The sequence below is a fragment of the Bradyrhizobium sp. USDA 4451 genome, assembly GCF_054822585.1.
Genome location: NZ_JBTRCH010000001.1, coordinates 2,501,445 through 2,616,417 on the forward strand (window position 1 = coordinate 2,501,445; position 114,973 = coordinate 2,616,417).

At 65.0% G+C, this 114,973-nt stretch carries 99 protein-coding genes and 4 pseudogenes (1 of these 103 running past the window's edge); 61 read left to right on the forward strand and 42 right to left on the reverse strand.

Translation table 11 applies throughout. The features are described from left to right. Positions 1–162: 162 nt before the first annotated feature. From ACVMB0_RS11575 to ACVMB0_RS11585, 3 genes are all read left to right on the forward strand, one after another. Positions 163–1,170, forward strand: a complete 1,008-nt coding sequence (locus tag ACVMB0_RS11575; protein ID WP_461346304.1) for a c-type cytochrome — start codon at positions 163–165, stop codon at positions 1,168–1,170. 280 nt (positions 1,171–1,450) lie between these two features. Continuing rightward, positions 1,451–1,987, forward strand: a complete 537-nt coding sequence (locus ACVMB0_RS11580; protein ID WP_456750818.1) for a TetR/AcrR family transcriptional regulator — start codon at positions 1,451–1,453, stop codon at positions 1,985–1,987. Between the two features lie 71 nt (positions 1,988–2,058). Continuing rightward, positions 2,059–2,919 (forward strand): DMT family transporter, encoded by an 861-nt coding sequence (locus ACVMB0_RS11585; RefSeq protein ID WP_461346305.1) that lies wholly within the window; start codon positions 2,059–2,061, stop codon positions 2,917–2,919. Positions 2,920–2,946: 27 nt separating this feature from the next. Here the strand turns inward: ACVMB0_RS11585 and ACVMB0_RS11590 are convergent, their stop codons facing one another. Continuing rightward, entirely contained in the window at positions 2,947–3,807 is an 861-nt protein-coding gene (locus ACVMB0_RS11590; RefSeq protein ID WP_461346306.1) for a LysR family transcriptional regulator, read from the reverse strand. Positions 3,808–3,952: 145 nt separating this feature from the next. On the opposite strand from ACVMB0_RS11590, the gene ACVMB0_RS11595 reads away from it, so the two are divergent. The 4 genes from ACVMB0_RS11595 to ACVMB0_RS11610 all read left to right on the forward strand — a co-directional run bounded on the left by ACVMB0_RS11595 (position 3,953) and on the right by ACVMB0_RS11610 (position 7,140). Then, positions 3,953–4,852, forward strand: coding sequence for an NAD(P)-dependent oxidoreductase (locus ACVMB0_RS11595; RefSeq protein WP_461346307.1), 900 nt, complete (start codon positions 3,953–3,955; stop codon positions 4,850–4,852). Positions 4,853–4,925: 73 nt separating this feature from the next. Further along, complete coding sequence (locus ACVMB0_RS11600) at positions 4,926–5,774, forward strand: alpha/beta fold hydrolase (protein WP_461346308.1); 849 nt, start codon at positions 4,926–4,928, stop codon at positions 5,772–5,774. Positions 5,775–5,878: 104 nt separating this feature from the next. Continuing rightward, complete coding sequence (locus ACVMB0_RS11605) at positions 5,879–6,409, forward strand: VOC family protein (RefSeq protein ID WP_461349638.1); 531 nt, start codon at positions 5,879–5,881, stop codon at positions 6,407–6,409. A 248-nt stretch (positions 6,410–6,657) separates the two neighbouring features. Beyond that, a complete protein-coding gene (locus ACVMB0_RS11610; RefSeq protein WP_461346309.1) occupies positions 6,658–7,140 on the forward strand; it encodes a hypothetical protein in 483 nt (160 codons plus the stop codon). 227 nt (positions 7,141–7,367) lie between these two features. On the opposite strand, the gene ACVMB0_RS11615 is transcribed toward ACVMB0_RS11610, so the two are convergent. The 3 genes from ACVMB0_RS11615 to lepA all read right to left on the reverse strand — a co-directional run bounded on the left by ACVMB0_RS11615 (position 7,368) and on the right by lepA (position 11,191). Next, entirely contained in the window at positions 7,368–8,540 is a 1,173-nt protein-coding gene (locus ACVMB0_RS11615) for an acyl-CoA dehydrogenase family protein (protein WP_461346310.1), read from the reverse strand. A 302-nt stretch (positions 8,541–8,842) separates the two neighbouring features. Further along, positions 8,843–9,175 (reverse strand): hypothetical protein, encoded by a 333-nt coding sequence (locus ACVMB0_RS11620; RefSeq protein ID WP_456750811.1) that lies wholly within the window; start codon positions 9,173–9,175, stop codon positions 8,843–8,845. Positions 9,176–9,379: 204 nt separating this feature from the next. After that, on the reverse strand, positions 9,380–11,191 hold the full coding sequence (gene lepA / locus ACVMB0_RS11625) for a translation elongation factor 4 (RefSeq protein WP_018269553.1): 1,812 nt from the start codon (positions 11,189–11,191) through the stop codon (positions 9,380–9,382). Between the two features lie 162 nt (positions 11,192–11,353). Between lepA and ACVMB0_RS11630 the strand changes: the two genes are divergently transcribed. The 3 genes from ACVMB0_RS11630 to ACVMB0_RS11640 all read left to right on the forward strand — a co-directional run bounded on the left by ACVMB0_RS11630 (position 11,354) and on the right by ACVMB0_RS11640 (position 15,397). Continuing rightward, complete coding sequence (locus tag ACVMB0_RS11630; RefSeq protein ID WP_461346311.1) at positions 11,354–12,724, forward strand: YARHG domain-containing protein; 1,371 nt, start codon at positions 11,354–11,356, stop codon at positions 12,722–12,724. After that, positions 12,725–13,516 (forward strand): M15 family metallopeptidase, encoded by a 792-nt coding sequence (locus ACVMB0_RS11635; RefSeq protein ID WP_461346312.1) that lies wholly within the window; start codon positions 12,725–12,727, stop codon positions 13,514–13,516. It begins immediately after the preceding gene. Positions 13,517–13,783: 267 nt separating this feature from the next. Then, entirely contained in the window at positions 13,784–15,397 is a 1,614-nt protein-coding gene (locus ACVMB0_RS11640; RefSeq protein ID WP_456750808.1) for a glycosyltransferase family 39 protein, read from the forward strand. Positions 15,398–15,684: 287 nt separating this feature from the next. Here the strand turns inward: ACVMB0_RS11640 and ACVMB0_RS11645 are convergent, their stop codons facing one another. From ACVMB0_RS11645 to ACVMB0_RS11665, 5 genes are all read right to left on the reverse strand, one after another. Further along, positions 15,685–16,011, reverse strand: coding sequence for an HPr family phosphocarrier protein (locus ACVMB0_RS11645; RefSeq protein WP_456750807.1), 327 nt, complete (start codon positions 16,009–16,011; stop codon positions 15,685–15,687). Next, on the reverse strand, positions 16,008–16,409 hold the full coding sequence (locus ACVMB0_RS11650) for a PTS sugar transporter subunit IIA (protein ID WP_021076632.1): 402 nt from the start codon (positions 16,407–16,409) through the stop codon (positions 16,008–16,010). The genes ACVMB0_RS11645 and ACVMB0_RS11650 overlap by 4 nt, the downstream gene beginning before the upstream one ends. 214 nt (positions 16,410–16,623) lie before the next feature. Beyond that, positions 16,624–17,064 (reverse strand): HPr kinase/phosphorylase, encoded by a 441-nt coding sequence (locus tag ACVMB0_RS11655; RefSeq protein ID WP_461346313.1) that lies wholly within the window; start codon positions 17,062–17,064, stop codon positions 16,624–16,626. Next, positions 17,061–18,869 carry a stimulus-sensing domain-containing protein gene (locus ACVMB0_RS11660; RefSeq protein WP_456750805.1) on the reverse strand — a complete coding sequence of 603 codons (1,809 nt, stop codon included), beginning with the start codon at positions 18,867–18,869 and terminating at the stop codon, positions 17,061–17,063. The genes ACVMB0_RS11655 and ACVMB0_RS11660 overlap by 4 nt, the downstream gene beginning before the upstream one ends. Positions 18,870–18,979: 110 nt before the next feature. Beyond that, complete coding sequence (locus ACVMB0_RS11665; RefSeq protein ID WP_016843287.1) at positions 18,980–19,681, reverse strand: response regulator transcription factor; 702 nt, start codon at positions 19,679–19,681, stop codon at positions 18,980–18,982. A gap of 240 nt (positions 19,682–19,921) precedes the next feature. Between ACVMB0_RS11665 and ACVMB0_RS11670 the strand changes: the two genes are divergently transcribed. The 3 genes from ACVMB0_RS11670 (at position 19,922) to ACVMB0_RS11680 (ending at position 24,683) form a co-directional block, all read left to right on the forward strand. Then, positions 19,922–20,656: a HugZ family pyridoxamine 5'-phosphate oxidase gene (locus ACVMB0_RS11670; RefSeq protein WP_456796799.1), complete on the forward strand. Its 735-nt coding sequence runs from the start codon at positions 19,922–19,924 to the stop codon at positions 20,654–20,656. Positions 20,657–21,463: 807 nt separating this feature from the next. Continuing rightward, the gene (locus ACVMB0_RS11675) at positions 21,464–23,080 is read left to right on the forward strand and encodes a phosphoenolpyruvate carboxykinase (protein WP_456796798.1); all 1,617 of its coding nucleotides are present in this window, start codon (positions 21,464–21,466) and stop codon (positions 23,078–23,080) included. A 271-nt stretch (positions 23,081–23,351) separates the two neighbouring features. After that, on the forward strand, positions 23,352–24,683 hold the full coding sequence (locus tag ACVMB0_RS11680) for an IS1182 family transposase (RefSeq protein ID WP_461349595.1): 1,332 nt from the start codon (positions 23,352–23,354) through the stop codon (positions 24,681–24,683). A gap of 125 nt (positions 24,684–24,808) precedes the next feature. Here the strand turns inward: ACVMB0_RS11680 and rocF are convergent, their stop codons facing one another. From rocF to ACVMB0_RS11705, 5 genes and pseudogenes are all read right to left on the reverse strand, one after another. Further along, a complete protein-coding gene (rocF, locus tag ACVMB0_RS11685; protein WP_461346314.1) occupies positions 24,809–25,786 on the reverse strand; it encodes an arginase in 978 nt (325 codons plus the stop codon). A gap of 101 nt (positions 25,787–25,887) precedes the next feature. After that, positions 25,888–26,706, reverse strand: a complete 819-nt coding sequence (locus ACVMB0_RS11690) for an acyl-CoA thioesterase (protein WP_461346315.1) — start codon at positions 26,704–26,706, stop codon at positions 25,888–25,890. Between the two features lie 235 nt (positions 26,707–26,941). Continuing rightward, on the reverse strand, positions 26,942–29,458 hold the full coding sequence (locus tag ACVMB0_RS11695; RefSeq protein ID WP_461346316.1) for a glycogen/starch/alpha-glucan phosphorylase: 2,517 nt from the start codon (positions 29,456–29,458) through the stop codon (positions 26,942–26,944). A gap of 557 nt (positions 29,459–30,015) precedes the next feature. Further along, positions 30,016–31,002 (reverse strand): annotated as a pseudogene (locus tag ACVMB0_RS11700) (IS30 family transposase); the annotation flags it as partial. A 66-nt stretch (positions 31,003–31,068) separates the two neighbouring features. Further along, entirely contained in the window at positions 31,069–31,359 is a 291-nt protein-coding gene (locus ACVMB0_RS11705; RefSeq protein ID WP_461346317.1) for a GIY-YIG nuclease family protein, read from the reverse strand. Positions 31,360–31,555: 196 nt separating this feature from the next. On the opposite strand from ACVMB0_RS11705, the gene ACVMB0_RS11710 reads away from it, so the two are divergent. Further along, positions 31,556–31,987, forward strand: a complete 432-nt coding sequence (locus ACVMB0_RS11710) for a hypothetical protein (RefSeq protein WP_461346318.1) — start codon at positions 31,556–31,558, stop codon at positions 31,985–31,987. Positions 31,988–32,093: 106 nt separating this feature from the next. Here ACVMB0_RS11710 and ACVMB0_RS11715 read toward each other — a convergent pair whose 3' ends face one another. Together ACVMB0_RS11715 and pyrE are read right to left on the reverse strand one after the other, a co-directional pair. Further along, positions 32,094–32,876 carry a DUF2865 domain-containing protein gene (locus ACVMB0_RS11715; protein ID WP_461346319.1) on the reverse strand — a complete coding sequence of 261 codons (783 nt, stop codon included), beginning with the start codon at positions 32,874–32,876 and terminating at the stop codon, positions 32,094–32,096. 180 nt (positions 32,877–33,056) lie between these two features. Beyond that, entirely contained in the window at positions 33,057–33,620 is a 564-nt protein-coding gene (gene pyrE / locus ACVMB0_RS11720; protein WP_456750795.1) for an orotate phosphoribosyltransferase, read from the reverse strand. A gap of 203 nt (positions 33,621–33,823) precedes the next feature. On the opposite strand from pyrE, the gene ACVMB0_RS11725 reads away from it, so the two are divergent. Then, a complete protein-coding gene (locus ACVMB0_RS11725; RefSeq protein ID WP_106324250.1) occupies positions 33,824–34,450 on the forward strand; it encodes a glutathione S-transferase family protein in 627 nt (208 codons plus the stop codon). A 160-nt stretch (positions 34,451–34,610) separates the two neighbouring features. On the opposite strand, the gene ACVMB0_RS11730 is transcribed toward ACVMB0_RS11725, so the two are convergent. From ACVMB0_RS11730 to ACVMB0_RS11755, 6 genes are all read right to left on the reverse strand, one after another. Continuing rightward, complete coding sequence (locus ACVMB0_RS11730; RefSeq protein ID WP_461346320.1) at positions 34,611–35,246, reverse strand: LysE family translocator; 636 nt, start codon at positions 35,244–35,246, stop codon at positions 34,611–34,613. A gap of 164 nt (positions 35,247–35,410) precedes the next feature. Next, positions 35,411–38,461 (reverse strand): DNA polymerase I, encoded by a 3,051-nt coding sequence (gene polA, locus ACVMB0_RS11735; protein WP_461346321.1) that lies wholly within the window; start codon positions 38,459–38,461, stop codon positions 35,411–35,413. 211 nt (positions 38,462–38,672) lie between these two features. Then, on the reverse strand, positions 38,673–39,410 hold the full coding sequence (locus ACVMB0_RS11740; RefSeq protein WP_212021435.1) for a response regulator: 738 nt from the start codon (positions 39,408–39,410) through the stop codon (positions 38,673–38,675). Beyond that, a complete protein-coding gene (locus ACVMB0_RS11745) occupies positions 39,407–41,152 on the reverse strand; it encodes an ATP-binding response regulator (protein WP_456750791.1) in 1,746 nt (581 codons plus the stop codon). Before ACVMB0_RS11745 ends, ACVMB0_RS11740 begins: the two co-directional genes overlap by 4 nt. Further along, positions 41,122–43,188: a sensor histidine kinase gene (locus ACVMB0_RS11750; protein WP_461346322.1), complete on the reverse strand. Its 2,067-nt coding sequence runs from the start codon at positions 43,186–43,188 to the stop codon at positions 41,122–41,124. Before ACVMB0_RS11750 ends, ACVMB0_RS11745 begins: the two co-directional genes overlap by 31 nt. A gap of 34 nt (positions 43,189–43,222) precedes the next feature. Beyond that, positions 43,223–44,212 (reverse strand): TRAP transporter substrate-binding protein, encoded by a 990-nt coding sequence (locus ACVMB0_RS11755; RefSeq protein WP_461346323.1) that lies wholly within the window; start codon positions 44,210–44,212, stop codon positions 43,223–43,225. A gap of 196 nt (positions 44,213–44,408) precedes the next feature. Here ACVMB0_RS11755 and ugpB point away from each other — a divergent pair, with 196 nt between their 5' ends. The 11 genes from ugpB (at position 44,409) to ACVMB0_RS11810 (ending at position 56,441) form a co-directional block, all read left to right on the forward strand. Further along, positions 44,409–45,734, forward strand: coding sequence for a sn-glycerol-3-phosphate ABC transporter substrate-binding protein UgpB (ugpB, locus tag ACVMB0_RS11760; RefSeq protein WP_461349639.1), 1,326 nt, complete (start codon positions 44,409–44,411; stop codon positions 45,732–45,734). Positions 45,735–45,961: 227 nt separating this feature from the next. Then, a complete protein-coding gene (locus ACVMB0_RS11765; protein WP_461346324.1) occupies positions 45,962–47,011 on the forward strand; it encodes an IS30 family transposase in 1,050 nt (349 codons plus the stop codon). Positions 47,012–47,020: 9 nt separating this feature from the next. Then, positions 47,021–47,968 carry an aminoglycoside phosphotransferase family protein gene (locus ACVMB0_RS11770; protein ID WP_461346325.1) on the forward strand — a complete coding sequence of 316 codons (948 nt, stop codon included), beginning with the start codon at positions 47,021–47,023 and terminating at the stop codon, positions 47,966–47,968. 245 nt (positions 47,969–48,213) lie between these two features. Then, the gene (locus ACVMB0_RS11775; RefSeq protein WP_461346326.1) at positions 48,214–49,836 is read left to right on the forward strand and encodes an ABC transporter substrate-binding protein; all 1,623 of its coding nucleotides are present in this window, start codon (positions 48,214–48,216) and stop codon (positions 49,834–49,836) included. Between the two features lie 127 nt (positions 49,837–49,963). Further along, positions 49,964–50,977, forward strand: coding sequence for an ABC transporter permease (locus ACVMB0_RS11780; RefSeq protein ID WP_461346327.1), 1,014 nt, complete (start codon positions 49,964–49,966; stop codon positions 50,975–50,977). A gap of 3 nt (positions 50,978–50,980) precedes the next feature. Further along, positions 50,981–51,880, forward strand: a complete 900-nt coding sequence (locus tag ACVMB0_RS11785) for an ABC transporter permease (RefSeq protein ID WP_456750785.1) — start codon at positions 50,981–50,983, stop codon at positions 51,878–51,880. Between the two features lie 94 nt (positions 51,881–51,974). Beyond that, a complete protein-coding gene (locus ACVMB0_RS11790; protein WP_456750784.1) occupies positions 51,975–53,696 on the forward strand; it encodes a dipeptide ABC transporter ATP-binding protein in 1,722 nt (573 codons plus the stop codon). A 19-nt stretch (positions 53,697–53,715) separates the two neighbouring features. Beyond that, the gene (locus ACVMB0_RS11795) at positions 53,716–53,895 is read left to right on the forward strand and encodes a DUF4089 domain-containing protein (protein WP_461346328.1); all 180 of its coding nucleotides are present in this window, start codon (positions 53,716–53,718) and stop codon (positions 53,893–53,895) included. A gap of 7 nt (positions 53,896–53,902) precedes the next feature. Then, on the forward strand, positions 53,903–55,300 hold the full coding sequence (locus ACVMB0_RS11800; protein WP_461346329.1) for an AtzE family amidohydrolase: 1,398 nt from the start codon (positions 53,903–53,905) through the stop codon (positions 55,298–55,300). Positions 55,301–55,302: 2 nt separating this feature from the next. Next, positions 55,303–55,695 carry an oxalurate catabolism protein HpxZ gene (gene hpxZ, locus ACVMB0_RS11805; RefSeq protein WP_461346330.1) on the forward strand — a complete coding sequence of 131 codons (393 nt, stop codon included), beginning with the start codon at positions 55,303–55,305 and terminating at the stop codon, positions 55,693–55,695. Between the two features lie 17 nt (positions 55,696–55,712). After that, positions 55,713–56,441, forward strand: coding sequence for a GntR family transcriptional regulator (locus ACVMB0_RS11810; protein ID WP_456750781.1), 729 nt, complete (start codon positions 55,713–55,715; stop codon positions 56,439–56,441). A 59-nt stretch (positions 56,442–56,500) separates the two neighbouring features. Here the strand turns inward: ACVMB0_RS11810 and atzF are convergent, their stop codons facing one another. Further along, positions 56,501–58,288, reverse strand: a complete 1,788-nt coding sequence (gene atzF / locus ACVMB0_RS11815) for an allophanate hydrolase (protein ID WP_461346331.1) — start codon at positions 58,286–58,288, stop codon at positions 56,501–56,503. A gap of 213 nt (positions 58,289–58,501) precedes the next feature. Next, on the reverse strand, positions 58,502–59,017 hold the full coding sequence (locus tag ACVMB0_RS11820) for a MarR family winged helix-turn-helix transcriptional regulator (RefSeq protein WP_461346332.1): 516 nt from the start codon (positions 59,015–59,017) through the stop codon (positions 58,502–58,504). Positions 59,018–59,171: 154 nt separating this feature from the next. Here ACVMB0_RS11820 and ACVMB0_RS11825 point away from each other — a divergent pair, with 154 nt between their 5' ends. Continuing rightward, positions 59,172–61,034 (forward strand): feruloyl-CoA synthase, encoded by a 1,863-nt coding sequence (locus ACVMB0_RS11825; protein ID WP_461346333.1) that lies wholly within the window; start codon positions 59,172–59,174, stop codon positions 61,032–61,034. 260 nt (positions 61,035–61,294) lie between these two features. Here ACVMB0_RS11825 and ACVMB0_RS11830 read toward each other — a convergent pair whose 3' ends face one another. Then, on the reverse strand, positions 61,295–61,819 hold the full coding sequence (locus tag ACVMB0_RS11830) for a MarR family winged helix-turn-helix transcriptional regulator (RefSeq protein WP_461346334.1): 525 nt from the start codon (positions 61,817–61,819) through the stop codon (positions 61,295–61,297). A gap of 82 nt (positions 61,820–61,901) precedes the next feature. Between ACVMB0_RS11830 and ACVMB0_RS11835 the strand changes: the two genes are divergently transcribed. Together ACVMB0_RS11835 and ACVMB0_RS11840 are read left to right on the forward strand one after the other, a co-directional pair. Then, a complete protein-coding gene (locus ACVMB0_RS11835) occupies positions 61,902–63,104 on the forward strand; it encodes a cytochrome P450 (RefSeq protein WP_461346335.1) in 1,203 nt (400 codons plus the stop codon). A 55-nt stretch (positions 63,105–63,159) separates the two neighbouring features. Then, entirely contained in the window at positions 63,160–64,386 is a 1,227-nt protein-coding gene (locus tag ACVMB0_RS11840) for an ABC transporter substrate-binding protein (protein WP_461346336.1), read from the forward strand. 250 nt (positions 64,387–64,636) lie between these two features. Here ACVMB0_RS11840 and ACVMB0_RS11845 read toward each other — a convergent pair whose 3' ends face one another. After that, positions 64,637–65,911 carry an NAD(P)/FAD-dependent oxidoreductase gene (locus ACVMB0_RS11845; RefSeq protein WP_461346337.1) on the reverse strand — a complete coding sequence of 425 codons (1,275 nt, stop codon included), beginning with the start codon at positions 65,909–65,911 and terminating at the stop codon, positions 64,637–64,639. Positions 65,912–66,026: 115 nt separating this feature from the next. Then, complete coding sequence (locus ACVMB0_RS11850; RefSeq protein WP_461346338.1) at positions 66,027–67,433, reverse strand: DHA2 family efflux MFS transporter permease subunit; 1,407 nt, start codon at positions 67,431–67,433, stop codon at positions 66,027–66,029. Between the two features lie 180 nt (positions 67,434–67,613). On the opposite strand from ACVMB0_RS11850, the gene ACVMB0_RS11855 reads away from it, so the two are divergent. Both ACVMB0_RS11855 and ACVMB0_RS11860 read left to right on the forward strand, forming a co-directional pair. After that, a complete protein-coding gene (locus tag ACVMB0_RS11855; protein WP_095731156.1) occupies positions 67,614–67,922 on the forward strand; it encodes a hypothetical protein in 309 nt (102 codons plus the stop codon). 35 nt (positions 67,923–67,957) lie between these two features. Then, positions 67,958–68,854: a sigma-70 family RNA polymerase sigma factor gene (locus tag ACVMB0_RS11860; RefSeq protein ID WP_461346339.1), complete on the forward strand. Its 897-nt coding sequence runs from the start codon at positions 67,958–67,960 to the stop codon at positions 68,852–68,854. A gap of 105 nt (positions 68,855–68,959) precedes the next feature. Here ACVMB0_RS11860 and ACVMB0_RS11865 read toward each other — a convergent pair whose 3' ends face one another. Further along, the gene (locus ACVMB0_RS11865; protein ID WP_461346340.1) at positions 68,960–69,691 is read right to left on the reverse strand and encodes a DUF805 domain-containing protein; all 732 of its coding nucleotides are present in this window, start codon (positions 69,689–69,691) and stop codon (positions 68,960–68,962) included. Positions 69,692–69,900: 209 nt separating this feature from the next. Here ACVMB0_RS11865 and ACVMB0_RS11870 point away from each other — a divergent pair, with 209 nt between their 5' ends. The 5 genes from ACVMB0_RS11870 to ACVMB0_RS11890 all read left to right on the forward strand — a co-directional run bounded on the left by ACVMB0_RS11870 (position 69,901) and on the right by ACVMB0_RS11890 (position 74,687). Then, complete coding sequence (locus ACVMB0_RS11870) at positions 69,901–71,073, forward strand: ABC transporter substrate-binding protein (protein ID WP_461346341.1); 1,173 nt, start codon at positions 69,901–69,903, stop codon at positions 71,071–71,073. Between the two features lie 271 nt (positions 71,074–71,344). Then, entirely contained in the window at positions 71,345–72,262 is a 918-nt protein-coding gene (locus ACVMB0_RS11875; RefSeq protein ID WP_456750769.1) for a branched-chain amino acid ABC transporter permease, read from the forward strand. Further along, a complete protein-coding gene (locus ACVMB0_RS11880; RefSeq protein WP_456750768.1) occupies positions 72,259–73,206 on the forward strand; it encodes a branched-chain amino acid ABC transporter permease in 948 nt (315 codons plus the stop codon). Before ACVMB0_RS11875 ends, ACVMB0_RS11880 begins: the two co-directional genes overlap by 4 nt. After that, positions 73,199–73,966, forward strand: coding sequence for an ABC transporter ATP-binding protein (locus ACVMB0_RS11885; RefSeq protein ID WP_461346342.1), 768 nt, complete (start codon positions 73,199–73,201; stop codon positions 73,964–73,966). The genes ACVMB0_RS11880 and ACVMB0_RS11885 overlap by 8 nt, the downstream gene beginning before the upstream one ends. Then, on the forward strand, positions 73,959–74,687 hold the full coding sequence (locus ACVMB0_RS11890) for an ABC transporter ATP-binding protein (RefSeq protein WP_461346343.1): 729 nt from the start codon (positions 73,959–73,961) through the stop codon (positions 74,685–74,687). Before ACVMB0_RS11885 ends, ACVMB0_RS11890 begins: the two co-directional genes overlap by 8 nt. Before the next feature lie 494 nt (positions 74,688–75,181). On the opposite strand, the gene ACVMB0_RS11895 is transcribed toward ACVMB0_RS11890, so the two are convergent. The 5 genes from ACVMB0_RS11895 to ACVMB0_RS11915 are packed head-to-tail and all read right to left on the reverse strand — an operon-like array spanning position 75,182 to position 79,650. Then, a complete protein-coding gene (locus tag ACVMB0_RS11895; RefSeq protein ID WP_461346344.1) occupies positions 75,182–76,453 on the reverse strand; it encodes an MFS transporter in 1,272 nt (423 codons plus the stop codon). A 46-nt stretch (positions 76,454–76,499) separates the two neighbouring features. Next, complete coding sequence (locus tag ACVMB0_RS11900; RefSeq protein ID WP_461346345.1) at positions 76,500–76,943, reverse strand: cupin domain-containing protein; 444 nt, start codon at positions 76,941–76,943, stop codon at positions 76,500–76,502. Between the two features lie 40 nt (positions 76,944–76,983). Further along, positions 76,984–77,787, reverse strand: a complete 804-nt coding sequence (locus tag ACVMB0_RS11905; RefSeq protein WP_461346346.1) for an alpha/beta fold hydrolase — start codon at positions 77,785–77,787, stop codon at positions 76,984–76,986. 54 nt (positions 77,788–77,841) lie between these two features. Beyond that, entirely contained in the window at positions 77,842–78,390 is a 549-nt protein-coding gene (locus ACVMB0_RS11910) for an NAD(P)H-dependent oxidoreductase (RefSeq protein WP_461346347.1), read from the reverse strand. 27 nt (positions 78,391–78,417) lie between these two features. Beyond that, a complete protein-coding gene (locus ACVMB0_RS11915) occupies positions 78,418–79,650 on the reverse strand; it encodes an acyl-CoA dehydrogenase family protein (RefSeq protein WP_461346348.1) in 1,233 nt (410 codons plus the stop codon). A 434-nt stretch (positions 79,651–80,084) separates the two neighbouring features. Between ACVMB0_RS11915 and ACVMB0_RS11920 the strand changes: the two genes are divergently transcribed. Next, positions 80,085–80,885, forward strand: coding sequence for a response regulator transcription factor (locus tag ACVMB0_RS11920; RefSeq protein WP_461346349.1), 801 nt, complete (start codon positions 80,085–80,087; stop codon positions 80,883–80,885). Between the two features lie 34 nt (positions 80,886–80,919). On the opposite strand, the gene ACVMB0_RS11925 is transcribed toward ACVMB0_RS11920, so the two are convergent. After that, positions 80,920–82,356: a glutamine synthetase family protein gene (locus tag ACVMB0_RS11925; protein WP_461346350.1), complete on the reverse strand. Its 1,437-nt coding sequence runs from the start codon at positions 82,354–82,356 to the stop codon at positions 80,920–80,922. Positions 82,357–82,470: 114 nt separating this feature from the next. After that, positions 82,471–83,829, reverse strand: a complete 1,359-nt coding sequence (locus ACVMB0_RS11930; RefSeq protein WP_461346351.1) for an aromatic ring-hydroxylating dioxygenase subunit alpha — start codon at positions 83,827–83,829, stop codon at positions 82,471–82,473. Between the two features lie 117 nt (positions 83,830–83,946). On the opposite strand from ACVMB0_RS11930, the gene ACVMB0_RS11935 reads away from it, so the two are divergent. Beyond that, positions 83,947–84,732, forward strand: coding sequence for an IclR family transcriptional regulator domain-containing protein (locus ACVMB0_RS11935; RefSeq protein ID WP_461346352.1), 786 nt, complete (start codon positions 83,947–83,949; stop codon positions 84,730–84,732). A 176-nt stretch (positions 84,733–84,908) separates the two neighbouring features. Here ACVMB0_RS11935 and ACVMB0_RS11940 read toward each other — a convergent pair whose 3' ends face one another. Further along, positions 84,909–85,901, reverse strand: coding sequence for a helix-turn-helix transcriptional regulator (locus ACVMB0_RS11940; protein WP_461349640.1), 993 nt, complete (start codon positions 85,899–85,901; stop codon positions 84,909–84,911). Positions 85,902–85,970: 69 nt separating this feature from the next. Here ACVMB0_RS11940 and ACVMB0_RS11945 point away from each other — a divergent pair, with 69 nt between their 5' ends. From ACVMB0_RS11945 to boxB, 4 genes and pseudogenes are all read left to right on the forward strand, one after another. Next, positions 85,971–87,494, forward strand: a complete 1,524-nt coding sequence (locus tag ACVMB0_RS11945) for a benzoate-CoA ligase family protein (RefSeq protein WP_461346353.1) — start codon at positions 85,971–85,973, stop codon at positions 87,492–87,494. Positions 87,495–87,608: 114 nt separating this feature from the next. Next, positions 87,609–88,418 carry an alpha/beta fold hydrolase gene (locus tag ACVMB0_RS11950; protein WP_461346354.1) on the forward strand — a complete coding sequence of 270 codons (810 nt, stop codon included), beginning with the start codon at positions 87,609–87,611 and terminating at the stop codon, positions 88,416–88,418. A gap of 312 nt (positions 88,419–88,730) precedes the next feature. Next, on the forward strand, positions 88,731–90,419 hold the full coding sequence (gene boxC / locus ACVMB0_RS11955) for a 2,3-epoxybenzoyl-CoA dihydrolase (RefSeq protein ID WP_461346355.1): 1,689 nt from the start codon (positions 88,731–88,733) through the stop codon (positions 90,417–90,419). 100 nt (positions 90,420–90,519) lie between these two features. Next, positions 90,520–91,972, forward strand: a pseudogene (gene boxB / locus ACVMB0_RS11960) (benzoyl-CoA 2,3-epoxidase subunit BoxB). A 245-nt stretch (positions 91,973–92,217) separates the two neighbouring features. Here boxB and ACVMB0_RS11965 read toward each other — a convergent pair. Both ACVMB0_RS11965 and ACVMB0_RS11970 read right to left on the reverse strand, forming a co-directional pair. Beyond that, positions 92,218–92,518 (reverse strand): annotated as a pseudogene (locus tag ACVMB0_RS11965) (type II toxin-antitoxin system RelE/ParE family toxin). Further along, the gene (locus tag ACVMB0_RS11970) at positions 92,515–92,823 is read right to left on the reverse strand and encodes a type II toxin-antitoxin system RelB/DinJ family antitoxin (protein ID WP_461346356.1); all 309 of its coding nucleotides are present in this window, start codon (positions 92,821–92,823) and stop codon (positions 92,515–92,517) included. The pseudogene ACVMB0_RS11965 and the gene ACVMB0_RS11970 overlap by 4 nt, the downstream one beginning before the upstream one ends. 282 nt (positions 92,824–93,105) lie before the next feature. On the opposite strand from ACVMB0_RS11970, the gene ACVMB0_RS11975 reads away from it, so the two are divergent. Continuing rightward, positions 93,106–94,389: a hypothetical protein gene (locus tag ACVMB0_RS11975; RefSeq protein ID WP_461346357.1), complete on the forward strand. Its 1,284-nt coding sequence runs from the start codon at positions 93,106–93,108 to the stop codon at positions 94,387–94,389. A gap of 24 nt (positions 94,390–94,413) precedes the next feature. Here the strand turns inward: ACVMB0_RS11975 and ACVMB0_RS11980 are convergent, their stop codons facing one another. Further along, the gene (locus ACVMB0_RS11980) at positions 94,414–95,214 is read right to left on the reverse strand and encodes an SDR family NAD(P)-dependent oxidoreductase (protein ID WP_461346358.1); all 801 of its coding nucleotides are present in this window, start codon (positions 95,212–95,214) and stop codon (positions 94,414–94,416) included. A 268-nt stretch (positions 95,215–95,482) separates the two neighbouring features. Here ACVMB0_RS11980 and ACVMB0_RS11985 point away from each other — a divergent pair, with 268 nt between their 5' ends. From ACVMB0_RS11985 to ACVMB0_RS11995, 3 genes are read left to right on the forward strand one after another with little or no spacing between them, the layout of a single operon-like run. After that, the gene (locus ACVMB0_RS11985) at positions 95,483–95,698 is read left to right on the forward strand and encodes a hypothetical protein (protein ID WP_456750750.1); all 216 of its coding nucleotides are present in this window, start codon (positions 95,483–95,485) and stop codon (positions 95,696–95,698) included. Between the two features lie 49 nt (positions 95,699–95,747). Next, positions 95,748–95,876: a hypothetical protein gene (locus ACVMB0_RS11990; protein ID WP_456750749.1), complete on the forward strand. Its 129-nt coding sequence runs from the start codon at positions 95,748–95,750 to the stop codon at positions 95,874–95,876. A gap of 48 nt (positions 95,877–95,924) precedes the next feature. Then, the gene (locus ACVMB0_RS11995; protein WP_461346359.1) at positions 95,925–96,650 is read left to right on the forward strand and encodes a sulfite exporter TauE/SafE family protein; all 726 of its coding nucleotides are present in this window, start codon (positions 95,925–95,927) and stop codon (positions 96,648–96,650) included. A 47-nt stretch (positions 96,651–96,697) separates the two neighbouring features. On the opposite strand, the gene ACVMB0_RS12000 is transcribed toward ACVMB0_RS11995, so the two are convergent. Then, positions 96,698–97,753, reverse strand: coding sequence for a polysaccharide deacetylase family protein (locus ACVMB0_RS12000; RefSeq protein ID WP_461346360.1), 1,056 nt, complete (start codon positions 97,751–97,753; stop codon positions 96,698–96,700). Between the two features lie 181 nt (positions 97,754–97,934). Between ACVMB0_RS12000 and ACVMB0_RS12005 the strand changes: the two genes are divergently transcribed. From ACVMB0_RS12005 to phoB, 10 genes and pseudogenes are all read left to right on the forward strand, one after another. Beyond that, positions 97,935–99,329: an OmpA family protein gene (locus ACVMB0_RS12005; protein WP_456750746.1), complete on the forward strand. Its 1,395-nt coding sequence runs from the start codon at positions 97,935–97,937 to the stop codon at positions 99,327–99,329. Between the two features lie 2 nt (positions 99,330–99,331). Beyond that, complete coding sequence (locus tag ACVMB0_RS12010; RefSeq protein WP_212021509.1) at positions 99,332–99,628, forward strand: hypothetical protein; 297 nt, start codon at positions 99,332–99,334, stop codon at positions 99,626–99,628. Between the two features lie 300 nt (positions 99,629–99,928). After that, a complete protein-coding gene (locus tag ACVMB0_RS12015; protein WP_456750745.1) occupies positions 99,929–100,984 on the forward strand; it encodes a putative bifunctional lysylphosphatidylglycerol flippase/synthetase in 1,056 nt (351 codons plus the stop codon). A gap of 69 nt (positions 100,985–101,053) precedes the next feature. Continuing rightward, positions 101,054–102,383 (forward strand): annotated as a pseudogene (locus ACVMB0_RS12020) (sensor histidine kinase). Positions 102,384–102,519: 136 nt separating this feature from the next. Further along, entirely contained in the window at positions 102,520–103,530 is a 1,011-nt protein-coding gene (gene pstS / locus ACVMB0_RS12025) for a phosphate ABC transporter substrate-binding protein PstS (protein ID WP_456750743.1), read from the forward strand. Positions 103,531–103,776: 246 nt separating this feature from the next. Beyond that, positions 103,777–104,766: a phosphate ABC transporter permease subunit PstC gene (pstC, locus tag ACVMB0_RS12030; RefSeq protein WP_456750742.1), complete on the forward strand. Its 990-nt coding sequence runs from the start codon at positions 103,777–103,779 to the stop codon at positions 104,764–104,766. A 4-nt stretch (positions 104,767–104,770) separates the two neighbouring features. Continuing rightward, a complete protein-coding gene (pstA, locus tag ACVMB0_RS12035; protein WP_456750741.1) occupies positions 104,771–105,616 on the forward strand; it encodes a phosphate ABC transporter permease PstA in 846 nt (281 codons plus the stop codon). Next, positions 105,613–106,431 (forward strand): phosphate ABC transporter ATP-binding protein PstB, encoded by an 819-nt coding sequence (gene pstB, locus ACVMB0_RS12040; protein ID WP_456750740.1) that lies wholly within the window; start codon positions 105,613–105,615, stop codon positions 106,429–106,431. The genes pstA and pstB overlap by 4 nt, the downstream gene beginning before the upstream one ends. A gap of 20 nt (positions 106,432–106,451) precedes the next feature. Then, positions 106,452–107,168 (forward strand): phosphate signaling complex protein PhoU, encoded by a 717-nt coding sequence (phoU, locus tag ACVMB0_RS12045; protein WP_024578984.1) that lies wholly within the window; start codon positions 106,452–106,454, stop codon positions 107,166–107,168. Between the two features lie 128 nt (positions 107,169–107,296). After that, entirely contained in the window at positions 107,297–108,007 is a 711-nt protein-coding gene (gene phoB, locus ACVMB0_RS12050) for a phosphate regulon transcriptional regulator PhoB (RefSeq protein ID WP_016844067.1), read from the forward strand. A gap of 277 nt (positions 108,008–108,284) precedes the next feature. Here the strand turns inward: phoB and ACVMB0_RS12055 are convergent, their stop codons facing one another. Beyond that, on the reverse strand, positions 108,285–108,797 hold the full coding sequence (locus ACVMB0_RS12055; RefSeq protein ID WP_021076557.1) for a GcrA family cell cycle regulator: 513 nt from the start codon (positions 108,795–108,797) through the stop codon (positions 108,285–108,287). Positions 108,798–109,296: 499 nt separating this feature from the next. On the opposite strand from ACVMB0_RS12055, the gene ACVMB0_RS12060 reads away from it, so the two are divergent. The 4 genes from ACVMB0_RS12060 to ACVMB0_RS12075 all read left to right on the forward strand — a co-directional run bounded on the left by ACVMB0_RS12060 (position 109,297) and on the right by ACVMB0_RS12075 (position 113,959). After that, the gene (locus ACVMB0_RS12060; protein ID WP_461346361.1) at positions 109,297–110,499 is read left to right on the forward strand and encodes an acetylornithine transaminase; all 1,203 of its coding nucleotides are present in this window, start codon (positions 109,297–109,299) and stop codon (positions 110,497–110,499) included. After that, positions 110,499–111,425, forward strand: coding sequence for an ornithine carbamoyltransferase (gene argF / locus ACVMB0_RS12065; protein WP_456756333.1), 927 nt, complete (start codon positions 110,499–110,501; stop codon positions 111,423–111,425). Before ACVMB0_RS12060 ends, argF begins: the two co-directional genes overlap by 1 nt. Positions 111,426–111,526: 101 nt before the next feature. Continuing rightward, positions 111,527–112,609, forward strand: coding sequence for an IS4 family transposase (locus tag ACVMB0_RS12070; RefSeq protein ID WP_461345437.1), 1,083 nt, complete (start codon positions 111,527–111,529; stop codon positions 112,607–112,609). A 348-nt stretch (positions 112,610–112,957) separates the two neighbouring features. Then, a complete protein-coding gene (locus ACVMB0_RS12075; RefSeq protein ID WP_461346362.1) occupies positions 112,958–113,959 on the forward strand; it encodes an Hsp33 family molecular chaperone in 1,002 nt (333 codons plus the stop codon). Positions 113,960–114,076: 117 nt separating this feature from the next. Here the strand turns inward: ACVMB0_RS12075 and apaG are convergent, their stop codons facing one another. Then, positions 114,077–114,475: a Co2+/Mg2+ efflux protein ApaG gene (gene apaG / locus ACVMB0_RS12080; RefSeq protein WP_456750736.1), complete on the reverse strand. Its 399-nt coding sequence runs from the start codon at positions 114,473–114,475 to the stop codon at positions 114,077–114,079. A 295-nt stretch (positions 114,476–114,770) separates the two neighbouring features. On the opposite strand from apaG, the gene ACVMB0_RS12085 reads away from it, so the two are divergent. Beyond that, a protein-coding gene (locus ACVMB0_RS12085) for an OpgC domain-containing protein (protein ID WP_461346363.1) crosses the window boundary here: on the forward strand, positions 114,771–114,973 show its 5' portion. The gene runs 1,045 nt beyond the window's last position; only the first 203 of its 1,248 coding nucleotides appear in the window; it begins with the start codon at positions 114,771–114,773; its stop codon lies off the right edge, out of view.

Genomic DNA, 114,973 nt, shown 5'->3' on the forward strand with positions numbered 1-114,973 from the left:
CCCGGAATGTGCGCAAAGTTTTTCGAACGCATCAAGCCCGGGACGGCTAGGTTGTCGGCGCGCGGAAGATTTGCGCGAAAATCATTGTGATCGAGACGCAGACATTCCTGCGCTCACAGCATTCAGGTCGGCAAGTTTTGGCGTTTTTTTCAGGAGGCAATCTTGATTTCCTCGAAAAGATATTTGATGCGCGCATTGATCCTGCTGGCAATCGCGATTCCCGCCAGCGGCGATGCTCTCACGCAGGGTGTTGTTGGCTCACCCGTGGCGCAGGCTCATGATGAGCTTCCGGCCTGGGCCTTCCTGTGGGACCCGACCGTTCAGGTGCCCCTGCCCAGCGACACGCCCAACAAGCTTCCAGGTAGCGACGCCATGTTCAGTTGGAAACAGGCGCGCGACCTCTTCGTCGCGCCTGACTGGCATCCGGATGACCATCCCGCGATGCCTGACATCGTCGCGAACGGCCGCAGACCCGAGATTCGCGCGTGCGGATCATGCCATCGTGTCGAGGGAACCGGCGGACCCGAAAATGCAAGCCTCGCCGGTCTGCCGGTCGCATATTTTGTTCAGCAGATCGCCGACTTCAGAAGCGGAGCGAGAAAGATGTCGGGCTCTCAGAGGCCTTCGACGCAACTGATGCTGGCGTCGGTCAAGGGCATGACGGACGCCGACATTCGTTCCGCTGCGGAATACTTTGCCGCGCTGGGCCGCAAGCGGATCGTCAAGGTCGTGGAGACGGAGATGATTCCGAAAACAGGACCGTCGCGTCTGTTTTACGTCAAAAGCCCGGAGGGAGGACTCGAACCACTCGGCCAGCGCATCGTCGAGATGCCCGATGATGCCCACCAGTTCGAACTTCGCGACTCACGAGCGACATTCACGGCTTACGTCCCGGTCGGCAGCCTGGCCAAGGGAAAGGCGCTCGCAAAGACCGGCGGAGCCGGCGCGACCGTCGCCTGCAATCTCTGCCATGGACCGGACTTGAAGGGTGCTGACATCGTTCCGGCCATCGCGGGGAGATCGCCGACCTACATCGTGCGTCAGCTCTACGAATTCCAGCACGGCGGCCGATCGGGAGCCGCAAGCGCCCCGATGAAACAAGCTGTCGAAAAGCTTTCGCCGACGGACATGATCGCACTGGCCGCCTATGTGAGCTCACTCGATCCGTAACCGACGCCTTTGCAGTTCATGACTGCACGTGCTGGCCCATGATACCCAGGCCAAGCCGTCGCCTCGGTGCGACATTCCATTCGCTGGCGACCGCCCGTCAATGCGGCACCGATCATCCCGATACGGCTGACGAAGAGGTTGCATTCGTCGCACGAACGAGCCGGCCTCTTGATTTAAAGACCGATTGGTCTATATTTGCTCGATGAGCAACCGAACCCCCGCGCCATTGCCCCGCGGTCGCCCGCGGAGTTTCGATGAGGACGCCGCCGTCGAACGCGCGATGGGCGTGTTCTGGTCGCGCGGCTATCATGCCACGGCGCTGCCCGACCTTCTGCGTGCGACGAAGCTCTCGCGTGGCAGCCTCTACGCTGCCTTCGGCGACAAGCACTCGCTGTTCCTGCGCGCGCTCGATCGTTACATCGACGATGCCGTGACACGGTTGAATGTCGAGCTTGATCCTCGCAAGGACCCGGTGGACGGCCTGCGGGCCTACCTTGCCGGATATGTCGACCGCACGAGCGGCGCCCATGGCCGGCGCGGATGCCTGGTGATCGCCACGGCCATGGAGCTGGCCGGGCGTGACGCCGACGTCAATCGTCGCATCGCGGGCTTCTTCAGGGTCATGGAAGCGCGGGTGGCGGATGCGCTGTCCCGTGCGAAGGCCGCGGGCCAGTTGGCCGATGGTGTCGACCCTGCAAATGCGGCCCGCATTCTCGTCTGTTTCGTTGAGGGGCTGCGTGTCATCAGCAAGACGGCGTCCGCCGGAGACATCACGCACGCCGCCGCCGACGCTCTGCTCGATCGTTTCATCAGGTAGGCAAATCCGGGTCCCGTCCCCGCAATCGGCTCGCCGATATCTGGACCGATCGGTCGTTAAAGGAGAATGCAATGTCTGCGATCCAGATGGCCTGCGCGGTGGCCGTTCCCCTGATCTGGGGTTACCAGTTCGTGGTCATCAAATTGGGCGTTACGGAGTTCCCGCCGTTCTTCTTCCTGGCGCTGCGTTTCCTGGCCACCGCGCTCTTGCTGATTCCGTTCGTCAAAAAGCCCACGCGTCACCAGTTGCGTCCGATCGCGGCGATCTCGTTCTTTCTCGGTGGGCTGAATTTCGGGCTGTTCTATGTGGGTCTCGGGCTCGGCTCGGGAAGCATGACGGCTGTCGCATATCTGCTCTCCGCGCCCTTCACGGTGCTGTTGGCCTGGCCGCTGTTGGCGGAGCGGCCGTCGCTCACGACCCTCTCCGGGGTGCTGCTCGCATTCGCCGGCGTCCTTGTGTTGAGGGCGGAGCCCGGCCTGTCGGCAAACGGGTTGCCGCTGCTGCTGGTGGTCGGAGCGGCCTTCGCCTTCGCGGTCTCCAACGTCCTGACCAAACGCTACGGCCCATTTGATCCCTTGATGTTGATGGGCTGGTCGTCGCTGTTCACGGTGCCGCAGGTGATGCTGATGTCGCTGCTGCTTGAATATGGCCAACTGGCGAGCCTCGTTGCCGCGGATGAGCGGGGGTGGCTGGCGCTCGCCTACACGATTTTCATCGGGGGAATCGTCGGATTCGGTCTTTGGTTCTGGCTGATCGCGCGCTGCTCCATGGGCCGCGTCGCCCCCTTCGGTCTGCTGCTGCCGGTGTTCGCCCTGATGTCGAGCGCCTTGTTCCTTGGCGAGCCGATGACCCCGAAGTTGATGATCGGTGCGCTACTGGCGATCTCAGGTGTCGCCTTGACCCAGTTCAGGCCGAGCGCGCGAACGGTTTGAGTGCGAAGGCTGCGCTCGGGCCGCACATCATCCGGTCGCGTTCACGAGATGGTCCGATACCGTCGAGATGAACGCGCGAAGACGCTCGAGACGCCGCAGGTCCCGGTGGTATCCCATCCAAATGTCTCGCGCTGGCGGCGGCGTTGGCAGTTCTAGTCTGCGGATACCCGGGATCTGGTTGCCGACCACGCGGGGCAGGACGGCGATGCCGACGCCTTGCCTGCACATGCGCCCCTGGACGTTGCGGTTGTTCGATCGAAGGACCGGTCTCGCGTTGGGGAAACTTTCGATCAGCCACGCGATGTCAGGAAAATGGCCCGTGGATGTGTCATGGGTGATCAGCCGGAAACCGGCCCCATCGCCATAGTTGGGATCAGCCGCCTCCTCGGCGATGTAGACGCCGTATTCGAGCCTGAACAGCCGCCGCTGAATGACATCGGCAGTGTCGAACGGAACGATGCGAAAAGCGACGTCGGCCTCCCGTTGCGCAAGGTTGACTCGGCGCGTGCCGGTCAGGATCTCGACGTCGACATTGGGGTAGGCTTTCGAGAAGTCCGCCAGGATAGGAGGCAGGACATAGGCCCCGAACCAGTCCGCTGACGTGATGCGCAGACTGCCTTTGAGATTTTGCTCCTGCCCCGCAAGCCGGCGCTCCATGCCCAGCGCACCTTCCTCCATCTGCTCGGCCAGCGCGATGATCCCATGGCCCTCGTCGGTCAGAACAAGACCGTCCGCTGTGCGCTGGAAGAGGGTGTGACCGATTGCCTGCTCAAGTGCGCGAAGGCGCCTGCCGACGGTCGGATGGCTTGTCCGAAGAGAGCGCGCGGCGCCGCCGAGCGTGCCGGATCGCGCAATAGCAAGAAAGATTCGGACGTCACTCCATTCCATCTCGACACCCACACAAAACTGAACGCCGACAGTACATTTATGTCAGTTAAAGAACAAATCTAAGCACCTAGGTTCCTGCCATCGACCGGCACCCTACGCGTCCGATCCGGCGCACGGCTCTGACCCGGACAGCAGGAGATAGAACATGCAGATCGGCTTCATCGGTCTCGGCAGTATGGGCTCGGCAATGGCCCTGAACCTGGTGAAGGCAGGCCATGATGTTCGGGCCTGGAACCGGAGCAAGGTCGCCCAGGAAAGCGTTCCCGGGGTGACGCTGCTCGAGCTTGCGGCTGATGCATTCGAGGCTGACGCCGTCTTCACGATGCTGTCCGACGACTCGGCCATTCGGGAGGTGATCCTCGATGCCGGCTTGTTGGCAAGCGCGCAACCAGGGCTGACCCATGTCGTCACCTCGACGATCTCTGTCGCTTTTGCGCGGGAATTGGACCTCCTGCACGAAGCGGCGGGCCTCGGCTATGTGTCCGCACCGGTCCTCGGTCGACCGAACATAGCCGCGAGTGGCCAGCTCAACATCCTGGCGGCCGGGAAGGCTGATGCAATTGCCGCGATCGAGCCGCTGCTCGCCGCCCTCAGCAAAAAGGTCTGGAAGTTGGGGGAGAACCCCGCTCGGGCGAATACGGCAAAGCTCGCCTGCAACATGATGATCGCCATGGCTATCGAGGCGATGGCTGAGGGTGTCGCGCTGACCGAGAGTGTCGGCCTCGACCGTGCGGATTTCTTTCAACTCATCCTGGGCACCCTGTTCTCGGGCCGCGCCTATGAGAGCTACAGCGCGCAGATCACGGAACGATCGTTCGAGCCGGGTTTCAAAGCCAGGCTCGCTCTCAAGGACATGCGCTTGGCGACCGAGGCCAGCAACGAGATCGGACGCACGCTCCCAATGCTTGAAGCTGTCCGCGAGGGGCTCAGCAAAGCTGTCTCGGCGGGCCTCGGGGAGAAGGACTGGTCGATCATGGCCGATATGACGGTTCGCGGTAGCGACGGCGTGGCGTCGTCTGAAAACAGCTCGGAGAAGAGGCAATGAACTTGGCGCATCACAGGCTTGAGCGCGGGCCACGAGCTACGTTTGAACGTCAACATCTGACTGGAAGGCGATCATGATCGCAACTTTGAAGGGGTTTACCCAGCAGCTGGTGCCGGTGAATGGCATCAAGATCAACGCCGTCACGGGAGGCTCAGGGACGCCGATCCTTCTGCTTCACGGCTGGCCGGAAACATGGTGGGAATGGCACAAGGTGATGCCCCTGCTGGCCGAGCATTTCAGCGTGGTGGCCATCGATCTGCGCGGCGCGGGCTTTTCCGACTGTCCGCTCGACGGCTATGACAAGGCGACGATGGCGCGCGACGCGCATGAAGTGATGGTTGCCCTTGGGCATGAACGCTACGCCGTGTGCGGACATGACATCGGCGGAATGGTCGCCTTGCCGCAGGCCGCCATCTATCGGAAGGCTGTTACACACCTGGCCGTCCTCGACGTTCCGCTTCCCGGCTGGACCGGATGGGAGGCGACGACCGCAAGGCTCTGGCACTTCAGCTTCCATATGAACCGGGATCTGCCCGAGCGTCTGATTCATGGTCGTGAATATGACTATGTTTCGACCTTCATGGCGGAGCGGTTCTACGATCACAGCACCTTCAATCCGGCGGATATCGAAATCTACGCCAAGGCGATGGCGCTTCCTGGCCGCACGCGTGGCGGCATGGAATGGTACCGCGCCTTCGCCGCCGACCATGCGACTGCGCTCGAGTACAAGAAGCAACCGCTCGAGATACCCGTGCTCGGCCTGGGTGGGGACCAGCGGTTCGGTGCGGAGATGGTGCCGATGCTCAAGGAGTTCGCCACCAACGTGACGGGCGGCTCGATCGCGCGGTGCAGCCACTATGTCGCGGACGAGCGGCCGGATGAAGTCGCAGCCGCCCTGATCGAATTCCTCAAGGCCAATTGAAACTCGGCGCCGGCGCCGTCGTGGGCCGGGCAGATCACGAGGCTGCGGGCGAATTGCGCCCGCAGCGATCGCGATGGATCGAAAAAATAGCAAAGGAGACTGTCATGACCGCACCCGTCATTCGCGGCGTCAATCATATCGGCATCACGGTGCCCGACATCGAAGCAGCAAAATCGTTCCTGGTGGAAGCTTTCGGCGGCCAGGTGATCTACCAGTCCTTCGGACCGCAGGATCCGCCGCGGCAGGGAGCCGAATTCGAGCGGGCCGTCGGCGCTTTTCCCGGCACGGTCGTGCGCGCGCAGGCGATGGTCAAGATCGGAACCGGACCCGATATCGAGCTCTTCGAGATGCACGGTCCCGAGCAAGCCAAGCCGATCCGGGCGAGCGACTTCGGTATCACGCACTTCGCTCTCTACACCGACGACATCGACGCATCGGTCGAGCGCTTCGAGAAGGCGGGAGGCACATCCCTCACCGCGCCGCGCGCTATTCCGTATGCAACCGAGATAGGTCCTGGAAACAAGGTCTGCTACTGCCGCATGCCGTGGGGCACGACGATGGAATTCATCACCACGCCGGACCGCATGGGCTATCATGACCAGACGGATCTGCGCAGGTGGCAGGACGAGGGCTGAGCAGGGCGCGAACAGAGACCCGCATCGATTAAGTCGCGGCGATGCTGACGCTGCGGAAGGTTCGACGAGCGCGCAGCCGCGACGGCCGTCGTGACGGATCGACCGCGCCGGCGCTTCTGGACCCATAGCGGAACTGATCTAGGCTTGCGCCGGCGAACGAAGCCGTGACCCGCACCCGTGCAGAGGCGCTATTGTCTGAGCGTCTAGTTATGGTAGCATTGAGAGGGAGCGACTACCAAAGAGGCACGATGAAAACCGTGCGCACATCCATCCTGTTTGTGCTGGCGGCGTGGCTAGTCATATTCTTTTTTGGGGCGCTACCGTACGCGGGTAGCCAGACGCTAAAAGTCGAAAGTCGTGCCCACGTAATGGGATTTTTCTCAAACTACCGCGAGGTTTCCGGCACAAAGGGTTCTAGATACGTTGTTGTTACGCTCGACTTCGATCGACCAAGCCCTCAAGGCCTGGTTCACTGCAAGGTTGACCCCTATACACTGGGCTTAGTTGACACTGAGGCGTCAAAACTTTCGAGCGCCCAATTCGCTGTACAGGAGGGCACATGCGCGGCGGCGATACAATTGCCGCTTACTAGCCCGCATGACCTTTGGGGCTGGATACGGCTTCTTCTTCTCGGCTCCATGTACGCAGCGATCATCGGATTTGTCTTTGGCTTCGCTGTGCTGCACGACTACGTTTGGAAACGCGGCAATCCCCACCAGACCGTGACCTGAGCGTGTGCATGAACATGCCGCATGGCCCGTAGCCGAAGGTCCACTCGTTCGCCTGCACGTCAGTTCGTTTGTTCCGAGCGGAAAACTCCGCTCGGTTAGACCGCTATAGACGGCTTTTGACCCCAAGCCGACATGCCGTGGTCACCCGGCGATGTCCGGTTCGGAGGCAGAGCCGACACGCCGGATGTATGAACACTCGCCCTGGTCTAATCCGACGTCACCGCGCCTTAGCGCGTCGTCGGCGGCGCTGCGAGATTGCCCGCCAGGATCGCCTTGCCGGCGTCCTCATACTGGGTGTCGCGGGCCTGGATCTGCTGCGCGATCGCGTGCATGTCGCGAAACCGCCGCTCGAACGGGTTCTTGGCGAACACCGCTGTCGCGCCCGACATGTGATAGGCGATGTCGACCACGGACGCCGACTGATGGATGGTCCAGGTCGAGGCGATGCGGATCGCGATCCGGTGCGCCTCGGTGATCGCGTCGCCGCGGGCGAGGTCGCTCCAGACCTCGCGGGCGGTCGCATAGAGATAGGCGCGCGCGGCGCGCAGGCTCGCCTCGGTGCGGCCGATCTGGCCCTGCACGGCGTTGTTGTCGCGCATCGCCTTCAGGCCCTGCGGGGTCTTAGCCCGGGCAAGCTCGGTCGCCGCCTCCAGCATGGCGCGGGCCACGCCGAGCGCGGTGGCGGCAAAGCCCATGCTGAACACCATGTTGGTGGAGAGCTTGTAGAGCGGCCCAGGCTCGCGGCATGCGGCCGGGTCGTCGCGCAGCGCGGCGAATTTCTCCGGAATGAAGAGGTTGTCGACCGAATAGGAATCGGTGCCGGTGCCCTTCAGGCCGATCACGTCCCAGACGTCGTACATTGTCGCAGATGACATCGGGAACAGGATGGTGCGGATCTCCGGCGAGCCGTCGGCCTTCTTGCGCGGCGAGCCATCAGCCTCGACGACACGGACATGGGCGCCGAGCCAGCTCGCCTGCCGCGAGCCCGAGGCGAAATCCCAGCGCGCATTGGCGCGGTAGCCGCCGGGCTCGGCGCGGACCTCATGGGCGATCGCGCCCCAGGCCAGGATGCCGGGCGCGGTGTTGAAGATCTCGTCGGCCGCGTCGGGTTCGAGATAGGCCGCGGTCATGGCGCAGACGCTGCACTGGCCGAGGCACCAGGCGGTCGAGGCGTCGGCCTTGGCGATCTCCTCCTGCATCTGCATGAACGAGTCCAGCGTCGCCTCGGCGCCGCCGAACCGCTTCGGCAGCAGCGCGCGATACAGCCCGTTCTCGATCAGTGCTGATGTGACAGCCGGCGTCAGCCGCCGCGTCCGTTCGATCTCGTCGGCTTCGGCAATGATCAGCGGCGCCAGCGCGCGTGCCCGCTCGACAAGGTCTACTCCCTGCGGCTTGTTCATGCGTGTCCTCGGCCCGTTCTGACATTCTTGTTGGGGGCGCGCGTGATGGTGGCTCATCCCAAAGGGGAGGGCAAGGCGGGATAGGCCCGACGCAGATCAGCTATCCGTCACCGATGCGCGCCGGGATGGCAAATGCGCCCGCGCTCAGGCGGCGGCGTGGAAGTCTGATGAGACGAGGTCGAGCTGGAGCGGCGTCAAAACTTCACCTCTCCCTTGGGAGAGGGCGATTGCGCAGCAAATCGGGTGAGGGGTTGCGGTCCATCGAGAGAGCAAGAGCTGCTTCAAGCAAAACTCATCGCGCCTCAGCCGCACTGCCAGGCCCGCCCGATCGGCGTCCAGGTCCAGCACGGGCCAAAACTGCCGCCATTGTAGCGGCCGCGGTAGAAGCCGGGGCGGCCGAAATAGTGCCAGTCGCCGCCATACCAATATTCCGGCGAATAGTCCGGGTAGCCACGGGCGGCGCCGCGCGGGCCGAACACCGGAATGGTTTCGTTGCGCGGCTGCCGGTAGCCGGGCAGGAAGCCATAGCCATGCCAGCGGGTGCTGCTGTGCCGCTTCTTCGAGGAGGCGGCTGCGCTCAGGTCAGGCTGCAGCAGTGCGAGGATGACGATCGAGAAGGTGAGAATGCGCAACATGCGCGGAGCTTAGTCGGGCCGCCCGGCGATGGCGATTCAAATCATGGTGCGTTTTGTTGCTGCGACAAGAATGAGCAACAGGTGCGGCAGCGCGTCGCGCTAGCCACCTCTCCGGCTCCTTTGCATGGGGTTGTTTTCGCGATTTTTGGTTGGGGCGGAACTAGCGTGGTTGCTGTCAGGCCGGCGACGGTCCGCGGACGCGCCTCAGCTATCCACCTTCAGCGCGGCAATGAAAGCTTCCTGCGGGATGTCGACCTTGCCGAACTGCCGCATCTTCTTCTTGCCTTCCTTCTGCTTCTCCAGAAGCTTGCGTTTGCGCGTGATGTCGCCGCCGTAGCATTTCGCGGTGACGTCCTTGCGCAGCGCGCGGACGGTTTCGCGCGCGATCACCTTGCCGCCGATCGCCGCCTGGATTGGGATCTGGAACATGTGCGGCGGGATCAGCTCCTTCATCTTCTCGACCATGGCGCGGCCGCGGCCTTCGGCGCGGGTCCGGTGCACCAGCATCGACAGCGCATCGACCGGCTCGGCATTGACCAGGATCTGCATCTTGACCAGATCGGCCGGCTTGTAGTCGGTCAGGTGATAGTCGAACGAGGCATAGCCCTTGGACACCGACTTCAGGCGGTCGTAGAAATCGAACACCACCTCGTTGAGCGGCAAATCGTATTTCACCATCGCGCGGGAGCCGACGTAAGTCAGCTCCTTCTGCGAGCCGCGGCGGTCCTGGCACAGCTTCAGGACGCTGCCGAGATATTCGTCGGGGGTGAGGATCGTCGCCTCGATCCACGGCTCCTCGATCTCGGCGATCTTGACCACGTCCGGCATGTCGACCGGGTTGTGGATCTCGAGCTCGGTGCCGTCGGTCAGCTTCATCTTGTAGATCACGCTCGGCGCCGTCGCGATCAGGTTGAGGTCGAACTCGCGCGACAGCCGCTCCTGGATGATCTCCAGATGCAATAGCCCGAGGAAGCCGCAGCGGAAGCCGAAGCCGAGCGCAGCGGAGGTCTCCATCTCGTAGGAGAAGCTGGCGTCGTTCAGCCTGAGCTTGCCCATCGCGGCGCGCAGCGTCTCGAAGTCGTTGGCGTCGACCGGGAACAGGCCGCAGAACACCACCGGGATCGCCGGCTTGAAGCCGGGCAGCATCTCGCTGATCGGCTTCCTGTCGTCGGTGATGGTGTCGCCCACTCTCGTGTCCGCGACTTCCTTGATCGCCGCGGTGATGAAGCCGATCTCGCCGGGACCGAGCTCCTCGACCTGCTCCATCTTCGGGGTGAAGAAGCCGACACGCTCGATGTCGTAGGCGGCACCCGTGCCCATCATGCGGATGCGGCTGCCCTTCTTCATCACGCCGTCGACGACGCGGATCAGCACCACGACGCCGAGATAGACGTCGTACCAGCTGTCGACCAGCAGCGCCTTCAAGGTCGCGTCGCGGTCGCCCTTCGGCGGCGGCAGGCGGGTGACGATCGCCTCCAGCACGTCGGGTACGCCGACGCCGGTCTTGGCCGAGATCATCACCGCGTCGGAGGCGTCGATGCCGATCACGTCCTCGATCTGCTGCTTCACCTTCTCGGGCTCGGCCGCGGGCAGGTCGACCTTGTTGAGGACCGGCACGATCTCGTGATTGTTGTCGAGCGCCTGGTAGACATTGGCGAGCGTCTGCGCCTCGACGCCCTGGCTGGCGTCGACCACCAGCAGGGAACCCTCGCAGGCCGCCAGCGACCGCGACACCTCGTAGGCGAAGTCGACGTGGCCGGGCGTGTCCATCAGATTGAAGATGTAATCCTTGCCGTCCTTGGCGCGGTAGTTCAGCCGGACGGTCTGCGCCTTGATGGTGATGCCGCGCTCGCGCTCGATATCCATCGAATCGAGCACCTGCTCCTTGCCCGCCATTTCGCGATCCGACAGGCCGCCCGTCATCTGGATCAGGCGGTCGGCCAGGGTCGACTTGCCATGGTCGATATGGGCGACGATGGAGAAGTTGCGGATGTTGGAAATCGGGGCAGTTGTCATGGGGCGCGGGATAGCATCCGCACCCCCGCGCGGGCAACCATATTGCGGTATTTTGCAGGGGTGTGACGGCGAATCACGGGGGTGTTTCCGGCAGGGTTGCAGTGATCGATTTCCGGGCATGTTTCTGCTAGGTCTGGCGGCCCGAAAATCGTGGATTTGACGATGCGCTGGACCCTTCTCGCCGCCGGATTGCTGACCATGCTGTTCGCGGCGCCCGCGGCTGCCGACAAGCGCGTGGCGCTGGTCGTCGGCAATTCGACCTATCAGAACGTGTCGCGGCTGCAGAATCCGAAGAACGACGCGCAGCTGGTGGCCGAGACGTTGCAGCGGCTCGGCTTTGCGCTGGTCGGCGGGCAGGCCCAGGTCGATCTCGACAAGGCCGGCTTCGATGGCGCGATCCAGCGCTTCGGCAGCCAGCTGATGGGCGCCGATGTCGCGCTGTTCTACTACGCCGGCCACGGCATCCAGGTGCGCGGCACGAACTATCTGGTGCCGGTCTCGGCGAACCCCACGCGCGAGGCCGATGTCGATTTCCAGATGGTCGATGTCGGGTTGGTGCTGCGGCAGATGGAAGGCGCGGGCACCCGGCTCAACATCGTCATCCTGGATGCCTGCCGGAATAATCCATTCGGCGGCCGCGGCCTGCGCGCCGCTGACGGCGGCCTCGCCCAGATCCGCGCGCCGGAGGGCACGCTGTTGTCCTATGCGACCCAGCCCGGCAACGTCGCGCTCGATGGCGATGACGGCCATAGTCCCTACACGCGCGCGCTGGTCGACACCATGCAGAAGCCGGGGCTCGACGTGTTGCAGGCGTTCAACCAGGTCGGCCTCGTCGTCAAGCGCGCCACCGGCAGCACGCAGCAGCCCTGGGTGTCGACCTCGCCGATCGATGGCTCGTTCTATTTTGCCGGCAACGCGCCCGCGCAGGTTGCGACCGCCGATCCGCCGGCGACGGTGATTCCGCCGCAGCAGAGCCTGCCGCCGCCGAGCACGCCTCCGACCGCGCCGCCGGTGGCGCGCACTCAATCGGACTTCATTATTCCGGATTCCGACAGCCGCCTGCTGTCGGAGTCCGATCTCAGGTCGCTCAGCAAGGACGACCTGCGGATTGCCCGCAATGAAATCTACGCGCGGCGCGGACGCTACTTCAACGCGCCGGACCTGACCGCGCGGTTCAGCAGGTTCGCCTGGTACGTGCCCCGCTCATGGGATCCGCCGCTCAACGCGGTCGAGATCGCCAATGTCGCGCTGATCGATCGCTTCGAATCCGGCGGCGCAGCGCCGAGCGGCTTCATCTTCCCGGATTCCGACCGGCGGCTCTTGACGCCGGCCGATCTGCGGTCGCTGTCGCGGGACGAATTGCGGATCGCGCGCAACGAGATCTTCGCGCGCCGCGGACGCTATTTCGATTCCGCCGATCTCAAGGCGTATTTCTCGCGCTTCGCGTGGTATGCGCCGAACAGCTGGAATCCGCGATTGAACGCGATCGAGGAGGCCAATGTCGCGCTGATCGATCAGGCCGGGAAGCGCTGAATGGCCGCGCGCGGGATCGCCTGCATTATTGCTCTGCTGGCGCTGCTGCCGCAGCTCGCGCACGCCGAGAGTAGCAGCGAACTGCTCGACCGCCTGGTGCGCGCCTATCCCGATGCGCTGTCCGGTCACGACGACACCACGATCACCTGGCGCGACGGCACGGTGATGCCGGTCGATGACGGCGTCTCCGACAAGTCGTTCGATCAACTCTTGCGCAATGCGTCGATCCTTGACCAGATGCGGCAGCCCTATCCGTCGGGGCCGTCAGCGCCGCCGGCTGTGAATGTCGATCCCGGCCGCTTCCGCAACGAGGCCTTTTTCAGGAAGATGTATGGCGACTGCAACACGGGTGAGGTCCGGCGGAACCTGGTGACGATCAGCTGGCTGCCGAAATCCTGGGGCAAGCCGGTCCAGGTCACGCGGGTCAACGGCATTGCCGAGCGGCTCAAGCAGGTCTCCGCCGAGATCGAGGCGCTCGATCCGGCCCTGCGCGCCGCGGCGTTTCCGATCGCGGGTGTGCTGTCTTGTCGCGCCGTCGCCGATACCGGCCGGATGAGCATGCATGGCTATGCGGCCGCGATCGACCTCAACCTGAAAGTCTCCGATTACTGGCTGTGGGCGGGCAAGGGGCGAGGCAAGGGAGAAAGCAAGAGCAAAACCATCCCCTACAAGAACCGGATGCCGCGGGAGATCGTCGACATCTTCGAGCGCCACGGCTTCATCTGGGGCGGCAAGTGGTATCACTACGATACCATGCACTTCGAGTACCGGCCGGAGCTTCTCGAAAAGTGAAGAGGCCGGCTGGAGCATGATCCGGAAAAATGTGCGGCGGCTTTCCGAAAGATCATGCTCAAAGCAAAGAGGTAGAGCGGGTCGAAGAAAAGTCATCCCGCTCTGGACGCATTCTCACGCCAAGCTGATTTCACTGGCCACAAAAACGCGCTAAAGGGCGCTGAAGTGCTGGTGAGCATTCACTCATCGCGCGTCCGCTTCCACTCGGTATGATCCCTCCGGAAAGCCACCTTCGACTTTTTCCGGGTCATGCCTCAGGCACAGGCCATGTCGACCGTTTCCACGCTTCCTGCCGCAAGGCGCTCCACCCGCAGGCTGACGATCCGGCGGATCGCCGCCTGGATTGCTTCGCGCGCCATCGATCCCAAGACCGGCCTGTGGTTCGTGATCGGCTTCGCACTGGTTCACGCGGTGCTGTGGACGCTGATCCTGGTCAAGCTCAAGGCCGCGCAGGACGTCCATATGGATGTCGCGGAGGCCTATGCCTGGGGCCAGCGCTTCCTGCTCGGCTATGGCAAGCATCCGCCGCTGTCGGGCTGGATCGCAGGGGTCTGGTTCAGGATATTCCCGGTCACCAACTGGTCGACCTATGCGCTTGCGATGGCGACCGTCAGCTTCGCGCTGGTGGTGTGCTGGCTGATCGCGCTGCGCGTGATCGATCGCCGCCGCGCGTTCTTCATGGTGGTGATGCTCGCGCTCTACCCGATCTTCAATTTCAAGGGCTTCAAATACAACGCCGACCTCGCGCAGCTGGTGCCGCTGCCGCTCTTGGTGCTGGCCTATCTGAACGCGTTCGAGAAGCGCAGCTTCAAGTCGGGTCTCTGGCTCGGCTTCGCCGGCATGCTGGCGCTGATGACCAAGTATTGGGTGGTGACGATGATCGGCGCCATCGGGCTCGCCGCGCTGATCCATCCGCAGCGCAGTCAATTCCTGCGCTCGCCGGCGCCGTGGGTTGCGATCGGCACTATGCTCGTGGCGATGATTCCGCATCTGGTCTGGTTGGAGGAGGTGAATTTCGTCCCGTTCACCTATGCCGGCGATGTCTACGCGCTGTCGAGCCGCGCGCTCAACGTCCAGCTCGTGATCGGCTATGTCATGCACAATCTCGGGCTGCTTGCGATTCCAACCGCGCTCGGCCTCGTCGCACTGCTGTTGGGGGCGGTGCCGTGGCGGCCGTCGGACGTGCTGGCGCGGATCTGGTCGCGCGGGCCTAATCCCGCCGTCAACCTTCCGCAGGCGCTCAACGTCTGGATCATCCAGGCGATCGTCGCGATCGGGCCGCCGCTCGGCGCGCTGGCATTCACCGTTTACATCAAGACCGATTGGGGCATCCCGCTGTTCTTCCTGGTGCCGCTTGCGCTGGTTGCGATCCCCTCGCTCAGAATCCCGCGCATGGCGCTGTTCTCGATCGTTGCGGTCTGGTTCGTGGCCACGATGGTCACGCTGATCGCCGCGCCCAGCATCGCGACGCAGGAGATCGCGTCCAATCATGCCAGCGGCTCGACCTACGCCGCGCGCTCCGAGCTCGCGCGCGAGCTGACCGAGACCTGGCAGGCCAAATTCCATTCGCGCTGGGCGGTGGTGGTCGCGCGGTCCGACATCGGCGAGCCGATGACGTTCTACAGCCCGGATCATCCGGCCTCGCTGGTGCCAGGCGAGGCATGGACTTCGGGGCTGACGTCGCTCGACGAGGCCAAGCGTCTCGGCTTCATCGGCATCTGCGACACCACCGATCCGGTGTTCCTCAAGCCCTGCGAGGCGTGGATGGCCGAGCATGCCAAGGATGCCGAGCCGCTGGTGATGACCACCATGCGCTTCTTCAACGGCCATCCCGGTCCGTCGACGGCGTGGAAGGTCTACCTGGTGCCGCCGGCGAAGTAGTCGTTGCCGGACATCAGTGCCGATTCCGTCGTCCTGAGGGACTGTGACGCTTTCGTCGCCGTCATTGCGAGCGAAGCGAGGCAATCCATTTCTCCACTTGCGGCGCGATGGATTGCTTCGCTTCGCTCGCAATGACGCGGATAGGGTTGTACGCACCGTCATCCTGAGGTGCGAGCGGAGCGAGCCTCGAAGGATGAATCGGCCACCGCCGAGGCCGTGCATCCTTCGAGACGCGCTTCGCGCTCCTCAGGATGACGGTGATAGGCTTTCGCTCAGCGTAGCGGCGCTTACGTGCCTTCCTCGTTGAACTTGCTGGCGACGAGCTCGGCGATGGCATCCAGCGCCTGCTGCGCTTCGTCGCCTTTCGCGGAGACCACGACCGTGGTGCCGGGTCCGGCGGCGAGCATCATCAGGCCCATGATCGAGGTGCCGCCGACGGTCTCGCCGCCGCGCGTCACCCAGATCTCGGCGTTGAAGCGCTCGACCAGCTGGACGAATTTCGCCGAGGCCCGCGCATGCAGGCCGCGCTTGTTGACGATCAGGAGTTCGCGCGAGATGGCGCCCGCTGGCACGCCCGGGCCGACATGGTTTGCGCCCGCGGCCTCGTCGCTCATTTGCCTGCGAGAACGCGGCTGGCGATGGTGACGTATTTGCGGCCGGCTTCCTGCGCCATCGCGATCGCGTCGGGCAGCGAACGCTCCTCGCGAACCTTGGCAAGCTTGACCAGCATGGGAAGATTAATGCCCGCGAGCACTTCCACCTTCGGGCGGCTCATGCAGGAGATCGCAAGGTTCGACGGCGTGCCGCCGAACATGTCGGTGAGGATCGCAACGCCGTCGCCGCTATCGACGCGGTTCACCGCTTCGATGATGTCGCTTCGACAGAGATCGGAATCGTCTTCGGCCCCGATCGTAATCGCTTCAATTTGTTTCTGCGGACCCATGACGTGTTCGAGCGCCGCTCTGAACTCGTCGGCAAGGCGCCCATGGGTCACCAGCACTAGACCAATCATCGGAAACTCCTCGCGGGCGCCCTTTGGTGCACCGCACGAACGCGCCACTTTGACCATCCAGAGGCCCTGCGCAAGAGGGCATCTTGGCTAGTCTCCCGGTTCCTGGCGGTAGAGAGGGGAGGCTGCGCCGGCAAAATCCGACGCGATAGTGGATGTGATATGGTTACCAATTCCCTTCCCACAATTGGCCGCAAGATTACGGGACCATGAACTTTCAGGTTGTCGTCAGCGCAGCGACAACCAGCGGCAGGGGTTGGAAGCCTGCGGCTACAGGAATTCGGGGTAATATAATGCCATTAAAGCATGCCGTGAGCGCTTCGGGCGGCGGCAGCCGCTCGGCATCGTCGGCGGCCAGGTCGACGACCAGGCCGACCACGGCCTCGCCGGCGAACGGACAATGGCGGATTCCGAGGCCTCGGACCTCGATCAGACCGGCCAATTGCTGGGCCGGACGAACCCACAATTGTTCGCCGGCTGTGTCGAGATGGACACGGTCATCCCCCACCAAAATGGCCGGCGGGAGCGCTCCGGTGCGACCGGCGAGAATCAGATCGAAGGCCAGCCGCGACTTGCCGGCGCCCGACGGGCCGCGGATCAGCACCGCACGCTCGCCGACCAGAACGGCGGAGGCGTGCACGCTGGAATTGTCGCTCATAGTGTCGGCAGCCTGACCACGAAACGTGCGCCGGCCACGGTGGGATTGCCGTCCTCGTCCGCGGGACCCGGACGGTTCTCGGCCCAGATCCGCCCGCCATGGGCTTCGATGATCTGCTTGGAGATCGAAAGCCCGAGGCCGGAGTTCTGGCCAAAGCCTTGATGCGGCCGGTCGGTGTAGAAGCGCTCGAAGATCCGCTCCAGCGCGTCCTCGCCGATGCCGGGACCGTCGTCGTCGACCACGATCTCGACCTCGCCGCGGGTGCGGCGGCAGACGATGCGCACCTTGTCGCCCGGCTTGGAGAACGATTGCGCGTTCGACAGCAGGTTCGAGATCACCTGGCCGAGCCGGGAATCGTGCCCGGGCACCGAGAGCGTGTCGGTCGGCCCGCGGCCCTCGAAGCGCACCTCGACGGCGACGTCGTGGCCGAGCCGCGTCTCGTTGGCGACGCCGGTCAGCGTGGTCAGCAGCCGCCGCAGGTCGACCGCCGCCATGTCCTGGCGCTGCAATTCGGCATCGAGCCGGCTCGCGTCCGAGATGTCGGAGATCAGGCGGTCGAGCCGCTTGACGTCATGCTCGATCACGGCGAGCAGCCGCGCGCGGCTGTTCTCGTTGCGCGCCAGCGGCAGCGTTTCGACCGCAGATCGCAGCGAGGTCAGCGGGTTCTTCAGCTCGTGGGCGACATCGGCGGCGAACATCTCGATCGCCTCGATGCGGCTGTAGAGCGCGTTGGTCATGTCGCGCAGCGCGCCGGAGAGATGGCCGATCTCGTCGCGGCGGCCGGTGAAGTCGGGAATCTCGACGCGGGTCTGGATGCGGTGACGGACCCGCTCGGCGCTTTCGGCGAGCCGTCGCACCGGGCCTGCGATCGTGCTCGCCAGCAGCAGCGACAGCATGATCATGACCGCGGAGGCGACCCCGCCGATCTTGAGGATGGCGAGGCGCTCCGACATCACCAGCTGGTCGATGTCGTCGCCCTGCGTGGTCAGCATCAACGCGCCGCGGACGGCGCGGAAATGCTGCACCGGTACGGCGACCGACACGATGATCGCGCCGCGATCGGTGACGCGCACGGCGCTGCTGTTCATGCCCTCGAGCGATTGCGCGACTTCGGAATAGCCCTTGCCGCCCTCGGGGCCGAGCTCGCGATAGATCGGCAGGTCGCCGCGGTTGAGCCAGGTCTTGATGGTGGCCTTGGTCTTCTCGTAGAACGACGGCTTTTCCGACGGCGGCGGCAGCTCCATGCGCAGCACGTCGCCGCGCGCGAACAGGTTGCGGCTGTCGAGGATCAGCCCGCCATCGCGATCGAAGATGCGGGCCCGCGTCTTGGTCGGCGCGATCAGGCGGCGCAGCACCGGCGCGACCCGCTCGGGATTGATCGGGAAGTCGGCCGATTCATCCGGCTGGCCATAACTCTCGCCGGGCTTGAGATCGAGCAGCCGGTCGGGATCGATGGTGACGGTGTTGCCTTCGACGGTCGCGGACGCCGCGATCGCCTCCGAGATGATCTCGGCATAGACCAGAAGGCTCTGGGTCCGCGCCTCGATCAGGCCGGCGCGGAATTGCGAGAGATAGAGGATGCTTGCGACCAGCGCGACGAGGCCGGCGAGGTTGAGCGAGACGATGCGGCGCGTCAGGCTCGAGAACGACAGCGCGAAGAAGAACTGACCGGCGCGGCGCAGCCAGCCGAGCGGCCGGCGCCAGCCCTTGTCCCGCGCCAGATCGTCGGCCACGACCTCTTGATCGAGGAGCTGTGAGGCGTCCTCGGTGGTCTGGCCTTGCTCGAGCTGCGTTCGATCAAGCACTGGCAAAGCTGCCGGTTGGTATGGGTGGCGTCCCGCGAAGCAGATGTTTGCCCGAGCTTACCCCAGCCGTGCGGAGCCTGTCAGTTAACAAGCTTCCCGGGAGGTGCAGATCAGGCTTCCTTGAAGCGATAACCGACGCCATACAGCGTCTCGATCATCTCGAAGTCGTCGTCGACCACCTTGAACTTCTTGCGCAGCCGCTTGATGTGGCTGTCGATGGTGCGGTCGTCGACATAGACCTGGTCGTCATAGGCCGCGTCCATCAGCGCGTTGCGGCTCTTCACCACGCCGGGGCGGGTGGCGAGCGCCTGCAGGATCAGGAATTCGGTCACGGTGAGCGTCACCGGCTCGTTCTTCCAGGTGCAGGTGTGGCGCTCCGGATCCATCCGCAGCAGGCCGCGGTCGAGCGCGCGGGCGTCCGGCTCCTTCGGCGCGGCGGTCGGATCCTTCGGCTGGCCGCGACGGAGCACGGCCTTGACGCGTTCGACCAGCAGGCGCTGCGAGAACGGCTTGCGGATGAAATCGTCCGCGCCCATTTTCAGGCCGAACAATTCGTCGATCTCCTCATCCTTCGAGGTGAGGAAGATCACCGGCAGGTCGGACTTCTGGCGCAGCCGGCGCAGCGTTTCCATGCCGTCCATGCGCGGCATCTTGATATCGAGGATCGCAAGATCGGGCGGCGACGTGCGAAATCCATCCAGCGCCGACGCACCGTCCGTGTAGGTCATGATGCGGTAGCCTTCGGCTTCAAGCGCGATCGAGACCGAAGTGAGAATGTTGCGGTCGTCGTCGACCAAGGCGATTGTGGGCATGAGCTGCTTTCACAATGAGAGTGGCTTAAACGGCGGGCACTCGGGCAACGCGCCGTGGAAATGGGCTTCGAACGCGGTCAACGAGCAATGCAAGCTGGGCTGAAGTGTGACCGAGTTCCGCAAAAATACGCTTCTGCGACCCATGCGATGGACCCCATATACCACCCTGAGATTATGAAAACAGGCCCTTTTTTCATGCGGAACCGGCCTGTTTTGCCCCCAAAATGACCCGATAGGCCCATGCAACCGACCGTCGACTTCGATCCTGCCCACCTTGCCCGCTCGCTGCTGCGCCGCAGCCGCCAGGGCGCGCTCGCCACGTTGATGGCGGGATCCGGTGATCCCTATTGCTCGCTGGTCAATCTGGCGAGCCATCCCGACGGCTCGCCGATCCTGCTGATCTCCCGGCTGGCGCTGCACACCAGGAATATCCTGACCGACAGCCGGGTGTCGCTGATGCTGGACGAGCGCGCCGAGGGTGATCCGCTGGAGGAGGCCCGGATCATGCTGGCGGGGCGGGCAGAGGAGGTCGCCGACGCCGAGCGCGAGCTCGTGCAACGGCGCTATCTCGGCGCCCAGCCATCGGCGGAAGCCTTTGTGGAATTTAAGGATTTCTCGTTTTTCGTGATTCGGCCGAGCGGCGCCCATCTGGTCGCCGGGTTCGGCCGCATCGTCGACCTCAAGCCCACGCAATTCCTGACCGATCTCGCCGGGGCCGACGCGCTGCTGGAGGCCGAGGCGGGCGCGGTGGCGCATATGAATGAGGATCACCGCGAGGCCATGAACCTCTACGCCACCCGGTTGCTCGGCGCTGACCGTGCCGACTGGCTCTGCACCGGCTGCGATCCCGACGGCATGGACATGCAGGCCGGCCGCGCCACGCTGCGGCTCGATTTCCCCGAGCGCGTCAGCAACGGCACCGAGCTGCGCAAAATGCTGGTGCGGCTCGCCGGCGAGGCGCGCGCCAAGACATAGACCCAGGACTTAAACCTCGGGGATCGCGAGGCCCGTGCCCGACGAGGCATGGTGTCGCATGGCCGCGGCGGCATGTGCGTTTGTCGAAGCGTGTCATCCGATCACGCGGCGATCGGCATTGCGGGCGTCTGATAGCGCGATCATGTCGTGCCGGCGCGTCGATGATGCACGAGCAAGACGTGTTGGTTGCGTTACCATCGATCGTGATGGTTCAGCGATCGTCGATCGCCGAACCTCGCGGAACATTCGACGTTGCCGCGCATTGAAGTGACCCAGCCTCGATGGGTATTGAGCCCGATCAAATCTGCTGGTCCGCAGCTCAACGCTGACGATGGTGCTCGCCGCGTGCAACGCGATCGTGGACGACATGCCGGCGCTTCGCAATGCTGCATCAACTCGCGGCCGCCTTTCTCGATGACACATCCTCAGCGCGAAATGCATACCCGGCATTCTCGCTGCCTTTTGCTTGGCACGATGCGGGGCATACGATGATCGCTGGCACCCTTTGTGCATCGCAATGCCTTGTTCGCAGCGGGAAAGACGGCGAAACGCCGCCCGAGCGCTGCGAAAAGAACGAGAAAACGAAAGCAAAGCGAAAGCGTTTCGCGCTGCGGTATTCGAGCCAGATGATGCGTCCGCCTTGGAATAAACCAAAAGCCGTTCGACTGGCTTGGCAAGCCCGGCGATCCCCACTATTAGGTCGCCGGACCGGGGCCGAGAGGCTATATTCTGATGAAGGTCACCGCGGCGGGGCGCGATTAGCAACATTCGCGCGAACAAGGATACGCGGGTTCGAGGAGGTTCTTCGTGCAAGAGACGGGCGTGCATAACGGTGCCTTCGGTGCCGACAAATTCGGCTTAAAAAATCTCAAGGGCGTGCACTGGAACTACGGCGCGCCTCAGCTCTACGAGCATTCGTTGCGCAATGGCGAAGCGGTGCTCTCGGCCGATGGCGCGCTCTGCGCCGACACCGGTGAGTTCACCGGCCGCAGCCCGAAGGACAAATTCACCGTTCGCGACGGCCTGACCGACAAGAGCATGTGGTGGGCCGGCAACCAGTCGATCACCTCGGAGCAGTTCGCAACGCTGCATGCCGACTTCCTCAAGCATGCCGAAGGCATGACGCTGTTCGCGCAGGATCTCTACGGTGGCGCCGATCCGAAGCATCGCATCAAGACGCGCGTCTTCACCGAGCTCGCCTGGCACTCGCTGTTCATCCGCACGCTGCTCATCCGCCCCGAGGCCTCGGAGCTCGCGAGCTTCGTGCCCGAGCTCACCATCATCGACCTGCCGAGCTTCCGCGCCGATCCGAAACGTCATGGCTGCAAGTCGGAGAACGTCGTCGCGATCGATTTCGCCCGCAAGATCGTCCTGATCGGCGGGTCTTATTATGCCGGCGAGATGAAGAAGAGCGTGTTCACCACGCTGAACTTCTACCTGCCCGAGAAGGGTGTGATGCCGATGCACTGCTCGGCCAATGTCGGCCCCGACGGCGACACCGCGATCTTCTTCGGCCTGTCCGGCACCGGCAAGACCACGCTGTCGGCCGATCCCAAGCGCACGCTGATCGGCGACGACGAGCATGGCTGGAGCGAGGACGGCGTCTTCAATTTCGAAGGCGGCTGCTACGCCAAGTGCATCAAGCTGTCGGGCGAAGCCGAGCCGGAGATCTACGCCGCCAGCAAGCGCTTCGGCGCGGTGCTGGAAAACGTCGTGCTCGGCGTCAATGATCGCGTGCCCGATTTCGACGACGGCTCCAAGACCGAGAACACCCGCTCGGCCTATCCGCTCGATTTCATCCCGAACGCCTCGCGCACCGGGCGCGCGCCGCATCCGAAAAACGTGGTGATGCTCGCCGCCGACGCCTTCGGCGTGATGCCGCCGATCGCCAAGCTGACGCCGGCGCAGGCGATGTATCACTTCCTGTCCGGCTACACCGCGAAGGTCGCCGGCACCGAGCGTGGTCTCGGCAACGAGCCGCAGCCGGAATTCTCCACCTGCTTCGGTTCGCCGTTCCTGCCGCGCGATCCTTCGGTCTATGGCAATCTGCTCCGCGAGCTAATCGCCAAGCACAATGTCGATTGCTGGCTGGTCAACACCGGCTGGACCGGCGGCAAGTACGGCACCGGCCGCCGCATGCCGATCAAGGTGACGCGCGCGCTGCTCACCGCCGCGCTGAACGGCTCGCTTCGCAACGCCGACTTCCGCACCGACAAGTATTTCGGCTTCGCGGTGCCGACCTCGCTGCCGGGCGTCGAGCCGCACATCCTCGATCCGATCAAGACCTGGGCCGACAAGGCCGAATTCGACAAGACCGCGCGTGCGCTGGTCGGCATGTTCGCGAAGAACTTCGCGAAGTTCGAAGCGCAGGTCGACGCCGAAGTCCGCGCCGCCGCGCCGGAAGTGAAGCTCGCGGCGGAGTAAATCGCGCAAACGGGATGCGATCTGAAAAGGCGGCCCGCGTGGCCGCCTTTTTGTTTTGATTTCTTCATGGCGCTATGCGGCGATATCTATCCCCGTCATCCTGAGGAGAGCGCAGCGCGTCTCGAAGGATGAACGGCCAGCCGTCGACCCTTCGAGACGCGCGCAAGTGCGCGCTCCTCAGAGGGTGTGATTTTTTTGGGGTTTCAGCGAGCATTATAGCCGAAAGCCGGCGCGGTGTGATTCTCTGGCGATGATGGATTCGCGGGAGGTGATGTTGGCTGCCGATGAGTTGTTTGGGGACCTGCCGGAGCAGGCGAAGCCACCAGTCGAAGCGGGCTTGCCCGGCGCTCCGCGGCTGCGTGAGCCCCAGCGCGACCAGATTGCGCTGCGAGCGGTTGATATTGAGAGCCTGATCGGGGAAGACCATCCGGTGCGGCTGATCTGGTCTTATGTCGAAGAGCTTGATCTGAGTGAGTTGGAGGACCGGATCAAGGCTCGCGGCGATCGTCCCGGTCACCCCGCGACCTCGCCCCGGCTTTTGCTGGCGCTGTGGCTCTATGCCGCCAGCGAAGGCGTTGGCAGCGCGCGGGCGTTGGAGCGGCTGTGCGAGAGCCACGATGCCTATCGCTGGCTGTGCGGCGGGGTGTCGGTGAACTATCACCTGCTGGCGGACTTCCGGGTCGGCAACGCCGATCTGCTTGACCGACTGCTCAGTGAGCATCTGGCAGCGTTGGCAAAGGCCGGTCTCGTCGATCTGGAGACCTTGGCGCAGGATGGCATGCGGGTCCGGGCCAGCGCCGGGGCCGCCTCGTTCCGGCGCGAGGCGACGCTGGATAAGCATTTGGCGCAGGCTGAGGCCGTGGTGGAAGACCTCAAGCGCGAGGTCGACACACGCTCGGACGCCAGCAATAAGCGTGCCCAGGCAGCCAAGGAGCGGGCCGCGCGGGAACGCAGCGCGCGGGTGAAGGCGGCGCAGACGGCGCTCGCCGAGATCAAGCAGCAGCGCAAGGAGCGCGAAGAAAGTCGCAGCAACGGCAAGACGCCGAAGGAGCCGCGGGCCTCCACGACGGACGCCTATGCACGGGTCATGAAGATGGCGAACGGCGGCTTCCGCCCCGCCTACAACGTGCAGGTGACGAGCGTGGCCGGGGAGCAGATCGTCGTCGACACCAGAATTTGCAACATCGGATCCGATCGCGGCCTGATGCGTCCCATGCTGGAGCGGCAGCGTGCGCGGCCCGGAGGGTTGCCCAAGGACCATCTCGTCGATGGCGGCTTTGGCAGTGCCGAGGACATCGAATGGGCCTATGCCGAGGGCATCGATATCTTTTGTCCGCCCACTCAATCCAAGCACGGTACCGATCCCTATCTACCGCGGCGCGGCGACGGTCCGGGGGTGTTGGCCTGGCGTGCGCGAATGGCGAGCGAAGAGGGCAAGGCCCGATACAGGTCCCGGTCGATCTGCGAGTGCATCCATGCCCGCTGGCGCAATTGGGACCTGCGGCAATTGACCGTGCGCGGCATCGAAAAGGTCCGTGCCGTCGTGCTCTGGTACGCCCTCGTCAACAACATCCTGCAAGGCAACCGCCTCTCCAGAGCCTAAACAACGGGTCATCGCCGAACTCGAACTCAAACCTGCCAATTGCTGCGACGAACAGCCGCCAAAAACTCCGCAGGAGCCGAATCCGTCACAAGCTCTCAGGGTGACGGGTCTGGAGTGCGGATTCGCTACTCGCCCATCTCCGGCAGCACGGCGTTGCTCGGCGTCTGCCTGTCCGTAATCTGCAAACCGAACAGGCTGCCGATCAACTCCACCGCGACGCGCGCGGTGCGGCCGCGTTCGTCGAGGAACGGATTGAGCTCGACGATGTCGAGCGAGCGCACCAGCCCGGAATCGTGCAGCAGCTCCATGATGAGATGGGCTTCGCGATAGGTCGCGCCGCCCGGCACCGTGGTGCCGACGCCGGGCGCGATGTCCGGATCGAGGAAGTCGACGTCGAACGAGACATGCAGCACGCCGTTCTTCGCCCTGACGCGTTCGATGACGCGGCGGGTCAGCACGGCGACGCCGAACTCGTCGATCTGGCGCATGTCCGCGATCGACACGTTGCGCTGCCGCAGCAGCTTGCGCTCCAGCGGGTCGACCGAGCGGGTGCCGATCAGGTCGAGCTGATCCGGCGGGATCGAGGCGCGCGGCAGCCCGCCGAGCAGATCGTCGAGGCCGGGCTCGCCGCACAGGAAGGCCGCCGACATGCCGTGCATGTTGCCGGTGATGGTGGTGGCCGGGGTGTTGTAGTCGGCATGCGCGTCGACCCACAGCGCAAACAGCGGCCGGCCCTTCTCCTTCCAGTAGCGCGCGACGCCGTTGATCGAGCCCATCGACAGCGAGTGATCGCCGCCCATGAAGATCGGGATCGCGCCGGAATGCGCCAGCCAGTAGGCGCGCTCGGACAGCGCGCGGGTCCAGGTCTTCACCTCGTCGTAGAATCTGGTGTTGGCCGGCGCCGGGCCGTCGGCTGTGACCTGCGGGATCGCAAGATTGCCGTGGTCGTCAACCTGGAAGTCGAGCTGCTCGAGCAGGCGCGCGATGCCCGCGGTGCGCAGCGCGTCCGGTCCCATCAGCGGGCCGGCCTGCGAGGCGCCGATCTCGATCGGAACGCCGAGCAGCGCGATGCGCGAGGGCTTTGACGTGTCGGCTTCGGACATGCAGCAATGCTCCCAAGGTGTGGAACAGCAGCGACGTGCCAATGTTCCCTCAACCCCTGAAATAGGCAATGCGGTCGGTGCAGAGCAATGTGGATATGTGGCTACGCCTTGAAATAGGCGATCTGCGTCGTGGTCGCGAGCAGGCGGCCGGATGGCGACCACAATTCGCCGTGCTGGTCGCCGTAGCTCTTGTGGAAGCTCTTGGCGTCGGCGACCGCCAGCGCGCGGGTGGTATCCTCGGTGTCGAGATCGGCCGCGTCGGCATGGAAATAGGTCGTCAGCGACACCGTGCCGAACGGCACCAGCTCACCCCGCGCGTGGAACACGCGGCCGAAGAACGCATCCGACATCGACATCAGCGACAGCGCGTCGAGCTTGCGCGGCACGCGGTCCGCGATCCAAAGTTTTGAATAGGGGCTCGACGGCTCCGTCGCGCCGGCGCCGCCGAATGCCGGCTCGCCCTCGGCGAAACGGAAGTCATACTGGTTGGCCCAGGTCATTTTGAGCTTCGGATAGGAGCGGAGCTGCTCGAACGGCACGGCGCCGGGAAAGGCCGCCGGCTGGTGCGACCAGGATGGACGGCGCTCGGCGAACACCGCGGTAGCCAAGGTCGCGACCTCGCCGCCGCCTTGCGTCATCTCGACCGACCAGTGCTGGCTCGATCGGTTGGCCTTGACCAGCCGCACGTCGAGATCGAACACGCCCTCGGCGACCGGCGCGCAGTAATTGACCGTCAGCGCCAGCGGATCGCCGGCGCGCTGCGGGTGCTGCATCAGCGCGCGCAGGATGGTCGCTGCCGTGCAGCCGCCGAACGGGCCGACAAAGGCCCAGTAATCCGGGCTGGTCCGCCCCTGCCAGCGGCTGTCGCCGGCGGTCACGGCCGTGGCTTCATCGAACAAATGCGGAGTCTTGATGAGCATGCAATTCCTTAACTGCAAATCTGTCCAGCTGTCATTGCGAGGAGCGAAGCGACGAAGCAATCCATCCTTCCGCACATGCGGCGCGATGGATTGCTTCCGCCTTCGCCAAGGCTTCGGCGGACAAGTCGCTTCGCTCGCAATGACGCTTGCGTTTAGACAAGCAGTACTCCAGCGACCACGCCCAGTTCAATGACGTCGGACGTCATCGATTTCCGCGACCCGGGAATTACCTTCGTCAGCCCTTCGCCTCGCGCTGGGTGCCCAGCAGCGGCGGCGCGCTCGGATGCACCGGCACGTGCCAGATGTCCTCGGCATATTCGCGGATGGTGCGGTCGGAGGAGAACCACGCCATCCGCGCGACGTTGAGGATCGAGGCGCGGGTCCAGGCCGGCACCACCTGCCAGCGTGCGTCGATGCCGCGCTGCGCGTCGTAGTAGGAATCGAAATCGGCCGAGACCATGTAGTGATCGAGATAGCGCAGCGCGTGCCCGATCGAGGCGAAGCGCGCGGCATCGCCGGGCGAGAACTCGCCGCTCTCGATGGCGCGGATCGCGCGCTCGAGCCGCGGCGACTTGCGGATCACGTCAGTGGCATCCAGCCCCTGCTTGCGGCGGACCATCACGTCGCCGGCCTCCAGCCCGAAGATCGCGATGTTCTCAGGCCCGACCGCGTCGCGGATCTCGATGTTGGCGCCGTCGAGCGTGCCGATGGTCAGCGCGCCGTTCAGCGCCAGCTTCATGTTGCCGGTGCCGGAGGCTTCCATGCCGGCGGTCGAGATCTGCTCGGAGAGATCGGCAGCGGGGATGATCACCTCGGCGAGGCTGACATTGTAGTCGGCGAGGAAGGCGACCTTCAGCCTGCCGCCGAGCGAAGCGTCGTTGTTGACGATTTCGGCGACGTCGTTGATCAGCTTGATGATCAGCTTGGCGTAGCGGTAGCTCGCCGCCGCCTTGCCGGCGAAGATCTTGACCCGCGGCACCCAGTTCGCACCCGGATTGTCCTTCATCGCGTGGTACAGCGCGATCGTCTCCAGGATGTTGAGCAGCTGCCGCTTGTATTCGTGGATGCGCTTGATCTGCACGTCGAACAGCGCCGACGGATCGACCTTGATGTTGTTGCGCTCGCCGATCAGCCGCGCCAGCGCCAGCTTGTTGTGATGCTTGACGTCGCGGAACTGTTTCTGGAATTCGAGATCGCTGGAATGGGTCTCCAGCCGCTCGAGCAGCGAGAAGTCGTCGAGCACGGCCTCGCCGCAGGTCTCGCGCAGCAGCGCGGTCAGCCGCGGATTGGCCAGCATCAGCCAGCGGCGGAAGGTGATGCCGTTGGTCTTGTTGGTGATGCGAGACGGGTAAAGATGATGCAGGTCGTGGAACACGGTCTCCTTCATCAAATCGGAATGCATCGCGGAGACGCCGTTGATGCGGTGCGAGCCGACAAAGGCGAGCTGGCCCATCCGCACCCGGCGGCCGCTGCGCTCGTCGATCAGTGAGACCGAGGCGCGATATTCGATGTCGCCGGGGAAGCGCTCCTCGGCGAGCGCGAGATGGGCGACATTGATGCGGTAGATGATCTCGAGATGCCGCGGCAACAGCCGCTCGAACAGCTCGACCGGCCAGGTCTCGAGCGCCTCCGGCAGCAGCGTGTGGTTGGTGTAGGACAGCGTCGCGACCGTGATCTTCCAGGCCTCGTCCCAGCGGAAATTGTGCAGGTCGACCAGGATGCGCATCAGCTCGGTGACGGCAAGGCTCGGATGGGTGTCGTTGAGCTGCACCGCCGCCTTCTGCGCGAGACTGCGCAGGCCGCCGTCGGAGGCGAGGTGCCGCTTCACCAGATCCTGCAACGAGGCCGAGACGAAGAAATATTCCTGGCGCAGCCGCAGCTCGCGGCCCGCTGCGCTCTCGTCGTTCGGATAGAGGAATTTGCAGATCGCCTCCGCGCGCGCCTGCTCTGCGCTGGCCGAGACGTAGTCGCCTGAGTTGAACACGTCGAGCTTGAGCGGATCGGGCGCATGCGCCGACCACAGCCGCAGTGCGTTGACGTGCTGGCCGCGCCAGCCGACGATCGGCGTGTCGTAGGCCATCGCCTCGACGGTTTCCGCCGGGTGCCAGGTGGCGCGGTCGCGGCCGCGATCGTCGACATGCTCGACATGGCCGCCGAAATGGACGTTGTAGACCACCTCCGGCCGCTGGAATTCCCAGGGGTTGCCGAAGGCCAGCCACTCGTCGGGATATTCCTGCTGCCAGCCCTGGTTCATGATCTGGCGGAACAGGCCGAAATCGTAGCGGATGCCGTAGCCGGTCGCGGGGATCGCCAGCGTCGCCATGCTCTCCATGAAGCACGCCGCGAGCCGGCCGAGACCGCCATTGCCGAGCGCCGCATCCGGCTCGCATTTGCGCAGGTCGGAGAGATCGACGCCGAGGTCGCCGAGCGCGGCCTCGAACAGCGGCAACAATCCCATATTGTTCAGCGCATCGGTGAACAGCCGCCCGATCAGGAATTCGAGCGAGAGATAATAGACCCGCTTGGCGCCGGCGTCGTAGCTCTGCTTCTCGGCGGTCAGCCAGTGGTGCACGATACGGTCGCGCAGCGCCAGCGCCGCGGCCTTGTACCAGTCGCGTCGCGTCGCAACGGTGGCGTCCTTGCCGATTGCGAGCCGCAGCTTGGCCAGGATCGCGCCCTTGATCTCGGTCAGCGCCAGCTCATCGACCGGCTGATTCAGGGCCGGATAGTTTGTTTGTTCCTGCAACGCCAATCCCCGCCGTTCAAACTCTACGCAATGATACGCGCGATGCGCTGCAACCGAAACCGTCGAGAGCCGTTACGCACCGCAACTGCCGCGATTTTATGCAAGGACCGGGCCGAATTCAGGCATTCGGGCCTGCCACTTGCAGCGCGATCGTCGGCTGCGATTGCCGAGATTTTGCGATGGTTGCAGGAACGAGCTGATCGAGTTCGCGGCCGCCGCGTTGCGCGTGCTGTGCATCACGGCGATGCGCGGAGCCTGCGCCGCGGCAGGTTCAACGCAGCGACAGACTGCTGTCGGCCGCGAATTGAACGCCGCGCAACGTGGCTTCATGCGCTGGTCGGGAACACCGTGGTGATACGGATTTCCAAGGCTTAACAGGTCCTTTACAACCACACCTGTCGCTCGTGGGGCGGGCACATATTTTAGCTCCGACGCATTTTATTCCGAAGCAATTTTTCAACGGGCCGCTGGCGTCAGTCAGCGGCCCGAATTGCTTTTGCACACAGCGTGAAGGGGCGACAATGCACGCTCGCACCACATCGTCGTCCTGGCGAAAGCCAGGAGGTGGATTCACACTCGAAGTGCAACACTTGAGAGAAGGCCTCGAGAGGGGTTTGGAAGTCAAGGCATTTGCGCGGGGTGTTGTTGTAGGCGTTGATCGACTGGCGGAGGCGGCGCGTCGGGAAGGTCGCGAGATCGGTTTTGCGTGGAATGAAGCGGCGCATCCGACCGATCGCATTCTCGATGCCGCCCTTCTGCCAGGGCGCGTGCGGATCGCAGAAGAAGGTCTCGATCGCGAGGCGGTGCAGCTCCAGGTGACAGGCGAACTCGGTCCCATTGTCGAAGGTAACGGTCTGGCACAGGCCTTCCGGCAAGGCAGCAAACAAGCGGACGAGATGACGGGCGATACCGCGCGCGAGCTTGCTGGCGATGCGGATGCCGAGCAGCAGGCGCGAGGTGCGCTCGTGCACGGTCAGGATCGCCTGACCGTATTTGGAGAACATCATCAGGTCGGCTTCCCAATGACCGGGGGCATTGCGATCGGCGGCCTCGATAGGCCGTTTGTTCAAGGAAACACGGCCTTCTATGAAGCTTGCGGGACTGCCGCCCTTCTTGCCGCGGTAGCCGCGTTTGCTCTTGCCGCGTGGCAGATAACGCCGCCAGCTGAAGTCCGAGGTGCGCCGGATCTGGGCGTATATGAAGCGGTAGATGGTCTCGTGGGAGATCACCTTGCGGCCGTGTTCGCGGGCCAGCCGGCCCGCGACCTGCTCGGGCGACCAGCCCCGACCAAGGCGCTCCAAGACCGCGCGGCGCAGGCCGGGCTCCCGTTCGAGGCGTACGCCCGTCCAGCGCCGCGCTCGCATCTGTTGCTGGGCATAGCTGGGTTTGTAGCCGACCTGGGCGCCAGAATTGCGGTTCAGCTCCCGAGAGATCGTTGATGGCGAGCGATCCAGAGCTGCCGCGATTTGCCGCACCGAGCTGCCATTGGCTGAAAGCCGGGCAATCTCGCATCGCTCGTCCAGGGATAGCTGCTCGTAACTCCGCCCCATCGCAACACCTCCTCAAGGAAGTGTTGCACTTCGTTTGTGAACTCAGGGGACCCATTACCCCGACTGTCAAATGAGGTCGGATCGGTCGTTCCAATCCGGATTTTCAGCCTCAATCAGCTTGATCTTCCAATCGCGCTTCCAGAACTTCAATTGCTTCTCGCGCGCGATCGCCTCCTGCGGCGTAGCGAATTCCTCGAGGTGAACGAGCCGGAAGACTTGGTATTTGTAGACAAACTTGGAGCCTCGGCCCGACCGATGCAGTTCGAGCCGCAGGCGAACGTCGTTCGTCACGCCGACGTAGATCGTTCCGTGATGGCAACTGGCGAGGATGTAGACGTAGTAGCTGCCGGTGCTCATGCGTGCCCAAGGCTCGCGATAATGACGGCGTGTCGGGGTAATGGGTCCTGGCATTCGCCAGGACGATGTCGATGGATAGTGACTTTTAAATGATCAGAACGAATTAAGAACACTTTAGCAAGTCGTTGATATATCATTATGATTCGGCGCTGTGCCGATACAATATCTAGGGTCTACCAGCTTCCGCGAGGACTACATGTCCACCATCGCCTTCGATCAATTCGCTCTCACCCGCATCGCGGATTTCGCGCGCTCGCTGTCGCGGCTGCATCAGGCGTCGCGGCGCCAGCCGATCGACGACGACCAGCTCGATCGCGAGTTCAATGCGGTCTGCATGTCGATCTGGGGCTACACCACGGATGATTTCAGCGACGAGCTGTTCTCGCTCGAGGATCACGCCTGGCTCGACGCGCTCGACGAAGCGCATGCGCGGATCTTCGCCGCCGAGCAGGGCTACGACCTCGTCGACGATCAGGGCATGCTGACCGACTGGTGGGGCTATTGCTGGATGATCCTGGCCGAGAAGCGCGGCATCCTCAATCCGGAGAACCGCGCCGCCGCGCGGGCCGCGATCGAGGAGAAATACCTGGCCGCGCCGAATGTGATCGGCGTGATCGTGGCGCGCTGATTTGTTGTTGTGCTGTCATTCCGGGGCGATGCGAAGCATCGAACCCGGAATCTCGAGATTCCGGGTCTGGTGCTTACGCACCATCCCGGAATGACGGCGTCCGCCGTCAGTTCGCCTCGGCCCGCTTGGCGGGCTTTGCGGCATTGCCCTTCGGCACCACCGAGGATGGTGCCGACGGCGCTGTCTCCGCCAGCGGCGCCTCGCTCGCGATCTCGGCGCTGACGGGAGCGACCTTCATTTCGCCGAGCCGGGCGCGGACCGCTGCGGTCAATCCGGGATAGGAGGCGACCGGGGTGAAGTCGAACGCCTGCTCGTTACCGACCCGGACGCCGGTATAGGCGACCAGGCCGTCGGTGGTCGCGATCACGTCGCCGGCCTTCAGCGAGGCATCGAGCGTGAGGTCGACCGGCGCGAGCCCTGCCGGATCGCGGCCGTTGCAGGTGCAGTCGGCGCGCAGCGCCTTGCGATAGGCGAAGGCGTTCTCGCTGTCGGCGTAGCGCTCGCCGGTGCTCGAGGCGGAGCTGTCGATATGGCTGCCGTAATAGACCTTGGTGGCGCTTGCCGGACAGAACGCCTGGCAGAGCTGCGCCGGCGTGGCGTTGCCGCGCATCGTCAGCGGGAAATACTTGCCGTCGCAGGTTCGCACGCAATAGGCCGGTCCGGAACCGGCCACGCGTGGCGCCGAGGCCGCGGATGTCTGCCGTTCCGGCTGCTGGTTGAGGCCGAACGGATCGGCGAAGAAATTGGCCTGCGGCGGGGCCTGCCGGCCCTGCTGCTTCTGGGCACCGCCGAAGAAGAAGTCGAATAGCCCTTCGGCCGAGACGGGCGCGGGCACGATCAGGATGGAACCCGCAAAGGCCACGACGGCCAGCATCACGCGGCGCCGCATGCGCCGATCACTCAACTCTGTACGCAACGCCAACTCCACCCGACGCGCCGTGGGCGGCGACGCGCAGCCCCGGCGGATTCACCATAGGGTGGGATGGTAAACGAGCGATTGATTGCGCGTGACGGCGTCACAAGAAACGGGCGCGGCCTATGCAACTGGCCGCGACGGCCGCGAAAGAGCTCAGTCCTTCAGGAACTCGCCGGCCTTGTACAGCGCGCGGAACGGCAAGCCGGCTTCGGCGAAGGTCTCGGTGGCGCCTTCCTCGCGGTCGACCATGGTGAAAACCAGGGCGATCTCGCCGCCGGCCTCGCGCACCGCTTCCGCCGCCTTCAGCGCCGAGCCGCCGGTGGTGGTGACGTCCTCGACGATCACGATGCGCTTGCCGACCAGCGTTTCGCCCTTGGCGAGCCCTTCGACCGAGAGCCGCGCGCCGTGCTCCTTCGGCTTCTTGCGCACGAAGAACGCCGCGATGGGGTGGCCCTTCAGCCAGGACAGCTGCGCGATGGCGCCGGCGAGCGGCACCGCGCCCATCTCGAGCCCGCCGACGAGATCGAGCTTGTCGTCCTTCAGGGCGTCATAAGTCAGCTCGGCAAGCAGTGCTGCGCCCTCGGGATCGAGCATCGTCGGCTTCAGGTTGAAATAGAAATCGCTCTTGCGGCCCGACGCCAAGGTGATCTCGCCGCGGCCGAATGAGCGCTTGCGGATGATCTCGGCGAGGCGGGCGCGGGAGGCTGATTTGGACAAGGCTTTTTCCCTCTGGGGGTTCTTTGGGGGCTTTGAGGCGGCCGGCAATCTATCGGCGGCAGCAGGCACATTCCAGCGGGTAAATCCTGCCGTCAACAGTGGGGGTGCCGCCATTTCGGCGCAGCGGTGTGCGGAAAGCGCGGGTTGTGCGGCTCCCGGCTTCCCCCTAAAGCAAGCGCCAAACGTTTGCACGGGAAGCGGAAATGACCATCGAGCTGCACACCTGGAACACGCCCAACGGCCGCAAGATCTCGGTGGCGCTGGAGGAAATGGGCCTTCCCTACAAGGTGATCCCGGTGAATATCGGCAAGGGCGAGCAGATGGCGCCCGCCTTCCTCGCGATCAGCCCGAACAACAAGATCCCGGCGATCGTCGATCCCGATGGCCCTGGCGGCAAGCCGGTCAGCATCTTCGAGTCCGGCGCGATCCTGCTCTATCTCGGCGAGAAGACCGGCAAGTTCCTGCCGAAACCGTTGGCGGAGCGGATCCCGGTCTATGAGTGGCTGATGTGGCAGATGGGCGGTTTCGGCCCGATGCCGGGCCAGGTGCATCATTTCATCGCGCTGGAAAACGAGCAGGATCGCGCCTACGGCCTGAAGCGCTACATGGCCGAGACGCGGCGGCTCTACGGCGTGCTGGACCGCCGGCTCGATGGCCGCGACTTCGTCGCCGGCGATCTCTCGGTCGCCGATTTCGCCATCCTCGGCTGGGCCTGGCGCCACCCGCGGCACAAGGTCGATCTCGCCGACTTCCCCAACGTCAAGCGCTGGTACGAAACGCTGATGGCCCGGCCTGCGACGAAGCGGGGCATGGAGGCGAAGCTGGATTGAGGAGGCACTCTTCCCTTCTCCCCTTGTGGGAGAAGGTGGCGCGCAGCGCCGGATGAGGGGTTGTTTCCGCAGACGCGCTCGTGGAGAGAAACCCCTCACCCGGCTTCATCTCGCTTCGCTCGATTTCGCCACCCTCTCCCACAGGGGGAGAGGGTACTTGCTAGGCCTTCCTCGCCTCAAGCGCCATCTTCATCGCAAGTCCTGCGAGCACGGTGCCCATCAGCCAGCGCTGCACCAGAAGCCAGGTCGGGCGGGTGCCGAGGAACACCGCGATCGAACCGGCGGCGAGCGCGATCATCGCGTTGACGCTGACGCTGATCACGATCTGGATCGAGCCGAGCGCGAGCGACTGCGACAGCACGCTGCCGCCGACGGGATCGATGAACTGCGGCAGCAGCGCGAGATAAAGCATCGCGATCTTCGGGTTCAGCAGATTGGTGAGGAAGCCCATCGCGAACAATTTGCGCGGGCCGTCGATCTTCAGCGCCTTGACCTGGAACGGCGAGCGGCCGCCGGGCTTGAGCGCCTGCCAAGCCAGCCACAGCAGATAGCCGGCACCGGCGAAGCGCAGCGCGTCATAGGCATAGGGGATCGCAAACAGCAGTGCAGTGATGCCGAACGCCGCGCACAGCATGTAGAACACGAAGCCGAGCGCGACGCCGCCGAGCGAGACGATGCCGGCCGCCGGCCCCTGCGTGATCGAACGCGAGATCAGGTACATCATGTTCGGTCCCGGCGTCAGCACCATGCCGAGGCAGACCAGTGCAAAGCCGAGCAGGGCGGATGTGTGGGGCATCATGGGTCTCGCGAGGGGATGCACGCAGTTCTAGCGTGTGATCCAAGGCGCGGCCATGCTGGAATTGTACTCGGAGCAATGTGGGTTGCGCCTCGGCCCGGTCTCTCTCATCGTCATTCCCCGGTGCGCAATTGCACACCGGGGAATGACGAGAGAGGCTGGCGCTAATGCGCCTCGTCCCAATTGTTGGCGGCGCGGGCGTCGACCTGCAGCGGCAGCGACAGGATCACCGCCGGGAACGGTGCGTCCTGCATCACCTTCTGCACGACCGGCAGCGTCGCCGCGACCTCGTTGTCGGGCACCTCGAAGATCAGCTCGTCATGCACTTGCAGCAGCATCTGCGCGGTGAGTTGCTTCTCAGCGAGCGCGTCCTCGACCCTGATCATGGCGCGGCGGATGATGTCGGCGGCGGTGCCTTGTAGCCGCGCGTTGATCGCGGCGCGTTCGTTGAAGGCGCGCACCGAGGCGTTGGAGGCCTTGATATCCGGATAGTACATTTTGCGGCCGAACAGCGTCGTCACATAGCCGTTGCGGCGGCAGGAGTCCTTGGTCTCGTCCATATAGGCGCGGATGCCGGGGAAGCGCTCGAAGTACTTCTTGATGTAGGCCGAGGCTTCCTCGCGGGCGATGCCGAGCTGGTTGGCGAGGCCGAACGCCGAGATGCCGTAGATGATGCCGAAATTGATCGCCTTGGCGCGGCGCCGCACCTCGCTCGGCATGTCCTTGATCGGCACGCCGAACATCTCCGAGGCGGTCATCGCGTGAATGTCGAGCCCGTCGCGGAACGCCTGGCGCAGCACCGGAACGTCGGCGATCTCCGCCAGCAGCCGCAGTTCGATCTGGGAATAGTCGGCCGACACCAGCTTGTGGCCCGGCGTCGCGATGAAGGCGCGGCGGATCTTGCGGCCGTCCTCGGTCCGAACCGGGATGTTCTGCAAGTTCGGCTCGTTCGACGACAGCCGGCCGGTCGTGGTCGCGGCCAGCGCGTAGGTCGTGTGGACGCGATGGGTCTGCGGGTTGACGTAGGTCGGCAGCGCGTCGGTGTAGGTCGATTTCAGCTTCGAGACCTGGCGCCACTCCAGGATCTTCTTCGGGAATTCGTGGCCCTGCTCGGCGAGCTCGTCGAGCACCTGTGCGGTGGTCGACCACGCGCCGGTCTTGGTCTTGGTGCCGCCGGGCAATCCCATCTTGCCGAAGATGATGTCGCCGATCTGCTTCGGGCTGCCGACATTGACCGGCTCGCCGGCGATCTCTTGGATCTCGGCCTCGACGCGCGCCGCGGTCTGGGCGAAATCGCCCGAGAGACGTGACAGCACCTGGCGGTCGATCGAGATGCCGCGGCGCTCCATCCGCGCCAGCACCGACACCAGCGGCCGCTCCAGCGTCTCGTACACCGTCGTCATCCGCTCGGCGATCAGGCGCGGCTTCAGCACGCGCCACAGCCGCAGGATCACGTCGGCGCTCTCGGCGGCATACTCGGTCGCCTTGTCGATGGTGACCTGGTCGAAGGTCAGCTTGCCCTTGCCGCTGCCGACCAGGCCGCCGTAATTGACGACGGCATGGCCGAACCAGCGCTCGGCGAGCGCCTCCAGCGCATGCGAGCCGCGGCCGGCATCGAGCGCGTAGGACATCAGCTGCGCATCGTCGATGTTGCGCAGCGTGACGCCGTGCTGCGCCAACATCACCGAGGTGAACTTGACGTTGAAGCCGACCTTCTGGATGCCGGTCGATTCCAGCAGCGGCTTCAGCGCCTTCAGCGCATCGGCGGTCTTGATCTGGCCGGGCGCAAGGCCGGCATCGAACAGGCCGGCGCCGCCGCCGGGCGCCTTGTGGCCGAGCGGGATGTAGCAGGCGTCGTTGGGCGCCACGGCCAAGGCCAGTCCTGACAGCTCGGCCTGCATCGGGTCGATCGATTCCGACATCGCCTCGATCGCGAGATAACCGGTGTCGTGCGTCCGCGCGACGATGGCGTTGAGCTGATCGAGACCGCCGATCGTCTGGTAGGCCTTGCGATCGAAGCCGGTCTTGCGGATCGCCTCGCCGCGGGCCTCCGCCAGCGTGGCCGGCGTGCCCTTGCGGTTGGAGTTCTTGTCGTCGCGCGCGCCGGTCGGCTTGGCTTTCGGCGGCGGCGCTGCGGCCGATGTTGGCGCTTCTCCCGGTGCCGGCGTCACATCCGACGGCGGCAGCGGCGAGAACACGCTGGCGCCGCTCTTGTTGCCGGGATCGGCGTCGACATTGGCCGGATCGATCTGCGCATACTCGGCGACGCGGCGGGTGAGGGTGGTGAACTCCATCGCCTTGAGGAAGGCGATCAGCTTGCGCGCATCGGGATCGTGCACGGCGAGATCGTCGAGCGGCACCTCGAGCTCGACCTTGTCGTCGAGCAGCACCAGCTGGCGCGAGATCCGCGCCTTCTCGGCATTCTCCAGCAGCGCCTCGCGCCGCTTCGGCTGCTTGATCTCGGTGGCGCGGAACAGCAGCTGATCGAGATCGCCATATTCGATGATCAGCTGCGCGGCGGTCTTGACGCCGATGCCGGGCACGCCCGGCACGTTGTCGGTGGAATCGCCGGCCAGCGCCTGCACCTCGACGACCTTCTCCGGCGGCACGCCGAATTTCTCGATCACCTCGTCGCGGCCGATGCGGCGATCCTTCATCGTGTCGTACATCACGACCTTGTCGGTGACGAGCTGCATCAGGTCCTTGTCGGACGATACGATCGTCGTGGTGGCGCCGCGCTCGGTCGCCAGCCGCGCATAGGTTGCGATCAGATCGTCGGCCTCGAAGCCGACCTGCTCGAGGCAGGGCAGGTCGAAGGCGCGCACCGCCTCGCGGATCAGCGCGAATTGCGGGATCAGATCGTCGGGCGCCGGCGGCCGGTGCGCCTTGTAATCGGGATAGAGCTTGTTGCGGAACGTGATCTCCGACTTGTCGAACACGATCGCCAGATGCGTCGGCCGATTGTCGTCCGGCATGTCGCGCAACAGCTTCCACAGCATGTTGCAGAAGCCGAGCACGGCGTTGACCTGCAGCCCGTCGGACTTGCGGTTCAACGGCGGCAGCGCGTGGTAGGCGCGGAAGATGTAGGACGAGCCATCGACCAGGAACACGTGGTCACCCTTCGCCGCGGGCTTGGCGGCAACGGGCTTGGGGGCGGTCTTCGGAGCTGGCTTTTCAGCGGGCTTGGCGGGGTCTTTGGAGGCTGTTTTCGGCATGGCCGAAACTTAGGGATTTTTGCGCGGATTGACAGCCTTACCTGTGTGGATTCTGGGTGTGCCGCACAGCGAATTCGATGAATTTGACCCGTCATCCTGAGGAGCCTGCGCAGCAGGCGTCTCGAAGGATCGACGGCCACCAGCCGGGCCGTGCATCCTTCGAGACGCGCTGCGCGCTCCTCAGGATGACGGGGACGGCAGCCGGAACGGCTTACGCCTTATCCCCGGTCGGCGAGAACAGGTAGCCGCCACCGCGGATGGTGCGGATCACCGACGGCTTGGTCGGATCGAACTCGATCTTGCGGCGGATCCGCATGATGCGCAGGTCGACGGCGCGGTCGAAGGCTTCGGCGTCGCGTGCATTGGCGAGTTCCAGGAGCCGCTCGCGCGACAGCACGCGCTTCGGGTTGGCCGCGAACACCTTGAGCAGGCCGAATTCGGAAGCGGTCAGCGGGTGCTCGTTGCCCTCGTCGTCGCGCAGCGCCTGGGCCTCGAGATCGAGCCATTTGGTGCCGAACCGCACCAATTGCTCCTTTTCGGCCTTGCTGCCGGCCGGCTCCGGCGCGGCTGATTTCGCAGGCCCGCTCCGCCGCAGCACCGAGCGGATGCGGGCCATCAGCTCGCGCAATTCGCAGGGTTTTGCCACGTAGTCGTCGGCGCCGAGCTCGAGCCCGACCACCCGGTCGATCGGGCTGGCGGTAGCTGTCAGCATGATGACGGGGACGTTGATCTTGCTCTTGAGGTCGCGGATGATCGACAGCCCGTCTTCCTCGGGCATGTTGAGGTCGAGCACCACGAGATCGGGCGTGCTGCTCTCGATCTCCTTGCGCAGGCTCTTGCCGCCGTCGCACAGCGTCACGCCGAAGCCGTGCATCTTGAGGTAATCGCCGACCATCTCGCGGGCCGGCGCCTCGTCGTCGACAATGAAGATATGCGGGTTCTGGTTCATGTCTCTGTCGCCGGCAGTGTAACCGTAAAGGTCGACCCCTGTCCGGGGCCCGGGCTCTGTGCGGTCACATGGCCGCCATGCATGTCGATGATGCGCTTGACGATGGAGAGGCCGAGCCCGGTCGAGCTCTCGCCCGCGGTCGGCTTGGCCGACAGCCGCTGGAACCGGCCGAACAGCCGGCTGAGGTCCTCGGGGCTGAGGCCGGGGCCCTGGTCGGCGATCCGGATCACCGTGTCGTCGCCCTCATGGTTGACCGAGACCGTGATCTTGCCCCCGATCGGCGAATATTTGATGGCGTTGCTGACCAGATTGTCGATCGCCTCGCGGATACGGTCGGCGTCGCACATCGTGACGAAGTGCTGCGGCCCCGAGACCGAGATGCTCTGCTGCTTGTTGACGGCCGAGGGCAGATTGGCCTCGGTGACCTCGTTGACAAGGGCTGCGACATCGACCGGCTCGCGGCGGATGGTGATGTCGAAGGCATCGGCCATCGCATCCGAGATCAGGTGGTCGACCATCGAGGTCAGCCGCTTGGTGGCGTCGCGGATGTGCTCGACCTGCGCGGTGACGTTCTCCTTCGGCGAGCCGGCGCCGATCAGCTCGGTCAGCATCTCGGTGCGGCCGAGGATCACGCCGAGCGGGTTCTTCAAATCGTGGGCGACGGTGCCGAGGATCTCGTTCTTGAAGCCGTTGGCGCGTTGCAGCCGCAGCCACTGCGCCGACAGCCGCCGGTTGGCCTGCATCAGCGCGCGGGTGCGCTGCGTGACGCGGTCCTCGAGCTGGGCGTTGGCCTCTTGCAGCTGCTGGTACAGGATCACGTTGTCGAACGCGATCGACAGCCGGCTCGAGAAGATCTCGACCAGCGCGCGGTCGGTGTCGGAAAGCTGGCGCTCGGCCTGCAACAGCACCACCACCTCGCGGCCGCTGCCGGTGCGCGAATAGAGCACGCTGCGGTGGTCGGCGAACTCGTTCTTGCGGGCCTGGAACGCGGCTTCCACCATGTGCCTGAGGTCGGGATCGAGTGCCTTCGACGATGTGGTGCCGATGAAGCGGCTGTAGCAGCCCGAGCACGCCAGCACCGAGAAATCGCAGGCGGCCGCGTTGCCGTCGTCGCGTAGCACCAGGATGCCGGCGCAATCGACATTGAGCAGCGAGGCGAGCTGGGTCAGCACGCCCTCGGCGAGCCGCTGCATCGACTTGAAGTCGTACAGCGTCGAGGCGGCGTCGATGATGATCTCGAGCCCGCGCCTGGTCTGCACCATGCGCTCGAGCTGCTGGTAGCTGCGCAGCGCGGCGGTCAGCGAGGTGAACAGCTTGTCGGCGGTCAGCTCGGTCTTCGCCTTGTAGTCGTTGATGTCGTACTGCACGATGACGCGCCGCTCGGGCGCCTGGCCGGGCTGGCCGGTGCGCAGGATGATGCGGACGGTCTCGTTCCTGATCTCGTTGCGGATGTATTCGACGAGCTCGAGGCCGGCGACGTCGGTCTCCATGATGACGTCGAGCAGCACGGCGGCGATGTCGGGATTGTCCCGCATCAGCGTGCGGCCTTCGGCCGCGGAGTAGGCCGAGAGGATCTCCAGCGTCGCTCCGTTCAGATTGTAGTCGCTGAGCGCGAAACGGGTGCCTTCATGGACGGCATGGTCGTCGTCGATGACGGCGATCTTCCATTTCCGGGCCGACGAGTCCTCCGGGGGGCTCTCGGTATCGTCGATCAGTTGGAGGACATCGTCCTGTTCGGCCATTGACTCGTTCCGTCGGCTGCTGCGTCAGTGATCGTGGGCTCCCCCTTGGCAGCCCCCTTGGCGATCCTGGGCATGATAATGCGAAAAGTTGTGCCTTGTCCTACCCTTGACTCCAGCATCATGCGTCCGCCGAGCTGCTGGGTGACCAGGTTATAGACGATATGCAGGCCGAGGCCCGTACCACCTTCGTTGCGCCGCGTCGTGAAGAACGGATCGAACGCCTGTCGCTGCACGTCCGGCGTCATGCCAGCCCCGTCGTCCGCGAAGATGATCTCGACATCATCAGCGCCGCGCCCGCGCGCCGAGATCGTGATGTTGCCGGAGCGGCCATCGGCAAACGCATGATTGACGGCGTTCAGGAAAAGATTGGTTAAGATCTGGCCATAGGCCCCGGGATAGCCGTCGATCAGGAGCCCCTCGGGCACGTCGACGGACAGCGCGATCGCGGCCTTCTTCAGCACCGGGCGAAGGCTCGCCACGATCTGGTCGGTGGATTCACTCAAGGCAAACTGGCGGCGCTCGGCGTGCGAGCGGTCGACCGCGACCTGCTTGAACGACTGGATCAGCTCGCCGGCACGCTGCAGATTGGAGACCAGTTGCTGCGATGCGTCACGCGAGGCGCGCACGAATTCGTCGAGCTTGGAGCGGCGCAGCGGCTCGGTCTTCAGGTCGCTCTCGAACATCTCGCTGCGGCGGGCAAAGCTCGAGGCCACGGTCAGGCTGATGCCGATCGGGTTGTTGACCTCGTGGGCGACGCCGGCAACCAGGCCGCCGAGCGCGGCGAGGCGCTCGGCATCGATCAGGTTCTGCTGCGCGGCGTTGAGCTCGAGCAGCGCGCTCTCGGCCTTCTCCTTGGCGGTGCGCAGCTCGTCCTCGGTCTTGCGCTTGGCGATCGCATTTTCGCGGAATACTTCCACCGCGCGCGCCATCGCGCCGACCTCGTCCTTGGCCGAGGTGCCCAGCACCGGCCGGTCGAGATCGCCCGAGGTGATGGTGCGCATCGCCGCCATGATCTGCGCCAGCGGCAGCCGGATCGAGAGTGCGATCATGACGCCGGCGGACATGATGACGCCGAGGAAGATCACGGCGATCGACAGCACCCGGCGCGAGATCGACGCCAGCGTCCGGTCGAAGGTCTCCTGCGCCTTCTGCTCGCGCTGGCGCATCTTCACCGAGAGATCGTCGATCGCGCCGATCGCATCGGCCTGGCTGGCGTCGATCGAGTTGCGCAACAATTCGGTGCGGTTGGTGAGCTGATCGCTGAGCTTGCCGAGCCCGTCGCGCAGCTCGGCGGTCTTGACCTTGAGCCGCGCCAGCGCCATGCGCTGCAAATCGTTCTCGGCCAGGTCGGTCATCACGGGGATCGTCCGCTCGATCGTATCGATATTGCGGCGGGCTTCCTCGGCCGACGAGGAGGCAAGCGAGAGGTAGTAGGCGTTGGCGGCGACCAAGAGCGAGGTGAATGCCTCGCGCGATTTGCCGAGCGCGGGCCAGATCAGCGCGTCGCGATGGCCGGTGGCGCCCTCGATGATCGAATACAGCCCCGCCATGTCCTTGGTCGGCGTCAGCACCTGCTCGTCATAGGTCTTGGCGATCTGGGTCTGCACGGTGCGCAATTCGCCGAAGCCGTCGAGGAAACGGCTGGTGACGCGCTCCAGTTGCTCGACCGAGCCCGACAGCATCGGGTCGGTCGAGGCCCGGTTGGTCAGCGTGCCGAGCACGGCCTCGCGCAGCAGCAGGATCTCCGCGAACAGGTCCGGGCTCGGCTGGTTGATGTAGCGATGGATCAGGTTCTGCAACCGGCTGGTCTCGCTTTCCAGCTTGGCCAGGATCTTGTCGGATTCCCGCACCTGGCGGACGTCCTCCCAGGCCGAGCCGAGCACCTTGGAGCCGTTCCAGATCAGCACCGCCAGCACGATCACGACCGCGGAGTTGAGCAGCGCGATCGAGAGGATGCGCCAGCGGATTGGCACCGCACGCAGCAACTGGACGATGCGGAAGCGGCCCTGCGGCCCGAAGGCCGCCGGCCGTCGCATCGTCCCGTCCTGCTCTGGTGCGGCCAAGATCCGGTTACTCCATGTTGCGGATGCGTTCGATCAGCGCTGCCATCGCCGGATCGCTTTCCGCCTTGGCATAGACGCCGGCCATCGCCGCTTCGAACGGCTTGCGGTCGAAGTCGGTCACGACCTTGACGCCGGCCTGCTCCGCCTGCCTGCGCGAGCGGTCCTCCAGCTCCCGCCACTTCTCGCGCATGTAGAGGCTGGAGCGCTGCGCGGCCTCGCGGAAGATTTTCTGCTCATCCGCCGTGAGGCTGGCCCAGGCCTTTTGCGACATCACCAGCACTTCGGGGCTCACGGTATGTTGGGTCAAGGTGTAGTAGCCGGCGTATTTGTAGTGACCGGTGGTGACGAAAGACGGCCAGTTATTCTCCGCGCCGTCAATCAGCCGGTTGGCCAGCCCGGTCAGCACCTGGCCGTAGGCCATCTCGATCGGCTCGGCGCCGAGCGCGCGGATCGTGTCCGACATCTGCGCCGATTGCTGCACGCGCAGCCGCAGCCCCCTGAGGTCGTCGAGCGAGCGCACCGGGCGCACGCTGTTATAGATCGAGCGGGCACCGGAATCGTAGAACGCCAGTCCGACAAAGCCGTGGGCCTCGAAACTGTTCAGGATCTCGCTGCCGATCGGTCCGTCCAGCACATGTTGCAGGTGCTCCTGCGATCGAAACAGGAACGGCATCGCCAGCACGTTGACCTGCGGCACCATGGTTCCGATCAGCGCGACATTGGTCCGGTTCAGATCGATCGCGCCGGCCCGGGTCTGCTCCAGCGTCTCCTTTTCCTCGCCGAGCTGGCGGGAATGGAACACCACGATGCGGTGTTTACCTCCCGTGCGCTCGGTGATCAGGCGGTCCATGTAATTCAGCGCCTGGACGGTCGGATAGTCCTCATTCTGGGTATCGGCGGTGCGGAATTCGCGCGCGAAAACGCTCGCCGAGACCGCTGTGCACCACAGCGCGACGGCAAGCGTGACGATCCGCGAAAGGCCGGCGCGGCGGTACACAGGCTACAATTCCCCTTGTGATGTATGTCCAGGGCGGGAGCAAAAGGTTCAACGCTTTTTAACAGAACGGCGCTGGTTCGCCCATCGGCCAAAACGTTAAATCCCGCCTGCAACCTGCGGTGTCGATTGAATCTGCGGTTGTGGCGCCGTATGACGGCGTGTTGGCACCCGGGAACAGCTCGTCGTGACGTTCACCTTGAAGTTCGCCTGCAAGCTCCTGCATCTCGTCGTCGCAGCCTGTCTGCTGATCTCGCCGGCGCGCGCGGCGACCGAGATCATGTGGTGGCACGCGATGTCGGGCGAGCTCGGCAAGCAGCTCGAGAAGCTCGCTGCCGACTTCAACGCCTCGCAATCCGACTACCGGATCGTGCCCGCCTACAAGGGCAACTACACCGAGACCGTCACCGCGGCGATCTTCGCCTTCCGCTCGCGCAGCCAGCCGGCGATCGTCCAGGTCAACGAGATTGCCACCGCAACCATGATGGCGGCGCGCGGCGCGATCTATCCGGTGTTCGAATTGATGCGCGACCAGTCGGAGGCGTTTTCACCACAGGCCTATCTGCCCGCGGTGGCCGGCTACTATGCCGATGTCGACGGCAACATGCTGTCGTTCCCGTTCAATGCCTCGACGCCGATCCTCTACTACAACAAGGATATGTTCCGTTCGGCGGGGCTCGATCCGGACCAGCCGCCGAAGACCTGGCCGGAGCTCGGCATCGCGGCAAAACGGCTGCGCGCGGCCGGTGCGATGTGCGGCGTCACCACGTCGTGGCCGTCCTGGATCAATGTCGAGAATTTTTCCGCGTTCCACAATCTGCCGGTCGCGACCAGGGCCAACGGCTTTTCCGGGCTCGATGCGCAGCTGATCTTCAACAATCCGATCGTCGTGCGCCACATCGCGCAGCTCGCGCAGTGGCAGGCCGACAAGACCTTCGACTATAGCGGCCGCGGGCAGGCGGCCGAGCCGCGCTTCCAGAAGGGCGAGTGCGGCATCTTCATCGGCTCGTCAGGCACCCGCGCCGACATCAAGGCCAATTCCAAATTCGAGGTTGGCTACGGCATGATGCCGTACGATCCGGACGTGCAGGGCGCGCCGCAGAACTCGATCATCGGCGGCGCCACGCTGTGGGTGCTGCGCGACCGGCCGCGCGCCGAATATGCCGGGGTGGCGAAGTTCTTCGCCTATCTGTCGCGGCCCGAGGTGCAGGCGGCCTGGCACCAGAACACGGGCTATCTGCCGATCACCCGCGCCGCGTTCGATCTCACCCGCGCGCAGGGTTTTTACGATCGCAATCCCGGCGCCTCGATCTCGATCGAGGAGGTCACGCTGAAGCCGCCGACCGACAATTCCAATTCCAGGGGTATCCGCCTCGGCTCGTTCGTGCTGATCCGCGACGTGATCGAGGAGGAGCTCGAGCAGGTGTTTTCAGGCAAGCGCTCGGCGCAGGCCGCGATGGACAACGCCGTCGAACGCGGCAACCGCCTGCTGCGCCAGTTCGAGCGCGCCAATCCGGATAGGTGATGGGCGCGTCCAGGCGCTCAGCCGCTTCTCCGATAGACTGTCAAAATATATGACACGCGATGGCGCAACATACTCGATGTCGTCCCGGCGAAGGCCGGGACCCATAACCACCGAAGGCCATTGTTGCGCGGCGCTGGGGCCACAACTTTTTCAACAACTCAACCCTGTGGTTATGGGTCCCCTGAGTTCACAAACGAAGTGCAACACTTCCTTGAGGAGGTGTTGCGATGGGGCGGAGTTACGAGCAGCTATCCCTGGACGAGCGATGCGAGATTGCCCGGCTTTCAGCCAATGGCAGCTCGGTGCGGCAAATCGCGGCAGCTCTGGATCGCTCGCCATCAACGATCTCTCGGGAGCTGAACCGCAATTCTGGCGCCCAGGTCGGCTACAAACCCAGCTATGCCCAGCAACAGATGCGAGCGCGGCGCTGGACGGGCGTACGCCTCGAACGGGAGCCCGGCCTGCGCCGCGCGGTCTTGGAGCGCCTTGGTCGGGGCTGGTCGCCCGAGCAGGTCGCGGGCCGGCTGGCCCGCGAACACGGCCGCAAGGTGATCTCCCACGAGACCATCTACCGCTTCATATACGCCCAGATCCGGCGCACCTCGGACTTCAGCTGGCGGCGTTATCTGCCACGCGGCAAGAGCAAACGCGGCTACCGCGGCAAGAAGGGCGGCAGTCCCGCAAGCTTCATAGAAGGCCGTGTTTCCTTGGACAAACGGCCTATCGAGGCCGCCGATCGCAATGCCCCCGGTCATTGGGAAGCCGACCTGATGATGTTCTCCAAATACGGTCAGGCGATCCTGACCGTGCACGAGCGCACCTCGCGCCTGCTGCTCGGCATCCGCATCGCCAGCAAGCTCGCGCGCGGTATCGCCCGTCATCTCGTCCGCTTGTTTGCTGCCTTGCCGGAAGGCCTGTGCCAGACCGTTACCTTCGACAATGGGACCGAGTTCGCCTGTCACCTGGAGCTGCACCGCCTCGCGATCGAGACCTTCTTCTGCGATCCGCACGCGCCCTGGCAGAAGGGCGGCATCGAGAATGCGATCGGTCGGATGCGCCGCTTCATTCCACGCAAAACCGATCTCGCGACCTTCCCGACGCGCCGCCTCCGCCAGTCGATCAACGCCTACAACAACACCCCGCGCAAATGCCTTGACTTCCAAACCCCTCTCGAGGCCTTCTCTCAAGTGTTGCACTTCGAGTGTGAATCCACCTCCCGGCTTTCGCCGGGACGACGAGAGGAGAGATTGCGCCGTGATTGCATCGTCTCAGGATGACGGCTGAAAATGCACCTTCCCGCCATCACCACCTACGACACCTACCGCGCCTGGCGCGGCGACAGCTCGCGCTGGCTGCCGGTCGCGCGCGAGATCGCCGACGGCCACGGGCTGTCCTGGGGCACGCCGCATGTGTTTGCGACCGGCACCAATCTCGTCGTCGGGCTCGATGGCAACCTGATCCTGAAACTGTTCCCGCCGTTCCTGCGCCCGCAATTCGTCTCCGAGCGCGGCGCGCTGGCGGAGCTGCGCGGCCGGCTCGGCATTCCGATTCCCGACCTCGTCGCGGAGGGCGAGCGCGACGGCTGGCCCTATCTCGTCATCACGCGCCTCGCCGGCACCGTCGGATCGGAGGTCTGGCCAGCGCTGTCGGACGCCGAGCGGGAGCGCGTGCTGGCCGAGATCGGCGCGGTGATCGCCGACGTGCAGCGCGTGCCGCCCGGCAGTCTGCTCACAATCGGGCAGCCCTGGGAGACCTTCCTGCGCACCCAGATCGCGCAGTGCCGGGCCCGCCACCAGCGCCTCGGCCTGCCGGCGAAATTGCTCGCCTCGCTCGACGATCTGCTGCGCGACGCCACTGAGCTGATCCCGATGAATGCGCCGCCGGTGATCCTGACCGGCGAGTACATTCCGGAAAATTTCCTGCTCGGGCGCCGGGCCGACGGCTGGCATGTCGCCGGCCTGTTCGACTTCGGCGACGTCCGGACCGGATGGGGCGAGTACGACCTGCTCGGTCCCAGCGCCTTCATGGCCGCGGGGCATCCGCGAAGGGTGCAAAGCCTGTTCGACGGCTTCGGCATCCCGCGCAGCGAGGTGAATTTCACGCTGAAGCGGCGGCTGATGGCGTTGATGATGCTGCACACGGCCAGCGATCCGCTCCGGCACATCTGCATTACGGACTGGCCGGACCGGGTCGATGACTTCGTGCAGTTGCAGGAGTTGATCTGGCCGGATTAGCCATCCGGATGGCGAAGTCGACTGTCGGCCAGAAAACGAGCAGGTCTCATGTGTTGCTTATTTGTTAAGCAGCGATCCGCCCTTTGTATGCAATGACGGGCATCACCGACGGCGCAAGATCAGATACCTTCCTCGATTTCTTGCCTTCTTACAGGTGTTTAGCGTCTCATAAGCTTTCGTTAAGGGTTGGCACAATCCTTGCGAACCGAGTTCCAAGGCCCGTCCCAGGGGCGTTGGAGCATCACATGAAGCGTCGCGATTTCCTCAAATCGGTATCCGGACTGGCTGCGGGGGCGCTGGCGCCGACCGCGCCGGCGATCTGGTCGCCGGCCAAAGCCGACGCCCGCTCGGAGACGCTGCTGATCGTGTCCGAAGGCGGTCCCAACAATCTCGATATCCATGGCGTCGGCACCAACGTGCCCGGCTATGAGGTGTCGTGGAATTGCTACGACCGGCTGATCAGCCACGAGATGAAGAGCGGCCCGGGCGGCGTGCCCTATTACGACCGCGATAAGTTCAAGCCCGAGCTCGCCGAGGATTTCAACATCGGCGACATGTCGGTCACCTTCAAGCTGCGCAAGAACGCCAAATTCCACGACGGCACGCCGGTGACCGCGAAGGACGTCAAATGGTCGCTCGACCGCGCCGTCTCCGTCGGCGGCTTCCCGACCTTCCAGATGAGCGCGGGCTCGCTGACCAAGCCCGAGCAGTTCGTCGTCGTCGACGACCACACCGTGCGGGTCGACTTCCTCAAGAAAGACAAGCTGACGATTCCCGACCTCGCCGTCATCGTGCCCTGCGTCGTCAACTCCGAGCTCGTCAAGAAGAACGCCAGCGAGAAGGATCCCTGGGGTCTCGAATTCACCAAGCAGCAGACCGCAGGCTCCGGCGCCTACAAGGTGACCAAATGGACCGCCGGTACCGAAGTCGTCATGGAGCGCAATGACGAGTGGGTCTGTGGCCCGATGCCGAAGATCAGGCGCGTGATCTGGCGCATGGTGCCGCAGGCCGGCAACCGCCGTGCGCTGCTCGAGCGCGGCGACGCCGACATCTCCTACGAGCTGCCGTTCAAGGATTTCCAGGAGATGAAGGCCAACGGCAAGCTCAACGTGGTCTCGCTGCCGTTCTCCAACGGCATCCAGTATATCGGTATGAACGTCACCAAGCCGCCGTTCGACAATCCGAAGGTGCGGCAGGCGATGGCCTATGCGATGCCGTACCAGAAGATCATGGACGCGGTGCTGTTCGGTCTCGCCAACCCGATGTTCGGCGCTCCGAAGGACAGACCGACCGAGGTCGCCTGGCCGCAGCCGACCAAGTATGTCACCGACATGGAGAAGGCCAAGGCGCTGCTCGCGGAAGCCGGCTACGCCAACGGCTTCGAGACCACGATCTCGTTCGACCTGAATTTCGCAGGCGTCAACGAGCCGCTCTGCGTGCTGGTGCAGGAGAGCCTGGCGCAACTCGGCATCAAAACCACGATCAACAAGGTGCCCGGCGCCAACTGGCGCACCGAGCTGACCAAGAAGGAAATGCCGCTGTTCACCAACGTGTTCTCGGGTTGGCTCGATTACCCCGAGTACTTCTTCTACTGGTGCTATCACGGCAACAATTCCATCTTCAACACGATGAGCTACAAGTCGCCCGAGATGGACAAGCTCATCGACGGCGCGCGCATCGCGGCCGCCAACGGCGACACCGCGGCCTACGACGCCGACGTCAAGGGCTTCGTCGATCTCGCATTTAGCGACATCCCCCGCATCCCGCTCTATCAGCCCTTCGTCAACGTCGCGATGCAGAAGAACATCTCGGGCTATGAGTACTGGTTCCACCGTCGCCTCGACTACCGCGCGATGGCCAAGGGGTGAGGCGGGCGAATGGTGAGTGGCGAGTAGCGAGTAGCGAGTAGCGAATAGGGAGCATGGCAATGACTGTTAGTCGCGGGCGTCCATTCGCCATTCGCTATTCGCCATTCGCACGTGCGGAGAGCGTCTCATGCTGACCATGATCGGCAAGCGGCTGCTGTTTGCGATCCCGTCGCTGATCGGGGTGGTGATCGTGACGTTCCTGCTGACGCGTGCGCTGCCGGGTGATCCGGCGGCGTATTTTGCCGGGCCTGCGGCGACCAAGGAGGCGGTCGACCAGATCAGGAAGAAGCTCGGCTTCGACAAGCCGCTGATCGAGCAGTTCGTCCGCTACAGCAACGATCTCGCCCATGGCGATCTCGGCACGTCGCTGACCACGGGGCAGCCGGTCGCGGCCGAATTGCGCAACCGTCTGCCGGCGTCGGCGGAGCTGACGCTGCTCGGCCTCGTCGTCTCGATCGTGATCGCGATCCCGCTCGGCGTGCTGGCGGCGACGCGGCCGGGCTCCTGGATCGATCATCTCTGCCGCGTCACCACCACGGCCGGCGTCTCGCTGCCGGTGTTCTTCACCGGGCTGGTGCTGGTCTATGTGTTCTATTTCCGGCTCGGCTGGGCGCCGGCGCCGCTCGGCCGGCTCGACGTGTTCTACAGCGCGCCGCCGACCGTCACCGGCTTCTATCTGATCGACACGCTGTTCGCGCGCGACGTCGAGGCTTTTCGTTCTGCGTTCAGCCAGCTGATCCTGCCGGCGGTGACGCTTGCGATTTTCTCGCTGGCGCCGATCGCGCGCATGACGCGGGCCTCGATGCTGGCGGTGCTGGCGTCGGATTTCGTCCGCACCGCACGCGCCAGTGGCCTGTCGCCCGGCAAGGTGATCGTCACCTACGCGTTCCGCAACGCGATGCTGCCTGTGATCACCACGCTCAGCATGGTGTTCTCGTTCCTGCTCGGGGCCAACGTGCTGGTCGAGAAGGTGTTCGCCTGGCCCGGCATCGGCTCCTACGCGGTGGAGGCGCTGATCGCGTCCGACTTCGCGCCGGTGCAGGGTTTCGTGCTGACCATGGCGGTCATGTACGTGGCTCTCAATCTACTGATCGACATCCTCTACGGCGTGATCGATCCGCGCGTCAGGCTGGAAGGGTAGAGCATGAGCACCGTTGCGCCGACCGTCGAACCCGCAGGTCCCGCCCGCACGTCCGGCCTCGCCGCGGTGCTGGAGCAGACCCGTTACGTGCTGGGCGAGAACAAGGTCACCGGCTTTGCCTTCGCGCTGCTGATCCTGATCCTGTTCGCGGCGCTGTTCGGGCCTTACGTCGTGCCGTACGACCCGCTCGCCTCGGATACTGCGGCCGCATTGAAGCCGCCGTCGGCCGCGCACTGGTTCGGCACCGATCAGCTCGGTCGCGACATCTTCAGCCGCGTCATCGTGGCGACACGGCTCGACACCTTCATTGCGGTCGCCTCCGTCGTGCTGGTGTTCCTGATGGGCGGGCTCGCCGGCATCGCCGCCGGCTATTTCGGCGGCTGGACCGATCGCATCGTCGGCCGCATCGCCGACACCATCATGGCGTTCCCGCTGTTCGTGCTGGCGATGGGCATCGTCGCCGCGCTCGGCAACACCGTGCAGAACATCATCATCGCGACGGCGATCGTGAATTTTCCGCTCTATGCCCGCGTTGCGCGCGCCGAAGCCAACGTCCGCCGCAACGCCGGCTTCGTGCAGGCCGCGCGGCTCTCCGGCAATGGCGAGTACCGCATCCTGCTCGGGCACATCCTGCCGAACATCATGCCGATCATGATCGTGCAGATGTCGCTGACCATGGGATATGCGATCCTCAACGCCGCGGGCCTGTCCTTCATCGGCCTCGGCGTCCGGCCGCCGACCGCGGAATGGGGCATCATGGTCGCCGAGGGCGCCGGTTTCATGGTCTCGGGCGAATGGTGGATCGCGCTCTTCCCCGGCCTTGCGCTGATGATCGCGGTGTTCTGCTTCAACCTGCTCGGCGACGGCCTGCGCGACATCGTCGACCCGCAGCGGAGGACGTGATGACGGTCTCGTTAGGGTGTCAAGATACCGCTCAACGCCTTTGCATGGGGTTGTTTTGCGGCTTTTTGGATGACGCCTCGCATGAGGGGCGAAGATGACCTCCCAACCGCTGCTCGACGTCCAGGACCTCACCGTCGAATTCACCACCCGCCGCGGCATCGTCAAGGCGGTGCAGCACGTCAATATCTCGGTGGCCAAGGGCGAGACCGTCGGCATCGTCGGCGAGTCCGGCTCCGGCAAATCGGTGACCTCATACGCGGTGATGCGGATTCTCGACCGCGCCGGCCGCATCGCCGATGGCTCGGTGATGTTCTCCGGCATCGACGTCAAGGCCGCGACCGAAAGCCAGATGCGCGATCTGCGCGGCCGCGAAGTCTCGATGATCTTCCAGAATCCGCGCGCGGCCCTCAATCCGATCCGCAAGGTCGGTCACCAGATCGAGGACGTGCTGCGCCAGCATGTGCAGCAGGCTGTTGTCACCGATCGCGGCGAGACCGCGATCGAGGCGCTGGAGCAGGTCAAGATCGCGCGACCGCGCGAGCGCTATCACGCCTATCCGTTCGAATTGTCCGGCGGCATGTGCCAGCGCGTCGTCATCGCGCTGGCGCTGGCCTGCAACCCGCAGCTTCTGATCGCCGACGAGCCGACCACCGGCCTCGACGTCACCACCCAGAAGGCGGTGATGGATCTGATCGTCGAGCTGACCAAGCGCCGTGCGATGTCGACCATCCTGATCACGCATGACCTCGGCCTTGCCGCCGCCTATTGCGACCGCGTCGTGGTGATGGAGAAGGGCCGGGTGGTCGAGACCGCGAAATCGGCCGACATCTTCGCCGCGCCCCAGCACGATTACACGAAGAAACTGATGCGCGCGACGCCGCGACTTGGGGTGTCGCTGAGGGATTTGCTGCCGGAGGACGCTGAGGCGACGCCCACAGCTGCCACCACTACCGCTGCGACCGCGCCTGCGAAGAGTGGGGAGCCTCTCCTGTCAGTGGAAAAGCTCGTCAAGGAATATCCCCGTCAGGGCGCCGGCTCGGTGCTGACAAAACTGTTCGGCCGCAAGCCGCCGGTCGAGGAGGAGATCTTCCGCGCCGTCGACGGCATCAGCTTCCAGGTTGACCATGGCGAGAGCGTCGGCCTGGTCGGCGAATCCGGCTGCGGCAAGTCGACGACGTCGATGATGGTGATGCGCCTCCTCGACCAGACCTCCGGCCGCATCGTGTTCGACGGCGAGGACATCGGCGGCATCCTGCCGCAGTCCTTCGCGCGGCTGCCGCAGCGCAGCCAGATCCAGATGGTGTTCCAGGACCCGACCGACAGCCTCAACCCGCGCTTCACCGCGGCGCGCGCGATCGCGGACCCGATCATGCAGCTCGGCGACATCAAGGGGCGCGACGCGCTGCGTGACCGCTGCGAGGAGCTGGCGCGGCTGGTCGGCTTGCCGGTCAATCTGTTGGATCGCTTTCCGCATCAGCTCTCCGGCGGCCAGAAGGCCCGCGTCGGCATCGCGCGCGCGATCGCGCTGCACCCGAAGCTCGTGATCCTCGACGAGCCGACCGCGGCGCTGGACGTCTCGGTGCAGGCGGTGGTGCTCAATCTGCTGCAGGACCTCAAGCAGTCGATGGGCATGAGCTATCTGTTCGTGTCGCACGATCTCAACGTGGTGCGCCTGCTGTGTGATCGCGTCATCGTGATGCGCGCCGGCCGCATCGTCGAGCAGGGCACGTCCGAACACGTCTTGGGCAATCCGCAGGATGCCTATACAAGGGAATTGCTGACGGCGATCCCGCATCCGCCGTTGCCGGTGTCCTGAGAAACCCATTGGAAGCGAAATGGCCGATCATCTCGACGACTACATGAACGCGGTTGCCCGCGCGATGGGGCTGCCGCTGGAAGACGCCTGGCGGCCCGCGGTGCGTGCCAATCTCGAGGTCTCGCTGCGGCTGGCGAAGCTGGTCGACGAGTTCCCGCTGTCGGATGACGTCGTCTCGGCCGCCGTCTATTCGACCTGAGATCGCGATGTCCGAAACTCCCGCTTTCATGTCGGCTGCCGAGATCGCGCAGGCCGTCTCAAACCGCAAGCTCACCGCCCTCTCCGCGACCGAGGCTGCGCTCGCGCGCATCGCGGCGCATGACAAGGTGCTCAACTCCTTCACCGACATCACCGCCGAGCGCGCACGCGCCAAGGCGAAGGCGATCGATGCCGCGATTGCGGCGGGCCAACCGGTCGGCCCGCTCGCCGGCGTGCCGTTCGCGGTCAAGAACCTGTTCGACGTGCAGGGCCTCTCGACCCGCGCCGGCTCCAAGATCAACCGCGACCTGCCGCCGTCGCCGCGCGACGCCACGCTGATCGAGCGGATGGAGGCGGCCGGCGCCGTACTGGTCGGCGCGCTCAACATGGGCGAATACGCCTACGACTTCACCGGCGAGAACGTGCATGACGGTCCGTCGCGCAATCCGCACGATCCGACGCGGATGACCGGCGGCTCCTCGGGCGGCTCGGGCAGCGCCGTCGGCGGCGCGCTGGTGCCGATTGCACTCGGCTCCGACACCAACGGCTCGATCCGGGTGCCGTCGTCGTTCTGCGGCACCTTCGGCCTGAAGCCGACCTATGGAAGGCTGTCGCGCGCGCGTTCCTATCCGTTCGTTGCGAGCCTCGATCATCTCGGTCCGCTGGCGCGCAACGTGAAGGATCTCGCGCTGGCCTATGACGCGATGCAGGGACCTGACGCCGACGATCCGGCCTGCATCGTGCAGTCGGTCGAGCCGACCGTGCCGTTGCTGGCCAATGATGTCCGCGGGCTGCGGATCGCGATCGCCGGCGGCTATTTCCAGCAGAACCTGTTTCCGGAGGCGGCCGAAGCGGTCGCCCGCGTCGCCAAGGCGCTCGGTGCCACGCGGATCGTCGAATTGCCGGAAGCCGCGCGCGCCCGCGCTGCGGCCTACATTATCACCACGACCGAGGGCGCCGCGCTGCATCTCGACCGGCTGCGCAAGCGTCCGAACGATTTCGATCCGGCGGTGCGCGATCGCTTCATTGCGGGCGCGATGGTACCCGCGGTCTATGTCGACAGGGCGCAGAAATTCCGCCGCTGGTTCCGCGCCAGGATGCTGGAGCTGTTCCAGTCGGTCGACGTGATCCTGGCGCCGGCGACGCCGTGCACCGCGCCGAAGCTCGGTCAGGTCAATTTCACGCTCGACGGCGTCGAGCTTCCGGTGCGCGCCAATATCGGCATCCACACCCAGCCGATCTCCTTCATCGGCCTGCCTGTGGTGGCCGTGCCGGTGCCGCTCGAACCGTTGCCGATCGGGGTGCAGATCATCGCCGCGCCCTGGCGCGAGGACATCGCGCTGCGGGTCGCCTATGCGCTGGAACAGATGGGCGTTGCCGCGGCTCCGGCGCCGAGAGGGCTCTGATTATGGACATCGATCTTCCCGACGTGGTCGCCGAGGTCACCGCGCAGTTCCAGCGTTACGAGGCGGCGCTGGTGTCGAACGACGTCGCCGTGCTGGACGAGCTGTTCCGCAACGACAGCCGCACGCTGCGTTACGGCATCGGCGAGAACCTCTATGGCTACGCCGAGATCATGGCGTTCCGCGCCGGGCGCTCGCCGGTCGGCCTGATGCGCAGGATCGACCGCACCGTGATCACGGCCTATGGCCGCGACACCGCGATCGCCTCGACGCTGTTCTATCGGGACAGCACTCCGGGTAGGGTGGGACGGCAGATGCAGACGTGGATTCGCTTCCCTGAGGGCTGGAGAATCGTCGCGGCCCATGTCAGCGTCATCGACGAGCCCAAAGGCGTTTGAACACGAGCGCTTGAACCATGAGCCTGGACGATCTTCCGACCCGCGCGCAGCAAGCCGAGGCCGAGCCGCTGGTGCCGCGCGTCGATCGCCCGTCGTCGCTGGTCGACAAGATCACCCGCGCCGAGGAGTTGCGCCTGCAACTCGCCGACGAGATCGTGCGCGGCACGCTGCCGCCCGGGGCGGCTCTCGACGAGACCGACCTTGCGCGCCGGTTCAACGTGTCGCGCACCCCGGTGCGCGAGGCGCTGCGGCAGCTCGCCGCCAGCGGCTTGATCGATGCCCGCGCGCACCGTGGCGCGGTGGTGGCGCGGCCCTCGCTGGAGCGGCTCACCGGCATGTTCGAGGCGATGGCCGAGCTGGAAGCGCTCTGCGCCGGCCTTGCCGCCGAGCGGATGATTCCGGCCGAGCGTCACGCGCTGGAGGCGGTCCATGAGGAATTGCGGGTGTTGAGCTACACCGGCAATCCCGAGCGCTTCCACGAGGTCAATGAGCGCTTCCACAACGCGATCTATGCCGGTTCGCAGAACGCCTATATCGCCGAGATCACGCTGGCGACGCGGGTGCGGGTGCAGCCGTTCCGCCGCGCCCAGTTCCGCAACCTCGGGCGTTTGGCGAAGTCGCACGCCGAGCACGACCGGGTCGTCGTCGCCATCCTGCGCGGCGACAAGCAAGGTGCCGCCGCTGCGATGCGCGCCCATATCGAGCAGGTGCGCGGGGAGTACGAGACCTATGCGGTGTCGGTGTAGCCGCTCTCGTCATTCCCCGGTGCGCAATTGCGCACCGGGGAATGACGATGGGGAGGCAGCTACCCTTTCGCCCGCTCCGCCATGAACGCCCGCCAGCCGCCGTAGCCCGAGATATCCGTCGCGCCGGTGACCGCGGCGGGCTCGACGATGAAGCCTTTGGCCTCGCGCCCGTCGGCGAGCCTGATGGTGCCGATCGACAGCGGCGGCGGGATCGCGGCGACGAATGTGCCGAACGCGGCCGGCGACATCGCCCACAGTTCGAGCTTGATCGCGTGGCCCGCGCCGGCCGCGACACGCAGCATGCCGGGCTTCGGCGGCGCGGTGTCGAGCGCGTAGAGCTTGTAGTCCGCCGCGGTGACGGTCTCTTCCTGCAGGCGCGCATCGAGCGTCGTCAGTTCGTGGTTCAGCGCCATGCCGGACAGATGCGCGCCGACCACCGCGATCGTGATCTCGTTTGGCGTGGCCTGCGCGGGCACGGCGGCGAGCGGCGGGTGCGGCAGCGCCTTGGCGCTGATGGCAAGCTTGGTGTCGGCGTGGAACACGCGGCCGATGCCGGCGAGCGCGGCGTCGCGGCCGGCCGGCGCCAGCAGCGTGATGCCGAACGGCGCGCCGTCGGTCCGCATCGCCGCCGGCAGCGCCAGGCCGCAGAGATCGAGCAAATTGACGAAATTGGTGTAGGTGCCGAGCCGCGAATTCAGCTCGATCGGATTGGCCAGCACGTCGGCGGTGGAATAGACCGTCGGTGCGGTCGGCAGCACGATGGCGTCGCACTCCGCGAAAGTGCGCGCGGCGACGCGGCGCAGCGCCTGGAGACGATACAGCGCCGAGAACGTATCGGCCGCGGTGAGCCGCGCGCCGCCGATCGTGATCTCGCGTGTCACCGGATGGATCGCGTCCGGCGCCGACGCCAGGAGGTCGCGGATCACCAGATAGCGCTCGGCGACCCAGGGGCCCTCATAGAGCAGCCGCGCGGTCTCATAGAACGGCTCGAGATCGAATTCGACGAGTTCGGCGCCGAGCGACTGCCAGCGCGTCAACGCCTCGCCATACGCTGTCTCCGCTTTGCGGTCGCCGAAGAAGATCAGCTGGCCGCTGCTGGGAATACCGAGCTTCGGCTTCGCCGGGAATGTCGCGAGCGGCGCCAGCGGCCGGTCGCGCGAGTACGGATCGGCATCATCCGGCCCGGCCATCACCGCGAGCGCGGCCAGCGCATCGTCGACGGTGAGCGAGAACACCGAGATGCAGTCGAGCGTGCGGCAGGCCGGCACCAGCCCGGTGTTCGGGATCAACCCGAGGCTCGGCTTGAGGCCGACGATGTTGTTGAGCATCGCCGGCACGCGGCCGCTGCCCGCGGTGTCGGTGCCGAGCGACAGCGGCACCAGGCCCGCGGACACCGCGACCGCGGAGCCCGAACTCGATCCACCCGGCACCAGGTCGCCACGCACCGGATTTTTGGGAATGCCATAGGGCGAGCGCACGCCGACCAGGCCGGTCGCGAACTGGTCGAGATTGGTCTTGCCGATGATGATCGCGCCGGCCGCGCGCAGCCGCGCGACCGCGGTGGAATCCCGTGCCGGCGTGTAAGCGAAAGCCGGGCAGGCTGCGGTGGTCGGCAGGCCCGCGACGTCGATATTGTCCTTCACCGCGACCGGCACGCCATAAAGCGGCAGCGTCGGATCGGTGAGCCGCGCGGCCTCGGCGAGTGCGTCCTGCTCGTCGCGCAGACTGATGAAGATGGCGGGGTCGTTATGCGCGCGGATGCGCTGGTAGCTCCGCGCCACGGTTTGCGCCGGCGTCATGCTCCCGGCGCGGTGTGCGGCAACGATCGCGGCGACAGTTTCAGTCACGTGGTTGGCCTCGTCTCTGGTGCGGCACCGCCGCGAGGGAATTGCAGCCTGATCGAAGCAAGCAATGTGCCATTGTGTACAATTCATCGGCGCCCACCGCGCGACGGATTATCATACAATATCAGTCGCTTGAAATAGTCGCCGAGAACTGCCGCGGATCGGCCGGTGAGTGCGATTGCCCATTTCTTGGGCTGATACCGCCAAGCCGCAAGATCAGGTGAAGCAGGCGAGGATCCGCAGCAGCTGCTCGCGATTCTCTTTGCCGATCTTCTCGGCGACATGCCGCTCATGCTCGGCGGCGAGCCGCTTGAATTGCGCCAGCGCGGTCTTGCCGCGCGCGGTCAGATGCAGCGCATGGGAGCGACGGTCGGTGGCGGACGGGATGCGGCTGACGAAGTCGCGCTCCTCCAGGCTGTCGAGCAGATGCACCAGCCGCGCGCGCTCGATCCCGAGCCGCTTGGCGACCGCCATCTGGCTCAGGCCCGGATTGGCCCCGATCACGGTCATGACCGAATATTGGGTCGGGCGGATATCGACGGTCGCCAGCGTCTTGATGAAGTCCCGGAAGATCCAGAGCTGGAGGCGCCGCACCGCATAGCCGGCGTGGCCGACCAGTGCGTCGAGGCCGATGTCATCGCCGGCATGCGCCCCGCCATTGATCGCCCGCGCGCGGGGGCGGCGGATTGCCGCTGCTGCCGGCTTGCGCGATGTCTTTTGACGGATTGCCATGACCGCAAGGCTAGCGCGCCTGAGGCGGGAGGGAAAGATTGTTGTTGACGACAACAATTGATGTCCGCAACATTATCGCCAAGAGCCCGGCCGGGACCGCGCCGCCGCACCATCTTGCAGCGCGATCCCGCAAAATGCGGGCGAGGAGGAAACCATGACGATCGCCACTGCCGGCGGTGACAATCCGGACAGCCTGTTCGCGACGCCCGCGATCGTTGCCGTCAGGCGCGACGACGGCAGCATCCTGGTTCGATCCACCACGCCGCTCAAAGACAGCGCCCGCTGCGTCGGCGACTGGCTCGAGCACTGGGCGCGGCAGGCGCCGGACCGCATCTTCCTCGCTGAGCGCGCCAGCACCGAGGTACCCTGGAGCACCGTGAGCTATCGCGACGCGCTCGCCATCGTCCGGCGCGCCGCGTCGTGGATTTTGGCGCAGGGGCTGAGCGCCGAACGGCCGCTCGTCATCCTGTCCGACAACGGTATCGACCACGCATTGTTCGCGCTCGCCGCCCAGCATGTCGGCGTGCCCTCGGCGGCGATCTCGCCGGCCTATTCGCTGATGTCGAAAGACTTCGACAAGCTGAAGGGCATGATCAGCCTGCTCGATCCCGGCGCGATCTATGTCACAGGCATCAAGCCGTTCGCGGCGGCGCTGGCCGCGATCAAGCCGCTGCATCGGGCGATCATCGTCAGCGGCAATCCCGACGATGCCGATGCGCTGGCGTTCCGCACCATCGCGGCGACGCCGCAATCGCCGGAGGTCGCCACGGCGTTCGCGGCGGTGACGCCGGACACGATCGCAAAATTCCTGTTCACCTCGGGCTCGACCGGCACGCCGAAAGCCGTGATCAACACCCAGCGCATGCTGACCTCGAGCCAGCAGGCCAAGGCGCAGACCTGGACGTTCCTGGAGCAGGCCGGCAGCGAGCTCGTGATTCTGGATTGGCTGCCCTGGAGCCACACCTTCGGCGCCAACCACAATTTCAATCTGGTGCTGCGCAACGGCGGCACGCTCTATATCGACGGCGGCAAGCCGGCGCCCGGGCTGTTTTCCGCCTCGCTCGCCAATCTGCGCAGCGTGGTGCCGACGGTCTATTTCAACGTGCCGCGCGGCTTCGACATGCTGATCGCGGCGCTGCGCACCGACGACGAGCTGCGCCGCAAATTCTTCGAGGGCAGCAAATTCGCCTTCTATGCCGGCGCAGCGCTGCCGCAGAATTTGTGGGATGCGCTGGAGGAATTGTCGCTCGCCACCGTCGGCCGCAAGCTGCCGATGGTGTCGGCCTGGGGCTCGACCGAGACTTCGCCGCTTGCGACCGATTGTCACTTCCTCGCCAAACGCTCCGGCAATATCGGCGTGCCGATCCCGGGCACCGAACTCAAGCTGGTGCCGTCGGGTGACAAGCTCGAGGTGCGCGTGCGCGGGCCCAATGTCACACCGGGCTACTGGAAGGCACCCGAGCTGACCGCACAGGCTTTCGACGACGAGGGCTTCTACAAGATCGGCGACGCCGTCACCTTTGCCGATCCCGACCGGCCCGATCTCGGCCTGTTCTTCGACGGCCGGGTGGCGGAGGATTTCAAGCTCAATTCCGGCACCTGGGTCAGCGTCGGCACCTTGCGCGTCGCCGGCATCGCGGCGCTGGCGCCGCTCGCGCAGGACATCGTCGTCGCGGGTCACGGCCGCGACGAGGTGCGCTTCCTGGTGTTCCCGAACCTCGCCGCCTGCCGGTCGCTGGCAGGATTGCCCGAGACCGCCGATGCGCGCGAGGCGATCGGCCACACGGCGGTCCGCTCCGCGATCGGGCAGGGGCTGGCGCGGCTGAAAGCGCAGGGCGGTCATTCCTCCGGCCACGCCACCCGCGCGCTGTTGCTCGCCGAGCCCGCCTCGGTCGACGGCGGCGAGATCACCGACAAGGGCTACATCAACCAGCGCGCCGTGCTGACCCGCCTCGCCGCAGCAGTGGCGGTGCTGGAGGACGACGCTTCGGCCGAGCCGATCACTTGCGCCGGGTGAGACTGTAAGGGAGGCACCAACGGAACGGTTCCTCCCCCCTGACCTGTGGGCGACGTTACAGGTCTCGGCATGGGACCTGACGCCGCACTCGTTCACCTTTATAGTTGCTATAGCAACTAGTCTGTGCGAGTTTTCGCCCCATAGGGACAAGGCCGGCCAACGGCCCCGCGTTTGGGAGGACGATGTTGCGCAGCAGCGCGCGAGCAGCACGCTTTGACGAGCTGATGAATACCGCGGCGGCGCAGGGCCCAGCCGCGCCGTCAGCTCGTGCTCTGCCCGGTCACGGCGCCGAGGTTCTCGTGCAGCCGGCGCAGCAGGTCGATCAGCACCTCGCGCTCGTCCTTCTTCAGGCACGACAGCAGCCGCCGCTCGCGCTCCAGCGCCGCGACGATGACCCTGTCGTGGATGGCGCGGCCGCGCGCGGTCAGGGTGATCGAATGGGTGCGGCCGTCGTCGGGCGCGGTGCGGATCGTCAGCAGGCCGCGCTTCTGCAGCGCCGCGAGGTTGCGGCTGACCGGCCCCTTGTCGAAGCCGATCACCTGGCAGATCCGGGAGGCCGGAATCCCCGGCTCGATCGCCAGTTGCGAGATGATTCGCCACTCGGTGACGTTGACGCCGAAATTCTTCTGGTAAAATGCGGTGGCGCTGTTCGACAGCTTGTTGCCGATGAAGGTGATGAACGCCGGCACATAGCGATTGAGGTCCAGCAGCGGGCCATCGGTGGCATCTGCGGGATCGGCCGGTCTGGGCCGACGGGGCTTTCGGGGGAGGGGCTGACTGCTCATCTCTCAAATCATCGCTGCGAAACCGTTCGGGAGCAAGTGACATGCGGCCCGTGTTGACAAGAACAAACCTCGGGAGGTCCTGATGACTGCAACAGGGGGGACATCCGTCCCGCATCTCGACGTCGATCCGTTCGCGCTCGACTTCTTCGCCGATCCATTCCCGACCCATCAGCGGCTGCGCGAGGCCGGGCCGGTGGTCTATCTCGACAAGTGGAATGTCTATGGCGTGGCGCGCTACGCCGAGGTTCATGCCGTGCTGAACGATCCTGCGACGTTCTGCTCCAGCCGCGGCGTCGGCCTCAGCGACTTCGCCAAGGAGAAGCCGTGGCGGCCGCCGAGCCTGATCCTGGAGGCCGATCCGCCCGCCCACACCCGGACCCGCGCGGTGCTGAGCACCGTGCTGTCGGCGACCGTGATGAAGCAGCTTCGCGGGCAGTTTGCCGCGGCCGCGGAGGCTCGCCTCGATGTGTTGCTGGAGAAGCGCCGGTTCGACGCGATCGCAGACCTTGCCGAAGCCTATCCGCTATCGATCTTCCCGGATGCGCTGGGCTTGCGGCCCGATGGCCGCGAGAATTTGCTGCCCTACGCAAGTTTGGTGTTCAATGCCTTCGGTCCGCCGAACCAGCTCCGCAAGGAGGCGATCGAGCGCTCGGCGCCGCACCAGGCCTATGTTGCCGAGCAGTGCCAGCGCGACAATCTCGCCCCCGGCGGCATCGGCGCCTGCATCCATGCTCATGTCGATAGCGGCGCCATCACCGCGACCGAGGCGCCGCTGTTGGTGCGTTCGCTGCTGTCGGCCGGGCTTGACACCACGGTCAACGGCATCGGCGCCGCCGTCTACTGCCTCGCCCGCTTCCCCGACCAGTTCGAGAGACTGCGCGGCGATCCGACGCTGGCGCGCAACGCGTTCGAGGAAGCCGTGCGGTTCGAAAGTCCGGTGCAGACCTTCTTCCGCACCACGACGCGCGATGTCGAGCTCAGCGGCGAAAGCATTCCCGAAGGCGAGAAGGTGCTGATGTTCCTCGCCGCGGCCAACCGCGATCCGCGCCGTTGGGAAAATCCCGACAGCTATGACATCACGCGCCGCACCTCGGGGCATGTCGGTTACGGGTCGGGCATCCACATGTGCGTCGGCCAGCTCGTCGCCCGTCTCGAGGGCGAGGTGATGATGGCGGCGCTGGCACGCCGTGTCGCCAGCATCGAAATCACGGGCGAGCCGAAGCGGCTTTTCAACAACACGCTGCGCGGGCTGAGCAGCCTGCCGGTCGAGATCACGCCGGCCTGACGGGAAGCCTGAAGCCGGCAACGAGTTAGCTGAGGAGAAACGGGGGATGCGATCGATGACAGGCTTCGGAGTCGGGCGATTGAGAATCGGACTCGCGTTTGCGTTGGCTTGCGCGGCGGGCAGCGCACGCGCGGAAATATCCGACAATGTCGTGCGCGTCGGCGTGCTCAACGACATTTCCGGCATCTTCCAGGACACCAACGGTATGGGCTCGGTGGAGGCCGCGCGGATGGCCGCCGAGGATTTCAACGGCGGGGCTAAGGGCATCAAGGTCGAGATCGTCTATGCCGATCACCAGAACAAGGCGGACGTCGGCTCTGCGATCGCGCGCAAATGGCTCGATGTCGAAGGCGTCGACGCCATCGTCGACGTGCCGAACTCGGCCGTCGGCCTCGCCATCAACACCGTGCTGCGCGATTCCAGGATGACGTTCCTGGCGTCGTCGACCGCGAGCTCCGATCTCACCGGCAAGGCCTGCTCGCCGAACACCATCCAATGGGTCAACGACGCCTGGGCGACCGGCAACACCACGGCGGCCGCGATGATGCAGCGTGGCGGCAAGGACTGGTATTTCGTGACGGTCGACTACGCGCTCGGCAAGGGCATTGAAGCCGAGGCGACCAACTACATCGAGAAGCATGGCGGCAAGGTGCTGGGATCGAGCAAGCATCCGCTCGGCACCTCCGACTTCGCCTCCTTCCTGCTGCAGGCGCAGAATTCGAAAGCGAAGGTGATCGGGCTCGCCAATGCCGGCGGCGACACCATCAATGCGGTGAAGCAGGCAGCCGAGTTCGGCATCCAGGAAGGCGGCCAGACCATGGTGGCGTTCCTGCTGTTCGTCAACGACATCCACGGCATGGGCCTGAAGGTGGCGCAGGGCCTGCAACTGCTGGAAGCCTTCTACTGGGACATGAACGACGACACCCGCGCCTTCGCCAAGCGCTTTGCCGCGCGCCCCGGCATGAACGGTAAGATGCCGAGCGGCAACCAGGCCGGCGTCTATGCGGCGACGCTCGCTTACCTCAATGCGGTGGCTGCCACCGGCAGCGACGACGCCAAACTCGTGGTGCCGCAGATGAAGACCTTCAAGGGCAAGGACAAACTGTTCGGGGACACCACGATCCGCCAGGACGGCCGGGTCATCCACCCGATGTATCTGTTCGAGGTGAAGAAGCCGGACGAGTCGAAATACCCCTACGACTATTACAGACTGATCGCGACCATCCCGGCCGAGCAGGCGTTCCGGCCGCTGGCGGATGGCGGGTGCCCGCTGGTGAAGTAGCATTGGCGTACGGAGCCTGCATTCGGCCACTCACCGCATCAGGCGATGGGGTGAGGCGGCTTGCCATGCAGCTGGTTCTTCCGTCATCCTGAGGAGGCCGCAAAGCGGCCGTCTCGAAGGATCGACGGCCCCGCTGTCGCCGCCAGACGATCAACGTGCGCCGAACGATCGGGGGCCGTGCATACTTCGAGACGCGGCCAAGAGGCCGCTCCTCAGGATGACGGGGTTAGAGTCGCGCACGGAAGCAGGCCTACTGCGCCACTTTGCTGCTGCCTTGGGTGATCAGCCGCGCGGCGCGCTGGTCGCGGGTGTGGATCCAGAGCCAGTTCATCGCGACCGCAATGCGGTTGCGCACGCCGATCAGGAAGTAGATGTGGGCGAGACCCCAGATCCACCATGCCAGCGAGCCGCGCAGCTTGAGCCAGCCGAAATCGATCACCGCCTTCTTCTTGCCGATCTGCGCGAGGCTGCCGGCGTGCTTGTAGCGGAACGGCGGCAGCGTCTTGCCGTCGAGCCGGGCCTTGATCAGGGCTGCGACGTAGCGCCCCTCCTGCTTGGCGGCCGGCGCGATGCCGGGCACCGGATTGCCGTCGGGACCCTTGATGGTGACGGTGTCGCCGACCGCGAAGATGTCGGGATGGCCGGGCACGGTGAGGTCCGGCTCGACCTCAAGCCGGTGGGCGCGATCCGCCGGCGCGTTCAGCCACTCGGCAGCGCGTGAGGCGCGCACGCCGGCGGCCCAGACGATGGTGCGGGCCTCCAGCCGCTTGCCGCCGAACACCACGCCATCGGCCGAGCATTCGGTGACCGGCTGGCCCAGCATCACCTCGACGCCGAGTTTCTCCAGCGACGCCTGCGCATAGGCCGAGAGATCGTCGGGAAATCCAGCCAGCACGCGCGGCCCGGCTTCGATCAGCACCACGCGCGCCTTGCGGGTGTCGATGTGGCGGAAGTCGTGCGGCAGCGTGTCCTTGGCGAGGTCGGCGATGGTGCCGGCCATCTCGACGCCGGTCGGCCCGGCGCCGATGATGACGAAGGTCAGCAGCGCCGCGCGCTTGTCGGGATCGGTCTCGCGCTCGGCGCGCTCGAAGGCGACCAGGATGCGCCGCCTGAGCGTGGTGGCGTCTTCCAGCGTCTTCAGGCCGGGCGCGAACGGTTCCCATTCGTCATGGCCGAAATAGGCGTGGCGCGCGCCGGTGGCGAGGACCAGCGTGTCATAGGGAACGCTGCCGCCGTCATCGAGCTCGACCTGCTTCGCCGCCGCGTCGACACCGCAGACATTGGCGAACAGCGTCGTCACCTCGGGCCGGTCGCGCAGGAGATAGCGGATCGGCCAGGCGATCTCGCTGGTGGCAAGCGACGCGGTCGCGACCTGGTAGAGCAGCGGCTGGAACAGATGGTGGTTGCGGCGGTCGATCAAGGTGATCTCGACCGGCGCGCCGGCGAGGCCGAAGGCCGTTTCCAATCCGCCGAAGCCGGCGCCGACGATCACCACGCGATGAGGTTTGGCCGGCGCTTGCGTCATCTGATGTCGCCCTCGGTTTCGAACGGCTTCGTCGCCTGATTATGTAATCATTCGCAGCCTCATTCCAACATGAAATGCCCGATCGCCCGATAGCAAAAGCCAATCGCCGCAAGCGTCACGCATCCTGCGGCGCGGCCGCGGCGACGACGCGCCGCCGCATCGGCAGGAACAGACCTGCCACGGCACCGACGAATGACAGCGTTGCAGCTAGGCTCATCGCCGCAGCGAAGCCATTGCTGAAATGTCCGGATGAATCGGCCGCGCCATTGGCCGCGAAGCTCGCCACCAGCGCGGCGATGCCGAACATCCCGCCGAGGAAGCGGCCCATGTTGAAGATGCCGGACGCCTTGCCCATCTCGCTGACCGCGACCGCGCTCAGCACCGCATTCTGCGCCGCCGGCATCGCCATCGACACGCCGATTCCCGCGAGCACCAGCGGCGCGACCAGCGCGGAATACGTCACCGTGGGGCTGACGATCTCGCTGATCCAGCCGAGCCCGACCGCCTGCATCAAGAGGCCGGTGACCACAAGGGTGCGCTCGCCGAACCGGTTGACGACGGCGCCGGCAATCGGCGCCGCGATGAACAGCGTCGCGGTCCACGGCAGCAACCGAAGTCCGGCGCCGAAGGCATCGAAGCCGAGCGCGATCTGCAGGAACTGCGGCAGCAGGAACAGCACGCCATACATCGCGGCGTAGAACAGCACGCTCGCCGCCATGCCGGATGCAAATGGCCTGGCCGCGAACAGCCGCATCGGCACCATCGGGCTTGCCGCACGGAGCTCCCACAGCACGAACATGACGGTCAGCGCGACGCCTGCGATCAACGCGCCGGTGACTTCCGCGCTGGCCCATCCGACGCCGTTGCCGCGCAACAGGCCCCAGACCAGTGCCAGCGCCGCGAGCGCGACCAGCGACAGTCCGATGATATCGAGCGGTGCCTTTGGTCCAAAGCTTTCACGCAGGCGCGCGATCACGAGCGCGATCGCGACGAGGCCGATCGGCAGGTTGATCCAGAAGATCCAGCGCCAGCCGAGATGCTCGGTGATGAAGCCGCCGATCGCGGGACCGATGATCAGCGCGCAGCCGGTGATGCCGCTGAAAATGCCGAGCGCGCGGGCGCGCTCTTCGCGGCCGAACGCGCCGCTCAGGATCGCCATCGCCAGCGGCATCACCAGCGCCGCGCCGGCGCCCTGCAAGGCGCGGGCGGCGATCAGTGAACCGGCATTGCCGGCCAGCGCGCAAGCCGCCGATGCCACGACGAACAGGCCGATCCCAGCCGCGAACATCCGGCGCCGCCCAAAGCGGTCGCCGAGCGCAGCACCGGTCAAGAGCAGCACCGCGAAGGTCAAATTGAAGGCGTTGACGGTCCATTGCAGCGTTTCCACCCGGCTGCCGAAATCGGCGCGGATGGTGGCGAAGGCCGTGGTCATGATCATGGCGTCCAGCGCCATCATGAAGGATGCCAGCGCGGTGAGGCCGAGCACCCAGCGCTGTTCGGTACGCTGTTCAGGGGTCTGCATGGGGGGTCTCCGGTGACGTGCCGCAGGCTGCGGCGCGCTTCGCAGGCCAGGACGAACCGAGCCGGGCAAAGGATGCGGAGGAGAATTATTTTTGCCGGGCCGCATCCTTTGGCCGCCCGCGAACGTCCTTGGGTCTGACGCGGCCGGTTCAGGCCGCAGAACCGGGCCAAGGAGGCTGCGATGAGACGGACCCTGATCAGGTACAAGACCAAGCCGGAGCTGGCGGAGAAGAATGCCGCGCTGGTGGCGGCGGTGTTTGCCGAGCTGAAGGCGGCGAGCCCGGACGGCGTGCGCTACATGACGCTGCGGCTGGAGGACGACACCTTCATCCACATGGTCGAAACCGCCGCCGACGACGGCTCGAGCCCGATCCCGAAGCTGGCCGCATTCCAGGCCTTCCAGGACGGCATCCGGGATCGTTGCGCCGAGCCGCCGCTGGTTCGCAGTGCGGTGATTGTCGGCAATTATCGTATGCTGGATGAGCCGTGAACCGGCGAGCAGTGGATCGATCTGGCGGAGCCATCATGACGTCACCACCCCAAGTGCCCGCCGCGACCGACGTCGATGCGCTGCTGGCGGCGATGCGGCCAAGGCTGCATCGCTACTGCGCGCGCATGGTCGGTTCGGTGATCGACGGCGAGGATGTGCTGCAGGACGCGCTGATCAAGGCGATGCAGGCCTTCGCGTCCGCAGCCCCGATCCAGAATCCGCAAGCCTGGCTGTTCCGGATCGCGCACAACACCGCGCTCGATTTCCTCAGGCGGCGCAACCGCCAGGACGCGCTCCACGCTTCGGAGGAGGTGGACATGATGGCCGCAGAGCTCGATGATGTCAGCCGTCGCGAGATCGCGGCAAGCAGCCTGCGCACCTTCATGCGGCTGCCGGTGGCACAGCGCTCCAGCGTGATTCTGATGGACGTACTCGGCTGCTCGTTGCAGGAGGTCTGCGGCATCATGGATTTCAGCCTGCCCGCGGTGAAGGCTGCGCTGCATCGCGGACGCACGCAGCTGCGCGCGTTCGCGAGCGAGCCGGATGACGCGCCGCGGCCCGGCCTGTCGCCGGCCGACCGCACCAGGCTGAACGCCTATGTCAGCCACTTCAACGCCCGCGACTTCGACGCCATCCGCGCCATGATCGCCGACGATATCCGGCTCGAGCTCGTCAACCGGACGCGGCTGAACGGCAGGGCCGAGGTCTCACGCTACTTCGGCAATTATGCCAAGGTCGACGACTGGCACCTGGTGACCGGACAGGTCGAGGGACGTCCGGCGATCCTGGTGTTCGCTCCCGATGCGCGCGACGCGCCGCCGCGATCGTTCATGCTGCTCGACTGGTCGGCCGACAAGGTCGCGACGATCAGGGATTTTCGTCACGCGCCCTACGCGATCGACGGGGCTGAGTGGGCGGTGGATCGCGGCTGATTGCCTTCACCGTCATTGCGAGGAGCGAAGCGACGAAGCGATCCATCGTTCCGCAACGCTGAAGCATGGATTGCTTCGCTTCGCTCGCAATGACGTGTCGTGCCACTACCGCGACTTGCCGCCGAACTCGCCGCCTGCGATCCGCGCCATGCGGCTGCCGGCCGCGGCCGGTGTGTTGTTTCGATCGAACATGCCATCGCTGCCGCTCTCGCGCGGCATGGGCGACGCTTCATCGGCATGGCCGCTGCCCGGCCAGAACGTCAGCACCAGGTTCATCACGCCATTGACGGCGGTGCCGACCACCGTTGCGGTGTGCTGATAGGTCAGCGCATGTTCGGGAAAGCGTCCGGCAATGGCCCGATCGAGCACCATGAGCGCGATCCATGCCGCCATCACGCAGACCGGATCCCATCCGATGTCGCGCACCCGCATCGACTGCAGCATGAAGCAGACGACGAGCATGCCATAGAAGGCAAAGATCAGCGCGGGGCTGCTCGCGGCCTGCGCCAGCAGCACGTCCGTCCGGCCGCTCGCCGGTGCGTTGCCGGTGATGCCGTAGACCAGCAACAGGAAGCCGATGCCGGTCACGAAGCTGCAGAAGAAGAAGGCCAACCGGCCCATCCGGGCATTGAAGCCGAAGATGTAATTGAGCATGTGACGCACCCCTTTGGGAGCAGCCTCGCGCGGCGATGCTTTCCGGACCATGAAGCCCGCCCGCGCCTGCCGGCCTGTGGTTTCCACGTGCTTTACCGGATCGTTAAAGCCTGCTGCACTGGGGGCGCGGGTTGCCGGAATGGAGGCCCGGCCTGCGACAATCGTTGCCGTCGCAACCGGCATTATATTTCTTGCCATGGCCGGTTTGGACGAATTATGGTGCAAGGTGCTGACGTATGCACCGAAGGTTCTAATTGAACGCCGTCGGTTCATGCTTGCTGCACACTTGCGATATCGCGCACAAAATACGTCACAGAACGACGCGCGCAACGCGTGACCCCTTAGGCCTCGCTTGGCCCTTGCGGGATCTTTGGTTGAGGAGGGGAGTAAATATGAAGAAGGCATTTTGGCTGGCAGGCGCCATGGCGTTGGCGCTGGCGCAGCCCGCGATGGCGGCTGACAGCGTCAAGATCGGCTTCGTCTCGACCTTCAGCGGTCCGACCGCCGTGATCGGCAACGACATGCGCAATTCGTTCGAGCTCGCGCTCGACCATCTCGGCCGCAAGATCGACGGCAAGCCGGTCGAGGTGATCTACGAGGACGACCAGCAGAAGCCCGACGTCGGCAAGCAGAAGACCGAGAAGCTGGTGCAGTCCGACAAGGTCGATTTCATCGTCGGCTACATCTGGTCGAACGTGCTGCTGGCCTCGCTGAAGACCGCGGTCGACAGCAAGACCTTCCTGATCTCCGCCAATGCCGGTCCGTCGCAGCTCGCCGGCGAATTGTGCTCGCCTTACGTGTTCTCGACCTCCTGGCAGAACGACCAGACGCCCGCCGCGATGGGCCTCTACATGAACCAGAAGGGCGTCAAGTCGGTATTCCTGATCGGCCCGAACTACGCCGCCGGCAAGGACATGCTGGCGGGCGTCAAGAGCACCTTCAAGGGCGAGGTGGTCGGTGAGGAATATACGGTATGGCCGAGCCAGCTCGACTTCTCCGCCGAACTGACCAAGGCGCGCAACTCCAAGGCCGAGTCGATCTTCGTGTTCTATCCGGGCGCTGCCGGCGTCCAGTTCCTGAACCAGTATGCGCAGGCCGGCATCAAGGCGCAGATCCCGCTCTACACCGCCTTCACCATCGACGAATTGTCGCTGCCGCTGCAGAAGGACAACGCGATCGGCATCCCCGGCGCCCAGGAATGGGTCAACGACCTGCCGAACGCCGAGAACAAGAAGTTCGTCGAGGACTATCGCAAGAAGTATCCCGGCCTGCGTCCGACCTATTACGGCGCCCAGGCCTATGACGCCGCCCAGCTGATCAACAGCGCCGTCGTCGCTGTCAAGGGCGACCTCACCAAGAAGGACGCGATGAAGGCGGAGATGGAGAAGGCCAACTTCAAGTCGCTGCGCGGTCCGTTCAAATACGGCAACAACCACATCCCGATCCAGAATTTCTATCTGCAGGACGTGGTCAAGGACGCCGACGGCCAGCTCTCGCTGAAGACGGTCGCGACCATCGTCAAGGACGACCAGGACAAATTCCACGACAAGTGCTCGATGAAGTGATTGTCGGGCAATTCTGGCCTGTGGCTTGCTTCTTCACCTCGCACCGCTCTCTTGTCCGCCGTAGCCCGCCTTCGGGCGAAGGCGGATGCGGGGAGAGGTCAATCGCGAAGCGATTGGGTGAGGGGCTCTTTCCACACATTCGACTCGTGGAGACGGCCCCTCACCCCGACCCTCTCCCCGCGAAGGGCGGGGCGAGGGAGAACAACAAGCCGTAAAGGCGGCGGCGCATGCGCGCTGCCGCTGTTTTGTTTCAGCCCGATATGAAGGATCCATGTATCTCGTCGTCGAACAACTGCTGAACGGCCTGCAATTCGGCCTGCTGCTGTTTCTGCTGGCGGCCGGATTGACGCTGGTGTTCGGCATCATGGATTTCGTCAATCTGGCGCACGGCTCGCTCTACATGATGGGCGCCTATTTCGCGGCGACCTTCGTGGCTTGGACCGGCAGTTTTGTTCTTGGCGCGCTGATGGCGCTGGGTGCCACGCTGCTGCTCGGCATCGCGCTCGAATACGTCGCGCTCAGGCATCTCTACGGCCGCGACCATCTCGACCAGGTGCTGGCGACCTTCGGCCTGATCCTGTTCTTCAACGACGCGGTCCGGCTGATCTGGGGCCCGGCCGGCCTGCCGCTGCCGTTGCCGGCCTGGCTCACCGTGCCGGTGCAGATCATTCCAGGCGTGTACTATCCGGCCTACCGGCTGATGATCATCGTGGTCGCGCTGGCGGTCGCCGCACTGCTCTATCTGGTCGTGATGCGGACCCGCGTCGGCATGCTGATCCGCGCCGGCGCCTCCAACCGCGAGATGATCGGGGCGCTCGGCATCAACATCAAGCTGCTGTTCACGCTGGTGTTCGGCCTGGGCGCCGCGCTCGCCGGCCTCGCCGGACTGATGCAGGCGCCGATCCTCACCGTGCAGATCGGCATGGGCGAGAACATCCTGATCCTGGCTTTCGTCATCATCGTGATCGGCGGCATCGGCTCGATCCGCGGCGCCTTCATGGCCGCGATTTTCGTCGGCATCATCGACACCATGGGCCGCGCCTTCCTGCCTGATCTCTTGCGCAAAGTGCTGAGCGGAGCGGCCGCCTCCACCGCGGCGCCGGCGCTGTCCTCGATGCTGATCTACCTCCTGATGGCGATCATCCTTGTGCTGCGGCCCGAGGGGCTGTTCCCGGCGGCCAAACGATGATGCGAAAGCTCAACGCCCCCAATGCGGTCGCGGCGCTGCTGTGCGCTGCGCTGATCCTGTTGCCGGTCTATTCGGCGGCCACCGGCAATATCTTCATCCTGACGCTGTTCACGCGCATCGCGATCTATGCGCTGGCGGCTGCGAGCCTCAACCTGATCATGGGCTATGGCGGCATGATGAGCTTCGGCCATGCCGCCTATCTCGGCATCGGCGGCTATGCCGTCGGCATCCTCGCCGCCGAGGGCATCGGCTCCGGCTTCATCCAGTGGCCGGTGGCGCTCGCCGTCTCCGCGCTGTTTGCGCTGCTGATCGGCTCGCTGTCACTGCGCACCCGCGGCGTCTACTTCATCATGATCACGCTGGCCTTTGCGCAGATGGCCTATTACGTCGCCTCCGCGCTGTCGCGCTATGGCGGCGACGACGGCCTCACCGTCTACAAGCGCAGCGATTTCGCCGGCCTGATCAACCTGTCGGACCGCACCCAGTTCTATTACCTCTGCCTGGCCTGCCTGTTCGGCGGCCTCTATCTGATCTGGCGCATCGTCAATTCGCGCTTCGGCCTCGTGGTGCAGGGCGTCCGCTCCAACGAGCAGCGCATGCAGGCGATCGGCTTCCATGCCAACCGCTATCGCCTGGTCTGTTTCGTCATCGCAGGCACGATCTGCGGCCTGGCCGGCGCGCTGCTCGCCAACAACACCGATTTCGTCAGCCCCGCGGTGATGTACTGGACCCGCTCCGGCGACCTGATGGTGATGGTGATCCTCGGCGGCATGGGCTCGCTGTTCGGCCCGGTGATCGGCGCAATCGTCTATCTCCTGCTCGAGGAGTTGCTGTCGCAATTCACCGAATATTCGGGACTGATCCTCGGCCCGGTGCTGCTCTTGATCGTGCTGTTCGCGCGCGGCGGCATCATGGGCCTGCTCGGGAGGATGCGCCGTGTCTGAACCTCTGCTGCGCGTCGACAACCTGGTGCGCCGCTATGGCGGCATCACCGCGACCGACAACCTCTCGATGGAGGTGATCCCGGGCGAGCTGCACGCCATCATCGGCCCCAACGGCGCCGGCAAGACCACGCTGATCAGCCAGCTCACCGGCCAGGTGATGCCGAATTCCGGCACCATCCGCTTCGCCGGCCGCGACGTCACGCATCTGCCGTCCTACAAGCGCTCCAGGCTCGGGCTGGCGCGCTCGTTCCAGATCACCTCGCTGCTCAAGGATTTTTCCGCGATCGACAATGTCGCGCTGGCGGCGCAGGCGCATGACGGCCACTCCTTCCGCTTCTGGGGCAATGCGCGCAAGGAGCGCCATCTGCGCGAGGCCGCGCGGGCGGCGCTGGAGCGTGTCGGCCTCGGCACGCGCGCCGACGTCGTGGTCTCGCAGTTGAGCCATGGCGAGCAGCGCGAACTCGAGCTCGCGGTCGCGCTCGCCACCAAGCCGCAGCTCCTGCTGCTGGACGAGCCGATGGCCGGGCTCGGCGTCACCGAGTCGGCGCGGATGGTCGCGCTGCTGAAGGAGTTGCGCAAGAAAGTCACCATCGTGCTGGTCGAGCACGACATGGAGGCGGTGTTCGCGCTGGCCGACCGCATCACGGTGCTGGTCTATGGCCGCGTCATCGCCTGCGGCGCGCCGGACGCGATCCGCAGGGATGAAGAGGTCAAGCGCGCCTATCTCGGCGAGCAGCATGCGGTGACGCGCCATGACTGATACCAAGACGGCCGAAACCCTGCTTGAAGTCGATGCGATCGAGACCTGTTATGGCTTGAGCCAGGTGCTGTTCGGCCTGTCGCTCACGATCAAGTCGGGCGAGATGGTCGCGCTGATGGGCCGCAACGGCATGGGCAAGACCACCACGATCCGCTCGATCATGGGGCTCACGCCTGCGCGCGCCGGTGCCATCCGCTTCGCCGGCGAGGCGGTGCGCGGCCTGCCGTCGTACAGAATTGCGAAGCTCGGCATCGGCCTGGTGCCGGAGGGCCGCCAAATCTTCCCGAATCTGACGGTGCGCGAAAATCTCGTCGCGGCCTCAGGCAATCGGCTCAATGCCTCCGATCCGTGGACGCTGGAAAAAATCCACGCGCTGTTTCCGCGGCTCGCCGAACGCACCGGCAATATGGGCGTCACGCTGTCCGGCGGCGAGCAGCAGATGCTCGCAATCGGCCGCGCGCTGATGACCAATCCGAAGCTCTTGATCCTCGACGAAGCGACCGAAGGCCTCGCGCCCTTGATCCGCGACGAGATCTGGAGCTGCCTGTCGATGCTGAAGGGCCGCGGGCAATCGGTGCTGGTGATCGACAAGAACGTCGGCAACCTCGCCCGCATCGCCGACCGCCACTACATCATCGAGCGCGGCAAGACGGTGTGGAGCGGCACCAGCGAGCAGCTGATCGCCGAGCCGGATTTGCAGCACAAGTATTTGGGGATTTGAGCAGCAAGTATTGCTGCATCAGCGCAAAGGCTTCGCCTTTGTCGCTCGAGGAGCCTGCGTAGCAGACGTCTCGAAGGATCGACGGCCCGGCTGGTGGCCGTGCATCCTTCGAGATGCGCGTGCCGCGCTCCTCAGGATGACGGGACGGACGGCGTGCCGCGACGGCCGAGATCAAAACATCTCGACAAGTATCTCGGGATTTGAGCAGATGCCGCGCACCCAATGCTTCCCCGTCACCCTGAGAGGATGGGAAGCTTTCACCGCCGTCATTGCGAGGAGCGGTAGCGACGAAGCAATCCATGCTTCCGCGTGTGCCGCGCGATGGATTGCTTCGCTACGCTCGCAATGACGAAGATAGACCGTCATCCTGAGGAGCGCGTAGCGCGTCTCGAAGGATGGACGGCCCGGGTGGTGGCCGTGCATCCTTCGAGATGCGGCGAAGACGCCGCTCCTCAGGATGACGGATCACAAAAGCCAAGACGCCTCGGTGGTCGCTATTCCGCGGGGCTTTCGATTGGCTCGGTCCGGCCGATTTTTTCCCGGGCGAGGATCACCAGCAGCGCGACGATCACGGCCTCGATGATCGCAAAGGCGGCGAAGGCACCGGTGAACGAGCCGCCGGAGGCGTTGATGATGGCTCCCATCAACCAGGGCGCCACGAACGCCGAGAAGATTCCGAACACTTCGGCATAGCCGATCGCGGCCGGGGCGAGGGCGTCGGAATATTTCTCGCTCAGCAACGCGAAAATCGCGCCGCCGCCCAGCAGCGCGATGCCGCTGAGTGCGGCCAGCAGCACTAACGCGGCGAACGGCATCGGCGTGACGACGCTCCACAGGAACATCAGCGCGGTCAGCAACGCCAGCACGGCGGTGAGCTTGATCATGAAGGGTTTGCCGAGCCGGTCCGACATGTAGCCGCCGATCACGAGGAAGACCACCTGGGACAGGCCCATCACGGTGCCGATCACGGCTCCGGCTTCCGGTGCCATATGCTGGACGGCGATGAAGGCCGGGACCACCCAGGTGGCGGTGCCGGCGATCGCGAAGGTGCAGGCGACGATGCCGAAGCCGCCGACCGCGATCCATTTCGAGCGGAAGATCTCGCCGAGCGGCAGTGCTTCATGCGCCGGCTCGTTGCCCCAGCTAAAATTGGCAATGCCGAGCTCGCGCGGACCGTTGCGGACCACAAGGGCGTCGATCGCGGCGACGATCAGCGTGCCGATTGCCAGCACCGCGAAGAAGGTGCGCCAGCTCGTGGCCAATGTCAGCGGAATGCCGAGTGCGAAATCCATGGTGATGGCGAGGCTATAGGCTGCCAGGATCATGCCGACGACGGAGCCGCGCCGGCTCTGCGGGAACCAGCCGAAGATCAGCTTCATGTTGCCGATGAAGATGCCGGCATCGAAGAAACCGATCACGAGCCGGAGCACGATGAGCTCGATGTAGCTCTGCACGAACACCTGCAACACCATGCCGAACCCGGTGCCCGCGAGCCCGATCAGCAGCATGTTGCGCGCCGACATCGATCGGCTGACCGGAGACCAGACCACCATGCCGATGCCGTAGGTGAGGGCGAAGATGCCCTGGGCGAGACCGGCCTCGGCAGGATTGAGCTTGAGCGCTTCCGATACGAAGGGAAGCACGGCGGCGAACGCGTACCAATCCGCGGCAAGAAAGATCTCGCACAGGATCGCGAGCAGCAGCATGCCTTTTTGCCAGCCTGCAATCCTCTGGCGATCGGTCTCGGAAATGGTGGTCCAGCTCATGATGGGTCCTCTCGGTGATCGCGATCAAATGGAGATGAATGCGCCGTCAGGCCGGTGGCGGCAGGAAATCGACCTCGTGCTCGGCGGCGATGCGCACCACCTCCTGCGGGTCCGGAACATTGTGGATGCGCTCGAACAACGTCTTCAGCGAGCGGGTCGGCGCCACCCAGAACAGGCTGGTCGCGGTCTCGCCCGATCGATTGAAGATCCCGTGCGGCACTCCCTTGGGCATGCGGACCAGGTCGCCGGCTTTGGCGACAAAATCCTTGCCGTCGAGCCACAGGTCGTAGCGGCCGCTCAGGACGTAGATGAATTCGTCCTGCGTCGGATGCACGTGCGGGGGGACGAAGGTGCCGTCCGGAAACACCGCGTGCCAGGCCATCGAGGCTTCGGATTGCTGCTTTAAGGTGTAGGTCTGGCCCAGGATGTTCCAGACGATATCGCCGAAGCCTTCGTTGCTTGCCGTGACGCCGGGAGGCATGTCGATCATGGTGATGTCCTTTGTTGCTGCGGGATTGGGTTCGGCCGGTTCAACCGTCGAGAAAATCGCTGACGTGACCGGCGGCCGCCGGCGTTTCCTCGAAGACGAGGTGTCCGGTCGCCGGCACCAGAACGAGACGCCCGTCGGCAAGTCCGGCCATCCAGCTTTGGGCCTGCGCGGTCGGACGCAGGCGGTCCTCGGCGCCCCACAGAACCAGGGTCGGCGCGCCGATCCGGTGCAGCCAATGCGCGAGCTTCGGGTTACCCTGCGGGTCGTTGCGGATCAGCTTGGCGAAGCCCGCGACCTCGTGCCCGAGCCGCGCGTCGAATGCAGGATCTGGGTTTTGCGGGAAATAGCGCAGGGCCGCCGCCGGATCGTGCGCGAGGTAGGACGGCAGCTCGTGCGGCGCGATCTCGAACAGCCCGGGTGCCGGCGCGTCGGCGACGACGAGCCCGGCGGGAGCGACCAGCACGAGCCGGCGCACCCGTTGCGGTTGGCGGATCGCAAATTCGGCGGCAAGCCATCCGCCGAGGGAAAATCCGGCGAGGTCGAATGTGTCGAGACCCAGCCGGTCGAACAGGTCCATATAGTGCAGGACATGATCCTCAGCGGTGTCGATCACGTCCGCATCGCCGGAATCGCCGAAGCCGATATGATAGGGGATGACCACGGTGTGCCGGGTGGCCCACGCACGTGCCATTTCGAAGCCGGTAAAGGTGCCGGTGCCGTGCAGGAACACCAGCGCTGGTCCGCTTCCGATGCTGTGGACCACGGTCCGCGCGCCGTTGATATCGTATTCCGAGCGAGTGAAGCCGGTCAGGTCGGGCAAAGCCTTGGCGGCAGCATCAGGCATGGTCGGAGTCTCCGGTTGAAGGCGGCAAGGCTGTGCAGCGGGCGTTGAGGTTGCTCATGCGGCGTCGGCGCGACGGCCCCTCAACAGAGCGGCGAACTGTTCGGCCGCGTTGGCGATCCGCGCGGTGATGATCGGCGGCAGCGGTGCGCCGGACGCGAGTTCGCCGCGGCTGGCGTAGATTGCGGTCGCCACGGTGCAGGCCTCGAAGAAGCCGAACAGCGGCCGCAGCTGATGCTCAACCACCAGGGAGTGGCGCAGCCCGCCGCCGACGGCCGTCAGCACCACGGGACGATTGCGCAGCGTGTTGGGCTCGATCAGGTCGAAGACGTGCTTGAACAGGCCCGGATAGGAGCCCTGGAACACGGGACAGCCGATCACGAGGCCGTCGGCCTGCTCGATGGCCTCGATCACGATGCGGGTATGGTCGTCGAGCGCGGCCCGGGTAAATCCGGCAATGCCGGGACCGGCATCGACCAGATCGAGAACCTCGAATGTGAGCGGATGTCGGACGTGCAGCTCGGCGCCGACGGCCTCGACCAGGGCGCGCGCCTTGGACGGTCGCCAGGTGTTGCCGCAGAAACCGACGATGCGGGGCTTCGTCACGTGACCACCCTCATCCGATGGCAAGCCTCAGCCTGCGACGCCGAACACGGTCCAATGCGATCCGGGAGCGGGCAGGCCGAGCAGGGCGCGTCCGCATTCCTCGACGATCTGGTCGGCCATCAGGATGTGCTGCGTCCCGGAATGGATGTCGCGATAGAAGCGCTGCATCGGCGTGTTGTGCAGCGAGGCGCCCCGCGCGGCGCGGTGCGCGAAGGTGGCGGTATCGGAGATCACGTCGTGAATGTGGCGCAGCGACAGCTTGATCATCGTCATCTGGTCGAGCGTCGGAGTTTCGCCGCGCGCGCAAGCGTCCGACACCTCGCGCCAGGTCTCGTGCACCAATGCCCGCGCGGCGCGGAAGCGCGCCTCGACCTGGGCGAACTGGAACTTGAAGCTCGCGCTCTCGCTCGATTTGCCGAAAGCGTCCTGGCGCTGCACGATGACCTTGACGAGTTCATCGAGCATGCGGCGCCCGACGCCGACCGCCCAGCCGGAATGTGCCCAGGCACTGTAGCCGGCAAGGCCGAGCGCGCCCTGCACGCCGCCGCGGCGGGGCGCGCCGATGTCGAAGTCGTAGGTCATATGGGTCGGCACGAACAGCTCGGTGCCTTCGCTGATGGTGTAGTCGAAGCTGCCGGTGGCGCGTAGGCCGAGCACATCCCAGTTGCCCATCAGCTTGATGGTCGCGCGCGGGTGATGGGTGATCACGATCTTGGGCTGGCCGTTGGGGCCCATCACCATGTCCTTGCCGGTCGGATCGGTGACGAAGCAGCCGGAATGCACCCATTCGGCGTGCTGAATGCCGCTGCCATAGGCCCAATTGCCGCGGATCATGTAGCCGCCATCGACCGGCCGGGCGAAGCCGCGCGGCACGCCGTTTCCGGCGATGGTGATGTCGGGACCGTTGGCGAAGACCTGCTTGATCCCTTCGTCCTCGACATAGATCGCGAGGGTGGTGCCTTCCATGTTGTTGCCGATCACGCACCAGCCGGCCGAAGCGTGGACGTAGGACAGGCGCTCGATCACCGTCATCGCGTCGAACGGCAGCAATTCCGCGCCGCCGACCTGTTTCGGAAACAGCATGGTGTAGATGCCGGCCTTGCGCAGCGCGGCGACCACGTCGTCGGTGAGATAGCCCTGGGCCTCGGCATCGGCTGCCCTGGCTTCCACCAGCGGCAGCAGCGCGTCGAGACGGGCGTGAAACTCGGCGGCGGTCGTGGTGCCGGATGGCTTGGCGACGCGCTGGGCAGATACGTTCATGGTCGAGATCTCCAGGTCGGACGTTCCCGCCGCGTGCACCAGCCGGTGACTCGAGGGGTGGTTGAAATCGGACGGCGGGATCCTGCCCGGGCGCGGGCACGGCTCTGCCTTTGCCCGCCATGGGTTGGGCGAGCGGCGGAGCGTGCCTGTGATCGATGTCGTGTCCCGCCGGAACCGCGCGATCGCGCGACGGCGGTCTAAGCCGGCACGCAGGCGTCGCGCGATTGCGATATCAGGATGCTAGGAGACGGCTCCGGAACCCGGCAATCCCCCAGCATGGGGGGATCGGCGGCCATGGATCGCGCCCGATCTGAGCATTGCTGCCGCTTCTTTTCGCTTGACCAATCGTGAGGCAGCGCAGAAATTTTAATCCTATAAGATCCGTCAACGGCGCAGCTGTCCCGGGGGGCTGGTGCAGCGCGAGCGCGCAAGGAGTGGCGGTGGCTGCGGGACGAATGCAGTTGGATCATCTGCCTGAGCGCCGGCTCGCCGATGGGCTCATGTCCATCGCCGAGAGCCGGTCGGTGCATGGACTCGGCGTGGCCTGCTGCGCGGCGATCAGCAGCCTGACCGGCTCTCCGACCGTCGGCCTCTATCTGCTCGACGGTGCCGAGCCGGAGCTGGTTTACAGCCGCCATGTCGCGGAGGGCCTGCTCGACAATTACAGGGCGGGTTTCTGGAAGCGCGATCCGGTGCTCGACTGCATCCTGACCGGTGGCCGGGTCGTCGACGGCGCGTCGCTGCATGGCTCAGCGCATTGGCATCGCAGCGCGTCGTTCGAGATGCTGAGGGAGTGGGGCTTCAGCTACAACATGGGCGGCCCATTGCGGTGCGGCCACAAGATCATTGGCGTGCTGTTCACTGCGACGACGGATGCCGAAGCTCCGTACACCCCGCTGTTGCAGCAGCGGATGGACATGCTGTGCCGGGCGGGCTCGCTCGCCGTGACGAACATGATGAATTCAGGTGAGCTCGAGCGGAAGCACGAGGCCATCGCGTTGCCGGAGCGCGCGGTGTTGCCGCAGCCGTTCATGCTCGCGCTGCGGCTCCCGCCACGCTCGGCCGATGTCGCGATCCGGATTTGCCGCGGCCAGACCAACAAGGAAATCGCGCGCGAGATGGGGATCTCGGATCAGACCGTCAAGGAACACGTCGCCAATCTCTGCCGGCGGTTTGGCGCGCACAACCGCACCGAACTGGCGGCGCGCCTGTTGCGCGACAGCTCGCGCCATTGAGGTTTGGTCCGTCCTCGCCGGAGGAAAGCGGCCCTCAAAACATCTCGAAATACTCGCGCTGCTCCCAGTCCGAGACCTCGGCCTGGAAGCGCTCGATCTCCGCGTTCTTGATGAAGACGTAATAGTCGACGAACTCAGGCCCCAATGCCTGGCGGAAGAACGGATCGTCGTTGAGCGCGAACACGGCTTCGCGCAGCGACTTCGGCAGCAGCGCAGCTTTCGTCTCGTAGGGCGTGTCGGCGGACGGGCCGGGATCGAGCTTGCGGTCGACGCCGTCGAGGCCGGAGAGGATTTGCGAAGCCATATAGAGATAGGGATTGGCGGCGGGTTCGCCGATCCGGTTCTCCAGCCGCGTCGCCGGATCGGCGGCCGCCCCGAGCACGCGGATCATAACGCCGCGGTTGTCGCGGCCCCAGATCGCGCGGTCCGGCGCCAATGAATAGGAGCGGTAGCGCTTGTAGCCGTTGATCGTCGGCGTCGTGAACACGGTCGAGGCCCGCGCATGCTCGATCAGGCCGGCGAGCCAGGCCCGGCCGAGCGGGCTGAGCGGCTCGCCAATCTCCTTGGCCATGAAGGCATTCTCGCCGCCCGCGCGCGACACCAGCGATTGGTGCAGATGCCAGCCTGACGCGAACACGTTCGGCAGCTTCGGCCGGCACATGAAGGTGGCGTGATAGCCGTGGCGGCGCGCGATCTGCTTCACCGCGGAGCGAAACAGCACCATGGTGTCGGCGGGCGCGAGCCCCACGGTCGGCGCGAAGGTGAATTCGCACTGGCTCGGGCCGAACTCGACCTCGACCGAGCGCAACGGCAGGCCGAGCGCGATGATGTCGCGACGGATGATCTCCAGCGCCGGCTCCATCTGATCGTATCGCTGCTCGGTGAGGTACTGATAGCCGTGCGACAGTAGGCTGACCGACGGCGGCCGTCCGGGCTGACCGGCATCCTCCGGCGCCATATGCGCGTCGTCGAGCTTGAACAGATGGAATTCGACCTCGAGCCCGGCGACGAAATCGTAGCCGCGGCCGGCGAGCTGATCGAGCACCTTGCGATAGAGGTTGCGGGTCGCGAACGGCACCGGCCGGCCGTCGCTGAAATAGAGATCGCAGAGCAGCCAGCCGGTATTCTCGGCCCAGGGCAGCACGCGGAACGTGGTGGGGTCGGCGACCATCAGCACGTCGGCCGCGCCCTCCATCTCCTTCATGCCGAAACCGCCGCCTGACGTGAACACCGGAAACACCGTCTTGTGCGAGGTGTCCTTGGCGAGCATCGTGGTGGTGATCGAGCAGCCGCCCTCCAGCGAGCGCACCGCTTCGGCTGCGATCAGCGTCTTGCCGCGCAGGATGCCGTGCTGGTCGGGGAACGAGAGGCGGATGACCTCGAGGTTGTTCTCCTCGACGATGCGGCGGAGGCGTTGCGCCGCCTCCTTCTGCTCATCCGACCACAGGCCGTGACGCTCGACAAAGCTCACCGCGTCACTCCTCTGTCTCAGCAGTCGTCATTGCGAGCGAAGCGAAGCAATCCATGTCTCGGCAAGCGGCGCGATGGATTGCTTCGCTTCGCTCGCAATGACGGAAGGACATAGCTATTCCGCCGCCGTCAGATGCTGCACCTTGCCGGCGATCTCGCGCGGCACCGGCGCGGCCCACGGCGCGCCGCGGCGGCGCTTGACGTCGACTTCCATCCAGTAGAGCTCCCAACCCAGCGTCGGCCCGATGCCGTCCATCGTCGCCGGGCCCTGGATGCTGCGCGCTGAGGCCTCATCGAGGAACAGCATCGGCTTTTCGCCGCCGCCAACCTTCTCGATCTCCTGCCGCAGCAGGCGGCGATACTGCACGATCGCCTTGTCGCTCTGGCCGAGATGCTCGTTGGTGCGGTCCTGGATCGCCCCCATCGATTCCACCGCCCACTGGTCGTGGACGTTGATGTCGGTGCCCATGCCGGTATAGGTCTCGGTGGCCTGCTCATGCGGATCGAAGCCGTAATCGTTGCTCTTGTTCTTGCGCGACTTGTAGTCGGGCAGCGTGTAGAGCGCGAGCCGCTGGTCGCGCATCTTCGGCTTGTCGACTGGCGCCGCGTAGCTGGTGAAGATCGCATACCAGTAGCAATTCTCGTCGTCGACCGGCACGTGCCATTGCGTGATCGTCATCTCGGTCGACATCGGAATCACGAAGCCATGCGGGAACAGCTGATTTGTCACCCGCACATGGGTGCGCTCGGCGTCGAGCTCGCGCAGCGCGATCAGGCGCAGGCCATATTCGGTGTGCTCGACATTGATGATCGGCCGGTCGTATTCGCGCAGGATTTTCGTCATCGGCATGTCACTGCCGGCCGAGGCGCCGCGGAATTGCTTGCCGTAGGCGGCCGAGGTGTCCTCGTCCTCGAAGAAGCGATGCAGGAAGGACGCGTGCGCCGGGTCGATGCCGACCTCGAGCGCTTGCAGCCAGTTGCAGTTCATGTGGCCCTTGAACGCAAACGTATGGCTGCCGGGCGCGACGAAGCAGTCGAGCTCCGGAAATGCCGGCGGCGCGCCCTCGCCGAGCCAGGCCCACAGGATGCCGCTCTTCTCGATCACGGGATAGGAGCGCTGCTTGATGCCCTTGCAGAGCTGCGAGCCGACAGGTTCGGCCGGCGTCTCGATGCACTGTCCTGATGTGTCGAACAGCCAGCCATGGAAGGCGCAGCGCAGGCCGCCATTCTCCAGCCGGCCGAAGGCGAGGTCGGCCCCGCGATGCGCGCAGTGGCGATCGATCAGGCCGTAGCTGCCGTCCTCGCCGCGGAACAGCACCAGGTTTTCGCCGAGCAGCCGCACCGGCCGAACCGGGCGCGGCCCTTCGAGCTCGTCGACCAGCGCCGCCGGCTGCCAGTACATCCGCATCAGCTTCCCGCACGGGTCTTTGCGCCCGGTGCGGGTGATCAGATCGTTCGCTTCCTGGCTCATCATGGCGGCGTCTCCTGAATTCGGAATTGTTCGCCTATTGAACGAATGTGCGAATTATGCCATGTCTGGTTTGGACAGCAAGCGCAAATTTGAACCGTTCAAAGCCCCAACCTGATCCCAATGCCCAAGCTGAAGCGGACCGACCAGGACGAGCGCGCCACCGACTTCGTCGAAGCGCTCGATCGCGGCCTGCGCCTGTTGCAGGCGTTCGGCACCGTGACGGGCCCTGCGACGCTGAGCGACCTCGCGCGCGCCGCCGACCTGCCGCGGGCCACCGCGCGCCGCATCCTGTTCACGCTGGCGCATGGCGGTTTTGTCACCACCGACGGCAAGCTGTTTGCGCTGACGCCGCATGTGCTGACGCTGGCCGGTTCGTTCCTGCAATCCAACCAGGTCGTGACGGTGCTGCAGCCGGTGCTCGATCGCATCGCGACCGCGGCACAGGAGATCGCCTCGCTCGCGCTGCTCGACGGCGACGACGTCGTGTTCGTCGCGCGCTCGAGCCCGACGCGGGTGTTCTCCGCCGGTCTCGACATCGGCTACCGGTTGCCGGCGTTCTGTACCTCGGTCGGCCGCGCCATGCTCGGCCGGCTCGACGATGCCGAGCTCGCGGCGCGGCTCAAGGCGATGCGCCGCGAGGCCGTGACGCCGCAGACCGTGACCGATCCGAAGAAACTGCTCGCCACCATCATCGCCGATCGCGCGCAGGGCTACTCACTGGTCGACCGCGAGGCCGAACCGCACTTCCGCTCGATCTCGGTCCCGGTGCGCCGCTACGACGGCACCATCGTCGCCGCCATCAACATGGGCGCGCATATCGATCGGGTGCCAGCCCAGGAATTGATCGATCGCTTCCTGCCGCTGCTGCGGGAAGGGGCCGATGATGTGAAGAGCCGGCTCCTGTAATTTCGTCATTGCGAGGAGCTCGCGACAAAATTGCAAAGCAATTTTGCGCTGAAGCGACGAAGCAATCCACGCATCCACACGCGCGGAAAGATGGATTGCTTCGCGGAGCCTGTCATCCGGCGGCGCTTCGCGCCGACCGGGTGGCTCGCAATGACGGGGAGAGGGCCCGCTTTAGGCTACAGCGCCACGCTGCGCAGCCCGAAACTCCGCGCCTCGTTCTGCAGCACCGGCCGCACCGAATCGATCAGCCTTGCCGCGGCGGCGTCGACCGACAGCCCGGCGGTATCGACCACCGCCGAGGCGCGCGCATAGAGCGGCTCGCGGCTGACCAGGATGTTGCGCAATTCGGCCATCGCCGAGCGGTCGTCGGCCATCGGGCGCAGGTCGCCCTGGCGGCGGACGCGGGCCATGTGCTCTTCCGGCTCGGCCTTCAGCCAGATCGTGTAGAACGACGACAGGATCAAATCGAAGGTCAGCGCCTCGGAGACGATGCCGCCGCCGGTCGCCAGCACCATCAATTCCTTGCGCGCCAAAAGCTGCGTCAGCGCGGCCTGCTCCATGCGGCGAAAGCCTTCCTGGCCGTACAGCGCGATGATCTCGGCAACCGACAGGCCGTTCTGCGCCTCGATCTCCTTGTTGAGTTCGACGAAGCTCCAGCCGATCCTCTTCGCCAGCATGCGGCCGAGCGTGGTCTTGCCGGCGCCGCGCAGGCCGATCAGCGCGATCCCGGAGAACGCGGCGCGGCGTGGCGCGAGCGCGCTGCTGCCGGCGAGCATGTCCTTGGCCTGCGCGATCTGGCTCGGCGAGGCCTTACGCAGCAGGTCGCGGATCACGGCCCAATCCGGGATCGGCTCGCTGGTGGGGATCAGGTCCTCGAGATGCGCGCCCATCGCGCCTGCGACACGGCGCAGCAGCACGATCGAGACATTGCCTTTGCCGCTTTCGAGCTGGGCGATGTAGCGTTCGGAAATGCCGGAGACCTTGGCGAGCACCTTGCGCGACATGCCGCGCAGCGCGCGGGTGGTGCGCACACGCTGGCCGAGCTGTTCGAGGAAGTCGGTTTCCGGATCGTTGGCTGCGGTCATGATCCCTGCGCGACGCGAGTTTTCGGAAACATAGTGCCGACAAGGATTGACAGCAAGCCGAGCTGGTGGCTTTGTATGAATTATAATTCTTAAATTCACAGGAGAGGGAAGCGTGGCACGTCTGGGGTCCAAGGAAGCTCCGAGGATCGGGTCATGACCTATAACGCAGTCTCCTGGCTGCTCGACCGCAACGTCGATGAGGGCCGCGGCGACAAGGTCGTGTTCGACGACACGGTGTCGCAAATCACCTATGGCCAGTTACAGCAGCAGACCCGCCGCGTCGGCAACATGCTGCGCCGGCTCGGCGTCCGCCGCGAGGAGCGGGTCGCCATGATCATGCTCGACACCGTCGACTTCCCGATCGTGTTCCTGGGCGCGATCCGCGCCGGTGTGGTGCCGGTGCCGCTCAACACGCTGCTGACCGCGGAGCAATACGCCTACATCCTCGGTGATTGCCGCGCCCGCGTGCTGTTCGTGTCCGAGGCGCTGCTGCCGGTCGTGAAGGACATCATCGCGCGGATGCCCGATCTCGCGCATGTCGTGGTCGCCGGCAAGGATGCGCACGGTCACAACAAGCTGTCCGACGAAATCGCGCGCGAGAGCGACGTGTTCGCGACCGCGCCGACCCATGCCGACGAGCCGGCGTTCTGGCTCTATTCGTCGGGCTCGACCGGCATGCCGAAGGGGGTGCGCCATCTGCACGCCAACCTCGCCGCCACCGCGGAGACCTATGCAAAACAGGTGCTCGGCATCCGCGAGGACGATGTCGGCCTGTCGGCGGCCAAGCTGTTCTTCGCCTATGGGCTCGGCAATGCGCTGACCTTCCCGATGTCGGTCGGCGCAACGACGATCCTGAATTCGGAGCGGCCGACGCCGGCGGTGATGTTCGCGCTGCTGAACAAATATCATCCCAGCATCTTCTTCGGCGTCCCGACCCTGTTCGCGGCGATGCTGAACGACGAGGCGACCAAGGCGCAGTCCGGCGGCGATCGCCTGCGGATCTGCACCTCGGCCGGCGAGGCGCTGCCGGAATCGGTCGGCAACGTCTGGAAGGCAAGGTTCGGGGTCGACATCCTCGACGGCGTCGGCTCCACCGAGCTGTTGCACATCTTCCTGTCGAATGCGCCGGGCGACATCAAATACGGCTCGTCCGGCCGTCCGGTGCCCGGCTACAAGGTGCGGCTGGTCAACGAGGCCGGGGCCGACGTCGCTGACGGCGAAGTCGGCGAATTGCTGGTCGACGCGCCTTCGGCCGGCGAGAGCTACTGGAATCAACGCGCCAAGAGCCGTGCCACCTTCGAGGGCGCCTGGACCCGCACCGGCGACAAATACATCCGCGACGCCGATGGCCGTTACACCTTCTGCGGCCGTGCCGACGACATGTTCAAGGTGTCGGGCATCTGGGTCTCGCCGTTCGAGGTCGAGAGCGCGCTGATCACCCATCCCGCGGTGCTGGAAGCGGCGGTCGTGCCGGAAGCTGATCCGGAAGGGCTGTTGAAGCCGAAGGCCTATGTGGTGCTGCGGCCCGACAGTTCAGCCGAAGGTTTGCGCGAGGCGCTCAAGGAGCACGTCAAGCAGAAGATCGGCCCGTGGAAATATCCGCGCTGGATCGACGTGGTCGACAACCTGCCGAAGACGGCGACCGGCAAGATCCAGCGGTTCAAGTTGCGGCACTAAAGCCAGACGTAACACCGTCATTCCGGGGCTCGCAAAGCGAGAACCCGGAATCTCGAGATTCCGGGTTCGATGCTGACGCATCGCCCCGGAATGATTGAGGAAAGAAAACTCGACATGTCAAATCTTGCACCCACAGGCTTCCTCAGCATCGACGGTGCCGAGCTCGAATATCGGATGATCGGCCTGTCACCCGAGACGGCACCCACCATCGTGATGCTGCATGAAGGCCTCGGCTGCGTCGGGCTGTGGGGTGATTTTCCCGAGAAGCTGCAAGCGGCGACCGGCGCCGGCGTGTTCGCCTATTCGCGCGCGGGTTATGGGGCCTCGTCGCCTGTGACGCTGCCGCGCCCGGTCGACTACATGCACCGCGAGGCGCTCGACGTGCTGCCGAAGCTGCTTGATCGGATCGGCTTCCGCCGTGGTCTTCTGCTCGGTCACTCCGATGGCGCGTCGATCGCGGCGATCTATGCCGGCGCGCATCAGGATCACCGCCTGCACGGCCTGGCGCTGCTCGCGCCGCATTTCGTCGTCGAGGACATTTCGATCAAGTCGATTGCCGAGATCAAGACGGCGTATGAGACCACCAATCTGAAGGAGAAGCTGGCGCGCTGGCACAGGGATGTCGACAACGCCTTCCGTGGCTGGAACGACGCCTGGCTCGATCCGAAATTCCGCGACTGGGATATCTCCGACTATCTCGCCTACATCCGCGTGCCCGTGCTGATCGTGCAGGGCGCGGACGATCAATACGGCACGATGCGCCAGGTCGAGATCGCCCGGGAGGAGTGTTACTGCCCGGTCGATGTCGCGGCCATCGCCGGCGCTGGCCACTCGCCGCACCGCGAGGCGCAGGCGGTGACGCTGGACGCGGTCACCGAATTCGCCAAGGCGGCGCTGCGGGACGACCCGGCCCTGGCCGCCTGAGGGGCTGGCGAATGTCGGAAGTGTCATTGCGAGGAGCGAAGCGACGAAGCAATCCATCGTTCCGCATATGCGGGACGTTGGATTGCTTCGCGGAGCCTGTCATCGGGCGCGTTCGCGCGACCCGTTGGCTCGCAATGACGGGGATGGAGGTGACCGCGTCCATCGTAGGTCATTGGCCGAGCGGGTGAATTTCCAGAACATGAAACAAAATGCATGTTTTTGCGTTTTGAGCTGGACTAGATCGAAAACATGCATTATTGTGCATGAAGGCTTCGCAACGAACAACAGCAAGACAACAGATAAGGGTGGCCCATGGCTGGTGACGATCGCGTCCTTGCAGGCGGGGCGAAGTACATCGACTTCCAGACCGAGCCGTCGCGCTACCGGCACTGGAAGCTCGACGTCGCCGGCGAGGTCGCGACGCTGACCATGGACGTCGACGAGAATGCCGGCCTGTTCGAAGGTTACCAGCTCAAGCTCAATTCCTACGACCTCGGCGTCGACATCGAGCTTGCGGATGCCGTGCAGCGGCTGCGCTTCGAGCATCCCGAGGTGAAGGTGGTGGTGATGCGCTCGGGCAAGAACCGGGTGTTCTGCGCCGGCGCCAACATCCGCATGCTGGCGGGCTCGACCCACGCCCACAAGGTCAACTTCTGCAAGTTCACCAACGAGACCCGCAACGGCCTGGAAGATTCCAGCGAGAACTCCGGCCAGAGCTTCATCACCGTCGTCAACGGTACCGCAGCGGGCGGCGGCTATGAGCTGGCGCTCGCGACCGACCACATCATGATGGCCGATGACGGCGCGGCCGCCGTCGCGCTGCCGGAAGTGCCGCTGCTCGCGGTGCTGCCGGGCACCGGCGGGCTGACGCGCGTCGTCGACAAGCGCAAGGTGCGCCGCGACCATGCCGACTTCTTCTGCACCATCGAGGAAGGCATCAAGGGCAAGCGCGCGGTGCAGTGGCGGCTGGTCGACGAGATCGCGCCGAACTCCAAGCTCGAGGGCAAGCTTGCCGAGCGCGTCAAGGAATTCGCCGCGAGGTCGAAGCGCAATGGTGCAGGTAAAGGCGTCACGCTGACGCCGCTTCGGCGCACCATCGACGACAGCGGGATCCGCTACGGCTTCGTCAGCGTCGACATCGATCGCGCCGCCCGTATCGCCACCATCTCGATCAAGGCGCCGGAAACCGCAGCGCCCGCCGACATCGACGGCATGATCGCCCAAGGCGCCGCATTCTGGCCGTTGCAGGTCGCCCGTGAGCTCGACGATGCGATCCTGCATCTGCGCATCAACGAGCTCGAGATCGCGATGCTGGTGTTCAAGAGCCATGGCGACCGCGCCAATGTGGTGTCCTATGATGCGCTCCTCGAGGCCAACAAGGCGCACTGGCTGGTCAACGAGGTCAGGCATTACTGGAAGCGCGTGCTCAAGCGCATCGACGTCACCTCGCGCACGCTGGTAACGCTGGTCGAGCCGGGCTCCTGCTTCGTCGGCACCTTGGCCGAACTCGTGTTCGCCGCCGATCGCTCCTACATGCTGATCGGCCAGAAGCAGGGCGACAACCGACCGCCGCCGGCGATCGAGCTGACTGCGATGAATTTCGGGCCCTATCCGATGAGCCACGGCCTGACCCGGCTGCAATCGCGCTTCCAGGCCGACCCGATGGATCTGGAGCGCGCGCAAGCCGCGATCGGCAAGGCGCTCGATGCGGAAGAAGCCGAGGAGCTCGGCCTCGTCACCTTCGCGCTCGACGACATCGACTGGGACGACGAGGTCCGCGTGTTCTTCGAGGAACGCACCTCGTTCTCGCCAGACGGTCTCACCGGCATGGAAGCCAATCTGCGCTTCGTCGGGCCCGAGACCATGGAATCGAAGATCTTCTCCCGCCTCACCGCGTGGCAGAACTGGATCTTCCAGCGGCCCAACGCAGTCGGCGAGGACGGCGCGTTGCGCCGCTACGGCACCGGCCAGAAGGCGCAATTCGACATGACGCGAGTGTAAGAGGGCGAGTAGCGAATAGCGAATAGCGAGTGGTCTTCTTTTCCATTCGCCATTCGCTACTCGCCATTCGCCTGCTGCCCCAAACACGGGAGAGGCCACAATGAACATGAACATCATGAACGTCGATTACTCGACCAAGATTCCGAACAATGTGAATCTCGCCGAGGACCGCCAGGTGCTGAAGGCGCTGGAGGGCTGGCATCCCGGCTACATGGACTGGTGGAAGGACATGGGGCCGGACGGCTTCCAGGAATCGCTGGTCTACCTGCGCACCGCTTACTCGGTCGATCCGCGCGGCTGGGCCAAGTTCGACTACGTGCGGATGCCGGAATATCGCTGGGGCATTCTCCTTGCTCCCCAGGAAGAGAACCGCGTCATTCCGTTCGGCGAGGATTTCGGCAAGCCGGCCCTGGCAGGAAGTCCCCGGCGAGCATCGCGCCACGCTGCGCCGCCTGATCGTGATCCAGGGCGACACCGAGCCGGCCTCGGTCGAGCAGCAGCGCCATCTCGGCAAGACCGCGCCCTCGCTCTACGACATGCGCAATTTGTTCCAGGTCAATGTCGAGGAAGGCCGCCATCTCTGGGCGATGGTCTATCTGTTGCAGAAATATTTCGGCCGCGACGGCCGCGAGGAAGCCGACGATTTGTTGCGCCGCCGCTCGGGCGACGCGGATTCACCACGCATGCTCGGCGCCTTCAACGAGGCGACGCCGGACTGGCTGTCGTTCTTCATGTTCACCTACTTCACCGACCGCGACGGCAAGATGCAGCTGCACTCGCTGGCGCAGTCGGGCTTCGATCCGCTGTCCCGCACCTGCCGCTTCATGCTGACCGAGGAAGCCCACCATATGTTCGTCGGCGAGACCGGCATCACCCGCGTCGTGCAGCGCACCTGCGATGCGATGAAAGAGGCCGGCATCACCGATCCCTGCGATATCGCCAAGGTCCGCGCGCTCGGCGTGATCGACCTGCCGACGATCCAGAAGAAGCTGAACCTGCACTATTCGCTGTCGCTCGATTTGTTCGGCTCCGAAGTGTCGACCAATGCGGCCAACGCCTTCAACGCCGGCATCAAGGGCCGCTACAAGGAAACCACGATCGAGGACGACCATCAGCTCAAGAGCTCGACCTATCCGGTCATGAAGATGGTGGACGGCCAGATCAAGCTGGTCGACGAGCCGGCGCTGACCGCGCTCAACATGCGGCTGCGCGACGACTACACGCAGGATTGCGTCAAGGGCATGCTGCGCTGGAACAAGGTGATCTCGACCGCGGGCATCGACTACAAGCTCGCGGTGCCGCACACCGCCTTCCACCGCCAGATCGGCGAGTTCAAGGACATCCATGCGACGCCCGACGGCCTCCTGATCGACGACGCCACCTGGGCCAAGCGCAAGAACGACTGGCTGCCGTCGGCTGCGGATGGCGACTTCATTGCCTCGCTGATGAAGCCGGTCACCGAACCCGGCGAGTTCGCCTCCTGGATCTCGGCGCCGAAGGTCGGCATCGACAACAAGCCCGGCGACTTCGAATATGTGAGGATCGAGTCGTAGCGGCGCTACGGACTGGTTCGCGGACTCGTTGATCCGACGCCGACTTGCATTGCAGCCAATGTAGCCCGGATGAGCGAAGCGATATCCGGGGCTGCACCGACCCGCATGCCGCTTCGTCATGCGGGCTGCTTGCTGACCGTCAGCTAGCACTTCCTCTCCTCCCGGAAGGGCCGAAAAGGGATGAGCCGAGAAGGTCCTGGCTCGCCCCTTTTCTTTTTTGATCAGGTGCCGGTGCGGAGCCGGCCTCAATCGTCATTTGCAAGTTCGTCGGGCCACATCTGCGCGCCATGAAGCACCCGCAAGATACGAACCGTTTCACCTTCGACAAGGTACGCAGCGACATAAGGTGTGCGCGGAACGACCAGTTCGCGCGCGCGTGCCGGCGACACGCCCGGGCCGGCCACTGTCAGGAAAATCGAGCAGGCGCCGTGCGGTATCGGCAATCTGTTCGTCAACTTGAACCGCGGCACGAGGATTCTCCGCCTCGATGTAGCTGAAAATATCGTCGCGATCGGACAACGCGAAGCGCGACCAGACGAGTTTCATCGCTTGCGCCCCGGCGCTTTTCGAAGCGCGGCGGCACGGCGTTGCGCGAAATGCGCTTCGACGTCGGAATCATCGAGACTGGGCCGAGTATCCGCCAGCGCTTGGCGCACCTTGTCACGAAACCAGCTGTCGTAAGCCTGGCTGTTGCTCACGAGCTCCAGTGGGAGCATCCCCTCGTTGGCCGTGCGTGTCAGCAGGATCCGCACGGCGTCAGATACCGTAAGGCCCATGTTTTCCAAAACCGCGGTGGCCTTTTCCTTGACGTCCGCGTCGATGCGGGTTTGGACCAGGGCATTCGAAGCCATAACGATCTCCTTCGCGATCAATGTAATGCATTTGAATGACAAGCGCCAGAGGCGTCGCAACTCATGACCGGAGGTGAGTAGCGCGGTCAAAATTGTCTGCCTGTCGGCGAAACCGCTGCTGCGTGTCCTCAATCTCGGTTCGTTTGGAGTCAGACGAATTTGAGGTGGTCCTGGCCTTCACTTGTGCGGCAAGTCGCAACTTGAGGTGTCGTGGACAATATGACGCACGTTGGCAATAGTGCGGCCGTTTCGTTATGCCGCGTGGAGATGCCGGGAGGTCGCATGTTCGATTGGGTCAAGAAGCAGTTGGCTGGACGACAACCGGCCGCCGACGATCCCTACGAGCAGTTCGTCCGGGCATTCGTCGTGGAGTGCCAGCGGCAAGGCATCCAGCCCAAAAGCTACGATCCAAACGCTCGTGGTTTCGTGTTCTTTCGCGACGATTCGTCAGAGAGGATCTTTCGGCTGCACAATGGATTCCGCGAGTGGCTCGGGCGGAATCAGGAAAGTCGCGCCATATTGGTCACAACCCTGGTGCGCTCGGTTATCGAGGGCAATCGGAATTACGCGCTCGATCCCGGCAAGTTGCCCGAGCAGTTGATGCCGGGTGTCCGGTCCCACGCTCAGATCAGCAATCTCCTGATCCAGAACTGGACGATGGGGGCGCCAGCCGACGACAGTAGTGCCACCGCGTTCCGGCCGCTTGCCGGCGATCTTGTCGTCTGCGCCATGCAGGACAAGCCGAACACCATGTCACAGATGAGCAATGCCAATCTGGCGGTCGGCGGGCTTTCGGTCGATCAGGCGATGGAGCGCGCGATGGCGAATTTTCGCGCCAAGCTCGGGCGACCGGTGTTCGAAAGCCTTGGCGACGGCCTGTTCGGCTCCAACAATCTCGCAGAACATCAGTCGGCGCTGCTGCTGCTGACACCGGGCACGGACTACCAATTGCCCGCGATCGACGGTGCTCCGGTTGCGCTCGTTCCGGCACGAGGTCTCTTCTACCTTACTGGCCGCGCGAATAAGACCGCTTTGATAAGAGCGTTGGACATCGCGAAGAATGCAGCTCAGATGGCGTGGTTTTTATCGCCGACGCTGCTGCAATGGGATGGCGGTCGCTGGGGTGAGGCTACATTGACCGACGACCTTGCACCGCGCCAGCGCGAGGTCACGTATCATCGATTGGCCGCCGATTATGACACGCAGAAGCAACTGCTGGACCAATATCACCAGAGCAAGGGCCAACATATCTTCGTGGCCAAGATGATGCTGTACAGCACGAAGGATTCATCCGAGCCCTTCTCTCTCACGACCCTGGCGTCGGGGACGACCGGCACGCTGTTGCCGTATGCCGATCGACTTTGGTTCGGCAAGCAAGTCGTCGATCCGCAGACCGGGTTGGCGCAACCGCAGCCCGAAGATGTCGCCGACGTCACCTGGTCCGATGCCATGGCCATTGCCGGTCATCTGTTCGAGCCGGTGGCCTATCTCTACCCACCACGACTGCGCGCGCTCGGATTTCCGGCCGGCGACGTCTGGGCGCGACTCAAGGCGGTCGCGCGGTAGGCCTGTGTACCGGAGCATCGCGCCCTACCCCGCGATCTCCAGTCCCGCCGTCGCATAGACCACGCCGCCATCGACGGCGATGGTGTTGCCGACCACGTAGTCGCCGGCGCGCGAGGCGAGGTAGATCGCGGTGCCCGCCATGTCCTCGTCGCTGCCGATCCGCCGCGACGGGACGCGTTGCGCGACTTCGTCGGCGTGGTCGCGCGCGGCGCGGTTCATGTCGGACTTGAAGGCGCCGGGCGCGATCGCGGTGACGTTGATGTTGTCCTTGATCAGGCGCGTCGCCATCCGCCGCGTCAGATGGATCACCGCGGCCTTGCTCGCGGCATAGGAATAGGTCTCCATCGGGTTGACGAAGATGCCGTCGATCGAGGCGATGTTGATCACCTTGCCTGGCTTGTCATGGGACGCCGCGGCCCGCAGCGGCTTGGCCAGCGCCTTGGTCAGGAAGAAGATCGACTTGACGTTGAGGTTCATCACCTTGTCCCAGCCGCTCTCCGGGAATTCGTCGAAATCCGCGCCCCAGGCCGCGCCGGCATTGTTGACCAGGATGTCGAGCTTCGGCTCGCGTTTGATGATCTCGCCCGCGAGCCTGTCGCAGCCCTCGACGGTCGAGATGTCGATCGGCAGCGCGATGCATTCGCCGTCATAGGCGGCGGTGAGCTCCTGCGCAGTGGCCTCGCAGGGACCTGCCTTGCGCGCGGTGATGTAAACCCTGGCGGCGCCCTGCGCGAGGAAGCCGGCCGCGATCATCTTGCCGATGCCGCGCGATCCCCCGGTCACTACCGCGACGCGGCCCTTCAGTGAAAACAGATCCTTGAACATGTTGCCTCCTTAGCTATGCCAAGCGTTCTGGCCGGGTTGATGGAGCTAGTCAAGGAACCGCGACCGCCGGCGAACGCGCAGCCCGCTCGATCCTCCGGCGGTGGTCTGATCGGTTACCCGCGAAGGTCGCGCGCCTCATCGATCAAGCTTTCTTGGATCAAGCTCCTTGGATCAAGCTTTCTTGAGATGTGATGCGGTGCACAAATTGGCCGGCCGAATCGGCGCATCATGCGCGCGGGGTGGAATTCCAGATCAAGGAGTTCCAGTAATGAAGCACATTTCATTGCCGGTGACCGGTGTGATGCCCGTCACCCACGTTCAATTTGCACGAAGGCGGAAGGGGCTGTTCGCCGCCATCCTCGGCGCAATTCATTACTCACGGCGGATTCAGGCGTGCCGCGTTCTGAAGCAATATCAGCACTTGATCGACCGCGCCGATCGGCGCCTGACCAATCTGGAGGGCGGCGGCAATGTCCATCACTGATCGGTCGTCGTCCCGCAAATCGATCGTCCGGCTTCCGCAGATCAGCGAGATGACGCTGCTGATCGCCATCGCGGTCGGATTTCTTGTGCTGCACCTTCTCACCGCGACATTGCTGATGCCTGCAGCCACGGCAGATGCGGCCGTGCCGCAGGACGCTAGGGTGATTCACACCGACTAGCATCGCCCCGCTTCACTCATCATCCCTGCACTCAACGGAGGTCCGCTGGTGGCCGACGTCACGTCATTTATCGTGCTCAGCGCCGCGGTGTTCTGCGGCGCCTTCGTGTCCGGTCTCGCCGGCTTTGCCTTCTCCGCGATCGCCGGCGCTGTCCTGCTGCATGCGATGCCGCCGACCGAGGCGGTGCCGCTGATGATGGCGTGCAGCGTCGGCGTGCAGGGGGCCAATCTGTGGGCGCTTCGGCACAACATCCAGTGGAAGCAAAGCCTGTTGCTGATCTCGGGCGGACTGCTGGGCGTCCCGCTGGCGCTCTGGCTGTTGCACAACACCGATGGCCGGACCTTTCGCGAAGGTTTTGGGATCATGGTCGCGCTCTATGCCGGCTACATGCTGTTCAGGCCCGCGATCGGCTACGGCCGGTTGCCTGAAAGGCGCCACGCGCTGGTCGGATTTGGCGGCGGCCTGATCGGCGGGTTGACCGCGATGCCCGGCGCGCTGCCGACCATCTGGTGCGACATCCACGGCGTGCCGAAGCAGCAGCAGCGCGGACTCGTGCAACCCTTCATCGCCGCGATGCAGATTTCGGCGTTGGTGATGATGCTGCTGCATCGCGATCTCTCGATGAAGGTCGCCTATGACGTCGTGCTGGGTGCTCCGGCGCTGCTTGCCGGTTCGTGGCTCGGCATCTTTGCGTTCCGCAACATCGACGAGGCCAATTTCAGGCGGGTGATCCTCGGCCTGTTGCTGGTGTCAGGGCTGTTGCTTGTCGTTTAGTCATCGGGCGCGCGTTCGCGCGACCCGTTGGTTTCGTCCGGCGCGCCTCACGCCGCGTCGATGCGGCGGAAGCCGTTCCACACCGCGGTGGCTGCGCCGGAGGTCAGGACCGGCAGCAGGCGCGCGTCCTGGTAATTACCGTTCAGCGAAACCCGCTGCAGCGCGGTCATGTGCTCGGCGCTTTCGGGAAACAGCATGCCCGGCCGCGTCGTCACCGCGGTCTTGAAGCCGATCGACCGGGCGAGCGCGAATTCGCGCCGGCCTGCGGCGACCCGGTCGCCGTAGGGATAGGCGAGATGCGCGACCGGCCGCTGCAGCGCCTGCTCGATCCGCGCCCGGCTGGTGGCAAGCTCGAACGCGGCGATGGTCTCGCTCTGCCTGGCGAGATTGCAATGGCTGATGGTGTGCGCGCCGATGGTGACCAGCGGATCGTCGGCGAAGCCGCGCAGCTCGTCCCAGGACATGCAGAGCTCGCGCGCGATGCCGGCCTCGTCGACGCCATGGCGGACGCACAGCGCGGAGATCGCGGCCTGCATCTCCGTCTCGCCCGGCAGTGAACGCAGCCAGTCGTGCAGGCGGCCGAAGGCGGCGCGCTTGGCCTGCGGCGTCGCCGTGTCGACCTTCGTCGTGCCGTCGATCGGCACCTCGATCTCGGAGGCAGCCGCGATCACCCGCTCCAACGCGATCCACCACAATTTGCCGCAGCCCTCGGCGAAGTCGCTCGCGACATAGACCGTGAACGGCGCGCCGAACTCGCGCATCACCGGCAGCGCGAAGTCGCGGTTGTCGCGATAGCCGTCGTCGCAGGTGAAGCAGGCGAAGCGCCGCGCGAAATTCCGCTCGGAGAGGCGGCGATGCGCTTCGTCCATGCTGACGATGTCGACGTCGAGCGCGCGCAGATGCGTCAGCATCGCGCGGAGGAAGTCGGGCGTGACCTCGAGATGATGGTTGGGCTGGAACGCGTCGTCGCGCCGCGGCCGGACGTGGTGCAGCATGAAGATGGCGCCGACACCGGCGAAGATCGGCCGCAGCAGGATATGCGCACCCGAGAAATACAACGCCTCCATCCCGGCACGGATCACGGTATTGCGGAGTTGTTTCATGAGGGCGCGGGCCGGCCGATTTGCATTCCGCCGCAAACTTAGCGAAAGACCACTGAAGAAACTGTTATCCCGGTCCGACATGGCGCCCCCGCCATGGCACTTGATTTGGGCGCCTGATTTGGGGTTTGACAGTCAGCCAAGGGTTTGTTTTCTCTCTGGTTCCCGACCCGCAGGACGCTGAATGCACGGACTTTTCAAGTGGAGTAGCAAGTGGTGGCCGGGGGTGATTCCACTGGTCGTCCTGTGGGGGTTCGCGGCCTGGAGCTCGACGGCAACGGTCGAAGCGGATCTCGTTGCGCGCTCTAATGCCGCACTCAAGGACACCGTGCTTGACAAGCGCCGCATCAGCGTCGACGGCCGCGACGTGACCTTTGCAGCCAATGCCTTCTCCGAAGACGGCCGGCTCAGCGCGGTGGCCTCGGTCGAGGCGGTGCCCGGCGTGCGGCTGGTCAATGACGAGACCCGCCTCGTTCCCGAAGCCAAGCCGTTCGTCTGGTCCGCCGAACGCGACGTGGTGCGGGTCACGCTCGGCGGCAACGCGCCGCTGCCGGCGAGCAAGAGCAAGCTGACCGAGGCCGCCAAGGCCGGTCTCGGCGGGGTCGAGGTAGCCGATCAGATGACGCTCGCCCGCGGCGCGCCGCCGCGGTTCGACACCGCGGCGCTGCTGCTGCTCGATCAGATCGGCAAACTGAAGGAAGGCAAGATCACGCTGACCGACAACAAGGTCAATCTCGCGGGCATGGCGCGCGAGCTCGGCGGACGCGAAGCGGTTGCCGCCGCGCTGAAGAACCTGCCGGACGGCTATGCGATCGCCGCCAACGACATCAAGGCGCCGCCTTACGTGTTCCAGGCCTACAAGGACCCGGTCGCGGTGACGCTGACGCTGACCGGCTACGTGCCCGACAACAACGTGCACGCCGCGCTGGTCGCCGCCGCCGGCCGCAAGTTCTTCAGCGAGAAGGTGGTCGACAATCTCAAGGCCAGCATCGGCGCGCCCTCCGGGTTTGCGGCGGCGGTGGTGCCGGCGCTGGGGGCGCTGTCGCGGCTGTCGACCGGCACGCTCGTGGTGTCGGACCGCGAGGTGAAACTGTCCGGCGATGCGCTCTATGATGCGGCGGCCGGCCAGATCCGCGACGGGCTCGGCAAGGATTTTCCGCAGGGCTGGCAGTACAAGGCCGAGGTCACGGTGAAGCCTGCGGCGGCGCCGGTCGATCCGACCGTGTGCCAGCAGCTGTTTTCCGAGATCCTCTCCAAGGGCAAGATCCGCTTCGAATCAGGGAAGGCCGACATCGTGCCGGATTCCGCCGGCCTGCTCGACCGCCTGACCGAGACCGCGATGCGCTGTCCCAATGCGACGATCGAGGTCGCCGGCCATACCGACAGCGACGGCGAGGAGGCGGCCAACCAGGCATTGTCGGAGCGCCGCGCGCAGGCCGTGGTCGATTACCTGGTGCGCGCCGGTCTGCCCGCCAACCGCTTCACGCCGGTCGGCTATGGCAGCACGCAGCCGCTCGCCGGCAACGAGAGTGAAGACGGCAAGGCGCAGAACCGCCGCATCGAATTCGTGGTGAAGTAGCGATGACCGTGCTCGCGACATTCTTCTGGGGTTGGCTGCTCGGCGCCGCGCTGCTCGGCTTCTGCATGGGCTGGATCGCGGTGGTGCATCGGGCGCAGGGCGTCTCGAAGGTGTGGATGCGCTGGCTGGCATTGCTCGCGGTTGCGCTGATCGCCGCGTCGTTCGCGCGGATCGTGCCCGGCCGCTTCGGCTACTGGCTCGACCTCTTCCTGATCATGTTCGCGCTCTATCTCGTTGGCTGCGCGATCGGCTCCTGGTTGCGCGACTGGGTGGTCTCGCGCAGCAAGCCGGCGAGCTGACATGGCGCTCCATCACGGCGCGTTGAGCCGTCGTCCCGTAGTTTACCGGATGGCCCAGCAGACCGTTCGCTGGGCTAACTGCCGCACGTTGCACGTCAAGCTTGTCGAAGGTGGCGAGAAACGCGCATATTTGTGCATCCGCTGTCATGAATCATCCCTAATATCTTGAAGATGCGCGTTTTATTGTCTTTTGACGAATTCCACTCCGGTCTAAAACGCGCTACACGGGGCGGGGCACAGCGAAGCGCCGGCGGGGTTCGCCCGGGAGCCGTCGTCGCGGGATCGCAATTCGAGGTCTAGATGCTGGAAGCAATCCGCAGGGCGATGGCGTTTCTGCGCCAGAAGCAAATCCTGCATCGGCTGGGTGTTGTCATCAGCATCGCCGTCATCGGCATCGCCTGCTACGTCCTCTATCACATGCTGCGCGGCATCGACACCAACGAGGTGCTCGAGGCCATCAAGAGCACCGAGCCGCGGCAGATCGCGCTGGCGGGGCTGTTCGTCGCGGCTGGCTACTTCACGCTGACCTTCTACGACCTGTTCGCGGTGCGCGCGATCGGTCACGCCCACGTGCCCTACCGCATCAATGCGCTCGCGGCGTTCACCTCCTATTCGATCGGCCACAATGTCGGCGCCAGCGTCTTCACCGGCGGCGCGGTGCGCTACCGGATCTATTCGGCCTGGGGACTGAACGCGATCGACGTCGCCAAGATCTGCTTTCTCGCCGGCCTCACCTTCTGGCTCGGCAATGCCGCGGTGCTCGGGCTCGGCATCGCCTATCACCCGGAGGCCGCCGCCAACATCGACCAGCTGCCGCCCTGGCTCAACCGCGCGCTGGCATTCGGCATCATCGTCGCGCTGGTCGCCTATGTGGTCTGGGTCTGGACCCAGCCGCGGGTGGTCGGCCGCGGCCCCTGGACCGTGACCCTGCCGGGCGGCCCGCTGACCCTGCTGCAGATCGCGATCGGCATCGTCGACCTCGGCTTCTGCGCGCTGGCGATGTACGTGCTGGTGCCGGACGAGCCCAATCTCGGCTTCGTCGTGGTCGCGGTCATCTTCGTGTCGGCGACCCTGCTCGGTTTCGCCAGCCACTCCCCCGGCGGGCTCGGGGTGTTCGACGCCGCCATGCTGGTCGGCCTGTGGCAGATGGACCGCGAGGACTTGCTCGGCGGCATGCTGCTGTTCCGCCTGCTCTACTATATTGCGCCGTTCGTCATATCTGTAATCTTGCTGACGTTTCGGGAGGTTATCGTCGGCGCCCGACTCAAACGGCTGTCGCAGGCTGATTCGGGTCCCCGCGCCGAGCCGCATCATGAGGCGGTTCTGGTCCGCAAGCGTGGTGACTCCGGCGTCTGATGAAGCGGCCCGATGCCTCCCGAGGGAAGGTCGCCATGACCGCGCCTGGGCGAGACGTGAACCGACGGGATGAAAGCCGCCGCAATGGCAATTGACGATACGCCGCAATCGATCTTCTCGCCCTGGCCCGACCGGCTGCGCCATTCCGCGCTGATCCTGCTTGCCGCGGCGCTGGCGCTCAGCGTGGTGGTCGCGCTCGGCGAATTGTCGCTGGTGCGCGCCTGCGCGGTGTTCGCCTGCATCGCGGCCGCGGCCCTGGTGCCATGGCGGCTGCATGATGCCGGGACCTCGCGCGAGGATGTCCGCGGCGTCAATCCGGTGGAGGCCGCTGCCGTCAGCGCCGTCGTCGCCGGCATGCCGGATCCGGCCGTGCTGCTCGATCGCGCCGGCCGCGTCATCCATCTCAACGCCGCCGCGGCCGAACTCGCGCCGGCGCTGCGCAAGAACGAATTGGCGCAATTTGCCCTGCGTTCGCCGGAGATCATCACCGCGTTGCGCGAGGCGATCGCGACCACCGAGCCGCGCCGCGCCACCTACACCGACCACGTCCCGGTGGATCGCTGGATGGAATTGGTGATCACGCCGGTGCCGGTGCCGACCCAGTTCGGCGGCACCGAGAAGTGCATGCTGATGACCTTCCACGATCTGACGCCGTTGCGCCGGGTCGAGGAGATGCGCGCCGACTTCGTCGCCAATGCCAGCCACGAGCTGCGCACCCCGCTCGCCGCGCTGTCCGGCTTCATCGACACCTTGCAGGGGCCGGCGCGCGAGGACGCGCGGGCCCGCGAGCGCTTCCTCGGCATCATGCACACCCAGGCCACCCGCATGGCCCGGCTGATCGACGATCTGTTGTCGCTGTCGCGGGTCGAGCTGTCGGCCCATGTGCGGCCCGAGGCCTCGATCGACATCGTGCCGATCGTCCGCCAGGTCGCCGACGGGCTCGAGGCGCTGGCCAGCGAGCGCCAGGTCGAGATCGACGTCGACCTGCCCCAGACCCCGGTCACGATCGCCGGCGACCGCGAGGAACTGCTGCGCCTGTTCGAGAACCTGATCGAGAATGCGCTCAAATACGGCGCCTCCCGGGGGGCGCGTCATAGTGTCGCTCAATCAGGCCGCATCCAGCGCATCGGGCGAGGGGGCGCCCGAAATCCGTGTCATGGTACGGGATTTCGGCCCCGGCATTGCGCCCGAGCACCTGCCGCGGCTGACCGAGCGCTTCTACCGGGTGGACGTCGGCGACAGCCGGAACCAGGGCGGAACGGGCCTCGGATTATCTCTGGTGAAACATATTCTTAACCGTCATCGCGGGCGTCTTTTGATCGAGAGCGTGCCGAACAATGGCGCGACCTTTACCGCCTGTTTTCCCCGGCCGAAGACCCCGTTACCGACCCATAGCTGAGCGTTTTCAGCTGCTTAGCTCTGTCATCCAACTGTCATCCAACCTTCGTAAAAGCAGCACCGACCGCTCCTAGATGGACCGGCGTGGGCGCGATCGGGCGCATTCGGCGCTTCGCCCACAAGATGGAGACCACCCCATGAATTTCATCAAAGCAATCGTCGCTGCCGGCATGGTCGCCGCTTCGACGTCGGCCTTCGCTGCCGATATTACCGGCGCGGGCGCGACGTTTCCGTTCCCGATCTATTCGAAGTGGGCTGACGCCTACAAGAAGGACACCGGCAATGGCCTGAACTATCAGTCGATCGGTTCGGGCGCCGGCATCAAGCAGATCCAGGCCAAGACCGTGACCTTCGGCGCCACCGACGCGCCGCTCAAGGCCGAGCAGCTCGAGAAGGACGGCCTCGTCCAGTGGCCGATGGTGATGGGCGCGATTGTTCCGGTCGTGAACGTCGAAGGCATCAAGTCGGGCGATCTCGTGCTCTCGGGCGAAGTGCTCGGCGACATCTATCTCGGCAAGATCACCAAGTGGAATGACCCGGCGATCGCCAAGCTCAATCCGAAGCTGACCCTGCCGGCCGACGCGATCACCGTCGTGCGCCGTTCGGACGGTTCGGGCACCACCTTCAACTTCACCGACTACCTCTCCAAGTCGAACGCCGACTGGAAGTCCAAGGTCGGTTCCGGCACCGCGGTCGAGTGGCCGGTCGGCGTCGGCGCCAAGGGCAACGAAGGCGTTGCCGGCAACATCAGCCAGACCAAGAACGCGATCGGCTATGTCGAATACGCCTACGCCAAGCAGAACAAGCTGACCTACACCGCGCTGGTCAACAAGGCCGGCAAGACCGTGCAGCCGACCATCGCCGCCTTCCAGGCTGCCGCCTCGAATGCCGATTGGGCCAAGGCTCCCGGCTACTACGTCATCCTGACCGACCAGCCGGGCGAAGCCTCCTGGCCGATCACCGCGGCGACCTTCATCCTGATGCACAAGGACGCGACCGACAAGGCGGCCTCGCAGGAAGCGATCAAGTTCTTCAAATATGCCTTCGAGAAGGGTGGCAAGGCGGCCGAAGAGCTCGACTACATCCCGATGCCGGACTCGGTCGTCAAGCTGATCGAGAAGACCTGGTCCTCGGACATCAAGAGCTAAGTCCACCGCATCGGACAACGCCTGGGCCGCCTCTCGAGGGCGGCACAGGTTGAACGACCAAGCTGTTGAGCGATCAAGACCCGGGCTCCGATCACCGCGGCAACAAGCGCGGGAGGGGTCCGGGGTTCGCGCCTCCGGCAGGCGCGGCCGGAACGGTGCCGGGTCACAGGCGTCGCTGGAGATCGCTTCGGGGCGTGGCGGTTTGCGTGGCTTTCACATAGTAAAGAGGGAATTGGCGTGGCAGACATGGCTGTTCAGGGCGATGTGATGGAAGCCGCGGGACCTTACGATCGCGCCAAGGCCCTCAGTGCCTTTAAGCTCGGTGATCTCACTTTCTATTGGATCACCCGCATCTCGGCGATCTCGGTCCTGTTGATCCTCGGCGGCATCATCCTGTCGCTGATCGTCGGTGCCTGGCCGGCAATGAAGGAATACGGCTTCGCCTTCCTCTGGACCCAGCGTTGGGCGCCCTCGGCCGATCCGCCGGTGCTCGGCGCGCTCGGCCCGATCTACGGCACGCTGATCACCTCGGTCATCGCCATGCTGATCGCGATCCCGGTCGGCATCGGCATCGCCGTGTTCCTCACCGAACTCTGCCCGCAGTGGCTGCGCCGCCCGATCGGCATCGCCATCGAGCTGCTCGCCGGCATCCCCTCCATCATCTACGGCATGTGGGGCTTCTTCGTGCTCGGCCCGTTCCTGGCCAACACGTTCCAGCCGTTCATGATCCGGATCTTCGAGGGCGTTCCAGTGCTGGGCGCGGTGTTCGCCGGCCCGCCGTCCTATCTCAGCCTGTTCAACGCGGCGCTGATCCTCGCCATCATGGTGCTGCCGTTCATCACCGCGATCTCGGTCGACGTGTTCAAGACCGTGCCGCCCGTGCTCAAGGAAGCCGCCTACGGCATGGGCTGCACCACCTGGGAAGTCGTCCGCAGCGTCGTGATCCCCTACACAAGGGTCGGCGTGATCGGCGGCATCATGCTGGCGCTCGGCCGCGCGCTCGGCGAAACCATGGCGGTGACCTTCATCATCGGCAACTCGTTCCGCATCTCGTCGTCGATCTTCGCGCCGGGCACCACGATCTCGGCGGCGATCGCTTCCGAATTCGCCGAGAGCGACGGCCTGCACCAGTCCGGCCTGATCCTGCTCGGCCTGTTGCTGTTCGTGCTGACCTTCTTCGTGCTCGCCGGCGCGCGGCTGATGCTGATGCGGCTCGAGAAGAAGGCGGGGAAGTGACGCCATGAACCCGATCTACAAATCCCGCCGCCGCAGCGACATCATCATCCGCACGCTCTGCGTCGGTGCGGCGCTGTTCGGCGTCACCTGGCTGGCGCTGATCCTGATCACGCTGCTCTACAACGGCCTTGCCGGCCTCAGCGTGCAGCTGTTCACCCAGAACACGCCGCCGCCGGGCTCGACCGATGGCGGTCTGCTCAACGCCATCGTCGGCTCGGTCATCATGACCGTAATCGGCGTCGGCATCGGCGCGCCGCTCGGCCTGTTCGCCGGCACCTACCTTGCCGAATACGGCAAGCACGACAAGCTCACCTCGGTGATCCGCTTCATCAACGACATCCTGCTCAGCGCGCCGTCGATCATCATCGGGCTGTTCATCTATGGTGCGGTGGTGGTGCCGATGCGCGGCTTCTCGGCGATCGCAGGCAGCCTTGCGCTCGCCGTGATCGTGATCCCGGTCGTGCTGCGCACCACCGAGGACATGCTGCTGCTGGTGCCCAATCCGTTGCGCGAGGCGGCCTCCGCGCTCGGCCTGCCGCGTTCGCTGGTGATCAAGCGGATCGCTTATCGTGCTGCGCGTAGCGGCTTGATCACCGGCGTGCTGCTGGCGACCGCGCGTGTCGCCGGCGAGACCGCGCCGCTGCTATTCACCGCGCTGTCGAACCAGTTCTTCAGCTGGGATTTGACCAAGACGATGGCCAACCTGCCGGTGACCATCAACAACTTCGTGCAGAGCCCCTACGCCTACTGGAAGGAACTGGCGTGGAGCGGCGCACTGCTCATCACCTTCACCGTGCTCGCGTTGAATATCGGCGCGCGTATCCTTGGTGCCGAAAGGACCGCAAAATGACCGAGCTTTCCGTCTCCACGACTGTCGCGGGCCACGTTCCCCAGGTGCCGCTTCCGGACGCGCCGCCGAAAGTCACGGTGCGTAACCTCAATTTCTATTACGGCGAGCACCACGCGCTGAAGAACATCAACCTGACGCTCGGCACCAACCGCGTCACGGCGTTCATCGGACCGTCGGGCTGCGGCAAGTCGACCCTGCTGCGCATCTTCAACCGGATGTACGACCTTTATCCGGGCCAGCGCGCGGTCGGCCAGCTGATGCTGGACCAGACCAACATCCTCGATCCCAAGCTCGACCTCAATCTGCTCCGCGCGCGGGTCGGCATGGTGTTCCAGAAGCCGACGCCGTTCCCGATGACGATCTACGAGAACATCGCCTTCGGCATCCGCCTCTACGAGAAGATCTCGAAGTCCGAGATGGACGACCGGGTCGAGAAGGCGCTGCGCGGCGGCGCGCTGTGGAACGAGGTCAAGGACAAGCTGAACGCCTCCGGCCTGTCGCTGTCCGGCGGCCAGCAGCAGCGGCTGTGCATCGCGCGCACCGTGGCGGTGCGTCCCGAGGTGATCCTGTTCGACGAGCCGTGCTCGGCGCTCGATCCGATCTCCACCGCCAAGGTCGAGGAGCTGATCCAGGAACTCTCCGAGGATTACACGATCGCGATCGTCACCCACAACATGCAGCAGGCGGCGCGCGTCTCCGACAAGACCGCCTTCATGTATCTCGGCGAGCTGATCGAGTTCGACGACACCAACAAGATCTTCACCTCGCCGAGCGATCGACGCACCCAGGACTACATCACCGGCCGGTTCGGCTGACCGGGCTGAGGAGACAGATGATGGCTTCTGAACACACCGCCAAGGCATTCGACAGCGACCTGCAGGAGTTGACCCGCCTGGTCGCCGAGATGGGCGGCCTCGTCGAGCGGATGATCACCGAGTCGGTCGACGCGCTGATCCGGCGCGACGTCGCGCTCGGCAAGCGCGTGGTCGCCGCCGACATCGAGATCGACAATCTGCAGCGCGTCATCGAAGAGCGCGCGGTGCTGACGATCGCGCGCCGCCAGCCGATGGCGATCGATCTGCGCGAGATCGTCAGCGCGATGCGCGTCGCCACCGACCTCGAGCGGATCGGCGACCTGGCCAAGAACATGGGCAAGCGCGTCGCGGCGCTGGAGAGCGATTTCCAGCCGCTGAAGCTGATCCGCGGCCTGGAGCACATGACCGACCTCGTGCTGTCGCAGGTCAAGTCGGTGCTCGACGCCTATGCCGCGCACGATCTGCCGGCGGCGATGAACGTCTGGAAGGGCGACGAGGAGGTCGACGCGATCTGCACCTCGCTGTTCCGCGAGCTGCTCACCTACATGATGGAAGACCCCCGCAACATCTCGTTCTGCATCCATCTGATGTTCTGCGCCAAGAACATCGAGCGGATCGGCGATCACGCCACCAACATCGCCGAGACCGTGTTCTACATGATCGAAGGCCAGCAGATCACCGACAAGCGCCCGAAGGGCGACATGACCAATTTTGCCACCACTGTGCCGGGTAACTAGGACATCATCCGCACGCGCGGAACCGGATTGTCTTCGACAAGTCGTTTCCGCGGGGATTATGCTCAAGAAGCTAAGCGTTTCGGTTTGCGTCTGGGCAACAGATCACCACAGAGAAAGAACTTAGACCGATGAGCGCACGCATTCTGGTAGTCGAAGACGAGGAAGCGCTAACGACGCTGTTGCGCTACAACCTCGATGCGGAAGGCTACGATGTCGAAACGGTGGGGCGCGGCGACGATGCCGATACCCGCCTCAAGGAGCGCGTTCCCGACCTCGTGGTCCTCGACTGGATGCTGCCGGGCCTGTCCGGCATCGAGCTGTGCCGCCGCCTGCGGGCGCGGCCCGAGACCAAGCAGCTTCCGATCATCATGCTGACCGCGCGCGGCGAGGAGAGCGAGCGGGTGCGCGGTCTGGCCACCGGCGCCGACGATTACATCGTCAAGCCGTTCTCGGTGCCGGAGCTCCTGGCGCGGGTGAAGGGCCTGCTGCGCCGCGCGAGCCCGGAGCGGCTCGCCACCGTCCTGACCTATGGCGACATCGAGCTCGACCGCGAGAAGCGCCGCGTCGCGCGCTCCGGCCGCCCAATCGATCTCGGGCCGACCGAGTATCGGCTGCTCGAATTCTTCCTCGAGCATCCCGGCCGCGTGTTCAGCCGCGAGCAGCTGCTCGACAGCGTCTGGGGCCGCGACATCTACATCGATGAGCGCACCGTCGACGTCCATATCGGCCGCCTGCGCAAGCTGCTCAATCCGGGCCGCGAGCAGGATCCGATCCGCACCGTGCGCGGCGCCGGCTACGCGCTCGACGACCGCTTCGCGAAAGCCGAGCCGCAGCCGTAAGTCGCCTTTCCGGCGAGAGCCGTCATCGTCATCGTCATTGCGAGCGGAGCGAAGCAATCCATCGCGCCACGAGCGGCGGCTCGTTATCGCGTGAGGTGAGCACACTGTCCGGCTCCCTCCCTCCTTGCGGGGGAGGGTGGGGAGGGGCGCGTGTGCTCACCTTACGTCGCGCAGTGCGCTTGACCTGGGCTATGTGCCCTTGATGTTCATTCGCTCACAAAAAATCCCCGCTTGTGCGGGGATTTGTTTTTCAGGTCTTCCGTAGTTTTCCCGAGGGCTACTTGATCTGCGGCTTCGCCGACGGCCGGCGGCGATCGGCGGCGGGCTGGTAGGCGACGCGGGAATGATGCGCGCAATAGGGCAGGCCGGCGAGCGCCTTGCCGCCGCAGAAGAAGAATTCCGGGCTCGAGGGATCGCCGACCGGCCAGTGACAGGTGGCCTCGTTGAGTTCGAGCAGCGACAGCCGCTGGCTCATCGGCACCACGTTGTCGAACGAGATCGGATCGGGCTCCATCTCGACCTCGAAGGCGTGCGCGAGCGCGGTGTTGCCGCGCGAGACCGGGCGCGCCACTCGCATCATGTGCTGGGCGGGGCGCGCCTTGCGCTGCCGCGGCGCCGCCGTGGAGGGTGCCTTGGCGCGGCCGGAGAGGCCGAGCCGGTGCACTTTGCCGATCACGGCGTTTCGCGTCACATTGCCAAGTTCCGCTGCGATCTGGCTGGCCGAAAGGCCAGACTCCCAGAGCTTCTTCAGCTGCTCGACGCGATCGTCGGACCAGGTCAATACCGTCATCGCATTCTTCCTTTCGCATGGCGCCGGCCAGTCATTGGAGCGGCGCTGCGAGCCAAATCTGGACAAATATCCCTGCGGCCAGAATCCCTTAGCCCTCGCCGGGCGCGGTGTTGCGCCCGAACGTTTACGCGAGACACAAAGGCTACTTAGAGGGTCCAGTACTGCCGCACGAGATGTCGTACCCGACAGGCCAAACGCTACAATATGGCGTGACTCTGGCGCAAGAGTCCGCGGCCGTGCGTCCACATGTTCCGACAAAGTTAAGCATTGCTGTGAGGCTTTTCCACCGCACCGGAATGCTCCGGATTGCGCTCGTTCGGCAGCGCAGGAAGCCCGGCAAAAGGACCGGCTCCTGGCGATTGACACGGACCCGCCGCAGCATAGAATGTTGCCCACGTGCCGCCCGCAAAGGCGGCCGTTTTGTTTTCCGAAGCTGGCCGTTGCTGCGCTGGCGTCAAGGCGCGCGGCAATTGTCGGCTTCAAACCGGCAGTGAACGCCATGACCAACGCCTCGTCGCATCTGCTTCCCGTCTTCGCCAGGGTCGATCTCGGCTTCGAGCGCGGTGAGGGCGCCTGGCTGATCGCAACCAACGGCGACCGCTATCTCGATTTCACCTCGGGCGTCGCCGTCAACGCGCTCGGGCATGCGCATCCGCATCTGGTGAAGGCGCTGCAGGAACAGGCGACCAGGCTCTGGCACATGTCGAACCTGTTCAAGAGCCCGGACGGCGAGGTGCTCGCCGCGCGGCTGTGCGAGCAGAGCTTCGCCGACTTCGTGTTCTTCTGCAATTCCGGCGCGGAGGCGATGGAGGGCGTGATCAAGCTGGTCCGCCACTATCACTTCTCCAAGGGCCATGGCGAGCGCTACCGCATCATCACCTTCGAAGGCGCCTTCCATGGCCGCACGCTGGGCACGCTGGCCGCGACCGGCGCGGCGAAATATCTCGAAGGCTTTGGCCCGCCGATGGACGGCTTCGACCAGGTGCCGCATGGCGACATCGAGGCGGTGAAGAAGGCGATCGGCCCGCACACCGCCGGCATCCTGATCGAACCGGTGCAGGGCGAGGGCGGGGTGCGCTCGGCGCCGCAGGCGTTCTTCAAGGCGCTGCGTGCGCTGTGCGACGAACATGGCCTGCTGCTGGCGTTCGACGAGGTGCAGACCGGCATGGGCCGTACCGGCGATTTGTTTGCCTACAAGCGCACCGGCGTCACGCCGGACGTGATGTCGCTCGCGAAGGCGCTCGGCGGCGGCTTCCCGATCGGCGCGGTGCTGGCGACCGCGAAAGCGGCCGAAGGCATGGCGCCGGGCTCGCACGGCTCGACCTTTGGCGGCAATCCGCTGGCGGTCGCCGCCGCCAATGCCGTGCTCGACGTCATGCTGAAGCCCGGCTTCTTCGAGCACGTGCAGAAGATGTCGCTGCTGCTCAAGCAGAAGCTCGCCTCGGTCGTCGACCGCTATCCCGGCGTGCTGTCGGAAGTGCGCGGCGAGGGCCTGTTGATCGGCGTCAAGGCCGTGGTGCCGTCGGGCGACCTGATCGCCGCATTGCGCAACGAGAAGCTGCTCACCGTCGGCGCCGGCGACAATGTGGTCCGGTTCCTGGCGCCCCTGATCGTGACCGAAGCCGAGATCGATCAGTCGATCGTCTCGCTCGAGCGTGCCTGCGCGACATTGTCGGCAGCGCAGCCGAGGAAGGCTGGATGATGAGCAAGCCGGTCCGTCACTTCCTCGACATCAACGAGCTGCCGCTCGCCGAGCTGCGCAACATGCTGTCCGCCGGCGCCGCCATGAAGGCGAAGCTGAAGGCGCATGAGAAGGGCAAGAAGCCGCTCGAGGGCAAGACGCTGGCGATGATCTTCGAGCGCCCGTCGACCCGCACCAGGGTGTCGTTCGACGTCGGGATGCGCCAGCTCGGCGGCGAATCCATCATGCTGACCGGCGCCGAGATGCAGCTTGGCCGCGGCGAGACCATCGCCGACACCGCGCGCGTGCTGTCGCGCTATGTCGATGCGATCATGATCCGCATCCTCAACCATGACGCGCTGCTCGAGCTCGCCGCCCACGCCACTGTTCCCGTCATCAACGGCCTGACCCGGCGTTCGCATCCCTGCCAGGTGATGGCGGATCTCATGACCTATGAGGAGAACCGCGGCTCGATCGAGGGCAAGACGGTGGCCTGGACCGGCGACGACAACAACGTGCTGGCGTCCTGGGCGCATGCCGCCGAGCGGTTCAAGTTCCAGCTCAATGTCGCGACCCCACCGGAGCTGTCGCCGAAGAAGCCGATGCGCGACTGGATCAAGGCGACCAATGCCCCGATCATGCTCGGCACCGATCCGGAAGCCGCCGTCCGCGGCGCCGACTGCGTCGTCACCGACACCTGGGTGTCGATGGGCGACAAGGAGGGCGAGCACCGCCACAACGTGCTGCGCCCCTATCAGGTCAACGCCAAGCTGATGTCGCTCGCCAAGCCCGATGCCCTGTTCATGCACTGCCTGCCCGCGCATCGCGGCGAGGAGGTCACCGACGAGGTGATCGACGGCCCGCAATCCGTGGTGTTCGACGAGGCGGAAAACCGCCTGCATGCGCAGAAGGGCATCCTGGCCTGGTGCTTTAACGAAGTCGCGTAACCACTAACGCCGTCGTCCCGGCGAAGGCCCATCGGCGTTAAAATAGGCTTGTGTGGCGGAATCGTTTGTGATTCCAGCATGGAATGACACACGAATCGCTGGTGAATGGCGACTGGGCGGGCGTCGTGACCCGGCTCGGTGGGGCAGAAGCACTCAATCGCACGGCACGTGAGACGAAGGCTTTCGTGCGTCCGCGCGAGATTAGGAGTGCGGTGGATTTGCTGCGGCTGATCCTGGCTTATTGTTTGAGTGAGCGGGGACTTCGCTCGACGGCGGCATGGGCGACATCGGTCGGCCTTGTCGACATTTCCTGCGTGGCGTTGCTGTATCGTTTGCGTCAGTGCGGAGATTGGCTGGCGCTGCTGGTGGGTCAGGCGCTTGCTGCCGCTGCCCCGAAGGCAAGCCGAGGTCGCTTGATCCGGATCATCGATGCTACCACGGTGCCGAAGAAAGCGCTGGATGCCAGGAAGAAGAACGAGGTGTGGCGCATTCACAGCGCGTTCGATCTTCCGCAGGAACGATTTGGCCACTTCGAACTGACCGATCAGCAAGAAGGCGAGACGCTCGACCGGATCCCGGTGGTTGCGGGCGAAATCCGTCTTGCCGATCGGGCCTATTTGCAGCCGGAACGCATGGCACGGCTGATCGAGGCCGGCGCAGACTTCGTCATTCGGGCTGGTTGGAAGAGCGCGCGCTGGCTCGATTGCAAAGGCTGTGCGCTGGACCTCATGGCTGAGCTGCGCAAGGCGGCGGAACGAGGCCTCATCGATTGTCCGATTTGGATCAAACCCAAGCACGGCGCGCCGCTCGCCGTGCGTCTGGTCGCCATCAAGAAGCCGCAACAGGCTGCTGCCGAGGCACGACGCAAGGCGCACCGGACCGCACAGAAGGGAGGCCATCAGCTCTCCAAGCAAACGCTTGAGGCCGCCGATTGGGTCATCCTGGTCACCTCACTTGCTCCGGATGACTTCACCGCGGATGATGTTCTCGCCCTCTATCGCCTGCGCTGGCGGATCGAACTGGGCTTCAAGCGACTGAAGAGCCTGATCGGCCTGAAGGGGCCGCCGGGAACTGACGAACGAACGGCCCGACCTCACATCCTCGCTCATCTGCTGGTTATTCTCTTGCTCGAGCCGCTTGTCGACGAACTCGAGGACTCTCCCCGCTTGGCGGACGCCGCCTGACCCGCCCCGGCGCGTGGCGCTTGCTCCGCCAACTCGTCGCCTCACTCCTGCAGGCGATCATTCCGCAGCCGACAATGGCTCGCCTTCGCCGATCTCTCTCCACTCTTCGCCGACACCTCCGCGAGCCCCCGAGGAAAAAGCGCCGCTATCAAACCATGTATCCACTACCTTAACGCACATGGGCGAAGGCCGGGACCCATACGCCGTGGCCCATGAAAAAGGCACAAGGGGAGACGTCTTGTGCTGCGACAAGGTCCTGTGGTTATGGGTCCCGGCCTTCGCCGGGACGACGATCGCTCGTTGAGTGAACCCCTTTATTTCACGGTCCGAGACCCCAGATAGAGCGCCATGGTTTCACAATCCCCCGACATCAAAATCACGCCCGAGGCGCCGGTCCGCGCGCCGTCTGCGGTTCCTGTCGACGATGCCGTGCTGGCCTTCGAGGTCGGCGCGCTGGATCTGCGCGGCCGGCTGACCCGGCTCGGCCCGGCGCTCGACGAGATCCTGCACAAGCACGATTATCCGCCGGCCGTCGGCAAGCTGCTCGGCGAGGCGATCGTGCTGACCACGCTGCTCGGCTCGTCGGTCAAGTTCGAGGGGCGCTTCATCCTGCAGACCCGGACCGAAGGTCCGGTGTCGCTCCTGATCGTCGATTTCCAGGCGCCCGACCGGCTGCGTGCCTATGCGCGCTACGACGCGGCGCAGCTCAAGCCGGGGCAGACCTCGGGCGAGCTGCTCGGCAAGGGCCACCTTGCGATGACGATCGATCAGGGCTCCAACACCAGCCGCTACCAGGGGCTGGTCGCGCTCGACGGCGGGGGCCTCGAAGAGGCGGCGCACGAATATTTCCTGCGCTCGGAGCAGATCCCGACCCGGGTGCGGCTTGCGGTCGGCGAGGAGATGCGCGGCGGCGAGGGCGGCAAGCTGCACTGGCGCGCCGGCGGCATCCTGCTGCAATTCCTGCCCAAGGCGCCCGAGCGTGCCAAGCAGGCCGATCTGCATCCCGGCGATGCGCCGGAGGGCACGGTCACGCACTCCGTGCCGGATGACGACGCCTGGGTCGAGGGCCAGTCGCTGATCTCGACCGTCGAGGATGTCGAGCTGATCGATCCCGATCTGTCCGGCGAGCGGCTGCTGTACCGCCTGTTCCACGAACGCGGTGTGCGCGTCTTCAACCCGCAACCGCTGCGCGCGCAGTGCTCCTGCTCGCGCGATGCGGTGTCCTCGATGCTGAAGAGCTTTGCGCCGAACGATCGTGCCGAGATGGTCAAGGACGGCAAGGTCGTCGTGACCTGCGAATTCTGCTCGTCGGTGTACGAGTTCACGTCGGAAGAGGCTGGCGTCGAGTAGACGCGTTCGTCATCGTAGCCCGGATGGAGCGAAGCGTAATCCGGGGCAGGTGTATCCGGGGTTGGAGCCGCCCCGGCGCCCCGGATTTCGCTGCGCTTCATCCGGGCTACGCGGGCGTCAGTTCAGCACCCGCTTCCCATCCGGGCTCGGGCTGTCCAGCGAGAACGTCGGCACGTCGATCTCGAAGCGCTCGCCGGCCTCGGTCACCATCTGGTAGCTGCCGGTCATGAAGCCGGACGCGGTCGGCAGCGGCACGCCCGAGGTGTATTCGAAGCGCTCGCCGGGCGCGAGCACCGGCTGCTCGCCGACCACGCCTTCGCCGCGCACCTCCTGGCGGCGGCCGGTGGCGTCGGTGATGATCCAGTGCCGGGTCCGCAGCTGCACCGTTTCCGTCCCCGAATTGACGATCACGATCCTGTACGACCAGAAATATTCGCGCCGGTCGATCGACGAGCGCTCCGGCATGAAGTTGGGCTCGACGGTGACTTCGATTTGACGGGTAATGGCGCGATACATACGGCTCAATCCGATGGTCTCAGTGCAAAACCCGCGTTCGATCGGATCATGCGCAAACAGGGGCCTATCATAGCCAATTGGTCAGCCGGAACCAATCGCCTGCCGGGCTTGAAAAGCCGGGCTTGAAAGGCCGGAATTGGGGCCGTCCGTTCATCGCGGTTTCAACATAGTTCCGCTTTAAGGCGCGGCCGCATGTCGCCGCGCGTTGGGTCGGCAAGGCTTTCTCAGGAAGTCGCGGACCGATATTATCTTTTCAGCTGGGCAGGCGGGGCGTCTGCGCCCGACACGGTGTTTGATGAGCTCGATTGCCGATCCCATAGCCGGTTCGCCGGCGGCTGACGCCAAAGCCGAGGTCAAGGCGAAAGTGGCCGCGCCCGCGATCACGCTGCCGGCGGCCGGCGAGCGCGAGCTCAGGCTCGACCTGTTCCGCGGGCTCGCGTTGTGGCTGATCTTCATCGATCACCTGCCGACCAATCTTCTGACCTGGCTGACGATCCG

Coding starts and splice junctions, on each gene's coding strand:
- phoB (WP_016844067.1), top strand. CDS start 107,297: ATGAGCGCACGCATTCTGGTAGTCGAAGACGAGGAAGCGCTAACGACG.
- ACVMB0_RS11800 (WP_461346329.1), top strand. CDS start 53,903: ATGTCCGAAACTCCCGCTTTCATGTCGGCTGCCGAGATCGCGCAGGCC.
- ACVMB0_RS11765 (WP_461346324.1), top strand. CDS start 45,962: ATGGGGCGGAGTTACGAGCAGCTATCCCTGGACGAGCGATGCGAGATT.
- ACVMB0_RS11610 (WP_461346309.1), top strand. CDS start 6,658: ATGAAAACCGTGCGCACATCCATCCTGTTTGTGCTGGCGGCGTGGCTA.
- ACVMB0_RS12055 (WP_021076557.1), bottom strand. CDS start 108,797: ATGACGGTATTGACCTGGTCCGACGATCGCGTCGAGCAGCTGAAGAAG.
- ACVMB0_RS11740 (WP_212021435.1), bottom strand. CDS start 39,410: ATGAACCAGAACCCGCATATCTTCATTGTCGACGACGAGGCGCCGGCC.
- ACVMB0_RS12075 (WP_461346362.1), top strand. CDS start 112,958: ATGGTTTCACAATCCCCCGACATCAAAATCACGCCCGAGGCGCCGGTC.
- ACVMB0_RS12000 (WP_461346360.1), bottom strand. CDS start 97,753: ATGAAACAACTCCGCAATACCGTGATCCGTGCCGGGATGGAGGCGTTG.
- ACVMB0_RS11835 (WP_461346335.1), top strand. CDS start 61,902: ATGACTGCAACAGGGGGGACATCCGTCCCGCATCTCGACGTCGATCCG.
- ACVMB0_RS11975 (WP_461346357.1), top strand. CDS start 93,106: ATGTTCGATTGGGTCAAGAAGCAGTTGGCTGGACGACAACCGGCCGCC.
- ACVMB0_RS11990 (WP_456750749.1), top strand. CDS start 95,748: ATGACGCTGCTGATCGCCATCGCGGTCGGATTTCTTGTGCTGCACCTT.
- ACVMB0_RS11745 (WP_456750791.1), bottom strand. CDS start 41,152: ATGGCCGAACAGGACGATGTCCTCCAACTGATCGACGATACCGAGAGC.
- ACVMB0_RS11810 (WP_456750781.1), top strand. CDS start 55,713: ATGAGCCTGGACGATCTTCCGACCCGCGCGCAGCAAGCCGAGGCCGAG.
- ACVMB0_RS11785 (WP_456750785.1), top strand. CDS start 50,981: ATGAGCACCGTTGCGCCGACCGTCGAACCCGCAGGTCCCGCCCGCACG.
- ACVMB0_RS11985 (WP_456750750.1), top strand. CDS start 95,483: ATGAAGCACATTTCATTGCCGGTGACCGGTGTGATGCCCGTCACCCAC.
- ACVMB0_RS11930 (WP_461346351.1), bottom strand. CDS start 83,829: ATGATGAGCCAGGAAGCGAACGATCTGATCACCCGCACCGGGCGCAAA.
- ACVMB0_RS11850 (WP_461346338.1), bottom strand. CDS start 67,433: ATGCAGACCCCTGAACAGCGTACCGAACAGCGCTGGGTGCTCGGCCTC.
- ACVMB0_RS11680 (WP_461349595.1), top strand. CDS start 23,352: ATGTTGGCTGCCGATGAGTTGTTTGGGGACCTGCCGGAGCAGGCGAAG.
- ACVMB0_RS11715 (WP_461346319.1), bottom strand. CDS start 32,876: ATGCGGCGCCGCGTGATGCTGGCCGTCGTGGCCTTTGCGGGTTCCATC.
- ACVMB0_RS11820 (WP_461346332.1), bottom strand. CDS start 59,017: ATGGCAATCCGTCAAAAGACATCGCGCAAGCCGGCAGCAGCGGCAATC.
- ACVMB0_RS11585 (WP_461346305.1), top strand. CDS start 2,059: ATGTCTGCGATCCAGATGGCCTGCGCGGTGGCCGTTCCCCTGATCTGG.
- lepA (WP_018269553.1), bottom strand. CDS start 11,191: ATGACAACTGCCCCGATTTCCAACATCCGCAACTTCTCCATCGTCGCC.
- ACVMB0_RS11915 (WP_461346348.1), bottom strand. CDS start 79,650: ATGAACGTATCTGCCCAGCGCGTCGCCAAGCCATCCGGCACCACGACC.
- pstB (WP_456750740.1), top strand. CDS start 105,613: ATGACCGAGCTTTCCGTCTCCACGACTGTCGCGGGCCACGTTCCCCAG.
- polA (WP_461346321.1), bottom strand. CDS start 38,461: ATGCCGAAAACAGCCTCCAAAGACCCCGCCAAGCCCGCTGAAAAGCCA.
- ACVMB0_RS11645 (WP_456750807.1), bottom strand. CDS start 16,011: ATGAGCGACGAGGCCGCGGGCGCAAACCATGTCGGCCCGGGCGTGCCA.
- ACVMB0_RS11950 (WP_461346354.1), top strand. CDS start 87,609: ATGTCAAATCTTGCACCCACAGGCTTCCTCAGCATCGACGGTGCCGAG.
- ACVMB0_RS11590 (WP_461346306.1), bottom strand. CDS start 3,807: ATGGAATGGAGTGACGTCCGAATCTTTCTTGCTATTGCGCGATCCGGC.
- ACVMB0_RS11865 (WP_461346340.1), bottom strand. CDS start 69,691: ATGCCGGTTGCGACGGCAACGATTGTCGCAGGCCGGGCCTCCATTCCG.
- ACVMB0_RS11605 (WP_461349638.1), top strand. CDS start 5,879: ATGACCGCACCCGTCATTCGCGGCGTCAATCATATCGGCATCACGGTG.
- ACVMB0_RS11890 (WP_461346343.1), top strand. CDS start 73,959: ATGACTGATACCAAGACGGCCGAAACCCTGCTTGAAGTCGATGCGATC.
- ACVMB0_RS12005 (WP_456750746.1), top strand. CDS start 97,935: ATGCACGGACTTTTCAAGTGGAGTAGCAAGTGGTGGCCGGGGGTGATT.
- apaG (WP_456750736.1), bottom strand. CDS start 114,475: ATGTATCGCGCCATTACCCGTCAAATCGAAGTCACCGTCGAGCCCAAC.
- ACVMB0_RS11840 (WP_461346336.1), top strand. CDS start 63,160: ATGACAGGCTTCGGAGTCGGGCGATTGAGAATCGGACTCGCGTTTGCG.
- rocF (WP_461346314.1), bottom strand. CDS start 25,786: ATGTCCGAAGCCGACACGTCAAAGCCCTCGCGCATCGCGCTGCTCGGC.
- ACVMB0_RS11855 (WP_095731156.1), top strand. CDS start 67,614: ATGAGACGGACCCTGATCAGGTACAAGACCAAGCCGGAGCTGGCGGAG.
- ACVMB0_RS11860 (WP_461346339.1), top strand. CDS start 67,958: ATGACGTCACCACCCCAAGTGCCCGCCGCGACCGACGTCGATGCGCTG.
- ACVMB0_RS11615 (WP_461346310.1), bottom strand. CDS start 8,540: ATGAACAAGCCGCAGGGAGTAGACCTTGTCGAGCGGGCACGCGCGCTG.
- pstC (WP_456750742.1), top strand. CDS start 103,777: ATGGCTGTTCAGGGCGATGTGATGGAAGCCGCGGGACCTTACGATCGC.
- ACVMB0_RS11600 (WP_461346308.1), top strand. CDS start 4,926: ATGATCGCAACTTTGAAGGGGTTTACCCAGCAGCTGGTGCCGGTGAAT.
- ACVMB0_RS12010 (WP_212021509.1), top strand. CDS start 99,332: ATGACCGTGCTCGCGACATTCTTCTGGGGTTGGCTGCTCGGCGCCGCG.
- ACVMB0_RS11730 (WP_461346320.1), bottom strand. CDS start 35,246: ATGCCCCACACATCCGCCCTGCTCGGCTTTGCACTGGTCTGCCTCGGC.
- phoU (WP_024578984.1), top strand. CDS start 106,452: ATGGCTTCTGAACACACCGCCAAGGCATTCGACAGCGACCTGCAGGAG.
- ACVMB0_RS11970 (WP_461346356.1), bottom strand. CDS start 92,823: ATGGCTTCGAATGCCCTGGTCCAAACCCGCATCGACGCGGACGTCAAG.
- ACVMB0_RS11830 (WP_461346334.1), bottom strand. CDS start 61,819: ATGAGCAGTCAGCCCCTCCCCCGAAAGCCCCGTCGGCCCAGACCGGCC.
- ACVMB0_RS11655 (WP_461346313.1), bottom strand. CDS start 17,064: ATGAGCGACAATTCCAGCGTGCACGCCTCCGCCGTTCTGGTCGGCGAG.
- ACVMB0_RS11790 (WP_456750784.1), top strand. CDS start 51,975: ATGACCTCCCAACCGCTGCTCGACGTCCAGGACCTCACCGTCGAATTC.
- ACVMB0_RS11795 (WP_461346328.1), top strand. CDS start 53,716: ATGGCCGATCATCTCGACGACTACATGAACGCGGTTGCCCGCGCGATG.
- ACVMB0_RS11640 (WP_456750808.1), top strand. CDS start 13,784: ATGTCGACCGTTTCCACGCTTCCTGCCGCAAGGCGCTCCACCCGCAGG.
- ACVMB0_RS11870 (WP_461346341.1), top strand. CDS start 69,901: ATGAAGAAGGCATTTTGGCTGGCAGGCGCCATGGCGTTGGCGCTGGCG.
- ACVMB0_RS11725 (WP_106324250.1), top strand. CDS start 33,824: ATGACCATCGAGCTGCACACCTGGAACACGCCCAACGGCCGCAAGATC.
- ACVMB0_RS11845 (WP_461346337.1), bottom strand. CDS start 65,911: ATGACGCAAGCGCCGGCCAAACCTCATCGCGTGGTGATCGTCGGCGCC.
- hpxZ (WP_461346330.1), top strand. CDS start 55,303: ATGGACATCGATCTTCCCGACGTGGTCGCCGAGGTCACCGCGCAGTTC.
- ACVMB0_RS11635 (WP_461346312.1), top strand. CDS start 12,725: ATGGCCGCGCGCGGGATCGCCTGCATTATTGCTCTGCTGGCGCTGCTG.
- ACVMB0_RS11750 (WP_461346322.1), bottom strand. CDS start 43,188: ATGCGACGGCCGGCGGCCTTCGGGCCGCAGGGCCGCTTCCGCATCGTC.
- ACVMB0_RS11980 (WP_461346358.1), bottom strand. CDS start 95,214: ATGTTCAAGGATCTGTTTTCACTGAAGGGCCGCGTCGCGGTAGTGACC.
- ACVMB0_RS11595 (WP_461346307.1), top strand. CDS start 3,953: ATGCAGATCGGCTTCATCGGTCTCGGCAGTATGGGCTCGGCAATGGCC.
- ACVMB0_RS11630 (WP_461346311.1), top strand. CDS start 11,354: ATGCGCTGGACCCTTCTCGCCGCCGGATTGCTGACCATGCTGTTCGCG.
- ACVMB0_RS11880 (WP_456750768.1), top strand. CDS start 72,259: ATGATGCGAAAGCTCAACGCCCCCAATGCGGTCGCGGCGCTGCTGTGC.
- ACVMB0_RS11710 (WP_461346318.1), top strand. CDS start 31,556: ATGTCCACCATCGCCTTCGATCAATTCGCTCTCACCCGCATCGCGGAT.
- ACVMB0_RS11875 (WP_456750769.1), top strand. CDS start 71,345: ATGTATCTCGTCGTCGAACAACTGCTGAACGGCCTGCAATTCGGCCTG.
- boxC (WP_461346355.1), top strand. CDS start 88,731: ATGGCTGGTGACGATCGCGTCCTTGCAGGCGGGGCGAAGTACATCGAC.
- argF (WP_456756333.1), top strand. CDS start 110,499: ATGAGCAAGCCGGTCCGTCACTTCCTCGACATCAACGAGCTGCCGCTC.
- ACVMB0_RS12015 (WP_456750745.1), top strand. CDS start 99,929: ATGCTGGAAGCAATCCGCAGGGCGATGGCGTTTCTGCGCCAGAAGCAA.
- ACVMB0_RS11825 (WP_461346333.1), top strand. CDS start 59,172: ATGACGATCGCCACTGCCGGCGGTGACAATCCGGACAGCCTGTTCGCG.
- ACVMB0_RS11905 (WP_461346346.1), bottom strand. CDS start 77,787: ATGCCTGATGCTGCCGCCAAGGCTTTGCCCGACCTGACCGGCTTCACT.
- ACVMB0_RS11650 (WP_021076632.1), bottom strand. CDS start 16,409: ATGATTGGTCTAGTGCTGGTGACCCATGGGCGCCTTGCCGACGAGTTC.
- pstA (WP_456750741.1), top strand. CDS start 104,771: ATGAACCCGATCTACAAATCCCGCCGCCGCAGCGACATCATCATCCGC.
- ACVMB0_RS11705 (WP_461346317.1), bottom strand. CDS start 31,359: ATGAGCACCGGCAGCTACTACGTCTACATCCTCGCCAGTTGCCATCAC.
- ACVMB0_RS11945 (WP_461346353.1), top strand. CDS start 85,971: ATGACCTATAACGCAGTCTCCTGGCTGCTCGACCGCAACGTCGATGAG.
- ACVMB0_RS11775 (WP_461346326.1), top strand. CDS start 48,214: ATGAAGCGTCGCGATTTCCTCAAATCGGTATCCGGACTGGCTGCGGGG.
- ACVMB0_RS11620 (WP_456750811.1), bottom strand. CDS start 9,175: ATGTTGCGCATTCTCACCTTCTCGATCGTCATCCTCGCACTGCTGCAG.
- ACVMB0_RS11895 (WP_461346344.1), bottom strand. CDS start 76,453: ATGAGCTGGACCACCATTTCCGAGACCGATCGCCAGAGGATTGCAGGC.
- ACVMB0_RS11935 (WP_461346352.1), top strand. CDS start 83,947: ATGCCCAAGCTGAAGCGGACCGACCAGGACGAGCGCGCCACCGACTTC.
- pstS (WP_456750743.1), top strand. CDS start 102,520: ATGAATTTCATCAAAGCAATCGTCGCTGCCGGCATGGTCGCCGCTTCG.
- ACVMB0_RS11690 (WP_461346315.1), bottom strand. CDS start 26,706: ATGCTCATCAAGACTCCGCATTTGTTCGATGAAGCCACGGCCGTGACC.
- ACVMB0_RS11900 (WP_461346345.1), bottom strand. CDS start 76,943: ATGATCGACATGCCTCCCGGCGTCACGGCAAGCAACGAAGGCTTCGGC.
- ACVMB0_RS12060 (WP_461346361.1), top strand. CDS start 109,297: ATGACCAACGCCTCGTCGCATCTGCTTCCCGTCTTCGCCAGGGTCGAT.
- ACVMB0_RS11770 (WP_461346325.1), top strand. CDS start 47,021: ATGCACCTTCCCGCCATCACCACCTACGACACCTACCGCGCCTGGCGC.
- ACVMB0_RS11580 (WP_456750818.1), top strand. CDS start 1,451: ATGGGCGTGTTCTGGTCGCGCGGCTATCATGCCACGGCGCTGCCCGAC.
- ACVMB0_RS11670 (WP_456796799.1), top strand. CDS start 19,922: ATGCAACCGACCGTCGACTTCGATCCTGCCCACCTTGCCCGCTCGCTG.
- ACVMB0_RS11780 (WP_461346327.1), top strand. CDS start 49,964: ATGCTGACCATGATCGGCAAGCGGCTGCTGTTTGCGATCCCGTCGCTG.
- ACVMB0_RS11665 (WP_016843287.1), bottom strand. CDS start 19,681: ATGCCCACAATCGCCTTGGTCGACGACGACCGCAACATTCTCACTTCG.